Annotated in this window: 104 protein-coding genes (2 of these 104 cut by a window edge); 64 read left to right on the top strand and 40 right to left on the bottom strand. The window is 62.1% G+C overall.

The features are described 5' to 3' along the window. Together FFS13_RS00780 and FFS13_RS00775 are read right to left on the bottom strand one after the other, a co-directional pair. Positions 1-352: the beginning of an ATP-binding protein gene (locus FFS13_RS00780; RefSeq protein WP_137817226.1), read on the bottom strand. 1,562 nt of this gene lie to the left of the window's left edge; the window shows 352 of its 1,914 coding nt (coding positions 1-352); its start codon is at positions 350-352; the stop codon falls past the left edge of the window. Then, the gene (locus FFS13_RS00775; protein ID WP_137817225.1) at positions 349-549 is read right to left on the bottom strand and encodes a hypothetical protein; all 201 of its coding nucleotides are present in this window, start codon (positions 547-549) and stop codon (positions 349-351) included. The genes FFS13_RS00780 and FFS13_RS00775 overlap by 4 nt, the downstream gene beginning before the upstream one ends. 343 nt (positions 550-892) lie before the next feature. On the opposite strand from FFS13_RS00775, the gene FFS13_RS00770 reads away from it, so the two are divergent. The 17 genes from FFS13_RS00770 (at position 893) to glsB (ending at position 18,992) form a co-directional block, all read left to right on the top strand. Then, the gene (locus FFS13_RS00770) at positions 893-1,915 is read left to right on the top strand and encodes an NAD(P)H-dependent glycerol-3-phosphate dehydrogenase (protein ID WP_137817224.1); all 1,023 of its coding nucleotides are present in this window, start codon (positions 893-895) and stop codon (positions 1,913-1,915) included. Between the two features lie 184 nt (positions 1,916-2,099). Further along, positions 2,100-2,447, top strand: coding sequence for a DUF4389 domain-containing protein (locus FFS13_RS00765; protein WP_137817223.1), 348 nt, complete (start codon positions 2,100-2,102; stop codon positions 2,445-2,447). After that, complete coding sequence (gene sixA / locus FFS13_RS00760; protein WP_137817222.1) at positions 2,447-2,911, top strand: phosphohistidine phosphatase SixA; 465 nt, start codon at positions 2,447-2,449, stop codon at positions 2,909-2,911. The genes FFS13_RS00765 and sixA overlap by 1 nt, the downstream gene beginning before the upstream one ends. Positions 2,912-3,026: 115 nt before the next feature. Continuing rightward, positions 3,027-4,694, top strand: coding sequence for an AMP-binding protein (locus FFS13_RS00755; protein WP_137817221.1), 1,668 nt, complete (start codon positions 3,027-3,029; stop codon positions 4,692-4,694). A gap of 14 nt (positions 4,695-4,708) precedes the next feature. Further along, positions 4,709-5,152 carry a hotdog fold thioesterase gene (locus FFS13_RS00750; protein ID WP_137817220.1) on the top strand — a complete coding sequence of 148 codons (444 nt, stop codon included), beginning with the start codon at positions 4,709-4,711 and terminating at the stop codon, positions 5,150-5,152. A gap of 102 nt (positions 5,153-5,254) precedes the next feature. Further along, positions 5,255-6,064, top strand: coding sequence for an alpha/beta fold hydrolase (locus FFS13_RS00745; protein WP_137817219.1), 810 nt, complete (start codon positions 5,255-5,257; stop codon positions 6,062-6,064). After that, positions 6,061-6,924: an alpha/beta fold hydrolase gene (locus tag FFS13_RS00740; RefSeq protein ID WP_137817218.1), complete on the top strand. Its 864-nt coding sequence runs from the start codon at positions 6,061-6,063 to the stop codon at positions 6,922-6,924. Before FFS13_RS00745 ends, FFS13_RS00740 begins: the two co-directional genes overlap by 4 nt. Before the next feature lie 66 nt (positions 6,925-6,990). Further along, positions 6,991-7,656, top strand: coding sequence for a glutathione S-transferase family protein (locus FFS13_RS00735; RefSeq protein WP_137817217.1), 666 nt, complete (start codon positions 6,991-6,993; stop codon positions 7,654-7,656). An 8-nt stretch (positions 7,657-7,664) separates the two neighbouring features. Then, complete coding sequence (locus FFS13_RS00730) at positions 7,665-8,471, top strand: DUF4892 domain-containing protein (RefSeq protein ID WP_171006385.1); 807 nt, start codon at positions 7,665-7,667, stop codon at positions 8,469-8,471. A 170-nt stretch (positions 8,472-8,641) separates the two neighbouring features. Continuing rightward, positions 8,642-9,700, top strand: coding sequence for an AI-2E family transporter (locus tag FFS13_RS00725; protein WP_137817215.1), 1,059 nt, complete (start codon positions 8,642-8,644; stop codon positions 9,698-9,700). Between the two features lie 299 nt (positions 9,701-9,999). Then, entirely contained in the window at positions 10,000-10,089 is a 90-nt protein-coding gene (locus FFS13_RS00720; RefSeq protein ID WP_119955337.1) for a K(+)-transporting ATPase subunit F, read from the top strand. An 8-nt stretch (positions 10,090-10,097) separates the two neighbouring features. Beyond that, positions 10,098-11,792, top strand: a complete 1,695-nt coding sequence (kdpA, locus tag FFS13_RS00715; RefSeq protein WP_137817214.1) for a potassium-transporting ATPase subunit KdpA — start codon at positions 10,098-10,100, stop codon at positions 11,790-11,792. A 12-nt stretch (positions 11,793-11,804) separates the two neighbouring features. Further along, a complete protein-coding gene (gene kdpB, locus FFS13_RS00710) occupies positions 11,805-13,865 on the top strand; it encodes a potassium-transporting ATPase subunit KdpB (RefSeq protein WP_137817213.1) in 2,061 nt (686 codons plus the stop codon). 146 nt (positions 13,866-14,011) lie between these two features. Beyond that, on the top strand, positions 14,012-14,563 hold the full coding sequence (kdpC, locus tag FFS13_RS00705; protein ID WP_137817212.1) for a potassium-transporting ATPase subunit KdpC: 552 nt from the start codon (positions 14,012-14,014) through the stop codon (positions 14,561-14,563). After that, positions 14,560-17,244 (top strand): sensor histidine kinase KdpD, encoded by a 2,685-nt coding sequence (locus tag FFS13_RS00700; protein WP_137817211.1) that lies wholly within the window; start codon positions 14,560-14,562, stop codon positions 17,242-17,244. The genes kdpC and FFS13_RS00700 overlap by 4 nt, the downstream gene beginning before the upstream one ends. A gap of 63 nt (positions 17,245-17,307) precedes the next feature. Next, the gene (locus tag FFS13_RS00695; RefSeq protein WP_137817210.1) at positions 17,308-18,000 is read left to right on the top strand and encodes a response regulator; all 693 of its coding nucleotides are present in this window, start codon (positions 17,308-17,310) and stop codon (positions 17,998-18,000) included. A gap of 83 nt (positions 18,001-18,083) precedes the next feature. Next, on the top strand, positions 18,084-18,992 hold the full coding sequence (gene glsB / locus FFS13_RS00690) for a glutaminase B (RefSeq protein ID WP_137817209.1): 909 nt from the start codon (positions 18,084-18,086) through the stop codon (positions 18,990-18,992). A gap of 40 nt (positions 18,993-19,032) precedes the next feature. Here the strand turns inward: glsB and FFS13_RS00685 are convergent, their stop codons facing one another. Then, positions 19,033-20,052, bottom strand: coding sequence for a patatin-like phospholipase family protein (locus tag FFS13_RS00685; protein ID WP_137817208.1), 1,020 nt, complete (start codon positions 20,050-20,052; stop codon positions 19,033-19,035). 244 nt (positions 20,053-20,296) lie between these two features. Here FFS13_RS00685 and FFS13_RS00680 point away from each other — a divergent pair, with 244 nt between their 5' ends. The 7 genes from FFS13_RS00680 to FFS13_RS00650 all read left to right on the top strand — a co-directional run bounded on the left by FFS13_RS00680 (position 20,297) and on the right by FFS13_RS00650 (position 27,224). Continuing rightward, the gene (locus tag FFS13_RS00680; protein WP_137817207.1) at positions 20,297-20,575 is read left to right on the top strand and encodes a hypothetical protein; all 279 of its coding nucleotides are present in this window, start codon (positions 20,297-20,299) and stop codon (positions 20,573-20,575) included. A 126-nt stretch (positions 20,576-20,701) separates the two neighbouring features. Then, positions 20,702-21,310, top strand: a complete 609-nt coding sequence (locus tag FFS13_RS00675) for a flavin reductase family protein (protein ID WP_137817206.1) — start codon at positions 20,702-20,704, stop codon at positions 21,308-21,310. Between the two features lie 217 nt (positions 21,311-21,527). Then, entirely contained in the window at positions 21,528-22,445 is a 918-nt protein-coding gene (locus FFS13_RS00670) for a MoxR family ATPase (RefSeq protein WP_137817205.1), read from the top strand. Further along, positions 22,442-23,467: a DUF58 domain-containing protein gene (locus FFS13_RS00665; protein WP_137817204.1), complete on the top strand. Its 1,026-nt coding sequence runs from the start codon at positions 22,442-22,444 to the stop codon at positions 23,465-23,467. Before FFS13_RS00670 ends, FFS13_RS00665 begins: the two co-directional genes overlap by 4 nt. After that, a complete protein-coding gene (locus FFS13_RS00660) occupies positions 23,464-25,458 on the top strand; it encodes a DUF3488 and transglutaminase-like domain-containing protein (RefSeq protein WP_137817203.1) in 1,995 nt (664 codons plus the stop codon). The genes FFS13_RS00665 and FFS13_RS00660 overlap by 4 nt, the downstream gene beginning before the upstream one ends. A 75-nt stretch (positions 25,459-25,533) precedes the next feature. Further along, entirely contained in the window at positions 25,534-26,301 is a 768-nt protein-coding gene (locus FFS13_RS00655) for a CHAD domain-containing protein (RefSeq protein WP_137817202.1), read from the top strand. A 125-nt stretch (positions 26,302-26,426) separates the two neighbouring features. Next, positions 26,427-27,224, top strand: coding sequence for an acyl-CoA thioesterase II (locus FFS13_RS00650; protein ID WP_137817201.1), 798 nt, complete (start codon positions 26,427-26,429; stop codon positions 27,222-27,224). A gap of 40 nt (positions 27,225-27,264) precedes the next feature. Here the strand turns inward: FFS13_RS00650 and FFS13_RS00645 are convergent, their stop codons facing one another. Both FFS13_RS00645 and FFS13_RS00640 read right to left on the bottom strand, forming a co-directional pair. After that, the gene (locus FFS13_RS00645) at positions 27,265-27,627 is read right to left on the bottom strand and encodes an Mpo1-like protein (protein WP_137817200.1); all 363 of its coding nucleotides are present in this window, start codon (positions 27,625-27,627) and stop codon (positions 27,265-27,267) included. Between the two features lie 137 nt (positions 27,628-27,764). Beyond that, complete coding sequence (locus FFS13_RS00640) at positions 27,765-28,577, bottom strand: TatD family hydrolase (protein ID WP_137817199.1); 813 nt, start codon at positions 28,575-28,577, stop codon at positions 27,765-27,767. A 232-nt stretch (positions 28,578-28,809) separates the two neighbouring features. Between FFS13_RS00640 and FFS13_RS00635 the strand changes: the two genes are divergently transcribed. Both FFS13_RS00635 and FFS13_RS00630 read left to right on the top strand, forming a co-directional pair. After that, positions 28,810-30,231: a transglycosylase SLT domain-containing protein gene (locus FFS13_RS00635; protein ID WP_137817198.1), complete on the top strand. Its 1,422-nt coding sequence runs from the start codon at positions 28,810-28,812 to the stop codon at positions 30,229-30,231. Between the two features lie 103 nt (positions 30,232-30,334). Further along, positions 30,335-30,769 (top strand): DoxX family protein, encoded by a 435-nt coding sequence (locus FFS13_RS00630; protein ID WP_137817197.1) that lies wholly within the window; start codon positions 30,335-30,337, stop codon positions 30,767-30,769. Between the two features lie 53 nt (positions 30,770-30,822). On the opposite strand, the gene FFS13_RS00625 is transcribed toward FFS13_RS00630, so the two are convergent. From FFS13_RS00625 to thpR, 3 genes are all read right to left on the bottom strand, one after another. Continuing rightward, the gene (locus FFS13_RS00625; RefSeq protein WP_137817196.1) at positions 30,823-31,857 is read right to left on the bottom strand and encodes a lipase secretion chaperone; all 1,035 of its coding nucleotides are present in this window, start codon (positions 31,855-31,857) and stop codon (positions 30,823-30,825) included. 65 nt (positions 31,858-31,922) lie between these two features. Then, the gene (locus FFS13_RS00620) at positions 31,923-32,867 is read right to left on the bottom strand and encodes a triacylglycerol lipase (protein WP_137817195.1); all 945 of its coding nucleotides are present in this window, start codon (positions 32,865-32,867) and stop codon (positions 31,923-31,925) included. 169 nt (positions 32,868-33,036) lie between these two features. Further along, positions 33,037-33,609, bottom strand: a complete 573-nt coding sequence (gene thpR / locus FFS13_RS00615) for an RNA 2',3'-cyclic phosphodiesterase (RefSeq protein WP_137817194.1) — start codon at positions 33,607-33,609, stop codon at positions 33,037-33,039. A 222-nt stretch (positions 33,610-33,831) separates the two neighbouring features. On the opposite strand from thpR, the gene FFS13_RS00610 reads away from it, so the two are divergent. After that, the gene (locus FFS13_RS00610; RefSeq protein WP_137817193.1) at positions 33,832-34,155 is read left to right on the top strand and encodes a hypothetical protein; all 324 of its coding nucleotides are present in this window, start codon (positions 33,832-33,834) and stop codon (positions 34,153-34,155) included. A gap of 59 nt (positions 34,156-34,214) precedes the next feature. Here FFS13_RS00610 and greB read toward each other — a convergent pair whose 3' ends face one another. From greB to FFS13_RS00595, 3 genes are read right to left on the bottom strand one after another with little or no spacing between them, the layout of a single operon-like run. After that, complete coding sequence (gene greB / locus FFS13_RS00605) at positions 34,215-34,712, bottom strand: transcription elongation factor GreB (protein ID WP_137817192.1); 498 nt, start codon at positions 34,710-34,712, stop codon at positions 34,215-34,217. Between the two features lie 40 nt (positions 34,713-34,752). Beyond that, entirely contained in the window at positions 34,753-37,257 is a 2,505-nt protein-coding gene (locus FFS13_RS00600; protein ID WP_137817191.1) for an ABC transporter permease, read from the bottom strand. Then, complete coding sequence (locus tag FFS13_RS00595) at positions 37,257-37,940, bottom strand: ABC transporter ATP-binding protein (RefSeq protein ID WP_137817190.1); 684 nt, start codon at positions 37,938-37,940, stop codon at positions 37,257-37,259. The genes FFS13_RS00600 and FFS13_RS00595 overlap by 1 nt, the downstream gene beginning before the upstream one ends. 10 nt (positions 37,941-37,950) lie before the next feature. On the opposite strand from FFS13_RS00595, the gene FFS13_RS00590 reads away from it, so the two are divergent. The 3 genes from FFS13_RS00590 to FFS13_RS00580 all read left to right on the top strand — a co-directional run bounded on the left by FFS13_RS00590 (position 37,951) and on the right by FFS13_RS00580 (position 39,928). Continuing rightward, entirely contained in the window at positions 37,951-38,556 is a 606-nt protein-coding gene (locus tag FFS13_RS00590; RefSeq protein ID WP_137817189.1) for an arylesterase, read from the top strand. 56 nt (positions 38,557-38,612) lie between these two features. Next, positions 38,613-38,894 (top strand): hypothetical protein, encoded by a 282-nt coding sequence (locus tag FFS13_RS00585; protein WP_137817188.1) that lies wholly within the window; start codon positions 38,613-38,615, stop codon positions 38,892-38,894. Positions 38,895-38,968: 74 nt separating this feature from the next. Then, positions 38,969-39,928: a L,D-transpeptidase family protein gene (locus FFS13_RS00580; RefSeq protein WP_137817187.1), complete on the top strand. Its 960-nt coding sequence runs from the start codon at positions 38,969-38,971 to the stop codon at positions 39,926-39,928. A 139-nt stretch (positions 39,929-40,067) separates the two neighbouring features. Here the strand turns inward: FFS13_RS00580 and oprI are convergent, their stop codons facing one another. Further along, positions 40,068-40,319, bottom strand: coding sequence for an outer membrane lipoprotei OprI (oprI, locus tag FFS13_RS00575; RefSeq protein ID WP_003448337.1), 252 nt, complete (start codon positions 40,317-40,319; stop codon positions 40,068-40,070). Between the two features lie 497 nt (positions 40,320-40,816). On the opposite strand from oprI, the gene FFS13_RS00570 reads away from it, so the two are divergent. Together FFS13_RS00570 and FFS13_RS00565 are read left to right on the top strand one after the other, a co-directional pair. After that, positions 40,817-42,034 carry a hypothetical protein gene (locus FFS13_RS00570; RefSeq protein WP_305956007.1) on the top strand — a complete coding sequence of 406 codons (1,218 nt, stop codon included), beginning with the start codon at positions 40,817-40,819 and terminating at the stop codon, positions 42,032-42,034. A gap of 19 nt (positions 42,035-42,053) precedes the next feature. Continuing rightward, on the top strand, positions 42,054-42,335 hold the full coding sequence (locus FFS13_RS00565; RefSeq protein ID WP_137817185.1) for a GNAT family N-acetyltransferase: 282 nt from the start codon (positions 42,054-42,056) through the stop codon (positions 42,333-42,335). A gap of 62 nt (positions 42,336-42,397) precedes the next feature. Here FFS13_RS00565 and FFS13_RS00560 read toward each other — a convergent pair whose 3' ends face one another. After that, on the bottom strand, positions 42,398-43,474 hold the full coding sequence (locus tag FFS13_RS00560; protein WP_137817184.1) for a 3-deoxy-7-phosphoheptulonate synthase: 1,077 nt from the start codon (positions 43,472-43,474) through the stop codon (positions 42,398-42,400). Between the two features lie 172 nt (positions 43,475-43,646). After that, positions 43,647-44,066, bottom strand: a complete 420-nt coding sequence (locus FFS13_RS00555; RefSeq protein ID WP_137817183.1) for a PilZ domain-containing protein — start codon at positions 44,064-44,066, stop codon at positions 43,647-43,649. On the opposite strand from FFS13_RS00555, the gene FFS13_RS00550 reads away from it, so the two are divergent. The 5 genes from FFS13_RS00550 (at position 44,065) to cysB (ending at position 48,052) form a co-directional block, all read left to right on the top strand. Further along, on the top strand, positions 44,065-44,451 hold the full coding sequence (locus FFS13_RS00550; RefSeq protein ID WP_137817182.1) for a thioredoxin: 387 nt from the start codon (positions 44,065-44,067) through the stop codon (positions 44,449-44,451). The two genes, FFS13_RS00555 and FFS13_RS00550, sit on opposite strands and share 2 nt — an antisense overlap. Continuing rightward, positions 44,451-45,407: a putative 2-dehydropantoate 2-reductase gene (locus FFS13_RS00545; RefSeq protein WP_137817181.1), complete on the top strand. Its 957-nt coding sequence runs from the start codon at positions 44,451-44,453 to the stop codon at positions 45,405-45,407. Before FFS13_RS00550 ends, FFS13_RS00545 begins: the two co-directional genes overlap by 1 nt. A gap of 7 nt (positions 45,408-45,414) precedes the next feature. Further along, positions 45,415-46,320: a 5'-nucleotidase gene (locus tag FFS13_RS00540; RefSeq protein WP_137817180.1), complete on the top strand. Its 906-nt coding sequence runs from the start codon at positions 45,415-45,417 to the stop codon at positions 46,318-46,320. A gap of 132 nt (positions 46,321-46,452) precedes the next feature. Further along, positions 46,453-46,953, top strand: a complete 501-nt coding sequence (locus FFS13_RS00535; protein ID WP_137817179.1) for a universal stress protein — start codon at positions 46,453-46,455, stop codon at positions 46,951-46,953. 124 nt (positions 46,954-47,077) lie between these two features. Further along, positions 47,078-48,052: an HTH-type transcriptional regulator CysB gene (cysB, locus tag FFS13_RS00530; protein WP_137817178.1), complete on the top strand. Its 975-nt coding sequence runs from the start codon at positions 47,078-47,080 to the stop codon at positions 48,050-48,052. Positions 48,053-48,134: 82 nt separating this feature from the next. On the opposite strand, the gene FFS13_RS00525 is transcribed toward cysB, so the two are convergent. Next, entirely contained in the window at positions 48,135-48,869 is a 735-nt protein-coding gene (locus FFS13_RS00525; RefSeq protein ID WP_137817177.1) for a phosphoadenylyl-sulfate reductase, read from the bottom strand. A 186-nt stretch (positions 48,870-49,055) separates the two neighbouring features. On the opposite strand from FFS13_RS00525, the gene thrH reads away from it, so the two are divergent. Next, complete coding sequence (thrH, locus tag FFS13_RS00520) at positions 49,056-49,673, top strand: bifunctional phosphoserine phosphatase/homoserine phosphotransferase ThrH (protein ID WP_137817176.1); 618 nt, start codon at positions 49,056-49,058, stop codon at positions 49,671-49,673. Between the two features lie 207 nt (positions 49,674-49,880). On the opposite strand, the gene pabB is transcribed toward thrH, so the two are convergent. Next, the gene (gene pabB, locus FFS13_RS00515; RefSeq protein WP_137817175.1) at positions 49,881-51,245 is read right to left on the bottom strand and encodes an aminodeoxychorismate synthase component I; all 1,365 of its coding nucleotides are present in this window, start codon (positions 51,243-51,245) and stop codon (positions 49,881-49,883) included. Between the two features lie 163 nt (positions 51,246-51,408). On the opposite strand from pabB, the gene FFS13_RS00510 reads away from it, so the two are divergent. From FFS13_RS00510 to FFS13_RS00480, 7 genes are all read left to right on the top strand, one after another. Continuing rightward, positions 51,409-54,123, top strand: a complete 2,715-nt coding sequence (locus tag FFS13_RS00510) for a LuxR C-terminal-related transcriptional regulator (protein WP_171006384.1) — start codon at positions 51,409-51,411, stop codon at positions 54,121-54,123. Next, complete coding sequence (locus FFS13_RS00505) at positions 54,120-56,852, top strand: LuxR C-terminal-related transcriptional regulator (RefSeq protein ID WP_137817174.1); 2,733 nt, start codon at positions 54,120-54,122, stop codon at positions 56,850-56,852. The genes FFS13_RS00510 and FFS13_RS00505 overlap by 4 nt, the downstream gene beginning before the upstream one ends. Positions 56,853-57,092: 240 nt before the next feature. Next, positions 57,093-57,548, top strand: a complete 456-nt coding sequence (locus FFS13_RS00500) for a DUF6160 family protein (RefSeq protein ID WP_137817173.1) — start codon at positions 57,093-57,095, stop codon at positions 57,546-57,548. A 90-nt stretch (positions 57,549-57,638) separates the two neighbouring features. Beyond that, positions 57,639-58,400 carry a C39 family peptidase gene (locus FFS13_RS00495; RefSeq protein ID WP_137817172.1) on the top strand — a complete coding sequence of 254 codons (762 nt, stop codon included), beginning with the start codon at positions 57,639-57,641 and terminating at the stop codon, positions 58,398-58,400. 54 nt (positions 58,401-58,454) lie between these two features. After that, entirely contained in the window at positions 58,455-59,462 is a 1,008-nt protein-coding gene (locus FFS13_RS00490; protein WP_137817171.1) for a transporter, read from the top strand. A gap of 18 nt (positions 59,463-59,480) precedes the next feature. Beyond that, positions 59,481-61,073: an outer membrane protein transport protein gene (locus FFS13_RS00485; RefSeq protein WP_137817170.1), complete on the top strand. Its 1,593-nt coding sequence runs from the start codon at positions 59,481-59,483 to the stop codon at positions 61,071-61,073. A 5-nt stretch (positions 61,074-61,078) separates the two neighbouring features. After that, positions 61,079-62,239, top strand: a complete 1,161-nt coding sequence (locus FFS13_RS00480) for a MalM family protein (RefSeq protein ID WP_137817169.1) — start codon at positions 61,079-61,081, stop codon at positions 62,237-62,239. Positions 62,240-62,326: 87 nt separating this feature from the next. Here the strand turns inward: FFS13_RS00480 and FFS13_RS00475 are convergent, their stop codons facing one another. Genes FFS13_RS00475 through FFS13_RS00465 form a run of 3 tightly spaced genes read right to left on the bottom strand, consistent with a single transcriptional unit; the run spans position 62,327 to position 65,385 of the window. Then, on the bottom strand, positions 62,327-63,310 hold the full coding sequence (locus FFS13_RS00475; RefSeq protein ID WP_171006395.1) for an alpha-L-glutamate ligase-like protein: 984 nt from the start codon (positions 63,308-63,310) through the stop codon (positions 62,327-62,329). Positions 63,311-63,316: 6 nt separating this feature from the next. Next, complete coding sequence (locus FFS13_RS00470) at positions 63,317-64,843, bottom strand: inactive transglutaminase family protein (RefSeq protein WP_137817167.1); 1,527 nt, start codon at positions 64,841-64,843, stop codon at positions 63,317-63,319. Between the two features lie 5 nt (positions 64,844-64,848). After that, positions 64,849-65,385 carry an ATP-dependent zinc protease gene (locus tag FFS13_RS00465; protein ID WP_137817166.1) on the bottom strand — a complete coding sequence of 179 codons (537 nt, stop codon included), beginning with the start codon at positions 65,383-65,385 and terminating at the stop codon, positions 64,849-64,851. Positions 65,386-65,687: 302 nt separating this feature from the next. Between FFS13_RS00465 and FFS13_RS00460 the strand changes: the two genes are divergently transcribed. The 6 genes from FFS13_RS00460 (at position 65,688) to prpD (ending at position 73,948) form a co-directional block, all read left to right on the top strand. Continuing rightward, complete coding sequence (locus tag FFS13_RS00460) at positions 65,688-66,410, top strand: GntR family transcriptional regulator (protein ID WP_137817165.1); 723 nt, start codon at positions 65,688-65,690, stop codon at positions 66,408-66,410. Beyond that, entirely contained in the window at positions 66,407-67,291 is an 885-nt protein-coding gene (prpB, locus tag FFS13_RS00455) for a methylisocitrate lyase (protein WP_137817164.1), read from the top strand. The genes FFS13_RS00460 and prpB overlap by 4 nt, the downstream gene beginning before the upstream one ends. A gap of 69 nt (positions 67,292-67,360) precedes the next feature. Next, positions 67,361-68,524 (top strand): 2-methylcitrate synthase, encoded by a 1,164-nt coding sequence (prpC, locus tag FFS13_RS00450; RefSeq protein ID WP_137817163.1) that lies wholly within the window; start codon positions 67,361-67,363, stop codon positions 68,522-68,524. 1 nt (position 68,525) lies between these two features. Beyond that, positions 68,526-71,120, top strand: a complete 2,595-nt coding sequence (gene acnD, locus FFS13_RS00445) for a Fe/S-dependent 2-methylisocitrate dehydratase AcnD (protein ID WP_137817162.1) — start codon at positions 68,526-68,528, stop codon at positions 71,118-71,120. A 59-nt stretch (positions 71,121-71,179) separates the two neighbouring features. Beyond that, the gene (gene prpF / locus FFS13_RS00440; protein WP_137817161.1) at positions 71,180-72,370 is read left to right on the top strand and encodes a 2-methylaconitate cis-trans isomerase PrpF; all 1,191 of its coding nucleotides are present in this window, start codon (positions 71,180-71,182) and stop codon (positions 72,368-72,370) included. A 93-nt stretch (positions 72,371-72,463) separates the two neighbouring features. Next, positions 72,464-73,948 (top strand): 2-methylcitrate dehydratase, encoded by a 1,485-nt coding sequence (gene prpD, locus FFS13_RS00435; protein ID WP_137817160.1) that lies wholly within the window; start codon positions 72,464-72,466, stop codon positions 73,946-73,948. A 110-nt stretch (positions 73,949-74,058) separates the two neighbouring features. On the opposite strand, the gene FFS13_RS00430 is transcribed toward prpD, so the two are convergent. Continuing rightward, positions 74,059-74,877, bottom strand: a complete 819-nt coding sequence (locus FFS13_RS00430; RefSeq protein ID WP_137817159.1) for a pyruvate, water dikinase regulatory protein — start codon at positions 74,875-74,877, stop codon at positions 74,059-74,061. Positions 74,878-75,200: 323 nt separating this feature from the next. Between FFS13_RS00430 and ppsA the strand changes: the two genes are divergently transcribed. The 9 genes from ppsA to FFS13_RS00385 all read left to right on the top strand — a co-directional run bounded on the left by ppsA (position 75,201) and on the right by FFS13_RS00385 (position 83,754). Beyond that, positions 75,201-77,573 carry a phosphoenolpyruvate synthase gene (gene ppsA, locus FFS13_RS00425; RefSeq protein WP_137817158.1) on the top strand — a complete coding sequence of 791 codons (2,373 nt, stop codon included), beginning with the start codon at positions 75,201-75,203 and terminating at the stop codon, positions 77,571-77,573. Between the two features lie 128 nt (positions 77,574-77,701). Then, positions 77,702-78,673: an alpha/beta fold hydrolase gene (locus FFS13_RS00420; protein WP_137817157.1), complete on the top strand. Its 972-nt coding sequence runs from the start codon at positions 77,702-77,704 to the stop codon at positions 78,671-78,673. Positions 78,674-78,980: 307 nt separating this feature from the next. Beyond that, entirely contained in the window at positions 78,981-79,280 is a 300-nt protein-coding gene (locus FFS13_RS00415) for a Rieske (2Fe-2S) protein (protein WP_137817156.1), read from the top strand. Positions 79,281-79,311: 31 nt separating this feature from the next. Continuing rightward, positions 79,312-79,800: a ribonuclease E activity regulator RraA gene (gene rraA, locus FFS13_RS00410; protein WP_137817155.1), complete on the top strand. Its 489-nt coding sequence runs from the start codon at positions 79,312-79,314 to the stop codon at positions 79,798-79,800. Between the two features lie 71 nt (positions 79,801-79,871). Continuing rightward, positions 79,872-80,867 carry a zinc transporter ZntB gene (locus tag FFS13_RS00405; RefSeq protein ID WP_137817154.1) on the top strand — a complete coding sequence of 332 codons (996 nt, stop codon included), beginning with the start codon at positions 79,872-79,874 and terminating at the stop codon, positions 80,865-80,867. A gap of 47 nt (positions 80,868-80,914) precedes the next feature. Next, on the top strand, positions 80,915-81,166 hold the full coding sequence (locus FFS13_RS00400; protein WP_371922921.1) for a CrfX protein: 252 nt from the start codon (positions 80,915-80,917) through the stop codon (positions 81,164-81,166). A gap of 1 nt (position 81,167) precedes the next feature. Continuing rightward, complete coding sequence (locus FFS13_RS00395; protein ID WP_137817152.1) at positions 81,168-81,992, top strand: mechanosensitive ion channel domain-containing protein; 825 nt, start codon at positions 81,168-81,170, stop codon at positions 81,990-81,992. A gap of 94 nt (positions 81,993-82,086) precedes the next feature. Then, positions 82,087-82,677, top strand: a complete 591-nt coding sequence (gene sigX, locus FFS13_RS00390) for an RNA polymerase sigma factor SigX (RefSeq protein WP_137817151.1) — start codon at positions 82,087-82,089, stop codon at positions 82,675-82,677. A gap of 108 nt (positions 82,678-82,785) precedes the next feature. Next, complete coding sequence (locus tag FFS13_RS00385) at positions 82,786-83,754, top strand: OmpA family protein (RefSeq protein WP_137817150.1); 969 nt, start codon at positions 82,786-82,788, stop codon at positions 83,752-83,754. A gap of 119 nt (positions 83,755-83,873) precedes the next feature. On the opposite strand, the gene cobA is transcribed toward FFS13_RS00385, so the two are convergent. The 15 genes from cobA to acnB all read right to left on the bottom strand — a co-directional run bounded on the left by cobA (position 83,874) and on the right by acnB (position 104,843). Then, complete coding sequence (gene cobA / locus FFS13_RS00380; RefSeq protein ID WP_137817149.1) at positions 83,874-84,611, bottom strand: uroporphyrinogen-III C-methyltransferase; 738 nt, start codon at positions 84,609-84,611, stop codon at positions 83,874-83,876. Positions 84,612-84,621: 10 nt separating this feature from the next. Continuing rightward, positions 84,622-87,354 (bottom strand): nitrate reductase, encoded by a 2,733-nt coding sequence (locus FFS13_RS00375; protein ID WP_137817148.1) that lies wholly within the window; start codon positions 87,352-87,354, stop codon positions 84,622-84,624. Continuing rightward, entirely contained in the window at positions 87,345-87,671 is a 327-nt protein-coding gene (nirD, locus tag FFS13_RS00370) for a nitrite reductase small subunit NirD (protein WP_137817147.1), read from the bottom strand. Before nirD ends, FFS13_RS00375 begins: the two co-directional genes overlap by 10 nt. Positions 87,672-87,750: 79 nt before the next feature. After that, positions 87,751-90,192 carry a nitrite reductase large subunit NirB gene (nirB, locus tag FFS13_RS00365; protein ID WP_137817146.1) on the bottom strand — a complete coding sequence of 814 codons (2,442 nt, stop codon included), beginning with the start codon at positions 90,190-90,192 and terminating at the stop codon, positions 87,751-87,753. A 312-nt stretch (positions 90,193-90,504) separates the two neighbouring features. After that, a complete protein-coding gene (locus FFS13_RS00360; RefSeq protein WP_137817145.1) occupies positions 90,505-92,175 on the bottom strand; it encodes a bifunctional protein-serine/threonine kinase/phosphatase in 1,671 nt (556 codons plus the stop codon). Positions 92,176-92,466: 291 nt separating this feature from the next. Next, complete coding sequence (locus FFS13_RS00355) at positions 92,467-93,678, bottom strand: NarK/NasA family nitrate transporter (RefSeq protein ID WP_137817144.1); 1,212 nt, start codon at positions 93,676-93,678, stop codon at positions 92,467-92,469. A 413-nt stretch (positions 93,679-94,091) separates the two neighbouring features. Further along, positions 94,092-94,535, bottom strand: coding sequence for a thioesterase family protein (locus FFS13_RS00350; RefSeq protein ID WP_137817143.1), 444 nt, complete (start codon positions 94,533-94,535; stop codon positions 94,092-94,094). Positions 94,536-94,756: 221 nt separating this feature from the next. After that, entirely contained in the window at positions 94,757-95,551 is a 795-nt protein-coding gene (locus FFS13_RS00345; RefSeq protein WP_137817142.1) for an ABC transporter ATP-binding protein, read from the bottom strand. A gap of 24 nt (positions 95,552-95,575) precedes the next feature. After that, entirely contained in the window at positions 95,576-96,565 is a 990-nt protein-coding gene (locus tag FFS13_RS00340) for an ABC transporter permease (protein WP_137817141.1), read from the bottom strand. 59 nt (positions 96,566-96,624) lie between these two features. Beyond that, entirely contained in the window at positions 96,625-98,013 is a 1,389-nt protein-coding gene (locus FFS13_RS00335; protein WP_137817140.1) for a CmpA/NrtA family ABC transporter substrate-binding protein, read from the bottom strand. A 427-nt stretch (positions 98,014-98,440) separates the two neighbouring features. Further along, complete coding sequence (gene alaC / locus FFS13_RS00330; RefSeq protein WP_137817139.1) at positions 98,441-99,673, bottom strand: alanine transaminase; 1,233 nt, start codon at positions 99,671-99,673, stop codon at positions 98,441-98,443. A 196-nt stretch (positions 99,674-99,869) separates the two neighbouring features. Beyond that, positions 99,870-100,448, bottom strand: coding sequence for an ANTAR domain-containing response regulator (locus FFS13_RS00325; RefSeq protein ID WP_137817138.1), 579 nt, complete (start codon positions 100,446-100,448; stop codon positions 99,870-99,872). Between the two features lie 19 nt (positions 100,449-100,467). Continuing rightward, positions 100,468-101,685: a CmpA/NrtA family ABC transporter substrate-binding protein gene (locus FFS13_RS00320; RefSeq protein ID WP_137817137.1), complete on the bottom strand. Its 1,218-nt coding sequence runs from the start codon at positions 101,683-101,685 to the stop codon at positions 100,468-100,470. Between the two features lie 209 nt (positions 101,686-101,894). Next, positions 101,895-102,104 (bottom strand): YgdI/YgdR family lipoprotein, encoded by a 210-nt coding sequence (locus FFS13_RS00315; RefSeq protein ID WP_137817136.1) that lies wholly within the window; start codon positions 102,102-102,104, stop codon positions 101,895-101,897. A 138-nt stretch (positions 102,105-102,242) separates the two neighbouring features. Further along, a complete protein-coding gene (gene acnB / locus FFS13_RS00310; protein ID WP_137817413.1) occupies positions 102,243-104,843 on the bottom strand; it encodes a bifunctional aconitate hydratase 2/2-methylisocitrate dehydratase in 2,601 nt (866 codons plus the stop codon). A gap of 405 nt (positions 104,844-105,248) precedes the next feature. Between acnB and FFS13_RS00305 the strand changes: the two genes are divergently transcribed. Further along, complete coding sequence (locus tag FFS13_RS00305) at positions 105,249-105,725, top strand: DUF1289 domain-containing protein (protein WP_137817135.1); 477 nt, start codon at positions 105,249-105,251, stop codon at positions 105,723-105,725. A 73-nt stretch (positions 105,726-105,798) separates the two neighbouring features. On the opposite strand, the gene FFS13_RS00300 is transcribed toward FFS13_RS00305, so the two are convergent. Continuing rightward, entirely contained in the window at positions 105,799-106,662 is an 864-nt protein-coding gene (locus FFS13_RS00300; RefSeq protein ID WP_137817134.1) for a universal stress protein, read from the bottom strand. 168 nt (positions 106,663-106,830) lie between these two features. On the opposite strand from FFS13_RS00300, the gene FFS13_RS00295 reads away from it, so the two are divergent. Next, the gene (locus FFS13_RS00295) at positions 106,831-107,433 is read left to right on the top strand and encodes a tRNA-(ms[2]io[6]A)-hydroxylase (RefSeq protein ID WP_137817133.1); all 603 of its coding nucleotides are present in this window, start codon (positions 106,831-106,833) and stop codon (positions 107,431-107,433) included. Positions 107,434-107,487: 54 nt separating this feature from the next. Here the strand turns inward: FFS13_RS00295 and FFS13_RS00290 are convergent, their stop codons facing one another. The 3 genes from FFS13_RS00290 to FFS13_RS00280 form a co-directional block, all read right to left on the bottom strand. Next, positions 107,488-108,825, bottom strand: coding sequence for an SPFH domain-containing protein (locus tag FFS13_RS00290; RefSeq protein WP_137817132.1), 1,338 nt, complete (start codon positions 108,823-108,825; stop codon positions 107,488-107,490). 104 nt (positions 108,826-108,929) lie between these two features. Next, entirely contained in the window at positions 108,930-109,655 is a 726-nt protein-coding gene (gene lpxH, locus FFS13_RS00285; RefSeq protein ID WP_171006383.1) for a UDP-2,3-diacylglucosamine diphosphatase, read from the bottom strand. Positions 109,656-109,660: 5 nt separating this feature from the next. After that, on the bottom strand, positions 109,661-110,158 hold the full coding sequence (locus FFS13_RS00280) for a peptidylprolyl isomerase (RefSeq protein ID WP_137817131.1): 498 nt from the start codon (positions 110,156-110,158) through the stop codon (positions 109,661-109,663). Between the two features lie 121 nt (positions 110,159-110,279). Between FFS13_RS00280 and FFS13_RS00275 the strand changes: the two genes are divergently transcribed. Further along, a complete protein-coding gene (locus tag FFS13_RS00275; protein ID WP_137817130.1) occupies positions 110,280-111,986 on the top strand; it encodes a glutamine--tRNA ligase/YqeY domain fusion protein in 1,707 nt (568 codons plus the stop codon). 75 nt (positions 111,987-112,061) lie between these two features. Then, complete coding sequence (gene cysS, locus FFS13_RS00270) at positions 112,062-113,444, top strand: cysteine--tRNA ligase (protein ID WP_171006382.1); 1,383 nt, start codon at positions 112,062-112,064, stop codon at positions 113,442-113,444. 55 nt (positions 113,445-113,499) lie between these two features. Here cysS and folD read toward each other — a convergent pair whose 3' ends face one another. Continuing rightward, positions 113,500-114,065 carry the 3' portion of a bifunctional methylenetetrahydrofolate dehydrogenase/methenyltetrahydrofolate cyclohydrolase FolD gene (folD, locus tag FFS13_RS00265; protein ID WP_137817128.1) on the bottom strand. It continues 289 nt past the right edge of the window, so the window shows 566 of its 855 coding nt (coding positions 290-855); the start codon falls outside the window, past its right edge; it ends in the stop codon at positions 113,500-113,502.

Below are 114,065 nucleotides of genomic sequence, written 5' to 3'. Positions count from 1 at the left end.
TCGGCGCGTGGAACACCTCGACCTGCGGGCTGCTCTGGCTATTGGGTTGCTCGATATACACCAGGATCTTGTCTTCGCGGTCGCGGACCTCGAGGAACCGCACATGCGGGGTGCTCAGGGTGGCCTGCAGCAAGGTGTCCAGCACCTGCAGGTTACCGGCGATGACGCCGTACTCGGTGGCTGGGGCAAGCTGATTGGCGATCAGTTGGCCGTTGTGGTTCAGCTCCTGACGCAGATCCTGCAGGCGCACAAAGGTGAAGAACCCGGTCAGCAGCAGGGTCAGCAACAGGGCCGGGCCAACGCTGATCAGCTGCGTGCGGGTGTGGATGTCCCAGCCTCGGCGCAGGTTCATGGGATCTTCTCTCCTGCAGCCAATTGCCGCGTCAGTTCAGCGTCGTCGGCCAGTTCGCTGCCCAAGGCGCGACTGAGGGCGCGCAGTGCCGAGCGGTCGGCGGCGCCACTGAGCACTACTGCGGCGGCCCATAGTGGTGCGGCGAGCGGCAGGCAGCCACCGAGCAGGCAGCAACTTAATAGGGCTAAACGGCGCATCCGTGGGCCTCGTGGGGAGTTCGTCCTTGAGAAGTTATAACGCATCCTAGAGCTCTAACCGCAGGCTGAATACAGTCGTTGACCTTCGTCGTAGTGCTTTGTACGCCGGGTCGGCGCGTGCTTGTCTGAGCCAATGTGCATGAAGCAGCCTTGTTCAGGCTGAGGATTGCGGCATGTTAACCGAGCCGAGCGGTTTTGCCTGTTGGCTGCTGAGCAAGCTCGGGTAATTCTGCTTAATTTAAACCTGTCTGGGGCAACGCCGTCGCTCAGGACTGGCTGCTGACCGGCCGCGCCGTATAATGCCGGCAGACCGCCATGCGCAATGGCTCAATACGGACTCGTTATGACTGAACAGCAACCCATCGCGGTGCTAGGTGGCGGGAGCTTCGGCACCGCGATTGCCAATCTTCTGGCCGAGAATGGCCAACGTGTGCAGCAGTGGATGCGTGATTCCGAGCAGGCTGAAGCGATCCGCGTCAATCGCGAGAATCCGCGTTATCTCAAAGGCGTGAAGATTCACCCAGGTGTGGAGCCCGTCATCGATCTGGCCGCCAGCCTGGCAGCCTGCGAGCTGGTGTTTGTCGCGCTGCCCTCGACCGCCTTGCGCACTGCGCTGCAGCCGTTTGCCGAGCAGCTGGCAGGCAAGCTGTTGGTGAGCCTGACCAAGGGCATCGAGGCGCAGAGCTTCATGTTGATGAGCCAGATTCTTGAGGATATTGCCCCGCAGGCCCGCATTGGCGTGCTGTCCGGGCCCAACCTGGCGAGAGAAATTGCCGAGCATGCGTTGACCGCCAGCGTGATCGCCAGCGAAGACGATGCGCTCTGCCAGCGTGTGCAGGCCGCCTTGCACGGCCGCACTTTCCGGGTTTACGCCAGTGGCGATCGCTTTGGGGTCGAGCTGGGTGGTGCGCTGAAAAACGTCTACGCGATCATTGCCGGCATGGCGGCGGCGCTGGGGATGGGCGAGAACACCAAGAGCATGCTGATCACCCGCGCGCTGGCGGAGATGACCCGCTTTGCCGTCAAGCTGGGTGCCAATCCGATGACGTTCCTGGGCCTGGCCGGGGTCGGCGATTTGATCGTCACCTGTTCGTCGGCGAAAAGCCGCAATTATCAGGTCGGCTTTGCTCTGGGCGAGGGCTTGAGCCTGGAGGAAGCGGTTGCGCGCCTCGGTGAAGTCGCGGAAGGGGTCAATACCCTCAAGGTGCTCAAGGCCAAGGCCGAAGAACTGCAGATCTACATGCCGCTGGTCGCGGGTCTGCATGCCATTCTTTTTGAGGGGCGTACGCTGGCCCAGGTGATTGAACTGCTGATGCGTGCCGAGCCGAAGACCGATGTCGACTTTATCCCTACCAGTGGTTTCTGAGAGTAATCCAGCTGCACCGTGGCGCCTGGGCTCGCCCTGCGCGGAAATGCCGGATAGTGACTGCTTCAGATAGCCGCTAAACTTTTTCGGGTAAGTGATCGGACTTGCCCCGGGTTCCACACAAAGGAAGCTGCGGCGTTTTGCCGGGCTACCTAAACCAATCCAGCCGAATAAGGAGATTCCCATGAGCGAACCCACTGACGAGTTGCAGCGCGAGTCGATTTTGCTGCGCATCCTGTGGATGCTGCTGTTCAGCATGGTCTGGCAAGTGGCTGAACTGCTGCTCGCTGGCACTGTGTTGCTGCAGCTCGGTTATCGCTTGTTTTACGGCGCGCCGAACGCCGGCCTGCTGACGTTTGGCGACAGTCTGAGCCAGTATCTGGCGCAAATCGGTCGGTTTGGCACCTTCAATAGCGACGAGAAGCCCTGGCCGTTCGCCGATTGGCCGACCGCCCAGGCCGCGCAAGGTGAAGCTGCCCACAAAGTGCCCGCGGCGCCGCACCCGGTGCGCGATGAAGAGCCCAAGCTCTAATGAGGCTTTGGTTATTACGCCACGGTGAAGCAGAGCCACAGGCGCGTAGCGATGCCGAACGGCCCTTGACCAAGCGCGGCCGCAAGGAAGTGCTGCAGAGTGCCGCCCAACTCAGTGGGCGGCCGATTAGCGCGATTCTTGCCAGCCCGTACGTGCGAGCGCAGCAGACCGCCGAACTGGTCCGCGAGGCGGTGGGTTTTGCCGCGGCGATCGGCACCGCACCCTGGTTGACGCCCGACAGTGACCCGCGTGAGGTGCTGCGTTATCTGGATGAGCGTGGCGAGGCGGAACTGTTGCTGGTCAGCCACCAGCCTCTGCTCGGCGATCTGGCAGGGCTGCTGATTCACGGCCATCGCCAAGAGCCGCTACCGATGCGCACGGCTAGTCTGGCCGAGTTGGAGGGTGATTTTCCGGCTGCCGGACTGATGGATTTACTGGCGCTGGTGCATCCGCAGCACGGCTAAAAGCCAACTACAGACCGAAACATTTCTCTACTTGCGCCTCGTCTGTGTGCGTGGAATAGTCCGGCCAAGCAAGTGCTTGGTTGTTTCCCCACAAGAAGAATAAGGAGGAGGCCCTGTGGCTAATGCTGTCCGTTTGCCGCTCGAGGTGTTTTACGAGCGTGAAGCCCGTCACCCGCATAAACACTACCTGGTGCAGCCCCTTCCCGGCGGACAGCTACAAGAGCTGAGCTGGTCCGATGTGGGCGATCAAGCACGCCGCGCGGCCAACTGGTTGCGCAGGCTGGAGCTGCCGCAAGGCAGCCGCATTGCGCTGGTTTCGAAGAACTGTGCGCACTGGATCATCGCCGATCTGGCGATCTGGATGGCCGGCTACGTCTCGGTGCCGCTCTACCCGAATCTGACCGCCGACTCGGCGCGGCAAGTGCTGGAACACTCCGAGTCGGCCCTGGTCTTCGTCGGCAAACTGGACGATTGGCCGGCGATGGCCGCGGGGGTGCCCGAGGGCATCCGCACCGTGGCCTTGCCGCTGCACCCAGAGGGGCAGTTCGATCTGCACTGGAGCGAGCTGCAGGCCTGCACGCCGATCCGCGACAACCCAAGCCCGGCGGCCGATCAGCTCGCCACCATCATCTACACCTCCGGCACCACCGGCACGCCGAAAGGGGTGATGCACAACTTCAGCAACTTCGCCTTCGCCGCCGCCCATGGCCTGCAGTTGTTCGAGGCGTCGGAAGAGGATCGGCTGCTCTCCTACCTGCCGCTCTGCCATGTCGCCGAACGCATGTTTGTCGAACTGGCCTCGATCTATGGCGGACAAACCGTATTCTTCGCCGAAAGCCTGGAAACCTTTCTGGACGATCTGAAGCGTGCGCGGCCGACCCTGATGTTTGGCGTGCCGCGAATCTGGACCAAGTTCCAGATGGGGGTGTACGCCAAGATGCCGGCCGCGCGTCTCGACTTCCTGCTCAAGCTACCTATCCTCGGCAAGCTCATCGGGCGCAGGGTGCTCGCTGGGCTGGGGCTGGATGCCGTGCGCTATGCCCTGTGTGGTGCGGCGCCGGTGCCGGAGGCGCTGCTCGATTGGTACCAGCGCCTGGGGCTCGACGTGCTCGAGGTGTATGGCATGACCGAGAACTGCGGCTACTCGCATATTTGCCGCAAAGGTAAGGCCAAGGCCGGCTGGATTGGCCAGGCCAGCCCGGGTGTTGAAGTGCGGATCAGCGAGCTGGGCGAAGTGCTGGTGCGCAGCGCCGCGACTATGCAGGGCTATTACAAGGACCCGGAAAAAACCGCGGAAGCGCTGACCGAGGATGGCTTCTTACGCACCGGCGACAAGGGCGAACAGAACGCCGACAGCTATCTGCGCCTGACCGGGCGGATCAAGGAAATCTTCAAGACCAGCAAGGGCAAATATGTGGCCCCGGCGCCGATCGAGAACCGCTTGGCGGTACATTCGCGGATCGAGCAGGTCTGCGTGGTCGGCGACGGCATGCCGCAGCCGCTGGCGCTCTGTGTGTTGTCCGAAGCCGGGCGACAGGAATCGGCGAACGGCTCGCGTGTGGAGCTGGAAGCTAGCCTCAAGGCGTTGCTCGACGAGGTGAACGGCGCACTCGACAAGCATGAGCGGCTGGGCGGGCTGATTTTGCTCAAAGAGGTCTGGGCGGTCGATAACGGCTTCCTGACCCCAACCCTGAAGATCAAGCGCAATGTGGTGGAAGGCGCCTACGCCGGGCGTTTCCAGGAGTGGGCCGAACGCCGTGAGGCGCTGGTTTGGCATGATTGATCCGAGGAGCCGGTATGAGCTTATGGCGCAGTACTCCAGATTTGGAGCAGCTCAATAGTTTTCAGAAGAACACCATTGGGGAGCTGTTGGATATTCGCTTCGAAGCCTTCGATGACGAGTCCATCAGCGCCAGCATGGTGGTCGATAAGCGCACTCATCAGCCCTATGGCCTGCTGCATGGCGGCGCTTCGGTGGTGCTGGCGGAAACCCTCGGCTCCATGGCCAGCTACCTGTGTATCGACAGTTCCAAGTTTTACTGCGTGGGCCTTGAGGTGAACGCCAACCATTTGCGCGGCCTGCGCAGCGGCCGGGTGACGGCGGTCGCACGGGCGATACATCTGGGCCGCACCACGCATGTCTGGGATATCCGCCTGAGCGGTGACGACGGTAAGCCCAGCTGCATCTCGCGGCTGACCATGGCGGTTGTGCCCTTGGCTGAGCAATCGCCAAAGGTTTGAGTGCCGATGGCCGGACTGTCACCCTTCCTGGCAGTTACGGTCATTGCCGCAGGGGCGCGGCTTGCGGACAATCGGTCGGGTTTTCCTGACGGATGTGTGTGTATGCAGCAGCAGGTGTTTTTTGCCCATGCCAATGGCTTTCCCTCGGCCACTTACGGCAAGTTATTTGCCGCCTTGGCGCCGGACTATCAGGTGCAGCACTTGCAGCAGCACGGCCATGACCCGCGCTTCCCGGTCAACGACAACTGGGGCAACCTGGTCGACGAGTTGCTGCATCATCTACAGGCGCAACCCGAGCCGGTCTGGGGCGTCGGGCATTCGCTGGGCGGGGTGCTGCATTATCACGCCGCCCTGCTGCGTCCAGAGCTTTACCGTGGCGTGGTGATGCTCGACTCGCCGGTGCTGACCCTGGCCGACCGCCTTGTCATTCGCGCGGCCAAGCGCTTTGGTTTTATCGACCGTATCACCCCGGCCGGACGCACCCTGGGTCGCCGCGAAGAGTTCGCCGACCTGGCGCAGGCGCGTAGCTATTTTTCCGCCAAGGCGCTGTTCCGCCGTTTCGATCCGGAATGCCTGGATGCCTATGTGCAGCACGGGCTGCACAGCACTGGCGAGAGCCTGCGCTTGCGTTTCGATCCGGCCACCGAGATCAGCATCTACCGCAGCGTGCCGCATACCAGCCCGGGGCGGCCGCAGCAGCTCAAGGTGCCGTTGGCGATGATTCGCGGACGCCATAGCCGCGTGGTGCTGCCGCACCACACTCGGCTGATTCGGCGGGTGCCGCAGGGCGAATACCTGACATTGCCCGGCGGCCATATGTTCCCACTGGAGCGCCCGCAGGACACCGCCGAGTTGCTGAAGCAACTCTTCAGCCGCTGGGATGGCCGCAGGGCCGAGCAGGAGTGCGCATGAACCTACCCTTCGAAGAAGTCCGCCTGAGCCTGCCGCACATCGAACTGGCGGCCCATGTGTTTGGCCCGCTAGACGGTCAGCCGGTGCTTGCCCTGCACGGTTGGCTGGATAACGCCATGAGCTTCGCCCGCCTGGCGCCCAAGCTGGAAGGGCTGCGCATCGTGGCGCTGGATTTTGCCGGGCATGGCCATTCCGATCACCGCCCGGCGGGGGGCGGCTATGCGCTGTGGGATTACGCCCACGATGTGCTGCAGGTCGCTGAACAGTTCGGTTGGCAGCGTTTTTCTCTGCTCGGTCACTCCATGGGCGCGATTGTTGCGGTGTTGCTGGCGGGGGCGATGCCGGAGCGAGTCGAGCGCCTGGCCCTGATCGACGGGCTGATCCCCTACACCGGCGAAGCCGAGACCGCGCCGGAAAAACTCGGCGAAGCGCTCAAGGCGCAGCTGGCCTTGGCCGGCAAACGCAAACCGGTGTACGAGAAGTTTGAGCGAGCGGTGGAGGCGCGCATGAAGGGCGTCGGCGCGGTGACCCGCGAAGCCGCCGAACTCTTAGCGCAGCGCGGCTTGATGCCGGTGCCTGGTGGCTACACTTGGCGCACCGACAGCCGCCTGACCTTGCCATCGCCCCTGCGCCTGACCCGCGCCCACACCCAGGCGTTTATCCAGCGCTTGAGCTGCCCGGTCAGCCTGGTGTTGGCCGAGCAGGGCATGCTGCTGGAACAACCGCGGTTTACCGACATGCTCAAGGGCTTGCCGTTCGAGCTGCACCAACTGGCTGGCGGGCACCATCTGCATCTGGACGACGAGGCGGGTGCCCAGGCCGTAGCAGACTGTTTCAATCGGTTCTTCGCTGCGCCTTGACTTGCCCGGGTCAACTGGGGAGGCTGAGCGGATTGCCACAGGGCAGCAGAGAGGGAGGAGAGACGCATGATCGACCTGTACACCGCCGCTACCCCCAATGGCCACAAGGTTTCCATCGCGCTTGAAGAACTCGGCCTGCCTTATCGGGTACAGGTGCTGAGCTTCGACAAGCAAGAACAGAAGACCCCGGCGTTTCTGAAGATCAATCCCAACGGGCGGATTCCGGCCATCGTCGATCGGGGCAACGACAATTTTGCGGTGTTCGAGTCCGGCGCCATCCTCATCTACCTGGCCGAACTGACCGGGCAACTGCTGCCGCAGGATGTCAAAGGCCGCTCGCGGGTGATCCAGTGGTTGATGTTCCAAATGGGCGGCGTCGGCCCCATGCAGGGCCAGGCCAATGTGTTTTTCCGCTATTTCCCGGAGAAGCTCCAGGGCCCGATCGACCGCTATCAGCACGAAACCCGCCGCCTCTACGAAGTGCTCAATACCCGCCTGAGTGAGGTGGAGTACCTGGCCGGGGAGTACAGCATTGCCGACATCGCCACCTTCCCCTGGGTGCGCCTGTATGACTGGGCCGGGGTGTCGGTCGAGGGGCTGGAGCATCTGCAGCGCTGGCTCGCGGCCATCGCCGAGCGGCCGGCGGTGCAGCGCGGTTTGCTGGTACCGAAACCCATGGAAGAGGACGCCGAAAAACTGGTGAAGTCCGCGCAAAGCATCCTGGTTCGATGAGGAACTGCATGCGCCTATTGAGCGTTCTCAACCTGTTTATGCTCAGCGGCACGCTGCTGGCCGCCGACTTGCCCGGTAGCCATGACCTCGAGGTCTTGCCGCGTTTCCCGCGCGCGCAGATCGTCGATTATCGCGAGGCCAGCGCCCAGGAGCGGATCTATCCGCTGGGCTCGATCCGCCGGATCAGCGGCCAGTTACGCTTCGAGCGGGAAGTGCCGACCCAAGGGCAACTGCGTTCGGTGACTTACGAGTTACCCCGCGAACACACTTCCGGGCAGGCCTTCAACGCGGCCCGCGAAGCCTTGCAGGCGCAGGGCGCCGAGTTGTTGTACTGGTGCGAGAGCCGTGACTGCGGCTCCAGCAGCCTGTGGGCCAACTCGGTATTCGGCAACGCCAAGCTGTATGGCGCCGACGATCAGCAGGCGTACCTGTTGCTGCGCCTGGCCGAGCCACGGCAGGACAGCCTGGTGGCGCTGTACAGCATCACCCGCGGCAACCGCCGGGCGTTTCTGCATGTCGAACAGTTGGACGCCGCTGCGCCACTCGGCGAGTTGTTACCCAGCCCGAGCACCTTGCTTCGCCAGTTGAAAAGTACCGGCGAGCTGGCCCTGCCGAAGCTGAATGCAGAGCCGCTAGCGCCTTGGGTCGAGTTGCTTGCGCGCAGTCTGAACCTGGATAGCACCTTGCGCGTCAGCCTCTCCGGGGCCAAGGCGGAAGCCTGGCGCGAAGCCCTGGTCGCGCAAAGGGTGCGAGCGGCGCGGCTGGAGTTGGATGCGGCGACGGGGAACGGCTTGCTTCTGAAGGTATTGCGTTAGGGCGCAGTGACTGGCCGCGATGGCTGTCATCACGCGCCAGCAGCGTGACCAGGTTCACTGCTGGGCGAACCGGCTTGTCCTTGTCGCGTCAAGCCAGGCATGCTGCCCGCCAATTGCCCGCTTAGGGCTAGGCTAGAGCTGTTTCTTCCTCTTTTGCATGGAGCACTTAGATGCCCAATAACGACCGTTTACTGGTGCAGATTCTGCTGCTGGCGTTGCTCGGTGCCAGCCTCTGGGTGCTGGCACCGTTTTGGTCGGCGCTGTTCTGGGCTGCCGTACTGGCATTCGCCAGTTGGCCGCTGATGACCCTGTTGACGCGCTGGCTGGGCGGGCGTGCGGCCACCGCCGCAGGTTTGCTCACCTTGGGCTGGATGGTCTTGGTGGCGGTGCCGCTGGTGTGGCTGGGCTTTAACCTGGCGGATCATGTCCGTGATGCGCTGAATCTGTTCAAGGATCTGCAAGTGCAGGGCCTGCCGCAGCCGCCCGAATGGCTGGCGACTATGCCGCTGGTGGGCGAGCGTCTGGTCGGCCTGTGGCAGGCCATTGATCAGCAGGGCACGGCCTTCTTCGCGAGCTTGAAACCCTATATGGGCCAGGTGGGTAATTGGCTGTTGGCGCGTAGCGCGCAGATTGGCGGTGGCGTTCTGGAGCTGGCGCTGAGTTTGGTCCTGGTGTTTTTCTTCTACCGCGACGGCCCGCGGATGGCCGAGCTGGTCCAGAGTGGCCTGCAGCGACTGATCGGCGAACGGGCAGAGCACTATCTCGAGCTGGTGGCCGGCACCGTGCAGCGCGTGGTCAATGGGGTGATAGGTACTGCTGCGGCACAGGGTGTGCTGGCGCTAATCGGCTTTTGGATCGCCGGGATTCCGGGGGCGTTGGTGTTGGGTATTCTCACGTTCGTCTTCAGCCTGATTCCCATGGGCCCGCCGTTGGTGTGGATTCCGGCCACCGCCTGGTTGGTGTGGCAGGGCGACTACGGTTATGCCGTGTTCCTGGGGATCTGGGGCATGTTCATCGTCAGTGGCGTGGACAACGTGCTCAAGCCTTACCTGATCAGCCGGGGTGGCAACCTGCCGTTGGTGGTCGTGCTGCTGGGGGTCTTCGGTGGTTTGCTCGCGTTCGGCTTTATGGGCCTGTTCCTCGGCCCGACCTTGCTGGCGGTGGCATTCAGCCTGGTGACCGACTGGGTGGCCAACCCGCGCAAGGAAGAGGCGCCGCCCAAGCCTTAGTCCGTTCGGTTTACGGGTTCACCGATCCTGGTCTGTAGGCTGGTGTAGAGGCGCTTTTTAGCCGAAACCCAGCCTGGGTTTTGTGATTTGCTTCACTCCCGCTCTATTCGCATCGCGCAGCTCTAGCTCCTGCACCCGTGATGCTCCCGGCCGCTTGCTGGCGGCCCCGCTACAACGCCCGACAGGCTGGGTCTTTACGCCTTCTTTACGCCGCTCCCGACCTCTTCGTCTCGTTCCTTTACGCCACCCAGCGGAGAATTTCTCCCAAGCGGAAAAACCGCGCAAAGGAGAGAAATTCCATGACTGTTCTGGATTGGTTGTCCCTGGCTATGGCCACGGGACTGTTCATTTATCTACTGACGGCGCTGCTGCGCGCCGATCGTTCCTAGGAGTAGTCATGAACAGCCAAGATATTCTGCTGATTGTGGCCTTCCTGGCGCTGGTGCTGGTGCCGGCGCCCTTCCTCGGGCGCTTCTACTACCGGGTGATGGAGGGAAAACGCACCTTCCTGTCACCTGTACTGGGGCCGGTGGAGCGCTTCTTCTACCGCGTAGCCGGCGTCGACGAGCAGTCCGAGCAGGACTGGAAGACCTACTGCCTGGCGCTGCTGGCCTTCAACCTGGCGGGCTTCCTGCTGTTGTTCGCCATCCTCATGCTGCAGGGCATGTTGCCGCTCAACCCGCTGAAACTGTCGGGCCTGGAGTGGACCCTGGCGTTCAACACCGCGGTGAGTTTCGTCACCAACACCAACTGGCAGGCCTATAGCGGCGAAGCTGCGCTGAGCTACTTCAGCCAGATGGTCGGCCTTGGCGTGCAGAACTTCGTCAGCGCCGCTACCGGCCTGGCCGTGCTGGTTGCGTTGTGCCGTGGCCTGACTCGCCGCTCGAGCCACAGCCTGGGTAACTTCTGGGTCGACCTGACCCGCGGCACCCTCTACGGCTTGCTGCCGTTGTGCCTGTTGCTGGCGCTGTTCCTGGTTTGGCAGGGCGTACCGCAGACCTTCGCCGAGTACGTCAACGCCGTCACCCTGCAGGGTGCCGATCAGGTCGTGCCGCTCGGCCCGGCAGCCAGCCAGATCGCCATCAAGCAGCTAGGCACCAACGGCGGTGGCTTCTTCGGTGTCAACTCCGCGCATCCGTTCGAGAACCCCACGGCCTGGAGCAACCTGTTCGAGCTGGCCTCTATCATCCTGATCCCGGCCGCGCTGGTGTTCACCTTCGGCCACTACGTCAAGGACCTGCGCCAGAGCCGCGCCATCCTGGCCTGCATGCTGGTGCTATTTATGCTTGGCCTTGGCGCCGCACTGGTCGCCGAGTACCAGCCGAACGCCGCCCTGGCCGGTTTGCCGATTGAGCAGGGCGCCTCGCTGGAAGGCAAGGAGAGCCGTTTCGGCGTCACCGCCTCGATGCTCTGGGCCGCGACCACCACCGCTGCGTCAAACGGTTCGGTGAACGCCATGCACGACAGCCTGAGCGCCATTGGTGGCATGGTCCCGATGATCAACATGATGCTTGGCGAAGTGATCTTCGGCGGCGTCGGCGCGGGTCTGTACGGCATGCTGTTGTTCGTCCTGATCGCGGTGTTCCTTGCCGGTTTGATGGTCGGCCGTACCCCGGAATACCTCGGCAAGAAGCTGGAGGCCAAGGAAGTGCGCCTGTTGGTCGCCACCTTGCTGGTGATGCCGGTCGGCGTGTTGGTGCTTGGCTCCTTCGCCGCGACTCTGCCCGGCCCGCTGGCCTCGGTGAGCAATCCCGGCCCACACGGCTTCAGCCAACTGCTCTATGCCTATACCTCCGGTGCCGCCAACAATGGCTCGGCCTTCGGTGGCTTCGGTTCCAACACGCCGTTCCACAACCTGATGATCGGCCTGGCCATGCTGATCGGGCGCTTCGGTTACATCCTGCCGGTACTGGCCATCGCCGGTAGCCTGGCGGCGAAGAAGACCGCACCGGTCGGCCCCAACAGCTTCCCCACCCATGGCCCGCTGTTCGTCACCTTGCTCACCCTGACCATTTTGCTGGTCGGTGGCTTGACCTTCCTGCCGGCCCTGGCCCTGGGCCCGCTGGCCGAACAACTGAGCATTGGCTTCTAAGGAATGATTGAGATGAACGCTCAGACTCAAGTGTTGAAACATCACGCGAAAATCCAGACTGCCCCGCTCAGTTCGCTCAGTTCGCTCTGGCGCGTGGCGCTGGTGCAGGCCTTCGTCAAGCTCGACCCACGGGTACTGCTACGGTCGCCGGTGATGTTGGTGGTCGAACTGACCGCCGTGCTGACCACCCTTCTGTGCTTAGTGCCGAACCCCGCCGTGGATACCGCAGTGGCGGTGCAGCTGGCCCTCTGGCTGTGGTTCACCGTGCTCTTCGCCAACTTCGCCGAGGCGCTCGCCGAAGGGCGTGGCAAGGCCCGTGCCGATAGCCTGCGCTCTGGCAGCCAGGGCCTCGGCGCGCGTCGCCGCAAGGCCAGCGGTGAGTTCGAAACCGTGGCCGCCAGCACCCTGCGCAAGGGTGACCTGGTGCGCGTCCAGGCCGGCGAGTTGATCCCCGGCGACGGCGAGGTGATCGAAGGCGTCGCCGCGGTCAACGAGGCGGCCATCACCGGCGAATCCGCACCGGTGATCCGCGAGTCCGGCGGCGACCGCTCGGCGGTCACCGGCAATACCCGCCTGGTGTCCGACTGGTTGCTGGTGAAAATCAGCGTGAACCCCGGTGAGTCGACCCTGGATCGCATGATCGCCCTGGTGGAGGGCGCCAAGCGGCAGAAGACCCCTAACGAGGTGGCGCTGGACATCCTGCTGATCGGCCTGACCCTGATCTTCCTGCTGGTGGTGGTGACCCTGCAGCCATTCGCCATCTTCGCCGGCGGTAAGTTGCCGCTGGTGTTCCTGGTGGCCCTGCTGGTGACCCTGATCCCGACCACCATCGGCGGCCTGCTGTCGGCCATCGGCATCGCCGGCATGGATCGCCTGGTGCACCTCAACGTGATCGCCAAGTCCGGCCGTGCGGTGGAAGCCGCCGGTGACGTGCATGTGCTGCTGCTGGACAAGACCGGCACCATCACCTTCGGCAACCGTCGCTGCAGTGCGGTCTACACCGCGCCCGGCGTCAGCTCCAAGGAACTGGCCGAGGCTGCGCTGCTGGCCTCGCTGGCCGATGACACGCCGGAAGGCAAGTCCATCGTCGAATACCTGCGTGGCCTGCAGCCGATGGCTGAGCCGGCGCGGACCGAGATCAGCGCCATCCCGTTCAGTGCCGAAACGCGTCTGTCCGGGGTCGACTGGAATGGCCATGTCTACCGTAAAGGTGCAGTCGATGCGGCCCTGGCCTTTATTGGCCATGAGCGTAACGAGATGCCGGCGACCTTGTCGCGGGAAATCGACAAGATCGCCAAGAGCGGCGGCACGCCGTTGCTGGTAACAGCCGACGGCAAGCTGCGCGGTGTCATCCACCTCAAGGACGTGGTCAAACCGGGTATCCGCGAACGTTTCGCCGAGTTGCGCCAGTTGGGTATTCGCACCGTCATGGTGACCGGCGACAACCCACTGACCGCTGCCGCGATTGCGGCCGAAGCGGGTGTCGATGACGTGATCGCCGAAGCCACGCCGGAGAAGAAACTCCAGCGCATCCGTGCCGAACAGGCCGACGGCAAGATGGTCGCCATGTGCGGCGACGGCGCCAACGACGCCCCGGCTCTGGCCCAGGCCGACGTCGGCATGGCGATGAACGACGGCACCCAGGCCGCCCGCGAGGCGGCCAACCTGGTGGACCTCGACTCCGACCCGACCAAGCTGCTGGACGTGGTGCAGGTGGGCAAGGAGCTGCTGGTCACCCGTGGCGCTCTGACCACCTTCTCGATCGCCAACGACGTGGCCAAGTACTTCGCCATCCTGCCGGCGCTGTTCGCCAGCCTCTACCCACAACTGGGCGTGCTCAACCTCATGCAACTGGCGAGCCCGCAGAGCGCGATCCTCTCGGCGATCGTGTTCAACGCGCTGATCATAGTCGCGCTGATCCCGCTGGCCTTGCGCGGGGTCAAGGTGAAGGCGGCGAGCGCCTCCCATCTTCTGGCGCGCAACCTGCTGATCTATGGCCTGGGCGGGCTTGTCGCGCCCTTCGTCGGGATCAAGCTGATCGACCTGCTGCTGGTCGCGGTGGGGCTGGCTTAGGCCTGGGGGTAGGGTGGAAAACCGCGAAGCGTTTTCCACCGACCAGGCCTTGCACTGGTGGACAAGCAAAGCGTTGTCCACCCTACAAGTTGAAGTCCGTAGCCCGGATGCAATCCGGGATACTCCAACAGATTTTGGAGAACATTATGCTTAACCAACTGCGTCCCGCCCTGAGCCTATTGGCCCTGATGACCCTGATCACCGGCGTTGCCTATCCCCTGGCTGTCACCGGCGTGGCCCAGCTCGCCTTCCCCGCGCAGGCGGGTGGCAGCCTGGTGACCGACAGCGAGGGCAAGATCCGTGGCTCCAGCTTGCTCGCCCAGCCTTTCGAGGGTGACGGCTGGTTCCAGGTGCGCCCCTCGGCGGCCGCTTACGCCACCGTCTCCAGTGGTGCGAGTAACCTGGCGCAATCCAACCCGGCCCTGGCCGAACGCATCGGCAAGGACGCCGCGGCGTTGGCCAATGGCACCGGTGCTCCGGTACCCTTGGCGCTGGTCACCACCTCCGCCAGCGGCCTGGACCCGCATCTGCCGCCGGCTGCCGCCAGCTACCAGATCCCGCGCATCGCCGCCGCGCGCAAGCTGTCGAGCGAATCGCTCGAGCGCCTGGTCGAGAGCCATACCGAACGTCCGTTGGTGGGGCCGGCGGTGGTCAACGTGCTGGCGCTTAACCTAGCCCTCGAGGGAATTCATCGATGAGTGATGCCGGCCGCGCCGAGGCTTTTCTGGCGGATCTGCCGCCCGATCTGGATAACCGTGGCGGCCGTGGCCGGCTCAAGGTCTTTCTCGGCGCCGCGCCGGGGGTCGGCAAGACCTACGCCATGCTGCTGGCGGCGCAGGCGCAACTGCGCCAGGGCGTCGACCTGCGCGTCGGGGTGGTCGAGACCCACGGCCGCGCCGAGACCGAAGCGCTGCTCGCCGGCCTGCCGCAACAGCCGCCGCTACGCAGCCTGTACCGAGGCATCAAGCTGGTCGAGATGGACCTCGACGGCCTGCTGGCCAAGCCGCCCAAGCTGGCCCTGGTGGACGAACTGGCCCACAGCAACGCCCCCGGTAGCCGCCACGCCAAGCGCTGGCAGGATATTCAGGAGTTGCTGGCGGCCGGCATCGACGTCTACACCACGGTCAACGTGCAGCACATCGAAAGCCTCAATGACCAGGTGCGCGATATCACCAGCGTGCAGGTGCGCGAGACTGTGCCGGACTGGGTACTGCAGGAGGCCTACGAGCTGGTGCTGATCGACCTGCCGCCGCGCGAACTGCTGGAGCGCCTGCGCGAGGGCAAGGTCTATGTCCCGGAGCAGGCGCGGGCGGCGATCGACGCCTTCTTCAGCCAGACCAATCTCACCGCCCTGCGCGAATTGGCGATGCAGACCGCCGCGGCGCGGGTGGATGCCGACCTCAACCAGCGTTATCGCCAGTTGGGTCAGGAAGCCCCGACCGTACGCGGCCGCCTGCTGGTGGCGGTGGATGGGGACGAGCAGGCCGAGCGCCTGGTGCGCCACGCCTACCGGGTCGCCGAACGCCGCCACCTGCCCTGGAGTCTGGTGCATGTGGATACCGGCGGGGTACGCAATGAGGTCGCGCGCGCGCACCTGCAAGCGGCCCAGCAACTGGCTGAGCGCCTCGGCGGCGAGGTGGTTGGCTTGCGTGCCGGTGAAGTGGCGAAAACCTTGATCCAGCATGCCTATGAGCGCCAGGCCAGTCTGGTGCTGGTCGGTCGTAGCCGGCAGCGCTGGCGCCGCCGCTGGTTCGGCCTGGGCGTTGCCGAGCGTTTGCTGCGGCATGCCGAAGGTTTGGAAGTCAGCGTGTTGGATACCGAGGCCGATCGAGTGCCGGCGACGTCCCGTCCACGCTATCCAGCACGCCTGGGCGACTATGCCCTGGCGTGTTTCGCCACGCTGCTGGCGACTGCCTTGGCCTGGGGCGTGTCGCATGTTCTCGAGTTGCCGAATATTTCCCTGGTGCTGCTCGCAGCCGTGCTGTTGGTGGCGGTACGCACCAGTTTCGGCCCGGCATTGGCCTGCGCGGTGCTGTCGTTTCTCGCTTACGATTTCCTGTTCATTCCGCCGGTTTTCTCACTGACGATTCACCGTCAGGAGGATGTGCTGACCCTGTTGTTCTTCCTGCTGATGGCCGCCCTGACCGGTAACCTGGCCGCCCTCCAGCGTCGGCAACTGGAGGCCCTGCGTGAGACCCAGAGCGAAACCGGCGCGCTGCTCGATCTATCTCGCAAACTCACCGCTGCCACCGATCGCCAGGCGGTGCTGACTGCCGCAGGCCAGCAGCTCGCCGGTTGGAGTGACCTAGATATTTGTCTGCTCGGTCGTAGCGGCGATGGCGGCTGGAAGGTCGAGGCGGGTGTCTCGCGGTTGCTCAGCGACGCCGAGCGGGTCGCGGCGGAATGGGCCTGGCAGCATGATCAACCGGCCGGTCTCGGCACCGACACCTTGCCCAGCGGGCGCTGGTGGTGGTGGCCGTTGTCTGGCGAAGATGGCCCGCTGGCACTGCTCGGGGTCAGCCCGAAAGACCAGCAGCCATTAGCGGCCGATCGACGGCGTTTGCTCTCGGCGCTCGGCCAGCCGTTGGCTCAGGCCTTGGCGCGTGCGCAGTTGGCGGAGGATCTGGAAGCGGCGCGTTTGCATGGTGAAACCGAGCAACTGCGCAGTGCCTTGCTCGCCTCGGTGTCGCATGACTTGCGCACACCGCTGACGTCCATGCGCGGTGCCATCGACAGTTTGCTGACGTTGGATGAGCAGATTGGCCCGCAAGACCGTCGCGAGCTGCTGGAAAGCACCCGCGATGAAGCCGAGCGGCTCGATCGATATATCCAGAACCTGCTGGACATGACCCGTCTTGGTCACGGCGGCCTGAAACTCGCGCGTGACTGGGTGGCGCCGGTGGATATCGTCGCCAGCGCTCTGCAACGGTTGCGTCCGCTGCTGGCGCCACTGGTGGTGGAAACCGAGGTGCCGGCCGAGTTGCCGTTGCTCTACGTGCATCCGGCATTGATCGAGCAGGCACTGATCAATGTGCTGGAAAACGCCGCGCGCTTTTCGCCAGCCGGTGGTCGCTTGCGCATGGCGGTTGAAGCTGATGGCGAGGCCTTGTACGAGGGGAGGGAGCTGCGCATCGTCGTCAGTGACCAGGGGCCAGGAATCCCCGAGGCCGAGCGGGAGAAAATCTTCGACATGTTCTACACCGCCGCCCGCGGTGATCGCGGCGGGCAGGGTACGGGTTTAGGCTTGGCCATCTGCCAGGGCATGCTCGGCGCCCATGGTGGCCGCGTGACGGTGGGCGAGGGGTTGGACGGCCGGGGTGCAAGTCTGACCCTTCATCTGCCGTTACTTCCACAACCCGATTCGGAGGATGACCTATAAGGTGACATGGCGCAGCCTTGTGCGCCCTACACTCTGTATCCGCCGCCTATGATTCGAGAGTTTATGACGACCAACCAAGCGACCATTCTGGTCGTCGACGATGAGCCGCAGATCCGCAAGTTCCTGCGCATCAGCCTGGCCGCTCAGGGCTACAAGGTCATCGAAGCCGGCAATGGCAACGAGGGTCTGGCCCAAGCCGCGCTGGGCAAGCCGGATCTACTGGTGCTCGATCTCGGTCTACCGGATATGGACGGCCATAGCCTGCTCAAGGAGCTGCGCGAGTGGTCGCCGGTGCCGGTGCTGATTCTTTCCGTGCGCGCCGGGGAGGCCGAGAAAGTCCAGGCGCTGGACAGCGGCGCGAATGATTACGTGACCAAACCCTTCGGTATTCAGGAGTTTCTCGCCCGCGTACGGGCGTTGCTGCGCCAGGCGCAAGCCGGCGACAGCCCGCAAGTGGTGGTGACTATTGGCCCGCTGAGCGTGGATTTCGCCTACCGTCAGGTCAGCCTGGATGGTGCCGAAGTCAGCCTGACGCGTAAGGAGTACGCGGTGCTGGCGCAGCTGGCGCGGCATGCCGGGCGGGTGGTGACCCAGCAGCAGCTGTTGAAAGACATCTGGGGGCCAACCCATGTCGAGGACAGCCACTACCTGCGCGTGGTGGTCGGTCATCTGCGGCAGAAACTCGCGGATGATCCTGCTAACCCGCGCTTTATCGTCACCGAGGCCGGGGTTGGTTATCGTCTGCGCGAGAGTTGAGCGGCTGTGATTCCTTCCCCCTGGTTGGCGTCTAGCGACTAGTGGCGCGGAAACCCTCCACGCGGGCTTGAGCGAAGGACATCATGCAGGAACTGTTGAACGAGATTCTCGCCGAAGTCAGACCCTTGATCGGGCAGGGCAAGGTGGCCGATTACATCCCGGCGCTGGCCAAGGTGCCGGCGGCGCAGCTGGGTATCGCGGTGTACAGCAACGAGGGCGAGCTGTACTGCGCCGGCGACGGCCTGGTGCCGTTCTCGATCCAGAGCATCTCCAAGGTCTTCAGCCTGGTCCAGGCGATTCAGCATTCCGACGAGGAGATCTGGCAGCGCCTGGGCCACGAGCCCTCCGGCCAGCCGTTCAACTCCCTGGTGCAACTGGAGTTCGAGCGCGGTATTCCGCGCAACCCCTTTATCAACGCCGGCGCCCTGGTGATCTGCGACATCAATCAGTCGCGCTTCGCCGCCCCGGCGCAGTCGCTGCGTGACCTCGCCCGGCGCCTGAGCGGCAACCCGCACGTGGTCTCCGACGAGCTGGTGGCCCGCTCGGAATACCAGCACCGCGCGCGCAACGCGGCCATGGCCTACCTGATGCAGTCCTTCGGCAACTTCCATAACGAGGTCGAGGAGGTGCTGCGCAGCTACTTCCACCATTGCGCCCTGCGCATGAGCTGCGCCGACCTGGCCCGGGCCTTCAGCTTCCTGGCCAACCAGGGCCGCTGCCGGCACAGTGGCGAGCAAGTGCTGAGCCCACGCCAGGTCAAGCAGGTCAACGCGATCATGGCCACCAGCGGCCTGTACGACGAGGCCGGCAACTTCGCCTACCGGGTCGGCCTGCCGGGCAAGAGCGGGGTGGGCGGCGGCATAGTCGCGGTGGTGCCGGGGCGCTTCACCGTGTGCGTGTGGTCGCCGGAGCTCAACCCGTCCGGCAACTCGCTGGCCGGGATGGCCGCGCTGGAGAAACTCTCCGGCAGGATCGGCTGGTCGATTTTTTGATTTGGCGTAAGGCGGTTCGATGAGCTCCTAGGGTTTCTGCTCAGTCATCCGCTTCGTATTTATCCAGCGTATCGCTGGTGATCTGCCGGCCCAGCTGAATCAGCTCCGGCGCCTTGTAGAACTCGAAGAAACTACAGACCCGCTTGGGCACGTTGATCAGGATATCCGGCGGGTAGCCGGCGATCTTGTATTGCGCCAAGGAGGTCTGCATCACCTCGAAACTTTGGTTGATCAGCTCCAGCAGCGACGCCGGGCCGTTGGTGTCGGCCACCCGCGAACCGCTGGCGGACTTGGGCGTGCCGCTGGCTTGCACTGCGCGCCGTTCGCCGAGCCAGGGGTTATGGCTGGCCGTACTGGCGAGTAGGGCCTGCTCTTGCGGCAGCAAAAGCTCCTCGCCATTGCCTTCGGTTTTGCGCAGGAAGGGCAGGCGCGCGCCGAGCGAGCCCATCAGCAGGTCTATGCGGCTCTTGATCGCCGGCGGCCGCTCGATGACCGGCAGTTGGTATTGCTTCTGGTTGGTCGAGTTGAGGTTGACCGCGATGATCAGGTCGCAATGGCTGGAGACGACCGGGATGATCGGCAAGGGATTAAGCAGGCTGCCGTCGACCAGCATGCGCTTGCCTTGGATGACTGGCGTGAACAAGCTTGGAATCGCCGCCGAGGCACGCATGGCCTGATGCAGGCAGCCTTCCTGGAACCAGATTTCCTGCTGGTTGGTCAGGTCGGTGGCGACGGCGGTGTAGGGAATCCGCAGGTCTTCGATATTGATCTCGCCGACTATCTCGCGAATCTTGCCAAACACCTTCTCGCCGCGGATGGCACCCAGGCGGAAGCTGACGTCGAGCAGGCGCAGCACATCCAGGTAGTCCAGGCTCTCGATCCACTCGCGGTATTCTTTCAGCTTGCCGGTGGCATAGATCCCGCCGACCACTGCCCCCATCGAACAGCCGGCGATACAGGCGATGTCATAGCCGCGCCGCTCCAACTCTTCGATCGCGCCGATATGCGCGTAACCGCGCGCGCCCCCAGAACCCAGAACTAGGGCTACTCGTTTGCTCATGGCTGATCCCCCGTAATGCTGTGTCTTAGACCATACGCGTGCCCTCCGGCTGCGCCAAGGTGGCCAGGTTAAAAACGGCGGTCAGCCGTCGTCAGTCAACAGCGCCCCCTTGCGTCAGCCGATTCGTTGGCCGCGGGTTAACCAACGCTTGCCGGTTGCGTGACGAACTGCACTTTTCCGGTTCCGCGTCGTCCTACTGACAGACTAGACTCTTGCCGTTTTCCCTTTTCGAGGAGCGTTGTTGATGAAAGCTTGGATCTGCTTACCCCTGATGGTCTTGGCACTGGCCGGTTGCGCCGGTAAAACGGCTTACCGTGATAGCTGTGGTAGTCAACTGGATACCGCCTGGCGGGAACTGGATCTGGCCAAGGCCGAGGGTTTTGCCGGCACCGTGAGCTATTCCAAAGCCCTTTCGCTGCTCACTGCGGCGAAGACCCAGCAGCAGTTCGAAGCCTTTGAAGGCTGCGCGGCTAAAGCGCAGAAGGCCCGCTTCTACATCCGTGAGTCGCGTGCCGGGCGCTGAGGGTGCTGGCGGGAGCCGCCCTGATCGGCTTGCTGCGGGCCTGATCAGGGCGTTGTAGGTATTTACGCTGGTAAAGCGGGCGGCTCGGCGTTTAGCTATGCGGCTGGCAGATAAAGAGAGGTGTTGATGCAACTCGATTTCGCAACCTTGACCCCGTTGGAGGTTTACCGTTGGCTGGCCTCGACCGTCACGCCGCGGCCCATCGCCTGGGTGTCCACCCTGGCGAAAGACGGCGTGAGCAATCTGGCACCGTTCAGCTTCTTCCAGGTCATCAGCGATGAGCCGCCGACCCTGCTGGTCAATGTCGGTGCGCATGACGACGGCGGCCTCAAGGACACCCTGCGCAACGTGCAGGACACCGGCGAGTTGGTGATCCAGCTGGTCTCGGCCGCGCAGGCGGCGGCGATGAATGCCTCGGCGGCACAGCTGGCGCATGGCGTCAGCGAGTTCGAGCACTGTGGCATCGCCACTCTGCCAGCCAGCCGGGTCAAGCCACCACGGGTGGCCGGCGCGGCGGTGGCGTTCGAGTGTGCGCTGGCCGAGGTGCAACCGTACCCACGGGATAACCCCAACTGTTACCTGATCTTCGCCCGTGTGCTGTTGGCGCATATCGATGATCGGGTTCTGGATGGTCACGGCCGGATCGATCCGCAGAAGCTGGATCTGGTCGGGCGTCTGGGTGGCAGCCGTTACTGCACGACCCGCGATCGTTTCGATATGGCCCGCCCGGGCTAGGCCGGGCCAAACCGAGGCGCGGGGGAGAGGGCGGCTCTAGCATGTAGGCTGGGTTTCGCCAAAAACGGCTCTACCCAGCCTACGGATACCCTGAGAGCTAACGAATCAACCGCTCAGTCCACTAGTTTCAGTGTTTCGTCACTCTATAAGGTTGCTGGCGCTTTGCCGCTGGTCGGCGCACCGGTAGCATCGTGTGTCTGTTTAAAAGGAGTGACGCATGCACACGAAACTGACTGCCTGTCTGCACGCGGTGAATCAGGTGCTGCTGGGCAAGGAGCCCCAGGTGCGGCTGGCGCTGGCTTGCCTGCTGGCGCGCGGGCATCTGTTGATCGAAGACCTGCCGGGTATGGGCAAGACCACCCTCAGTCATGCGCTGGCCAAGGTGCTGGGTTTGAGCTTCCAGCGTATCCAGTTCACGTCCGATCTGTTGCCCGGCGACATCCTCGGCACCTCGGTGTTCGACAAGGACACCGGGCAGTTCGTCTTCCATGCCGGCCCGATCTTCGCCGAGCTGGTGCTGGCCGATGAGATCAACCGTGCCACGCCGAAGAGCCAAAGTGCTTTGTTAGAGGCGATGGAGGAGGGGCAGGTGACCATCGAGGGCGCAACCCGCCCGTTGCCGGAACCCTTCTTTGTCATCGCCACGCAGAACCCGGTCAGCCAGGGCGGCACTTTCGCCTTGCCGGAGTCGCAGCTCGATCGCTTTCTGATGCGCCTGTCCCTCGGTTACCCCGCCAAGGCGGCAGAAAAAGCCCTGTTGCTGGGGGAGGCGCGCCGCGAGCTGTTGCCGCGCCTTGCGGCGATTCTCAGCCATGTCGAACTGGCGGCGCTGCAGGCCGAAGTACCGAAAGTCCGCGCCAGCGATGCGCTGGTGGACTACGTGCTGCGTTTGGTGGAAGCCACCCGCACTCAGCCGCAGTTCGCCTGGGGCTTATCGCCGCGCGCCAGTTTGGCCTTGCTGGCGGCGGCCCGCGCCTGGGCCTTCCTGGCGGAGCGCGAGTATGTGATTCCAGAGGATGTGCAAGCGGTGCTGCCGTCCGTGGTCAGCCATCGGCTGCGTGAGCGGGCCGACCCGGCGGGGCATGGTGGCGGCGCGTTAGTCCAGTGGCTGCTGCGCGAGGTGCCGGCGCTTTGAGGGCACGGCTGAAAAGCCGCTGGCAGCGCTGGTTGCTGCGGCGGATTCCGCCGGCGGCCAGCGTGCAATTGACCCAGCGGCGGATCTTCATCATTCCGACCCGCATCGGTGCCGCGTTCGGTTTGGCCTTGGGCCTGATGCTGCTGGCCGCGATCAATTACCAGAACAGCCTGGCCTATGGTCTGACCTTTCTGTTGGCCTCGGTCTTTATCGTCGCCATTCTGCATACCTACCGCAATCTGGCCGGGCTGACGCTGCACGCCGCGGGTGGCGCTGCGCTGTTTGTCGGTGAGCTGGCGCGTTTTCGCGTGCGTCTGGCCAGTCGCGGCCGCGCGCACCAGGCGATCGCCCTGGGCTGGCCGCCGGCTGCGCTACAGGTGCTGGATGTGGCGCCAGAGGGCGTCAGCGAGTGCGAACTGAGCCTGCCGGCCCTGCGCCGTGGCTGGCTGCGGCCGGGGCGCTTGCGGGTGGAGAGTCGCTTCCCCTTGAGCATCTTGGTGGCCTGGAGTTGGGTCGATCTGGATCAGGCGCTGCTGGTCTATCCACGCCCGCTCGCGGGTGAATTGCCACTGGCCGCCGGTGCCCGCGAGGACGATGAGGATGACGGTGCGCGAACCCTCGGGCTTGGCGCGGATGACTTCCAAGGCTTGAAAAGCTACCAGCCCGGCGACTCCAAGCGGCGTTTGTACTGGAAGGCCTATTCCCGCGGGCAGGGTTTGCTGGTCAAAGATTTTGCGGCGCTGGCCGGGCGCGAGCTGTGGCTGGACTTCGCCGCGCTGGAGGGTGACGTGGAGGCGCGCCTGTCGCTGCTGTGCCACTGGGTCTTGCACCTGTCGGAGCGCCAGCAGCCCTTCGCGCTCAGTCTGCCCGGCAGCGTGCTGGCGCCGGACAGCGGTGAGAACCATCGCGAAGCCTGCCTGCGCGCCTTGGCGCTATTCGGCGAGCCGCCCCTGACGCTGCCCTCAGCCGGGCGGAGAGGGGAAGTCGGCAGGGTCTTCGACCGGCGGTTGGGGCAGCCATGAGCGCGGCCCAACCGATTCCCCGGATCAGCCTGACCTGGCTGCTGGTGGCCCAGGCGTTGGTGATCATCCCGCATCTGGCGCATCTGCCGCTGTGGATCATCGGCTTGTGGCTGGGCTGTGCGGCCTGGCGCATCCAGATCTTCCGCATGCGTGCGGGTTACCCGAACGGCTGGGCCAAGGCTGGGCTGGCGCTGGGCGCCGGCTGCGGGGTGTTACTCTCGCGCGGCAGCCTGCTTGGCCTGGAGGCCGGGGTGGTGCTGTTGATCGCCGCCTTCATCCTCAAGCTGGTGGAAATGCGCACGCGCCGCGATGCGCTGGTGCTGATCCTGCTCGGCTTTTTCGCGGTGGTTACCGCCTACCTATTCGATGACAGCCTGCTCGCCGCGCTGTTCAGCCTATTGCCGGTCACTGCGCTGCTGGCGGCGCTGATCGGCCTGCAACAAAGCGCGCTCGCCATGCACCCTTGGCCGACCTTGCGCCTGGCGGCTGGCTTACTCCTGCAAGCCTTGCCGTTGATGGTGCTGCTCTTTGTGTTCTTCCCCCGACTGGGGCCGCTGTGGTCGCTGCCGGGGCCGAGGGATCAGGGCGTCAGCGGGCTTTCCGACAGCATGGCGCCGAGCGATATTGCCGAGCTGAGCCGCTCCGCCGAGTTGGCTTTTCGCGCCAGCTTCGATGGCCCAGTGCCGCCGCGCAACCAGCTGTACTGGCGCGCCCTGACCCTGGAACGCTTCGATGGTCGGCGCTGGTCGCAGGCCGCCGGCGCGCAGTCAGCCGCTTCACCGGCCTGGGAGCAACGCGGCGAGCCGCTGAGTTACAGCATCATCATGCAGCCCAGCGCGCGGCCCTGGTTGTTCAGCCTCGATGTGGCGACCACGGATTTAGCCCAGACCCGGCAGATGAGTGATTTCCGCCTGGAGCGGCAACAGCCGGTGGAGCAGACCTTGCTCTACCGGGTGACTTCCTGGCCGCAGGCCCTGCGCGAGCCCGCAGACTCCAGCACTGCTTTGCGCCGCGCCTTGCAGTTACCGGCGCAGGGTGACCCGCGCAGCCGGGCCTGGGCGCTGGAACTGAAGCGCCAATACCCGCAGCCGCAGGCGTTGGTGCAGGCGCTGCTGGGGCATTTCAACCGCGAGCCCTACGCTTACACCCTGCGGCCCCCGCCGGTTGGGGCCGACAGCATCGACGAGTTTCTGTTTCGCACCCGCAGTGGTTTCTGCGCGCATTACGCCGGGGCCATGACCTTCGTCCTGCGCGCGGCCGGCATACCGGCGCGGGTGGTGGCGGGTTATCAGGGTGGCGAGCTGAGTGCTACGGGCAATTACCTGCAGGTGCGGCAATTCGATGCCCATGCCTGGGTCGAATACTGGTTGCCGGAACAGGGCTGGGTCAGTGTCGATCCGACCTTTCAGGTGGCGCCGGAGCGGATCGAGCAGGGGCTGGAGCAGGCCATTGCCGGGGAGCAGAGTTTTCTCGAAGGCTCGCCGTTGTCGCTGCTGCGTTATCGCAATATCAGTTGGCTGAACCAGCTACGAATGGGCTGGGATAACCTCAATTACGGCTGGCAGCGCCGGGTGTTGGGCTATCAGGGCGAGCAGCAGCTGCAGCTGTTGCAGCACTGGTTTGGCCGCTTGGATGCGCGCGATCTGGTGCTTGCGCTGGTGGGCGGTGGCGGGCTGCTGCTGGGCTTGCTGGCGCTAGCGCTGTTCAAACCCTGGCGTCCTGAGCAGGATCTGCAGCAGCGCCTGTATCGGCACTTCGAGCGCTTGCTCGCGCGGCATGGCTTGCACCGCACTACGGGCGAGGGCGCGCGGGCCTTTGCCGAGCGCGCGGGGCAAGTCATGCCGGCGCAGGCCGAGCAGATTCGGGCGTTTGCCGCCGCTTTCGAGGCACAGCGCTATGCCGGTCGGAGCGCTGAGCCAGCCGAACTGCGGCAACGATTGGCGCAACTGCGCCGCGCCTTGCCCTGGCGCCTGACCCGCGCCGAACGCTGAACTTGCGACTATCGGTCACTTGCCGGTGGCGAGTGACCGATTAAGCTAAAAACTTCTTACTCAAGGACGCGTGCCATGGCCGGATTTGTCGATGCCTTGATTGCCCAGGTGTTGCGGTTGGCGATCAACTTGCAGGCCTGCCGTGCACGCTTGGGCGCGCGCACCGATGGCGAGGTGTTGCACGATCTGCGTATCGCCCTGCGTAAGTTACGCAGCCTGCTACGACCCTTGCGCGGGCTGCTCGAGAACGACCCCCTGGAACCGGCTGCCGCTGCACTGGGGCAGTTAAGCGGCCCGCTGCGGGATACTGAGGTGCTGTTGGCCGAGCTACAGGCGCATGCCGTATCGAGTCAGCTAGACGCGCGCCGCCAGGCGTTGGATGCCGGCTACACGGCATTGTTGGCCAGCGCCGAGTTGCAGCAGCTGTTTCGGGCGTTGGATGTCTGGCCGGAGCTTTTTCGTCAGGCCCAGGCGGACGCTGCGTTGCGTGGTTTAGCGAGGCGTGTGCAGCGCTATCTGGCCCGCCAACGCCGCCGTTTAGGCGCCGCGTTGCGCGCACCTGACCACGACCTGCATCGCACGCGCCTGCTGATCAAACGCATGCGTTATGGCGCCGAGGCTTACCCGCAACAGGCGGCCGTCTCATCCCTGGCGGCCCTGGCCTTGAAGGCGGCGCAGACGGCGCTGGGCGATTGGCACGATCATCTGCAATGGTTGGCGCGGGCCGAGCGTGAGCCTGATCTGGCGCCGCGGGTGGCAGAGTGGCGCCAGGCGCTGGCCGCCGCCGAACAACTGGCGGATCGGGCGCTGTTGCCGTTGCAGAAGTACTTCCCCGGCCGTTGACACAGCGCGGCTTACCGGGTTGCCCATTTCCCCCGTTGAATTGGCCTAACCGGCACTTTAACTGGCTACCGCCGGGTGTGGCCTATCCCCTAAGATCGCGGACGCATTTTTGTTTTGAGGCAAGCATGACCTTTTCCGAGTTGCTTAGAGCCGTTCGCGACAATCCCCAGTCCGTCGTGGTGCCGAGTCAGTGGGGCCAGGGCCGCGCGAGTTTTGGTGGGGTGGCGGCGATGTTGGTGTACGAAGCCATGCGTGCGCAGGTGCCGACAGGGCGCCCGGTCCGTTCGTTGGCGGTCACCTTTGTCGGGCCACTAGCCGTCGATACGCCGGTGAGCCTTGAGGTGGAGGTGCTGCGCGAAGGCAAGGCGGTCAGTCAGGTGCTCGGTCGCGCCGTGCAGAACGGCCAAGTCGTGACCTTGGTGCAGGGCAGTTTCGGCGCCTCCCGCGATTCGGCAATCGACGTCGCGGCCGAACCCGCACCGCTGATCAAACCCGTCGAAGAATGCCAGGAACTGCCCTATATCAAGGGCGTGACCCCGGAGTTCACCCGTTACCTGGCGATGCGCTGGGGTATTGGCGGCATGCCGTTCACCAATAACCCGGCGCGGGAAATGGGTGGCTGGGTGCGCTTACGCGGTGAGAGCGAAGCCGAGGTGGTCGAGGAAGCTCATCTTCTTGCACTGGTCGATGCCTGGCCGCCTGCGGTATTGCCGCACCTGCGCGCCCCGGCGCCTGGCAGTTCGTTGACCTGGACCATCGAGTTCATGCAGCCGACGCCGAAGTTGAGCACCTTCGATTGGTGCCTGTACCGCGCGCAGATCGAGCATGCCCGGGATGGCTATGGCCATATCGCCGCCGCGCTGTGGACAGCGGATGGCGAGCTGATCGCGCTCAGTCGGCAGACGGTGACGGTGTTCGGCTGAGCTGGATCTTACTGCACCGCACTTACCGCACTTACCGCACTTAATGCCGTTGGCGGGTTTTCCAGGCCCGCCACCAGCCGCCGTTGAGGACAAAGCGCGGGAAGGTGAAGAACTGCTCGAGCAACAGCCGCTGTACGGCATCGGTCGTGTCGCTGAACGGCGCCTGGGCCTTGGCCTCCAGGCGGTGTCCATGCTCCTGCAGCGCGAGGGCGGCGAGCAGGCCGATCACGCCCAGGATCAGCGGCAGCACGCGGAGCTGGAAGAGGGCGGACAGCAGCATCAGGCTGGCGAGGATAAACAGCGGCACGGCAATTAGGTGCACGATCAGGTTGATCGGGTTGCGGTGGGTGGCGGCGTAGCCGCGCCATTGCCAGGTCAGCAGGTTGGGGCGGTGTCTGCCCATGATGCAATCCTCGGAAGCTTTGCAGAGAGTCTAGGCGGCTGTTGAGGTTTGCGCGGGTGCCTGGCCTATGGCTGGCCCGGTCAGGCAGGGGGCTAAATTTCGTGCCGGCTCAAGGGTCCGCTGGGGGCGGTTACAGCCTAGGCGTCGGCGATCTCGGGCAGGGCGAAGAAGGCGCGGGCGCAAGCGGTCGTGTGCTCGGCCAACTGTCCTGGGCTTTCCCCGCGGTGGCGGGCGATTTCGTGCAGCACCTCGAGCAGAAAGGCCGGCTCGTTGCGCCCGTTCTTCGGTTTCGGCCGCAGGCTGCGGGGCAGCAGGAAGGGTGCGTCGCTTTCCAGCATCAGCCGCCCTGCGGGAATTTCCCGCATCAATGGATGCAGATGAGTGCCACGGCGCTCGTCGCAGATCCAGCCCGTGATGCCGATATGCAGATCCAAATCGAGATAGTTGAACAGCGCGCGTTTCTCGCCGGTAAAACAATGCACCACCGCTGCCGGTAGACGATCACGGTAGTCGCGCAGAATCTCGAGCAGGCGCTGGTCGGCCTCGCGTTCGTGCAGGAACACCGGGAGTTGCAGTTCCACGGCCAGCGCCAGTTGCTCTTCCAGGGCCTTTTCCTGTTGCGGGCGTGGCGAGAAATCGCGATTGAAGTCCAGCCCGCATTCGCCGACGGCACGCACTTCTGGCTCCTGGAGCAAGGCGCTTAACTGGCTCGCGCTAGCGCTGTTCCAACTGCTGGCGTCATGCGGATGAATGCCGGCGGTGCAGAACAGCCGGGTGCCGGTTTCATCCCCTTGGCGGCAGAGTGCAAGGGCCTGTTCGCTGCCTTCCAGGCTGGTGCCAGTCAGCACCAACTGAGCAACGCCTGCTGCGTAGGCGCGAGCGAGGACGGCTTCATGCTTCTGCGCGAAGCTGGCGTGGGTCAGATTGACGCCGATGTCGATGAGTTGCATGGTGCTACCTCAGTGCTGAGCGGTGCAGCATAACAGAGCTATTTTTTTATCTATAAAATCAATGGTTACATGAACTTAGCGTTTGTTATTAATGTCGAATACATACTGAGGCTGGCATCTAGAGGCGCGCTATGCGAACCTCCGCGCCCCGCGCGCGCCGGGAAGCTTGTTTCCGGGTGCAGTGCTCTCAGGCGGTCAGGTTGGCTGAGCCTGATCCTCTTCTGGAGACTCGATGACGCGACCGCTGCTGCTTCTGTTCTGCCTGCTGGCGCTGCTGCCGTTACCGGCGGCTGCGCGCCTGGCTGGGCCGCCGGAAGGCTGGCAGCAGCCGAGTGCTGCCCACGACCTGGGGCAGATTCGCAGCAGTGGGGTATTGCGCGTATTGGTCAACCAGAGCCGCAATAGCTCCGGCGAGGTCAAGGGGCAGGCGATTGGCGTCGAATATCACCGCCTGCGAGCTTTCGAGCAATACCTCAATCGCAACGCTGGTGATGGCCGCCGCCTGACCCTGAAAATCATCCCGAAAGCCAAAGACCAGTTGCTTGGCGCTCTGCAGCGTAGCGAAGGCGATCTGGTTGTCCCTGGCGAATTGCTCAGCGCTCGCAGTGGCCAGGATGTCAGCCCGAGTGTGGCGATTCGCACTGATGTGCCCCTGGTCTTGGTCGGCCGTCAGGGCGATCGGCGTTACCAGCGTCTGGAGCAACTGGCGGGCCGCAGCCTGGCGTTGCCGGCGGGCAGTGCCGCCGCCGAGGCGCTGCGTGCGGTTAACCAGAAGCTGGCGCAACGCAAACTGCCGCCCATAGTGGTCGAGTGGGTTGACCCCAGTCTGGCGGTAGAGGATGTGCTGGAGATGGTGCAGGCCGGCATCTTCAGCCTGACGGCGGTGGAGCAGCCGATTGCCGAGCGATGGCTTAAGGTCATGCCGAAGTTGCGCATCGAGCGTCATCTGGTGCTGGCTAACGCGGGTGATATCAACTGGTTCGTGCGCCGTGATGCGCCCATGTTGCTCGCCAGCATCAACGGTTTTCTCAAGACCTATCGCCACCCAACGGATCAAGACGCGGTGTTCCAGCGTGTCTATCGCCGCCTGTACAAGGTGCATTATCCGTTGGCACGGGCCGATCGACAGCGCTTGGAAAAAGTCCGCCCGGTGTTGCAGCGCTATGCCGCGCAGCATGACTTCGATTGGCTGACGCTGGCCGCGCTGGCCTTCAAGGAGTCGACGATGAACCCGGCGGCGCGTGGTGCCGGTGGCGCAACAGGGCTGATGCAAATCACCCCGGCGGCGGCGCGCAGCGTTGGGGTCAGTAATGTGCAGGTGCTGGACGGCAATGTGCAGGCTAGTACCAAGTACCTGGCAAAGCTGCGCCGTAGTTTTTTCAACAGCGCCCAGATCAACGAGCGTGAGCGCATGGCCTTTGTCCTCGCCGCTTACAACCTGGGCCCGCAGCGCGTGCAAGGTTTTCGGGCGGAGGCGCGCCGCCGCGGTCTGAACCCTAATCAGTGGTTCTTCCAGGTCGAGCGTATTGCCATGGAGCAGGTGGGGATGGGCGTCGCCAGTTACGTCAACGCGGTGAACAAGTACTACCTGGCCTATGACCGTGAGCGTTATCGACTGGAGCCGCAGGGCCGGGTAGCGAGTTTGCGAAAGTGATCAAATTATTCAATGCTGATTAACGATAATTTGCGATTTTAATATCGAAAATATCTTCTAAACTGTCGTCCAACAACCCCCCTCAAGCAAAAGGACAGCAGCAATGAATAACCTGATCAAATCCGTGCTTTCTAGCCATGCGGGTTACGGCATCACCCTTCTCCGCGTGGTCGCTGGCCTGACCTTCGCCGCGCATGGCGCGCAGAAATTGTTCGCCTGGTTTGGTGGTTATGGCCTGGTGGGCGTCGGCCAGTGGATGGAGAGCATCGGTATTACGCCCGGCTACCAGATGGCGTTGTTGGCCGGTAGTGCGGAGTTCTTCGGTGGCCTGGCGCTGGTGGTCGGTTTGTTGGTACGCCCGGCGGCACTGGCGCTGGTCGTGGCGATGTTGGTGGCGGTGTTGACTGTACATTGGGTCAACGGCTTCTTTATCACCGAGAATGGCTTTGAGTACGCGATGATCCTGGGGTTGATCAGTGCAGTACTGCTGATCGAAGGGGCTGGCAAGCTGTCGCTGGATCGCCGTATCGTCGGCTGAAGCTGAACCATCAGCGACAAACGAAAGCCCGCCTTGTGCGGGTTTTCGGCGTTTTAGGGTTTGCCCTGGTTGCGGGCGGCGGCGAGCTGTACGGCGGCATCCAGGCGCAGGCGTTCCTGTTCGTTGAACTGTTTCTCGGCCAGTTGGCGGATGGCTTGATCCTTATCCACAGGGCTCAGCCCTTGCTCGGCTTGGATCTTGGCTTTCGCGGCACTGTAGTTGGCCACACGCCGATGCCAACCCGCACGCTGCTGATCCAACGCTTCCAGTCGAGCGGTGGCCTCGGCGCCTACCAACTGCTGGCGCAGCGTGCGGATCTGCTCGGCACTGGCACCTTGCGCTTGCAGTTGTGCGCTCTGCGTGTGCAGTTCGTTTTGCAGTTGTGGCAGCAGGCTGTCCTGCAACTTCGCTGGCAGGCTTGCGCGCAGGCGATCCAGCGCGGCGCCTTTGGCGGCGGCATTCAGGCTGTGGTCATGGCTGATGGCCAGGCGTTGCAGGCTGAACTGGTTGTAGGCCTCTTCCTGGGCGAAAAACGCCTGATGCGCCTCGGGGCTGAACAGTCGTGCCCGTAGCGCCTGTACCACGGCTTCGCGCTGACGGATCGCGTCCAGGCTGCTCAATTGCGGCATGTCGCGCTCCAGCAGCACCAGTTCAGCTTTGTAGTTCAGGTACTGATCGAGCAGGGCCAGGGCCTGGCTCTCGGCTGGCTGCTCAAGCTGGCTGGCGATGTAGTCGTGCAGCCGTTTGACGCTGCTTGGCATTGATTCCTCGCCAATCGAGCTCAAGAAGTAATCGAAGATGTGCCGGATGTCCTCGCTGACCAGCAGGTTGCCGGCCGCGTCGAGATGAAAGCTGCCGTCGACCTGTGTGCCGCTGAAGGACGGCGGTAGCGCTTGTAGCGTGGCCGGCAAAGGTGCGGCCGGCAGGTTGCTTGGACTGGTCGAAGCTTGAGTGCTAGACGGCTCGGCCGCAGCGACTGGCACTGCTGTCGTGGCCACGTTGGTCGGTATCGCGCTCGGTTGCAGGTAGAGCATCAGCGCCACGCAGGCGCTAAAGGCAACAGGCAGAAGCAGCAAGAGTCTCTTCACGGGTACTACTCCTGTTCAGCCCGGGCGGCGAACAGCCGGGCCCAGCCGGGCCCCGCTGCCGGTGTTTAGAGGCCGACGTTTTTCAGGCGGTTAGCCTGCTGGCGGTAAACCGTGGTGGGGTCGGTCTCGAATAGGCTGGTCAGACCAAAGGCCTGGTTGACCTCGTCGAGGTGGTTCATCCGATAGTCGTCGCGGATCACCTGGCCCAGGTGCGAGCTGCAGCGGCCGACCAGACCGTCGTTGGCGGCGCCGTTGAAGGTCAGCGACGTGGCGCCGAGCAGCAGGTCGCTGGGATCCAGGAGGTTGGTCAGCGGGCTGGTACCGCCCCAGGAGTAGTAACGCACGCCATTGACGCTGTAAGCGCCTTCGCCACACTCACTGGTGGGGATGCCCTGCGGGAACTTGGCGTTGAACACGGCGGCGCCAGCACTGTTCAGTGACTCCAGCGTACCCAGCGCATTTTGTGGCGTGGTGCTGGAGCTGGAGGAGAAGAAATTGATCAGTCCGCCGAGGCCGTTGACTATCCCGCTCAACAGGGTCTCGCCTGCCGAGCCCGGCGGGACCTGGCGAATGAAGTCGGCGGCGGCCGAGCCCTTGTGCGGTGCGCCAACGCTGGTCGCGGAGGCGATCAGTTCGGGGCGCACGGCGGCGACATAACGGATGGTCGGGCCACCATGGCTATGGCCGATCAGATTGACCTTAGGCTGGCCACTGATCGCGACTATCTCTTCCACCTGGGCCAGCAGTTGTTCGCCGCGTGCTTCGGAGGTGTCGAGTTGGCTGACTTCGGTGATATAGACCTTGGCGCCATCGCTGCGCAGGGCTGAGGGAATGCCGTACCAGTAATCGATGCCGAGGATGCTGTCGAAACCCAGCATGCCGTGGGCGAGCACCACAGGGTATTTGGTTTGGGTATAGCCGGATGAGCCGAACCAGCCTGCTTCGGCTTGGCTTGAGATAAGCAAGCCAGAGGCGAGGCAGAGGGCGAGCAGGGTTTTATTGTTGTTCATGTGCGCTCTCGTAAGGGGGTGAATAAGGCGGGTAGCGCAATCCTTGCGAGCCGCACGCCCATCCAAGGGCGTGCACTTCAGCGCAGGGCACAGCGCACTATTCATGCCATGTTCAGGCAGCCGCAGGCAGCGGCTCTGGGGCGAGCTCTAGCGCGCGAAGGCTGAATTTTCAGGGGCGCTGCAAGCTGGTGCTGCTGTTACGTGGTGAAACGATAGCGCCGCCGCTTGGGAGTAATTGCCAGCGTTCCAGCAGCCGATAGTGCGTGCCACGGGCGGTGTTTTCCGAGGCGAACAAGGCAAACTCGCTCACTGGCCAATCGAAGGATGGGTTGGCATCGACCGTAAATAGGGGGCAGTGGCGAGCCAGGGTCAGGTGCGGGTGGAAGGGGCGGCTTTCCAGGTTGAAACCCGTGTTGAGCAAATCGGTGCGCAGCTGCTGGGTCAAGGTCAGCAGTGCGGCTGGCGTTTGGCTGGGCGCGAGATAGAGCAGGCCATTGCGCCAGCGGTGCAGCGACTCCAACGGCAGATTAAAGGCCGGAGCCTGCAGACTGGCGGCAAGCGCTTTCAGCTCGTCTATGCGTCCACGCGGCTGGCTACCGAGAAAGGCCAGGGTCAGATGGAGATTGCCTGCGGCAACCGGCCGGCCGTCCAGGTACAGGCTGTCACGCCAGGCGGTGATGGTGCGGGCCAACTCGGGCGGGCAGGCTAGGGCGAAGAACAAGCGCAGAGGGGGTGTGCTCATGGCTGACTGCTCCAAGGGGGCGTCTTGACAGTATTGCCTGTGCTTCTCTAGGATTCCGCCCCATGCGCCGATTTAAACAGCTACTTGCGGGGCGCCGAGCACCTTCCATGAAGGTTTCTCATAGAAGTCTTTCACCAAGGCTTCGAAATACCGCTAAAGCGCTGGTTCGGTGTCGCCTCTCACCGCTGCCTAGCGGAATTCTTGAGGCGGAGACACCACCGCATGAGCCGTCCTAAACCTCTCTGTCCTAGACCCCTGGTTCGTCTGGCCCCGATCACTTCTGGGTGGGTTCAACGCAATCCGAAAATCCTTCTCGGCGGCAATCACCAGCCGACCTTGCTGCGTTATCTCGATGGCTGGCCGAAACGCTGGGATGGATCACGCACCTTCCTGATTCAATTTGCCCGCGATGACGAGTCGCTGGCGCGCTTTGCAACCGACAGTTTCGACCTGGCGGTGGTGCAGGCGCCGACTGCCGAGCGTTTGCAGGAGGTCGTGCGGGAACTGGTGCGGGTGGCGCGGCAGGGGCTGATTACCCGGCGCTAAGCGCCGGCCTTGGCTTGCGCCGCCGAGCTTATCTGGCCGGCAAGCAAGACCGGCTGGGTTTAGCGGTAGTGGATCTCGACTATGTAGCAGGTCTTCTCGCCGGTCGGCGCCTGAACCCGTACCTCGGCATCCAGCGCTTTGCCGATCAGGGCGCGCGCCAGCGGTGAGTCGATGCTGATCAGGTGCTGTTTAAGGTCCAGCTCGTCCGGGCCAACGATGCGGTAGCACGCCTGCAGGCCCTCTTCATCTTCAATCGTGACCCAGGCGCCGAAATAGACCTTGTTCGGATCGGACGGGTGCTCGCTGACCACCTTGAGGTTTTCCAAGCGTTTGCTGAGAAAGCGCACGCGGCTGTCGATCTCCCGCAGCATCTTCTTGCCGTAAATGTACTCGGCGTTCTCCGAACGATCACCGAGCGCGGCGGCCTCGCTGACGGCCTGGGTGACCTGCGGCCGGCGTACATGCCACAGCTCGTGCAGTTCGGCGCGCATCTGTGCTTCGCCTTCGGGGGTGATCAGCGGGGTGCCAGCGGAACGCGGTGGGCGGTAACGGCTCATGGTGTTCGATTACTGAGAAGGGAGAGCGAGTTTAACAAGCTCAGCCCTCACGCAGCACTGTGAGTGGACTGGCGTTCAGCGCGCGACGGGTACCCAGTACGCCGGCGCCGCCGACGAGCAGGGCGCCGAGCAACGGCAGCAGCAACAACCAGGGATGCGGCTGCCAGGCCATGTCGAAAGCCAAGCGATAGAGCAGAAAACTCACCAATTCGCAGCCCAGCGCCGCTAGCACACCACTGGCGGCGCCGAGGACGCCAAACTCGGCACGCCGCGCCTTGATCAGCAGCTCGCGCTCGGCACCAATGGCCCGCAACAGCGCGCCTTGGCGAATCCGCTCATCCAGCGTCGCTTGCAGGCCGGCGAAGAGCACCGCAAGGCCGGCGGCCAGCACAAACAGCAGCACATACTCCACCGCCAGAGTGACCTGGGCGAGGATGCTGCGTAGCTGCGCCAGCAGTGCTTCGACCTGCAGCAGCGTGACGGCCGGGAAGGCGCGGGCCAGCTCGACCAATTGCCGCTCGTGCTGCGGCGGCAGATAGAAGCTGGTCAGGTAGGTAACGGGTAGATCCTGCAAGGTGCCAGGCTCGAAGACCATATAGAAGTTAGGTTGGAAACTGTCCCAGTCGACGTCGCGCAGGCTGGTGACTTGGGCATCACGCTCGAGCCCACCGATGCTGAAGCTCAGGCGGTCGCCGAGTTTCAGTTGCAGGCTTGCGGCGAGCTTGGCCTCGACTGAAACGCCGGGTAACGCGCTGGCGTGAGCACGGCTCCACCAGCCGCCGGCGCTCAGGCGGTTGCCTTGCGGCAACTCGGCAGCCCAGGTGAGGCTGAGGTCGCGGCGGATGGCGCGGTCGCCGGTCGAGTCCTTGCTCACCACCTGCTTGACGGGCTCACCATTGATGGCCACCAAGCGTCCTGGCGCCACCGGATAGAGCGCTGCGGGATGTGGCGAGAGCACGGCTAGGCGTGCGGCGAAGGCGTCCTTCTCGGCTGGCAGCACATTCAAGGCAAAATGATTGGGCGCCTCTTTCGGCAGTTGATCTTGCCAGCTATCCAGCAGTTCGCCGCGCAGTAGCGCGATCAGCGCCATGGCCAGCAAGATCAGGCCGAATGCCAGGGCCTGCCCGGCGGCTGCCAGTGGGTGGCGCAGCAACTGACCGAGGCCCAGGCGCAGAGGTAGCGACGCGCGGGCCAGTAAACGCCGCAGGCCTTGCAGGGCGAAGACGAGCAGGCTTGCGAGCAGTAGAGCGGCAATCAGGCCGCCGCCGAGTAGGGCCAGGGTCAGTTTCAGATCCAGGCTCAGACGCCACATGATCAGGGTGAGTGCCAGCAGGGCGGCGCCGTAGACCAGCCAGGAGCTCGGCGGCACCGGGAGCAGATCGCGCCGCAGTACCCGCAGCGGCGGTACGCGCCCAAGGGCGGCCAGCGGCGGTAAGGCAAACCCTGCCAGGGCAACCAGGCCCGTGGCAATCCCGGCCAAGGCCGGGAACAGGCCGCCGGCCGGTATCTCGGCGGGCAGCAGGCCGTGTAGTAAGTAAAACAGCCCCTGTTGCGCCAGCCAGCCGAGCAGGGCACCTAGGCTGCTGGCGGCTAAACCGAGCATGGCCAGTTGCAGGCTGTAGAGACTCAAGGCTTCGCTGCGCGACAGGCCCAGGCAGCGCAGCAGGGCGCTGGCGTCAAAGCGCCGGGCGGCGAAGCGTGCCGCGCAGAGCGCCACCGCGACACCGGCGAGCAGCACCGCCGCCAAGCTGGCGAGGTTCAGGTAACGCTCGGCACGACCGAGGGCCCCGCCGATCTGCCGGTTGCCATCGCGCGCATCCTCCAATTGCTGGTGTGCGGCGAGTGCGGGCTTGATCGCCTTGCGGTAGCCGGTGAGCGCGTCGGCTGTACCGCGCCATAACTCGCGGTAACGCACACGGCTGCCGGGCTGCACGATGCCGGTGGCGGCGAGGTCGTCGAGGTTCATCAGTAGCCGGGGCGTCAGGCTATAAAAGTCGCCCGCGCGATCGGGTTCATAGGTGAGCACACGACTGAGCCGCAACGTCTTGGCACCAATCTCGATGCTATCGCCGATTTTAAGGTTCAAGGCGGCCAGCAGGCGTGGCTCGGCCCAGGCTTCGCCAGGCTGCGGGCCGCCGCCGACGGTTTCTGCCTGGTAAGGTGCGGCGGCGCTTTTCAACTCGCCGCGCAGCGGGTAGGCGCTGTCGGCGGCCTTGACGCTGGCCAGTTGGATGGCCGCGTCGGTGGCGATGACGCTGGAAAACTCCACCACCTGTGCGTGTTGCAAACTCAGCCGTTGGCCCGCGGCAATTTGTTCGGCGCTAGCCGGCGAGCTACCGCTGAGCAGCAAGTCCGCGCCGAGGAACTCGGTGGCGCGCAACAGCATGGCGCCATTCAGGCGGGCACTGAAATAGCCAATGGCGGTGCTGGCGGCGACGGCGACGAGCAAGGCAAAGAACAGCACGCGCAACTCGCCGGCGCGGGCATCGCGCAGCAACTGGCGCAGTGCCAGGGCGAGCAGGCGGGCGAAGGGCAAACGCGCCATCAGGGCTCCACGCGGTCGACGAGATGACCGCCCTCGAGGCGGATCAGGCGCTGACAGCGATGGGCCAGGCGCTCGTCATGGGTGACCAGAATCAAGGTGGCACCGCGTTCCTGGTTCAACTCGAACAACAGGTCGCTGATGCGCTCACCGGTGTGGCTGTCGAGGTTGCCGGTGGGTTCGTCGGCAAACAGCACATCCGGTTCGGCGGCGAAGGCACGGGCGATGGCCACCCGTTGTTGTTCGCCACCGGAGAGCTGGCGCGGTGAATGGCTCAGGCGCTGCCCGAGACCAACTCGCTCGAGTAGACTGCGCGCCCGCTCGCGGGCATCCCGGCGACCTTCCAGCTCCAGCGGTAGCATGACGTTTTCCAGTGCATTGAGGCTGTCCAACAACTGAAAAGACTGGAAGACAAAACCAACATGTTCCGCGCGCACTCGCGCCCGCTGGTCTTCATTCAGCGTGCCCAGGCTGTGGCCTGCCAGGGTGACCGCACCGGCGCTAGGCAGGTCCAGGCCGGCGAGGAGGCCGAGCAGGGTGGATTTACCCGAGCCGGAGGTGCCGACAATCGCCAGGCTATCGCCGCGCATGAGATCAAGTGACAGGTCGTGCAGGATGGTCAACTCGCCTTCCGCGCTGGGAACCACTTTGCTAAGGTTCCGCGCAGAGAGAATGCTTGCGCTCATGGAGAATCCGATGCGTACGTGGTGGGTAAGTAGTGCCCTGATGCTGTTGCTGTGGGCTCAAGGGGCTGCGGCGGACACCGTGCTGGTCGTTGGCGATAGTATCAGCGCCGCTTTGGGCCTGGAAACCAGCCAAGGCTGGGTAGCCTTGCTGCAAAAGCGCTTGGTAGAGGATGGTTTCGAGCAGAATGTGGTGAATGCTTCGATCAGTGGCGACACCAGTGCGGGTGGCTTGGCGCGCCTGCCGGCGCTGCTTACAGAGCATCGCCCGAGCGTGGTGATTATCGAGTTGGGCGGCAACGATGGACTGCGCGGCCAGCCCCCAGCGCAATTGCAACAGAATCTTGCGGCGATGATCGATGACTCCCGCGCCCAAGGGGCTCGGGTGCTGCTGCTGGGCATGCGGCTGCCACCGAATTACGGCGAGCGTTACAACAAGGCGTTTGCCCAGGTGTTCACCACGCTGGCTGAGGAGAAGCAGGTGCCGCTCGTGCCGTTTTTCCTTGAGGGGGTGGGTGGCGTACCGGAACTGATGCAGGGGGACGGCATTCATCCTGCGGCGAGTGCACAGCCGAGGTTGCTGGACAACCTCTGGCCAGCCCTGAAACCCTTACTCTGAGGCTTTTCCGCAAGCCGCCTTTCGGCTAAGGTGGCGGCCCCGCTCAGGAGCCCTCAATGCCGCGTCCCGCCTGGTCTTTGCACGCCTATCAACTGATCGAGCCGGACGAGCAGCTTGATCTGTTCGCCTGCCGTGAAGTGCGCTTGCATTTGGTCGCTCGCCAGCTTGAGTTGAGCGGTTTTGCCGATCGCACGCTGTGTGGCGGGTTGCTGCCGGCGCAGCCGCGCTGGTTGGACGTGGAAAGGCCGATGCTGCGCGATAAACGCCTGTGTTCGGCCTGCTATGCCACCCTGCAAGCGCAGCGTGGCGGCGAACGGCCGGTCTGGCCGGGTGTCTGAACCCTCCCGGCAACTCAAGTGCCAGTGTACAATTGCGTTCTCTCTAATTAGCTAATTACGCCAAGGATTTCCGGATGTTGTCGTGCGCTCCTGCCGTCGCCCGTTCCCTGTCTCTCGCCGCGCTGTTCTCGGTCGGCCCAGTTGCAGCTCTGGAACTGCCTTTGCCGCCGCCGGGCGAAGATATCGTCGGCCAAGTGCAGGTGATTAAAGCCAAGTACGAAGATACTTTTGCCGATATCGGTGTGGCTAACGATCTGGGCTACTTGGAAATGGTCGCAGCCAACCCAGGCGTTGATCCTTGGCTGCCGGGTGAGGGCACCGAGATCATCTTGCCGACGCGTTTCGTGCTGCCGCCTGGCCCGCGCGAAGGCATAGTGATCAATCTGGCGGAATACCGTTTGTACTACTTCCCGCAAGGGCAGAACGTCGTGCACACCTACCCCTTGGGGATCGGTCGTGAAGGCTGGGGCTCGCCCATCGCGGCCACCACTATCACGGGAAAAACACCGAACCCGGCGTGGTATCCGCCAAAGTCGATTCGTGAAGAGCACGCGGCGGATGGTGACCCATTGCCAACAGTTGTGCCGCCAGGGCCGGACAATCCGCTGGGTCCGTTCAAGTTCACCCTCGGTGTGCCGGGTTACTTGATCCATGGTTCGAACAAGAAATTCGGCATCGGCATGCGCGTCAGTCACGGGTGCTTCCGTATGCTCAACCAGAATGTGCTGGAACTTTCCAGCATGGCCCCGGTGGGGACCAAGGTGCGCATCCTTAACGATCCCTATAAGTTTGGCGTCAGCGCTGGCAAGGTCTATCTCGAGGCTCACACGCCGCTCGATGATCATGGTGTGCCGTCGGTAGTCGACAAGCATACCGCGGTGATCAATGCCTTGCTCAAGCGCGAGGATCAGCTCGGCAGCCTGCGTCTGGATTGGGAAGTGGTGCGCGAGGTGGTGGCTGCCGAAGATGGCCTGCCAGTAGAAATCGCCGAGCCTAGCCCTGCAGTGGCGAGTAACGTTGCCGACCAGATCTGATCTGTAAGCTGTGCAAAAAGCCCGCTGCGTGGTGACGCGCAGCGGGCTTTTTATTGTGCCTTACTTGGCTTTTGACGAACTGCAGGCAAAAAAAAGCCGACCCAGAAACCGGGTCGGCTTATATAGCCTCGAGAGACTATTACTTGCGGCTGGCTTTTTCCAGCATACGCAGAGCACGCTCGTTGGCTTCGTCAGCAGTTTGCTGAGCCTTCTGAGCAGCTGCCAGAGCTTCGTCAGCCTTACGGTAGGCTTCATCAGCACGAGCTTGAGCACGAGCTGCTGCGTCTTCAGTAGCAGTCAGACGGGCTTCAGTTTCTTTGGATACGCTGCTGCAACCGGTGGCCAGAACTGCGGCCAATGCCAGAGCAGAGAATTTCAGAACGTTGTTCATCGTGTTCCCCTTAAGGTGGACTTTTCCATAAAAGCAACTCCCCGAGCTCGAGGAATTAGCCGGCCTACATACTACTCATTACCTGTAGTAAGTAAACTGACAGAGCGCCGGCACGACACTTTTTTTCGGCTTATTGAGTGTTTGGTAAGCAACGCGCAATGTTTTTGTATAAAAAATATCCAACTTTGCTCACGGCTCGCCCAAGCATCATTATCTTGCCGCAGTAAGCCGGTGATCGGCTTTGGGGTGCGCTTGGTTGTCGCGAGCGCAAGCGCAACTAGGCATAACTTTATCGGGCGCTCATTCGGCGCTGATCTCATTCACGAGATTAAAGCCATCTGTGCGAGTTTGCCTGGCGTTGAGCGGTGACTGGCAATATGCCGGCCTGATAAGCTCGCGGGCTTAGGCTTACAGCAGTGAGCCTGTCGTTAGACATCAAGGACGTCCACGTGTCGAAAATTCTTAAATGGGGCTTGCTCTCTGCACTGGTCATTGCCGTGCTGATCAAACTGTCGCTCTGGTTGTCGGTGCGCTCGATCATGGACGATGCTATTGGGCAGTTGTCGCCTTATATGGACATCAGCTACGGCGGTATCACCTCTTCTTTCGATGGCCGGGTCGGCCTGGAGAAAGTCGATGTGCGAGTGCCGGCTCTGGGCGATAGCGTACGAGTGGCGCACGCTGAGCTGAAGTTTAACGGCCTGGGTGAACTGCTGCGTTTCAAGGAGCGTCTGGCCGAGGGCAAGTTCCCTGAACAGCTGGCCGTCAGCCTCAAAGGCTTGGCGCTGGATGTTCACGGCCCGTTTATGCAACAGCTGTATGACCTTCCCGCTGAGCGCAGTGTGTTCACTGCGATGAGTGAAGTGGCGTGCGGCAAGGTGCGTAATATTGGCACGACCGAGCTGCTGGATATGGGCTATCGCACCTTTGAAAGCGATGCGCAGTTCTCTTATCTGTTCCAGCCTGGTGCGCAAAAGCTGACCTTCAATCTGACCTCCGATACCCGTGAGATGGGTGAGCTGCGTCTGGGGTTGTCGCTGGCTAATATGTCTGAAAAGCCCGGCGATCTGCGGGTTAACCCGCCGAAGGTGGCGCTGGTAACGGTTGAATTAAATGACAACCAATACCAGCGCAAGGTGCAGGAGTACTGTGCGGGCAAGCTTGGGCAGTCCACTGAGGTCTATCTGAAAACGGCGGTGGAGCAGTTTGACCGGGTACTGCGCAGCCAGCGTGTCGCCCTTGATTCGCCGGTACTCGAGGCCTATGGGCGCTATCTAAAAGACCCGCAGTCACTGCGCTTGGAGCTTAATCCGAGTGAAGGCATGACCTGGGACGGGCTGCAGTTCTTCGAGGCCAAGGATGTGTTGGCAATGCTGCGCCCGACCTTGCTGATCAATCAGCAGTTGGTTACGCCGCTGGGGTTTGCCTGGGTCGATCCGACTACGCATAAGGAGCCGCTGGCCGATGAGGTTGTGGTTGCAGAAAAAGTTGAGTCAACGGGTGCTACGCCGCAATATGAGTTCGTCAATGTAGCCAGCTTGCCGGATTATTCCGGCAAGCGTTTGCAGTTCATCACCCATGATGGTGCCTACTATCAGGGTGTGTTGCGCAAGGTGGAGAACGGCAAGGCGTATCTCAGTGTCCAATTTGGCGCGGGATCGGCGGAGATGTTTCTTCGCCTGGAAAAGATCGATAAGGTAAGGGTCATGTTTTAAGACCCGCTGAGGAATAGTGATGAGCGAGGCGTTGTCTATCAACCATGACCAGGCTGGTCATCGATTCGAGACCACTGTGGATGGTGATCGTGCCTACCTGGCCTATATGGATCTGGGTAAGCAGACGCTGGATATCTATCGTACTTTCGTGCCGAATTCGTTGCGTGGTCGTGGTATCGCTGCCGCCTTGACTGAGCGGGCTTTGGAGTACGCCGAGAGCATGGGCTATACGGTGATTCCCTCCTGCTCCTACGTGGAGCGCTATATGGAGCGTCGTCAGCGGCACGCGGCGAAGGGCTGAAGGGTTGGGTTTAGACACACAAAAACGCCGGGCATTGCCCGGCGTTTTTGTGTGTGCGGTTATCAGCCGCGCTGGCGCTTGGGCAGTACGTCCTTGAGTTTGGCGTGCATGCTGCGCAAGGCTTTCTCGGTGCTGTCCCAGTCGATGCAGGCGTCGGTGATGGAGACGCCGTACTTGAGTTCGCTGAGATCCTTCGGAATCGACTGGCTACCCCAGCCGAGATGACTTTCCACCATCAGACCGACGATCGACTGATTGCCTTCGAGGATCTGATTGGCGACGTTCTCCATCACCAGTGGCTGCAGGGCCGGATCCTTGTTGGAGTTGGCGTGGCTGCAGTCGACCATGATGTTCGGGCGGATGCCGGCTTTGCTCAGCTCTTGCTCGCAAATGGCGACACTGACCGAGTCGTAGTTCGGCTTGCCGTTACCACCGCGCAGTACCACGTGACCGTAGGCGTTACCCTTGGTGGTGACGATGGATACGCCGCCTTCCTGGTTGATACCGAGGAAACGATGCGGGCTGGACACCGACTGCAGGGCATTGATCGCAACCGTCAGGCCGCCGTCGGTGCCGTTTTTGAAGCCCACTGCCGAGGACAGACCTGAAGCCATCTCGCGGTGAGTCTGCGATTCGGTGGTGCGGGCGCCAATCGCCGACCAGCTGATCAGATCTTGCAGATACTGTGGCGAGATCGGATCGAGCGCTTCGGTGGCCGTCGGTAGGCCCATTTCGGCCAGGTCGCGCAGCAATTGACGGCCAATGTGCAGGCCATCCTGAATCTTGAACGAGTCGTCCAGATACGGATCGTTGATCAGGCCTTTCCAGCCGACGGTGGTTCGCGGCTTTTCGAAATACACGCGCATCACCAAATACAGGCTGTCCGACACTTCGGCTGCCAGAACTTTCAGGCGCTCGGCATACTCGTGAGCGGCCTTGATATCGTGGATCGAGCAGGGGCCCACCACCACGAACAGACGATGGTCTGTGCCATCGAGGATGTTGCGGATCACCTCGCGGCCATGGACAACGGTGTGCAGGGCAGCGTCGGTGAGCGGAATTTCGTGCTTGAGCTGATCCGGTGTGATCAGGGTTTCGTTGGAGGCAACGTTAAGGTCGTCGATCGGTAAATCAGCCATCGTGCTACTCGTCAGGTCACAGTTCGTCAGGTCACGGGTGCCGGCCGCCAGCCATCCCCGCGCGGCGGAGCACAGCATTATGAGCGCAACGGGGAACGGAACCTTAGCGCGTTACAGGTCGCCTCGACAATGGGGTCGGGGTGCTTTAATCGGGCGGAAGGTGGCGAAATGCCTAGGTCAGGTCGGCGCTGGAGAATGCTGCGGCATGTTGCGCGATCCACTCGCGGGCAAAAGCTTCGAGCGGCAGCTGCTCACCCAGCTCCTGTTCGCGCTGGTGGCGGTAATGCTCGATTTGGCAAACTTGCTCGAGCATACGGGCGCGAAACAGGGTGTCTTCGTCGATAAAGGCGATGCCGACCAGATAGTCATCAGCCTGCTTGCGGCACCAGGCGACAACGCCAGGGTAGCGCGCCTGCTCGCCGAGCAGCGGAATGCGCAACTCCACCGCGGTACCGCGGCGAAAGCCTCGGCTGGAGTTGCATGCGACCCCGCCCAGACTGATATTGTGCAGCCGCTGCCGCGGTAGGAATGCGTGCTTGCGCAGAACCAACTCCACGGGCATATCGCTGGGGTGACGCAGAAACTGTCGCATGACAACTAACTCCCAATGCCGACAGATGGACATCGCTTTGAACAGTATAGTGACCGAACTGGAATTGACGGATTTCGATGCGGATCATCGTTTGCTCGGTCTGTCTGGAACCTCTCTGCTGATCTTTACTGGCATAGGTTGTGCCAGTTGTCGTTGGGCCCGCGGCGAACTGCCGAAATTGGCCCTGCCGATAGATCGGCTCTGCTGGATCGATGCCGGCGAGAATGGCGGTCTGGTCGAGCGCTATGAGGTATTTCATCTGCCGGCATTGTTTATTGTGCGTGATGGTCAGTTTTTCGGCGCAGTGCAGTCGCGTTTGAGCACCGTCGATTTAGTTAATGTCCTGGGTGAGGCTTTGACTCGCTCGGCAGAGGAGCTTCCTTGATGTCTGAATTCAAACGCCCGCGTATTGGCATTATCGGCACCGGTGCCATCGGTGGGTTTTATGGCTTGATGCTGGCGCGCGCGGGTTTTGATGTGCATTTCTTGTTGCGCAGCGAGTTCGCGGCGGTCGCCGAGCAAGGGTTGCAGTTGCATAGCGCGGTGCATGGGGCGCTCAGCCTGAAGCCGGTGCAGGCCTACCGTTCGGCCGCCGAGATGCCGCCTTGCGATTGGCTTTTGGTGGGAGCTAAGAGCACCAGTAATGCCGCGCTGGCGCCGCTTATCGAACAGGCTGCCGCGCCAGGCGCCAAGGTCGTACTGCTACAGAATGGCTTGGCGGTCGAGGAGGCCTTGCGCCCGTTATTGCCAGAGTCGCTGCATTTGCTCGGCGGTCTCTGCTTTATTTGCGTCCATCGGGCGGCCCCGGGTGTGATTGAACACCAGTCCCTGGGCGGGGTGAATCTGGGTTATCACTCGGGGCCGGCGCTCGATTCGGCTGTCCAACAGAATATCGTGCAAGAGGGGGCGGCACTGTTCAGAGCCGCCGGGCTGGACTCCAGCGCCATGCCTAATCTAGAGCAGGCGCGTTGGCAGAAACTGGTCTGGAATGTGCCGTACAACGGGTTGTCGGTCTTGCTGAATGCGGGCACCACGGCGTTGATGGCCAATGCCGATAGCCGCGCGCTGATCCTGGCGATCATGCAGGAAGTGGTGCAGGGCGCAGCGGCCTGCGGCCATCAATTGCCGGAAGGTTTTGCCGGCAAGTTGCTCGGCGCGACTGAGCGCATGCCGGATTATTTGCCGAGCATGTACCACGACTACGTGCAACACCGGCCGTTAGAGTTGCCGGCCCTCTATGCCGCGCCTCTGGCGGCTGCGGGGCAGGCCGGATGCGGGTTGCCGCGGATCCAGGCGTTGTATCAGGCGTTAGCTTTTCTCGATGCGCGCAATTTGAGTTGAGGTCGATATGAACAAGGGACTGGGCGACAAGCTGGTATTGGCGATTTCCTCGCGGGCGTTGTTTGACCTGCGCGAGAGCCACCGGGTTTACGAGGCCGAGGGTGTCGAGGCTTATCGTCAGTATCAGATCGAGCATGAAGAAGAGATCCTCGCGCCTGGCGATGCCTTCCCGTTGGTGGAGAAACTGCTCGGCCTGAACAACACGCTGGGCCAGCAGCGGGTGGAGGTGATTCTGGTCTCGCGCAACAGTGCGGACACCGGTCTGCGTGCGTTCAACTCGATCCAGTACCATGGTCTCGGCATCTCCCGCGCGGCCTTTGTCGGCGGACGTAGTCCCGATCCGTACCTGGCTGCGTTCGGCTGCCACTTGTTTCTCTCTACCCACGCAGAGGACGTGCGCAGCGCGCTGAAGGCCGGCTTCGGCGCGGCCACGATTCTCTCCGGTGGCGCGCGGCGGGCGGCCAGTACCGAATTGCGGATAGCTTTTGACGGTGATGCCGTGCTGTTTTCCGATGAATCCGAGCGGGTCTATCAGCAAGCGGGCCTGGCCGCCTTCCAGACCCACGAGCGCGAGTCGGCCCGGGAGTTGCTGGGGGGCGGGCCGTTCAAGCCGTTTCTGGCGGCGCTGCATCGCCTGCAACAAGAGTTTCCGGAGGAGGCTTGCCCGATCCGCACCGCGCTGGTGACGGCGCGTTCGGCGCCGGCGCATGAGCGGGTCATTCGCACCTTGCGCGAGTGGAATATCCGCCTCGACGAGTCCTATTTTCTCGGCGGCTTGGAAAAGGCGGCGATCCTGGAAACCTTCGGCGCCGATGTGTTCTTCGACGATCAATCCGGCCACTGCGAAAAAGCTCGTGAGGTGGTCGCCACCGGGCATGTGCCGCATGGCATCAGCAACGAGCCGCAGTTATAAGCCCGTAGATATACAAGTCCAGTGGTAGAACCACGCTCGGCCATTCGTCTCGGATGGCTCCCGCTTCCTCGGTTTGCGGTTAGCGCTGCTAAGCTCAAACAAGGCCCGTACGCTGGCAGTTGAGGAGGCCGCATGGTTCATTCAATTCTTTACGCTACCGATCTTGGCCTGTACGCCCCCTACGTCTTGCAGCACGCCCTGGCCTTAACGCGCGCTTTTAATGCCGAACTCTATGTGGTGCATGCGGTGGAGCCCATGGGCTTGTTCGCCGAGTCGGTGCTACAGACCTACCTGGACGAAGACCTCCTCAAGGACATGCGCAGCAATGGCCTCAGCACCGTCATGGCCAGCATTGAACAGCGGGTGTTCGAGGGCTTTCGTGATGAGCTGGGCGAGGCTCAGCAGGACATGGCGCTGATCCGCGCGGTGCGCGTGGTGCAGGGTGATCCGCCGCTGGTGATTCTCGATGAGGCGCAGAGATTTGCAGTGGATTTGCTGGTCGTAGGCAGCCATAGCCATGGCACGGCGCAGGACATTCCGCTGGGGCGGACAGCCGCACGCTTGGTGCAGTTATCCGAGGTGCCGGTTTATTTGGTGCCCATGTTGCAGCATCGCGGTCGTGGGGAGCTTTGACGGCTGTTAGACGAATGGCAAGCAAGGCTGAAAAAATCGTCTAGTTTTATTCTTCTAACCATTAATATGGTTATATAACGTCGCTGGCGTCCGCAGCGCCGTCTATTTGCTTTGAGGGATATTTATGAAGCTCCAGCAATTGCGCTACATCTGGGAAGTGGCGCACCACGACCTCAATGTTTCCGCCACGGCACAAAGCCTTTACACCTCGCAGCCGGGGATCAGCAAGCAAATCCGCCTGCTGGAAGATGAGTTGGGTGTTGAGGTGTTTGCCCGCAGTGGCAAGCATTTGACTCGGGTGACACCGGCTGGCGAGCGGATCATCACCACTGCTGGGGAAATTCTGCGCAAGGTCGAGAGCATCAAGCAGATCGCTCAAGAGTTCTCCAATGAGAAGAAGGGCACGCTGTCCATCGCCACCACGCACACCCAGGCGCGCTATGCCTTGCCGTCGGTGATCAGCGGCTTTATCAAGCAGTATCCGGATGTCGCCCTGCACATGCACCAGGGCACGCCGATGCAGATCGCCGAAATGGCGGCGGACGGCACCGTCGATTTCGCGATTGCCACCGAGGGGCTGGAGTTGTTCAACGACCTGGTGATGATGCCTTGCTATCGCTGGAACCGCTGCGTCGTGGTGCCCCAAGGGCATCCGCTGAGCAAGCTGCCGAAGCTGACGCTGGAGGCCTTGGCCGAATATCCGATCGTGACCTACGTCTTCGGCTTTACCGGGCGCTCGAAACTCGATGAGGCTTTCAGCCACCGTGGTTTGACCCCGAAGGTGGTGTTTACTGCGGCCGATGCCGACGTGATCAAAACCTATGTACGGTTGGGCTTGGGGGTGGGCATCGTGGCCAAGATGGCCGTGGACGCGAAGCTCGATCCGGACCTGATGGTGCTGGATGCCAGCGAGTTGTTCGAGTCCAGCGTGACCAAGATCGGTTTCCGTCGCGGCACCTTCCTGCGTGGCTTCATGTGCGACTTTATCGAGAAGTTCGCCCCACACCTGACTCGCGATGTGATGGCTAAGGCCGTGCAGTGTCACAACAAGTCCGAGTTGGAAGAGTTGTTCCACGACGTGCAATTACCGACCTACTGAGGGTGTTCCAGCAACAAGAAGCCCGGCCAAGTGCCGGGCTTCTTGTTGGTCGCGGGCTCAAGCTGGCGAGCCCAGCAAGCGCTTACTGTTTCGCGATCAGATTGCCGGCGTGTAGCCCGCACTCCTTCTGCGTCGCTTCTTCCCACCACCAGCGGCCTTCGCGTTCGTGCTGGTTGGGCAAGACCGGACGGGTGCAGGGCTCGCAACCGATGCTGATGAAACCGCGTTCGTGCAGGCTGTTGTAGGGCAGTTCGAGCATGCGGATATAGCCCCAGATTTCCTCGCTGGTCATATTCGCCAGCGGGTTGAACTTGTACAGCGGTTTGTCTGGGGTGGAGAAGGCGCCGTCCACTTCCAGCACCGCCACCTGACTGCGGGTGCCGGGGCTCTGGTCGCGGCGCTGGCCGGTGGCCCAGGCTTTGACGGTGGCGAGTTTACGCTTCAGCGGTTCGATCTTGCGGATGCCGCAGCATTCGCCGTGACCGTCCTTGTAGAAGCTGAACAGGCCCTTTTCCTTGACCATGGGCTCCAGCAGACGCGGGTCGGGCGAGATCAGCTCGATGGTAATGCCGTAATGCTCGCGCACCTGCTCGATAAACCTATAGGTCTCCGGGTGCAGGCGACCGGTGTCCAGGCTGAAGACTTTGACGTTTTTGTTCAGTTTCCAGGCCATATCCACCAGCACTACATCCTCGGCGCCGCTGAAGGAAATCCACAGCTCATCGCCGAAGTGCTCGAAGGCGAGTTTGAGAATCTCCTGGGGGGATTTGCTGGCGTAAGTCGCGGCCAGTTCGGCGACGTCGAAGGGGGGGCTCATCAGGCAGGCTTCCTAAGTTTTAGTGGCGCTGAACGCTCTGTGCTGCCGATGGTAACAAAAAGCCGTCACGCGGCTAAATAACCAAGTGCCTGCATCGCCTTATATATGGACATAACAGCGCGTTGCACGGCGTCGGGCGAGCGGCTAGAGTGCCGCCTTCTTTTAAATCCTCTCTAGGAGTGTCCCGTGGAAATCGCCTGTCTCGACCTGGAAGGTGTGTTGGTGCCGGAAATCTGGATCGCCTTCGCGGAAAAAACGGGTATCGACGCGCTCAAGGCGACCACCCGGGATATTCCAGACTACGACGTGCTGATGAAGCAGCGTCTGCGCATCTTGGATGAGCATGGCCTGAAGCTCGCCGATATCCAGGAAGTGATTGCCACCCTGGAGCCGCTGGACGGCGCCGTGGAGTTTGTGGATTGGTTGCGTGAGCGCTTCCAGGTGGTGATTCTCTCCGACACCTTCTACGAATTTTCCCAGCCTCTGATGCGTCAGCTGGGTTTCCCGACCTTGCTCTGCCACAAGCTGATCACCGACGAAACCGACCGCGTGGTGAGTTACCAGCTGCGCCAGAAGGATCCCAAGCGTCAGTCGGTCCTGGCCTTCAAGAGCCTCTACTACCGGGTTATCGCGGCGGGGGATTCGTACAACGACACCACCATGCTCAGCGAGGCCCACGCCGGCATTCTGTTCCATGCGCCGGAAAACGTCATTCGTGAGTTCCCGCAGTTCCCGGCCGTGCACACTTATGAAGACCTCAAGCGCGAGTTCCTCAAGGCGTCCGAGCGCGAACTCAGCCTCTAAGCTGAGTGTGTAGGAGCGAATTTATTCGCGATGGGGCAGCACCGAGTCGCTTTTGTTCGCGAATAAATTCGCTCCTACAGGGAGGGGCACCTAGGTTGTGCCCCTGTTCAGTTGCGTATGGAAAATCCGCAAAGCGGTTTTCCACCATGGGGCGTCGAGGCTGCTGCGCTGGTGGATAAAAGAGCGTTATCCACCCTACGTCGCTGCTTACGCGGGAGTGTCGGGGGCGTTGAGGTTTTCCAGAGTCTCCAGCAGTACCCGAACCTTGGTGATGGATTCCTGATACTCCGCCTGGCAGTTGGAGTCCGCGACTATCCCGCCACCGCCCCAGCAACTGATCTGACCGTCCTTCACCAGCAGGCTGCGGATAGTGATGGAGCTGTCCATCTCGCCGCGCACATCCAGATAGAGCAGTGAGCCGCAATAAAGCGCCCGGCGCGTCGGTTCCAGTTCGTCGATGATCTGCATGGCGCGGATCTTCGGCGCGCCGGTGATCGAGCCGCCAGGGAAGCTGCCGGCGATTAGATCCAGCGCATCCTTGCCCGCTGCCAGCTCGCCGGTGACGCTACTGACCAGGTGATGGACGTTGGGGTAGCTTTCCAGGACGAACAGCTCCGGCACTCGTACCGAGCCGGTCTTACAGCTACGCCCCAGGTCGTTACGCAGCAGGTCGACGATCATCAGGTTTTCCGCGCGATCCTTGCTGCTGGCCAGCAGCTCGTTGGCCTGCGCGACGTCGTCTTCCGGCGTCAGGCCGCGGGGGCGGGTGCCTTTGATCGGGCGGGTTTCGACCTGACCTTGGCTGACCCGCAGAAGGCGCTCCGGCGACAGGCTGAGGATCGCGCCGCCATCGGCCAGCGCCTGGTAGCCGGAAAAGGGTGTCGGGCAGGCCGCCCGCAAGGCGCAATAGGCCGCCCAGGGATCGCCCCGACAAGGCGCCTGGAAGCGCTGGGCGAAGTTCACTTGGTAGCAGTCGCCGGCCTGGATATAGGCCTGAATCCGCTCGAACGCCTGGCGGTAGGCCGTTTCGCTCAAGTTGGCATGGAACGCGGTGTCTAGCCGAAAGGGCTGGGCTGGTTCGGCCGTCGGCTGGCTGAACAGTTCGCGCAGGCGCTCACGCTCCGCATTGGCCAGGGCCGGGTGGAACACCAACTGGCTGGTGCCGAGTTGGTGATCGCTGATCAAGGCCCAGGTGTAGAGGCCGAAATGCGCATCGGGCAAATTCAGGTCATTCACGGCTTGCATGGGTAGCGCCTCCAGCCGGCGACCGAAGTCATAGGCCAGATAGCCAATCAGCCCGCCGACAAATGGCAACTCGCAATCTTCCGGGGTAGAGGCTGGACCGAGCCTGGCCAGGCCTGTGCGCAGGCGTTGGAGAAAGTCGTTGGCCGATTCGTCAGCGTTCGGCGCCAGCTCTGCCAATGGCCAGGCGCTGATAAGGTCATAGCGTCCACGCTGGGACAGCGGCCGCCCGGCGTCGAGCAACACCGCGCCGGGCGCCTGGCGCACGGCTGCAAAGTAGTCGGCAGGATCTGCACGATAGGGTAGTGGGTGTAGCGAACAAGTAGGCATGGGGGCGGTCAGGCGAGCGCGGAAGCCGATTGTAGACCGCCGCCAGCATTCATCCTAGAGCTTCTGCGTGGGTTTACTCGGAGATAGTGAGCTGATTAGTATGGATAGATCCCTAGCGTTTGAACGGTCGCACCATAACAATAATTATCAAGGGATCCAGGCCATGGACGTAGTGCTAGATCCAGCCGCCGGTAGCTTACTGCGCTCAAAATTGACGCCACCGCAAGTGCCTGCTGACTATTTGATCCGACCCCAGGTGCAAGCGGCCTTGGCTGCTCATCCGCATGCCCGTGTACTGCTGTTTTCCGCGCCTGCCGGCTTTGGCAAGACCACCGCGCTGGCGGCCATGGCCCAGGCCCGCGGCCTTGTCGGTAGTGCCGTGGCCTGGTTTTCGCTGAGCCCTGAGGACGACGATCCTTCGCGCTTCTTCCTGCAACTGATCGAGGCACTGAGCGCCGCGATTCCTGGGCTCGGCGAGGATGCCCTGGGCTATCTGCAGAACACCATGCGGGTGCCTGTCGCGGCCGTGATGGAAAGCCTGTTGGTCGACCTGACCCAGCATGAACAGCCGTTGCTGCTGGTGCTCGATGATGTGCATCTGCTCCAGGATACCGAGCTGCTTAGCAGTCTCAATCGGCTGGTGAAGTTCGCCCCGCCCGGATTTGCCCTGGCCATCGGTAGCCGTTCGCAGCCCGCCCTGAATCTGGCGACCTGGCGGGCCAAGGAATTGCTGCTGGAGATCGGTTCGCCAGAGCTGCGCCTGACCAAGTCGGAGACCCGCGATTACCTCGATCGCAGCGGCTTGCACTTGGACGAAGCGGCACTCGCGGCACTCCATGGGCATACCGAAGGCTGGATGGTCGGCGTGCATCTGGCCAGCTTGTGGTTGCGCCATCGGCCGCAGGCCTCCCAGCAAATGGCCGAGATGGGCGGCGATCAGGCCGCGGTCGGCGACTACCTGCTGCGCAGTGTGTTCGAGCAGTTGTCGGTGCAGATGCAGGAAGTGCTCTTGGCCCTCGGCGTGGCCAGGCAACTGAGCGGCGATCTGGCCAACGCGCTGACCGGCCGCCAGGATGGCCAGCGCTTGCTGGAGCAGTTGGAGGCGATGCAGCTGTTCCTCCTACCGCTGGATCGCGAGCGGCAGTGGTATCGCTTCCATAACCTGTTCGCGGATTTCCTCCGTGCGCGGCTGAAGGAGCGCGACCCGGAGCGGCTCAATCAGCTGCACTTCAACGCCAGCCTGTGGTTTACCAACCACCATATGCAGAACCTGGCCATCGAACACGCGTGCCTGGCCGAGGATCCGCAGATGCTCGCCGCGCTGGTCGATGGGTGCGGCCTGGAGCTGATCAATCGCGGCCAGCTCAATCTGATCTACCGCTGGCGCCAGCTCGTGCCGAATGAGATTGCCGAGCGCTTCCCGGTGCTGGTTTTGGCCGATGTCTGGACGCGTGCCACGGAGCTGTCGTTGCCGCAAGCCAACGGCATGCTCGATGAGCTGCTGGCGCGTTGGGGCCAGGACAAGCCCGCAGGTCCCTTGAGTGACAGGGTGTTGGCCATCCTGGCGATCAAGGCCGTGCTGGCCCTGCAGAAGGATGACCTGGAGACGTGCGTCAGCTTGGCGCGCAAGGTCGAGGCGCAGCTGGGACAACATACCGCCTTTCTGGAGGTGGCCATGCTGATCATCGGCGCCTTGGCCCAGGTCATGCTCGCGCAACCCGAGCAGGCTCGGCGTCTGCTGGCCTTGGCGCAACAGCGCAAACATTTCCTCGAAGGACGCTACCTGGACATGCAGCTGGCGAATGTCGAGATTCTTCTGTGCCTCGAACAAGGGCAGGTCAGGCAGGCGCAGCTGCTGTTCGAGCAACTGCGCGCGCGGGTGATTCCCTGGTTCGGGGAAAAAGCGCGGGCCTTGGCGCTACCGACCATCACCGAGGCACTGATTGCCTACCACCAGGCGCGTTTGGAGGGGGTCGCGGAGCATCTGTGCTGGGCGCTGGCGACCGTCGATGTGATCAACCCGATCGACCTCTATGCCCAGGGCATGCTGAGTCTGGCGCGCACCCAGCGCATGCAGGACAAACCCAAGGACGCGCTCGCCAGCCTGGTGCTGATGCAGAACCTGGCGGCGCGTAATCAGTCCTGGCGCTTCTATGCGCAGGCCGTCGGTGATGAGATCGCGCTGATTCTGCAGGAGCCGGCGACGGACCGGATCAAACGCGCCGAGCAGCGCTTTCAGAGCCTGGACTGGAGCAAGTTGGCCGCCAGTTATCGGCAGATGGCCTTTAATCCGGTGCTCTGGGTCCAGGGTCTGACGCGGGTTCGCCTGCAGCAGGCGCGCGCCCATTACAGCGAAGCGCTGCATGAGATCACCCAACTGCGCGCTCAGTTGCAAGACGGCTGGCATGGCCTGCAACGGTTACGCCTGGATCTGCTCGCGGCGCTCAGTTACCAACGCCTGGGCTATCAGGAGCGGGCGCAGACGCTGTTGGTGCAGTGTTTGATCGGCGCCGAGCGTGAAGGCGTGCGCAGCCTGTTCATCGAGGAAGGCGAGGCGATCCGCCTGCTCTTGCAGCACTTGGAAGCGGCCGAGCGGCAGCCGGCGTTGCAGGGCTTCATCCGTGGTCTGCTGGCGGTTTGGCCGGGGCAGGAGGCGCGTAAGTCGCTTGAGGTGTTGGAAGAGGGGCTGACCGAGCGCGAGCGCGAAGTGGTCTGGCTGGCCGCCAAGGGGCTGTCGAATGACGAGATCGGCCAGCAACTGGCGCTAGCCTTGGGCACCGTCAAATGGCATCTGCATAACATCTACGAGAAGCTCAAGGTGCGCAATCGGACGCAAGCCATCCGTCGCGCCCGCGAGCTGGGGTTGCTCCAGTCATGACCATGCCTTTGCCGCATCTGCAGATTTTTCCCTTGTTGCGCACCAAGCTGTTTCCGGCGGCTGCCGGCGGCCGGCCGCAGTTGGCGCGTGCCGCCTTGATCGAACGGTTATTCGCGGCGCGCGAACAGCGCCTGGTGATCCTCAGTGCGCCGGCCGGCTTTGGTAAAAGCACCGTGCTCAGTCAGTATCGCCAGCGTCTGCTGAGTGCCGGGGCGCGAGTCGCCTGGTTGTCTTGCGATGAGTCGGACAGCGAGCCGCAGCGCCTGTTGCAATACTTGGTGGCGGCGCTTAACGCGGTGCTGCCGGGTTTCGGCAGCAACACCGCGGGGTTGTTGCAGGCTGATGTGAGTTGGCCGCAAGAGGCACTGATTGACGCTTTCCTCGCCGATCTCAAACGCTTGGAAGGTGATATCTACCTGATGCTGGATGACTTCCATCGCATTCGTCATTCGGCGCTGGGGCCGGCCGTGCGCTACCTGATCGAGCATCTGCCGCCGACTGTGCATCTGATCACCAGCACGCGCTACCAGCCACGGCTGTTGGCCGAGGAACCGTCGCTGCAGCCTTGGGCCTTCTGGCTTAAAACCGAGGACTTGCGGCTGACGCGTGACGAGACCGAAGCCTATTTTCGTGAGGTTAAACAGCTGTCGTTGAGCGGCGCGGAGCTGACCCGGCTGCAGGCGCGCAGCGAAGGCTGGATCACCGCCTTGCACTTGACGGCGCTGGCCTTGGTGCGGCACCCGGATCGAGCCGCCTTTCTCGCGGGGTTGTCCGGCACCGAACGCACTATCGCCGACTATCTGGCGGAGGACGTGCTCGCCAGTCTGCCGGAGCGCTTGCAGCTGTTTCTCGAGCAGACTTCGGTGCTCGATGAGTTCAATGCGCAGTTGTGCAATGCCTTGACCGGGAGCCGCGACAGCCTCGAGATGCTGGCGCGGCTACAGACCGAACAGCTGTTCGTAATCCCGCTGGACGAACAGGGTGAGTGGTTCCGTTATCACCCCCTGTTTGCTGAATGCCTCCAGGGGCGCTTGGCCAAGCGTGGCGATTCGACGACCTTGCTGCATGCTGCGGCGCGCTGGTGTGAGAGCCATGAGCTGCCGGATCGCTCGATCAAATACGCCTTGCGCGCCCGCGACTATGCCTTTGCGGCGCGGTTGCTGGAGCGGCAAGGCGCGCGCTTGATCGCGAGCAACCGGGTTTACGGCATTCTCGCAATACTCAAGAGCGTGCCCGCTGAGGTGATTCGCGAGCACGCGGTGTTTCAGATTTTCTATGCCTGGCAACTGGCTTTCGAGCAAAAGTTCGCCGATGCCGAAGCGCTGATCGAGGAGGTCTGCGCGCGCTTGCTGCAAGGCCGTGGCAAAGGCCATGGCAAGGGTATGCACTCCGGCTTGCTGGAATCGTTGGCTGCAGCGCAGGTGCTCAAGGCCTTGGTGCTGCTGTATCAGGACAAGCTGGAAAGTTGCTTGAAAGTCGCGCGGCACTGGTCGGGGATGGCGCCGGATAATCAGCCGGTATTTCGCGCCAGCCTGTCCTGCGTGCAAGCCACGGCCTATACGCTACTCGGTGAGTTCGGGGAAGCCGCCAAGTCGATTGCGCTGGCGCGTGACAACTTACGCCTGAGCGAAAGTGAATACCTGCATGCGATGACCAGCTTGATCGAGGCACTGATCTGCAAGGAGAACGGTGAGCCCGAGCACGGACGCGTACTGGCCGAGGCCGCACGGGGGCGGGTGGAGCGGGTGTTCGGCCGGCGCAGCCGGGTCGGTGGGCCATTGGCCCTGGCCTATGCGGATTTGCTCTACGAGCAGGATCGGCATGCGGCGATTCTCGCCGAGTTACCGCAGGCCACGACCTGGCGCGATGTGGCGACGCCGATCGAGTTGATTAGCCGGGGTAAATTGGTCATGGCGCGGGCCCGCTTCTTCGCCGGCGAGCCCGAGCAAGGCTTGGCCCTGCTCGACGAATGGCTGGCAGAGCTGCACGGTGCGGGTTACGAGCGCGTGTTGGCTCTGGGCATGAGCTGCAAGGTGCAGTTTCTACTCTGGTTGCGACGGCCGAATGAGGCCGAGCGCGTGTGCTTGCAAATGCAGCGGCACCTGGCGGTTTTGCCGGCGGGGCGTTACCTCGATGCAGAGACCGCGCAGGCACTTTCCGAAGCGCGCCTGGCGCTCTGCGAACGGCGTGCGGATAAGGCTCAGGCCGGTCTGGAAGCCTGCTTGGCGAAACAAACCGCGGAGCACCAACGTGACCGGCGCTTGCGCCTGTCCTTGTTACTTTCTGTGGCGTATTGGCGCAAAGGTAACAGCGAAAAAGCCTTTGCGTTGTTCCAGGCAACCCTCGAAGACGCCTGGAGCAGTGGCTACCGCCGGCTATTCCAGGATGACGCGTTGTGGCTGCTACCGCTCTGGGACGCCTGGCGGGCGGCGCAACCTAAGCGTGCAGCCGCTTGGCAAGGGGTGGCGGAGATGCTTCGTGAACAGTGTCGCCGGTTAGCTATAGATCCTGAAAAATTCAATGAAAATCAAGATGTTAGTCATCGTGAGCGGGAGATCCTGCGCTTCGTGGCGGCGGGTTTGTCGAACCGCGAGATTGCCCAGGCGGTGCATTTGTCGGAGGCCACGATCAAATGGCATCTGCATAACCTGTTTGCCAAGTTAGGGGTGCGCAGCCGCACGCAAGCGGTACTCAAAGGTAAGAGCCTGGGGGTGTTGAGCGAGGCCTGATCACGGGATAGGGCTAGCCCTCGGCCCTGCTCCATCCCTTGGATGGGCTGGCAGGCGGGAGCAGGCCCAGTAGTTTTGTCGCCAGGGCGGGAAGCACAGTGCTTCACGAATCCAGATCTGATGTGACTAGGGAAGCAACGTCAGACCTGGAGATCGGCATTAGCCGGTCCAGTTGCCAGTGACAGGAGTCGCTGACAATGCCCGGGGATAACCCACCTGTGATCTTTGGAGAAAACAACAATGAAAGGCTTCAAACAACTGGTTCTTGCCGCTGCTGTACTGGCTGCTCCGTTCATGGCTCAAGCCGATCTGAAGGCGATGGATGACTCCGCGCTGGCCACCGTGACCGGTCAGGACGGTATCAGCATCGCCGGTAACTTCGGCGGTAGCGTTGGTAACGTCAAATACACCGATAACGACATCGGTGGTGGCAGCCTGAACATCACTAACGTGGGCTTCAATGGTTTCACCATCTCCGACGCCTCTCCGTTGACCGTTGATGTGGTCACCAACGCTGGCGGTACGCAGCAGCTGGCCATCGGCCTGCCAGCCATGACCGGTACTGTCACTGTTGGCGGCATCTATGTTGGCGGTACCTATGCCGCCGGCGCTACCACCGGTGCTGCCAGCATCGGCTCGCTGGCCATTTCCGACATCAACATGGCCGGTACTACCATCAAGGTTTGGGGACACTGAGTTAGCTCCGCCGGTTAGCTCTTCAAAGCCTTATCAGTCTCGGCTGGTAAGGCTTCTTTCCTAATAAAAGTCGCTCCATCAGGACTGCAAATGATCGAGATTCTCCTGGGTAGCCTGATCGGCGTACTCGGCTTCACCGAGGCGGTGGATACCAAGCCGCCGCCGCAAGGCACGGTCAATCTCACCCAATCGCTGACGCCCAATGGCCCGCTGCGCGAGTCGGTGACCTTGGAACCGATGAGCCAGTTGCAGTTTCGCAATGTGATCCGTCAGGCCTATGACTACAGCTGCGGCTCGGCGGCGCTGACCAGCATGCTCGACTATTTCCTTGGCCGTAATCTGCAAGAGCGCCAAGTGATGGAGGGTCTGCTGCGCTATGGCGAGGCGGACAAGATTGTCGAGCGGCGCGGTTTCTCGCTGCTGGACATGAAGCGTTTCGTCGCCGCGTTGGGCTACAAAAGCGGCGGCTTCCGCGCGGCCTTCTCCGACCTGGACGAGTTGGAGCATCCGGCGCTGGTGCCGATCGAATATGCCGGTTTCAAGCATTTCGTGGTGGTGCGTGATGTCTATAACGACCACGTGTTTGTCGCCGACCCGGCCCTCGGCAATATCAGTTTTACCCGTACCCGCTTCGAGGAAATCTGGGATCAGAATGTGCTGTTCGTGATCTTTCCCGGCGGGCAGGAACCACATAACGCGATGGCTCTGACCGAGCGTGATTTGCGCATCATCGATGACCGCACGGTAAGCCTGTTGGCTTTTCGCGAGTTCCCCCAGATCAGCAAGTTCACCGAGAACCAGGCCACCGAGCTGGGTTCCGGGGGCGATATTCAGTACATCCGCCGCAAATAACGATCTCCGGCAAGAAATGCCCGGCATAACAAAAGAATAACTGGGGATAGCGTCATGGGAGTAAAGGGCTGCGCGTGGTTCGCCATGCTGACGCTAGTGGTGGGTGGGCCGCTCTGGGCCGACGAGCCTTCGGTCGATCAAGCCCGTGAGGCCTTGAGTAAGAAAGATGACGACGCCGACAGTGCCAAGGCTCTCGAACAGGTCTTTCAGGCCGCCGAGAAGAGTTACACACTGCTCAAGAAAGGCGAGCGCACACTGACCTATGGTTTTGACTACTCCCTGGTTCGCGATACCGTCATCGAGACATTTCGCACAGGTAACAACAACGTTTACAGCGTGGTTGGGCAAAGTGAGGCGCAGCACACCTTCACCAACTCGTTCACCTTCGATTACGGCGTGTGGGACAACCTGACCTTCAGTGTGCGCTTGCCGTTGATTGCCAAGTACGACACCGAACGTGAGCTGAACGCTTATAGCCTGGGCGATCTGTCTGCCAGCCTGCGTTGGCAGCCATGGACTTCGGTGCGTGGCAAACCGGTCACGACCTTGTATGCCACCCTAGGCTTGCCGACCGGCACCAGCCCGTATGACATCAATAGCGAATCGGATCTGTCCACCGGCAGCGGCTATTACAGTCTCGGTGGCGGGGCCAACCTGTCGTATGTGATTGACCCGGTCGTACTCTTTGGCTCGCTCGGGTACACCTACAACCTCCCAGTGACCGACATCAGTCAGGTGCGCGGTGGGCGAAGGCTGGAAGAGGTCGATCCGGGCTCGACCCTGTCGTTCAGCATGGGCTTCGCCTATGCCTTGTCCTATGACGTGTCGCTGTCCACCTCCTACCAGATGGCGCACACCTTCAAGCCGACTTACTCCTTCGCCGATGCGACGCTCGAGGGTACCGAGCAGACCAGCGCGGTGATGAACTTCTCGCTGGGGTTGAGGACCTCGCCAGACTACATCGTCAACATCAACGCCGGTTTTGGCATGACGGAAGACTCGCCCGATGTGTTGTTGGGGGTGTCGATGCCACTGGATATCAAAGGCCTGAAGGCCCAATAACCCGCGAGCGAACACGTCATGATTATGCGTAATTCGCCGCTGAAGCGGACGATTGTGGGGGCGGCTTTGCTCTGGGGCGCAGGCGCGCAGGCGCAGCTGGCGCAAAACCTGACCATTGGCAACCCCAAGGCGATGGCGATGGGCAATGCCATTACCGCGGATTTCAGTGGCATCGATGCCGTGCATTACAACCCGGCAGCGTTGACCAAGCTTAAAGGCCGGCAAACCACGCTGAAGCTCATTACCGGGGTGATGGATATTCGTGCCGATTTTGATGCCCCCCCCGGTTACGGCAGCAAATTTATCGGGTTGAGCGATGACCCGATTGCCAACTCTTCCAGTCGTACTACCACGCCGGCGGTATACCTGCCGGGTTTGGGCGGCGCCACCGAGGTGCCGCTGCTGTTCATGCCGCTTGGCGGCATTTCGATCAATCCGCCGGGATCAAAGCTGACCTTTGCCACGGATGTATATACCCCGCAGGCGCTTGGTTTTTCTCGGGATGATAATGATCCGGCACGTTACCAGGGCAAGGAAGTGGTCATTCAGCGACTGACCTATTTCTCGCCGTCGGTGGGCTATCAGTTGAATGATGAAATTTCACTCGGGCTTTCCATCAACTTCTCGGATCAGGCAGTCGCAATTAATCAGGATTTTCGCGCGCCGAACTTGCTGACCGGCTTCACTGGGGTATCCCAGAAACTGCTCTGTCAGATCGATGGCAACCCCTTTGAGGTCTTGTTGAATATCTGTGGTGGCGAGTTCGGGCCCTTTACCAATCTGGCCAATCTCGACGTCGACATGCAGCAGAGCTTATCGCCCACCTGGAACCTGGGGGTGCTCTGGGAGCCCAATGACTGGTTTGCCTGGGGGGCGGTGTACCAGAGTGAAGCGAAGATGCACCTGCAGGGCAAGTACAAGGTTGACTACACGCAGGACTGGCAAGGCTTCTGGCAGGGCCTGGACAGCTCGCTGATCGGCGCCATCTTCAACAGCATTACCCCCGATGGCTTGGTTGACGAAGAGCGGGGCAATGTGTCGATGGACTTGACGTATCCGCAGCACTTTTCTACCGGCATCAAACTCAAGCCGGCCAGTAATTGGCAGTTCAACTTCGATGTGAAGTGGACCGATTATGCTGCCTGGGACAAGTTCGAGCTGAATTTTGACCGTGAGCTGGACATGCTGAAGATTGCCAGGATCTTCTCGCCGAACAATGCGACAGCGACTTCGATCACGCTTGATCGGGGCTATGAGTCGGTCTGGAGTTGGGCGCTCGGCGCGCAATACGACGTGAATGAACGACTGAGCCTGCGTGCCGGTTATGAGCCACGACCCTCTGCCATTCCAGGCAACCGTGCCGATGCCCTGGCCCCGCTGGGGGACGCCGATCTTTATGGGCTTGGGGTGGGGTATCGCTGGGACCAGGATACGGTGATTGATCTGGGGTTCAACTACCTGGTCAGCAAGCAGAGCATTCCGGCGGGAACTAGCTGTAACGTCAACTGCTCGGGTATTGATAGCATCGTGTACAACCCTTATGCCGATTTAGATATTGAAACCACTGTCAAGGCCTATGTCCTGGCGTTGACCTACAGCTCGAGTTTTTAAGCGGTATGCACAGGTTATTGATCAGCCTTACTTTACTTGCAGCAGTCGAAGCACAGGCGAGCAACGGTCGTTATCTAACCTGGGTGGATGACCAGGGGCGGGTGCATAACACCTTCGTCGATGGCCGTTACGCCGAGCAACAGCGCGAGGCCGCACGGCGCATCACCCAGAGCGATCAGGCGCGAATGAGCGATGCTGCGGCGACGCGCTGGCCGGGCAGTAAAAACACTGGCGAGAGTAAGCGCCGCTATTACACCTGGGTCGATGCCAACGGCAATCTGCAGAACAGCTTCTATGCCGGCGCCCAACAAACTGCAGGGCCGCGCGATGTGCTGCTGCCCAATGGCGAGCGCTCCGCTGAGTACCTCGACGCCGATGTGCTGGAGGGGCGCAACTTCGTGCGCCCTGAGCATGGCCGCCCGTACTACACCTGGGTCGATGAGCAAGGGCGGATGCACAACTCGGCGGTGCCGTCGCCAGGCGGCGGGGCTGGACAGAAGGCGACGGGTGGCGGGCAGCCGATCGAGTACACGGAGGGTCGTCAGATCGAATTTGCCAGCAAGACGGCGGTATTGCCGGCCCTGGATGGTCAGCCCACCGCGGCGATGCAGGCGTTACTGGCAGGCGCCCAGGGTGGCGGGGATGGGCTTTATCGGAGTCTGCTGGATCAGTGCTGTGGGCAGCTGCCTGACGATGCCTTTACCAAACTGTCGGCGCAAGAGCCACGTTACGAGGAGCTCAATCGCTTCTCGCCGAGCTTCGATTTTCCCATGGGCCGCAGTTACTACGCGGCGCTGAAGTTGCCGCGCTCACAGCGTACTTATGGTTTGCGTGTGCGCAGCTTCGCGAATAAGCAGCTGGTGTATCCCTCGCTGCTGTTTCTCGACGAGGCCAAACGCCCGACTCGCCTGGTCAGCGATGCGGTCTATCAACTGCATGGCGAGACCTGGTACCGCTTCGCCTTTATCGAGGGGACTGTGCCGGTCAAGGCCGCGGAAGGTGAGCGCTATGTGTTACTGCTCACCACCGACGAGGATCGTCATCTGCAGACCCTGGACAACAAGCCGTTCAAGCGGCCGTTGCAGGACCTGGCAGTGAACGACGCCGGCATGCAAACCCATGCGCATGCCGACCAGGGTGGTTTCGAGTTGGCGATAGTGCGTTAACCGCAACGCTGTAAAGCCAGCGGTGAACAGCAAAAAGCCCGGCACTAGGCCGGGCTTTTTGTGGTGGTGGACCAACCAGCTCGCGGATCAGATCTCTGCTTTATGCACATGGCCGAACAACTGCTGGGCGAAGCGCATGCGTTCTTCCGGGGTTTCCTGGATGCCTTGGGCTTGCAGTTCCGCCAGCCGTGCCTCGACAGCATGGGCGCGATGGGTCAGGCCGCAGTCGTTGGCGATCTGGATATTCAGGCCGGGGCGGGCATTGAGTTCGAGAATCAACGGGCCCTTGTCCTGATCCAGCACCATGTCGACGCCGATATAACCCAGGCCACACAGCTCATAGCAACCGGAGGCCAGCTTCATAAAGCCGTCCCAGTTCGGTAGCTGCACGCCGTCCACCGCGTTGGTGGTGTCCGGGTGTTTGCTGATCTTGTTGTTCAGCCAGGTGCCGCGCAAAGTCACCCCGGTCGCCAAGTCGACACCGACGCCGATGGCGCCCTGGTGCAGGTTGGCTTTGCCGCCGGACTGCCGAGTTGGCAGACGCAGCATGGCCATCACCGGGTAGCCCATCAGCACTATGATGCGGATATCGGGTACGCCTTCGTAGCTGATGCTTTTGAAGATCTGATCCGGTGTCACGCGGTATTCGATCAGTGCGCGGTCGCGATGCCCGCCCAGCGAGTAGAGCCCGGTGAGGATGCTGGAGATCTGGTGCTCGAGCTCTTCATGGCTGACGATCTTGCCGGAGACCGTGCGGTAGCGATCCTCGAAGCGGTCGGCGATCACCGTGATGCCGTCACCCCCAGCACCTTGCGCCGGTTTGATCACGAAATCGCTGCGCTCGCCGATGATTTCGTGGAGCTTGTCGATCTGCTTCTCGGTTTCGATGACCCCGTACATCTCGGGCACATGGATACCGGCCTCGATGGCGCGCTGCTTGGTGATGATCTTGTCATCGACAATCGGGTAGAGGTGCCGTTTGTTGTATTTCAGCACATAGTCCGCATTGCGCCGGTTGATGCCCATGATGCCTTTGGCTTCGAGGGCTTTCCACGTCTTCCAGAGACCGATCATGGCTCAATCCTTCAGGAAGGCTTTGAAGCGGAACAGCTCAGTCAGGCGGTAGCCGCGATAGCGGCCCATCGCGAGCATGAAGCCCACCAGAATCAGCAGCACAGCCGGGAAGGTAAACACGAAGTAATTCAGCTCCGGCACGCTCATCAGCAGGTGCGCCAGGGCTGCGGCGAACAGTGTGCCGACCGCTACCTTCATGGCATGACCACCGCCACGCTCTTCCCAGGTGATCGACAGGCGTTCGATGGTCATGGTCAGAATTACCATCGGGAACAGGGCAACCGACAGGCCGCGCTCCAGGCCGAGTTTGTGACTGAACAGGCTAATGGTGGCGATCAGCACCACGACGAAGGTCAGCACCACCGAGAGTCTGGGCAACATCTGCAGCTTCAGGTGCTCAAGGTAGGAACGCAGCGACAGACCGAGCGCGGTGATGATGGTGAACAGCACTATGCCGAAGCCCAATTGGGTCTCGCGGAAGGCCAGGGCGATCAGCACCGGGGTGAAGGTGCCGAGGGTCTGCAGGCCGATCAGGTTACGCAGGACCAGAATCACCAGCACGCCGATCGGGATCATCACCATGATCATGAAGGTTTGCTGAGTTTGCAGCGGCAGGCCGTACAGCGAGTATTCGAGGAAGTCGGCTTCGGTGCTCTCGTCGGTCAGCTTGGCCAGGCGGATGGCATTCATCTCGCTGTTGTTCAGGCTGAAGCTGACTTGGACTTTCTTGCCGCCTTCGATGTTGATCAGCGGTTCATCGCCGGTCCACCACATCAGACGGTCCGCCGGCAGGCCCTGTTCGCCGGTTTCCGGGCTGAAGTACAGCCAGTTTTCACCGTCGAAGCTGCGCAGCCAGAGTTCTGGGCTCTGCGGTTGATCAGCCATCAGGCGAATGGTGTGGACGCGCTCCATCGGCACATGGGCGATGGACAGCAGCAACTCGATGGTTTTGGCTTTGTTCGGGGTTGACGCATCGCCGGCGAGCAGCAGCTTGACGTTGTCGTCGTTGGCGTTGTTGACCCGCTTGATGGTCTCGCTGATGAAGGTTTCCACGTCCGCCGAATGCTGCCGAATGGGCGCCAGGAGGGCTTCTGCGGCAATCTTCTCCGGGCCTTCTACGACAATGCTGTCACGGAAGATCGGGCCCTTGGCCTTGGGCTTCTCGCCGCTGTAGCGTTTGGTCAGCACCAGGCGGTAGTAGAGCGTCTGGTTACCGCTGGCCCGGCGGGCCGACCAGGTGACCTTACGGTTGCCATCGATGCGGTTAATGCTCACGCCGTAGTTATTCGAGATGAAGCTCTCGTTAAGGCTGACGTAGTCCTGGCTCAGCGGCGGCACGAACATCTGCACTTTGACCGGATTCTTCGGGTTGGCCTGGAACTCGACTTTGGCGTCGATATTCCACAGATCATCGGTTTCAGCCTCGGTGATCGGGATGCCAACAATAAAAATCTGGTACGCCGTGATCAGAATGCCCAAGGTCACCAGGATGGCGATCAGGACTTTCAGATGTAGGTTAAGAGAGCGCATGTGAATTACTCGGCAGAGTTTGCGTCGGTGGCACAGCCGGGTTTCCCTGCTGCGTATTTGAGGCTCGGATCGACCAGTGCGTCGAAGCGTTTGAGTGCTTCGGAACCGATCAAAAGCGGGTATTGGAAGGCGCTGCGGTCAGTCAGGTTCACTTCGATGCTGCGTAAGGCTTTGCCCATACAGATGTCCAGCTCGATCACCGGGCGGGCGGTGTAGGTTTTTTCTTCATCGGGGTCATAGTCGCCAGCACGGCGTTTGATCTTGCTGATACGTGCCAGCGGCCGCTCGATGGGGTGGGCGTGAGCGTCGTCGATGGCTAGATAAAAACGCACCCAGGTTTCGCCATCACGCTTGAAGCGTTTGATGTCACGTGCACTCAAGGAGGCCGTTTTAGCGCCGGTATCCAGTTTTGCCGCCACTTGCTGGTTGATATCGGGCAGCTGAGCGTATTCGTTCAGACCATAGATGGTCTTGTCGGCGGCGAGACTCATGCCGGGCAATAGAATCAGGCAAAACAGCAGGGCTAAGGGCTTGAGTCTCATAAGTCCTAAAGGTGGATCGCGATTATCGGGTCAGGGTATCGGCGGCGTAGCAGGTCAGTCCGGCGCGCCAGGCATGGAAGCTTAGCAGGCAGAACAAAGGTGCCTGGCCGGGCGCATACGGGCCGCATTCTAACATGGGGATTTTCTGCGGCGACAGGCGCTTATGGGTGTTTCTGCAAGTAGCTTCGGTGAATTTAAATCTTTTGCTTATTAAAAGATTGTCGACAATAGTTTTGGCTTGTTTGACAGAATGCATTGCTGAGGGTAGTTTTTGCCGAAATATTTAACGGTGTGTCGACAATATGCAGGGCGTCATCGAATCCCCTCTAAACGCTCAAGATGACTCCGAGACGCTTTCGGAGCATGTCTTCCGGCGTATTCAGGCGGCCATAGTCCGGGGTGAGATAGCTCCCGGCAGCAAAATCTCCGAGCCGGAGCTGGCGCGCACCTATGGCATCAGTCGCGGCCCGCTACGGGAGGCGATCCATCGTCTGGAAGGGCAGAAGCTACTGGTGCGGGTGCCGCATGTCGGTGCGCGGGTGGTCTCGCTCAACCAGGCCGAGCTGATCGAGCTGTACGAAATCCGCGAGTCGTTAGAAGGCATGGCCTGTCGCCTGGCGGCCGAGCGCATGACTCAAGCGGAAATCGACGAACTGCGCCGTCTGCTCGATTTGCATGAGCAGGACGAGGCGTTCAAGGCGGGCGTCGGCTACTACCAGCAGGAAGGCGACTTCGACTTCCACTATCGGATCATCCAGGGCAGCGGTAACCGCACCCTGGCCCAGATGCTCTGCGGCGAGCTGTACCAGTTGGTGCGCATGTATCGCCTGCAGTTCTCTGCCACGCCTAACCGGCCGCGGCAGGCCTTCAACGAGCACCACCGAATTCTCGATGCCATCGCCGACCGTGACGGTGAACTGGCCGAGTTGCTGATGCGTCGGCATATCGGTGCGTCCAAGCGCAATATCGAGCGCCATTACCAGGGCGCGCAACCCAAGACAGCCAAACCTAGAGGTGAGTCATGAGTGTCAAGACACCGGGCCAGCGTTTTCGCGATGCCGTTGCTGAAGAACACCCTTTACAAGTGATCGGCGCGATCAATGCCAACCATGCGTTGCTGGCCAAGCGTGCCGGTTTCAAGGCCATTTACCTGTCCGGCGGCGGCGTTGCGGCCGGTTCGTTGGGCTTGCCGGATTTGGGTATCACCGGTTTGGACGACGTGCTCACCGACGTGCGGCGGATTACTGATGTCTGCGACCTGCCGCTGCTGGTGGATGTCGATACGGGCTTTGGGTCTTCGGCATTCAACGTCGCCCGGACCGTTAAATCGATGATCAAGTTCGGCGCCGCCGCCATCCATATCGAGGATCAGGTCGGCGCCAAGCGCTGTGGCCACCGGCCGAATAAAGAGATTGTCTCGCAGCAGGAAATGGTCGACCGCATCAAGGCGGCCGTCGATGCACGCACCGATGACAGCTTCGTGATCATGGCGCGTACCGATGCGCTGGCGGTCGAGGGGCTGAACGCGGCCCTGGATCGCGCCGCCGCCTGCATCGAGGCCGGCGCCGACATGATCTTCCCCGAGGCCATCACCGAGCTGGCCATGTACAAGACCTTCGCCGACCGGGTGCGGGCGCCGATTCTGGCCAACATCACCGAGTTCGGTGCCACGCCGCTGTACACCACGGAAGAGCTGGCCGCGGTCGACGTGTCGCTGGTGCTCTACCCGCTGTCGGCCTTCCGCGCGATGAACAAGGCCGCCGAGAACGTGTACATGGCGGTGCGCCGCGACGGGACGCAGAAAAATGTGGTCGACACCATGCAGACGCGCATGGAGCTCTACGAGCGCATCAACTACCACGCCTTCGAGCAGAGCCTCGACGCGTTGTTCGCCGCCAAAAAATAACCGGAGCGCAGGTCTTAGCCGCCTGCATATAAGAACTACCCGACCGGATCGGATGAGGAGAGATAAGCGATGAGTGCGACCCCAGAAACCACCACCCCAGGCTTCAAGCCAAAGAAATCCGTTGCCCTGAGTGGCACCACCGCCGGCAACACAGCGCTGTGCACCGTCGGCCGCAGCGGCAACGATCTGCACTATCGCGGCTATGACATTCTCGACGTCGCCACCACCTGTGAGTTCGAGGAAATCGCTCACCTGCTGGTGCACGGCAAGCTGCCCAATACCGCCGAGCTGGCCGGCTACAAGGCCAAGCTCAAGGCGCTGCGCGGCCTGCCCGCGGCATTGAAGAGTGCCCTGGAACAGTTGCCACCGTCCGCCCATCCGATGGATGTGATGCGCACCGGGGTGTCCGTGCTGGGGTGTCTGTCGCCGGAGAAGGACGACCACAACCACCCCGGCGCCCGTGACATCGCCGACAAGCTGATGGCCTCGCTGGGCTCCATGCTGCTGTACTGGTACCACTTCAGCCATAACGGCAAGCGCATCGAGGTGGAAACCGAAGATGACTCCATCGGTGGTCACTTCCTCCATCTGCTGCATGGCGAAAAGCCCCGCGAATCCTGGGTGCGCGCCATGCACACCAGCCTGATCCTGTACGCCGAGCACGAGTTCAACGCCTCCACCTTCACCTCCCGGGTGATCGCCGGTACCGGCTCTGACATGTTCTCCGCTATTGCCGGTGGCATCGGCGCGCTGCGCGGGCCCAAGCATGGTGGCGCCAACGAGGTGGCCTTCGAGATCCAGAAGCGCTACGACAACCCGGATGAGGCCGAGGCCGATATCCGTGCCCGCGTGGAGAAGAAGGAGGTGGTCATCGGCTTCGGTCACCCGGTGTACACCGTGGCCGACCCGCGCAACAAGGTGATCAAGGAAGTCGCCCGCGAGCTCTGCGCCGAGCAGGGCAACAACAAGATGTTCGACATCGCCGAGCGCCTGGAGTCGACCATGTGGGAGATCAAGAAGATGTTCCCCAACCTCGATTGGTTCAGCGCCGTCAGCTACCACATGATGGGTGTGCCCACCGCCATGTTCACCCCGTTGTTCGTCATCGCGCGCACATCAGGCTGGTCCTCCCACGTCATCGAGCAGCGTATCGATGGCAAGATCATCCGCCCGAGCGCCAACTACGTCGGGCCGGAAGACCTGACCTTCGTGCCGCTCAAGGGTCGTAAATAAGATGAACAGCCAATACCGTAAATCCCTGCCTGGCACGGCGCTGGACTATTTCGATACCCGTGCCGCGGTCGAGGCGATCGCCCCCGGCGCCTACGACACGCTGCCGTACACCTCGCGCGTGCTGGCGGAAAACCTGGTGCGTCGCTGCGATCCGGCGACGCTGAATGCTTCCCTGAGCCAGCTGATCGAGCGCAAGCGCGATCTGGACTTCCCCTGGTTCCCGGCCCGGGTGGTGTGCCACGACATTCTCGGCCAGACCGCGCTGGTGGATCTGGCCGGCCTGCGTGATGCGATCGCCTTGCAAGGTGGCGACCCGGCGCAGGTCAACCCGGTGGTGCCGACCCAACTGATCGTCGACCACTCCCTGGCCGTTGAGCGCGGAGGCTTCGATCCTGAGGCGTTCGAAAAGAACCGCGCCATCGAAGACCGGCGTAACGAAGACCGCTTCCACTTCATCAACTGGACCAAGAAGGCCTTCAAGAACGTCGACGTGATTCCGCCGGGCAACGGCATCATGCACCAGATCAACCTGGAGAAAATGTCGCCGGTGATCCAGGCGCGTGACGGCGTAGCCTTCCCCGACACCTGCGTCGGCACCGACAGCCACACCCCGCACGTCGATGCGCTGGGGGTGATCGCCATCGGTGTCGGCGGTCTGGAAGCGGAAAGCGTCATGCTCGGCCGCGCCTCCTGGATGCGCCTGCCGGAAAGCGTCGGCGTCGAACTCACCGGCAAGCTGCAGCCGGGCATCACCGCCACCGACATGGTGCTGGCGCTGACCGAGTTCCTGCGCCAGCAAAAAGTGGTCGGTGCCTGGCTGGAGTTCTTCGGTGAAGGCGCATCAAAGCTGACCCTGGGCGATCGCGCGACCATTTCCAACATGGCTCCGGAATACGGTGCCACGGCGGCGATGTTCTATATCGACCAGCAGACCATCGACTACCTGAAACTCACCGGCCGTGAAGACCAGCAGGTGCAGCTGGTGGAGAATTACGCCAAACAGACCGGCCTCTGGGCCGACAGCCTGAAGGGCGCGCAGTACGAGCGTGGGCTGAACTTCGATCTGTCCTCGGTGGTGCGCAACATGGCCGGCCCGAGCAATCCCCACGCCCGTGTCGCCACCGCGGACCTCGCGGTTCAAGGCATTGCCGGCCAGTGGGACGAGGTACCGGGCCAGATGCCGGACGGCGCGGTGATCATTGCCGCCATTACCAGTTGCACCAACACCAGCAACCCGCGCAACGTGATCGCCGCCGGCCTGCTGGCGCGTAACGCCAACAAGCTGGGGCTGACGCGCAAGCCCTGGGTCAAGTCGTCCCTGGCGCCCGGTTCGAAGACCGTGGCGCTGTACCTGGACGAAGCCGGCCTGACCCATGAACTGGAGCAGTTGGGCTTCGGCGTGGTGGCCTTCGCCTGCACCACCTGCAACGGCATGTCCGGCGCGCTCGATCCGGTGATCCAGCAGGAAATCATCGACCGCGACCTGTACGCCACCGCCGTGCTGTCCGGTAACCGCAACTTCGACGGGCGTATCCACCCGTACGCCAAGCAGGCGTTCCTCGCTTCGCCGCCGTTGGTGGTGGCCTACGCCATCGCCGGGACCATCCGCTTCGACATCGAAAAGGACGTACTGGGCCTGACCGCCGACGGCCAGGAAATCCGCCTCAAGGACATCTGGCCGAGCGACGAAGAAATCGACGCGGTGGTCAAGGCCTCGGTCAAGCCGGAGCAGTTCCGCCAGGTCTACATCCCGATGTTCGCCATCCACGAAGACACCGGCCCCAAGGTCGAGCCGCTGTACGACTGGCGCGAGATGAGCACCTATATCCGTCGTCCGCCGTACTGGGAAGGCGCATTGGCCGGGGCGCGTCCGCTCAAGGGCATGCGCCCGCTGGCGGTACTGCCGGACAACATCACCACCGATCACCTGTCGCCGTCCAACGCCATCATGCTCGACAGCGCCGCCGGCGAATACCTGGCGAAAATGGGCCTGCCGGAAGAGGACTTCAACTCCTACGCGACTCACCGCGGTGACCACCTGACCGCGCAACGGGCGACCTTCGCCAACCCGAAACTGTTCAACGAGATGGTGCAGGAAAACGGCAAGGTCAAGCAGGGTTCGCTGGCGCGGGTCGAGCCGGAAGGCCAGGTGATGCGGATGTGGGAAGCCATCGAAACCTACATGGAGCGCAAGCAGCCGCTGATCATCATCGCCGGCGCCGACTACGGTCAGGGTTCGTCCCGTGACTGGGCGGCCAAGGGCGTGCGCCTGGCGGGTGTGGAAGCCATCGCCGCCGAAGGCTTCGAGCGCATCCACCGAACCAACCTGGTGGGCATGGGCGTGCTGCCGCTGGAGTTCAAGGCGGGCACCGACCGCAAGACGCTGGGTATCGACGGCAGCGAAACCTTCGACGTGATCGGCGAGCGTACCCCGCGTACCACGCTGACCCTGGTCATCACCCGCAAGAACGGTGAGCGTGTCGAGGTGCCGGTCACCTGCCGTCTCGACACCGCCGAAGAAGTGTCGATCTATGAGGCCGGTGGCGTGCTGCAGCGTTTCGCCCAGGACTTCCTCGAATCGGCTACGGCTGGCTAAGCGACGCGCTGAGGCGGGACGGCAACGTTCCGCTCCAGCCTTTTCAGGACAACATTTCCATGGCCCACGTACCCCAGATCAAGATTCCCGCCACCTACATCCGTGGCGGCACCAGCAAAGGCGTGTTCTTCCGCCTGCAGGATTTACCCGAGGGCGCGCAAGTGCCGGGGGCGGCGCGTGATGCGCTGCTGCTGCGGGTGATCGGCAGCCCCGACCCTTACGGCAAGCAGATCGACGGCATGGGCGGGGCGACCTCGAGCACCAGCAAGACGGTCATCCTGTCCAAGAGCGGCCGGCCCGATCACGACGTCGATTACCTGTTCGGCCAGGTCTCCATCGACAAGCCCTTCGTCGACTGGAGCGGCAACTGCGGCAACCTGTCGGCCGCGGTCGGCTCGTTCGCCATCAGCGGCGGTCTGGTGGACGCCGATCGCATCCCGCAGAACGGCGTGGTCAGCGTGCGCATCTGGCAGGCCAACATCGGCAAGACCATCATCGCCCACGTGCCGATCACCCAGGGCGCGGTGCAGGAAACCGGTGATTTCGAACTCGACGGCGTGACCTTCCCGGCCGCCGAAGTCCAGCTCGAATTCCTGGACCCGGCCGCCGACGAGGACGGCGCGGGCGGCTCGATGTTCCCCACCGGCAACCTGGTCGATGAGCTGGAGGTGCCCGGCCTCGGCAGGCTCAAGGTGACGATGATCAATGCCGGCATCCCGACCATCTTCGTCAACGCGGATGCCATCGGCTACACCGGTACCGAGTTGCAAGACGACATCAACGGCGACCCCAAGGCGCTGGCCATGTTCGAGACCATTCGTGCTTACGGCGCGTTGCGTATGGGGCTGATCAAGACTCTGGACGAAGCCGCCCAGCGTCAGCACACGCCCAAGGTTGCCTTCGTCGCCAAGCCGACCGACTACCTCGCCTCCAGCGGCAAGCCCGTGGCGGCCGCTGATGTGGACCTGCTGGTGCGTGCGCTGTCCATGGGCAAGCTGCACCACGCCATGATGGGCACGGCCGCCGTGGCCATCGGCACCGCCGCGGCGATTCCGGGCACCCTGGTGAATCTCGCCGCGGGCGGCGGTGCGCGCAGCGCGGTGCGCTTCGGCCACCCCTCCGGCACCCTGCGCGTGGGCGCCGAAGCCAGCCAGATCGACGGCGAATGGACGGTGACCAAGGCCATCATGAGCCGCAGCGCCCGGGTGCTGATGGAAGGCTGGGTGCGCGTGCCGGGTGATGCATTCTGAGGTGTGCTACCGCTTGATCCACAAGAACCCATTCAGGGTTCTTGTGGTTGATTTAACCTGCACTTAACGACGCGTTAGCAGAGTGAATCGATGATGAGCGCCAACGTTGACCTGAACAACCGTCCCGACTACGACACAGTCCTGCAGGATATCGCCGACTACGTTTTGAACTACAGGATCGAGTCCGTCGAGGCCTTGAATACTGCCCGCAATTGCCTGATGGACACCCTCGGCTGCGGTCTGCTGGCCCTGCGTTTCCCTGAGTGCACCAAACACCTGGGGCCGATCGTCGAAGGCACCATCGTGCCGAACGGCGCACGCGTGCCGGGCACCAGCTTTCGCCTCGATCCGGTCAAGGCGGCCTGGGATATCGGCTGCATCGTGCGTTGGCTGGATTACAACGATACTTGGCTGGCGGCCGAGTGGGGGCATCCTTCGGATAACCTCGGCGGCATCCTGGCGGTCGCGGATCACCTGTCGCAGAAGCGCATCGCCCAGGGTGAAGCCCCGCTGACCATGCGTGCGGTGCTGGAGGCGATGATCATGGCGCACGAGATCCAGGGTGTATTCGCCCTGGAGAACTCCTTCAACCGCGGCGGCCTGGACCACGTGATCCTGGTCAAGCTGGCTTCGACTGCGGTGACCGCCAAGCTGATGGGTGCCACCCGCGAGCAACTGCTGTCCGCTCTGTCCCATGCCTTCGTCGATGGTCAGGCGTTGCGGACCTACCGTCATGCGCCGAATGCCGGCTCGCGTAAATCCTGGGCGGCCGGCGATGCTTCCAGCCGTGGCGTACGTCTGGCCGATATCGCCATGCGTGGCGAAATGGGCATCCCGGGCGTGCTGACTGCGCCGCAGTGGGGCTTCTACGACGTGTTGTTCAGCCACACCAACAAAGATCTGGCGCTCAAGCCCGAAGACGAACGCCAGTTCAGCTTCTCGCAGAAGTTCGGCACCTATGTGATGGAAAACGTGCTGTTTAAAATCAGCTTCCCGGCCGAGTTCCATGCGCAGACCGCCTGTGAAGCGGCGGTGACGCTGCATCCCCAGGTCAAGGATCGTCTGCACGAGATCGACAAGATCGTCATCACCACCCACGAGTCGGCGATCCGCATCATCTCCAAGGTCGGCCCGTTGGCTAACGCCGCAGATCGCGATCACTGCATTCAGTACATGACGGCGGTGCCATTGGCTTTCGGCAACCTGGTGGCCGAGCAGTACGAAGACGACTTCCATGCGGCCAACCCGATCATCGACGAGCTGCGCGAGAAGATGGTCATAGTCGAAGACGAGCGTTACACCCGCGAGTATCTGGAAGCGGACAAACGTTCCATCGCCAACGCCATCCAGGTGTTCTTCAAGGACGGCACCTCGACCGAACAAGTGGCTGTCGAGTACCCGATTGGCCATCGCCGTCGCCGTGCCGATGGTATCCCGCTGCTGGAGGAGAAGTTCAAAGCCAACCTGGCCACCAAGTTCACCGGCCAGCGCAGCGCGGAAATTTTCGCCCTGTGCAAAGACCAGGCGAAACTGGAGGCGATCCCGGTCAACCGCTTTATGGATCTGTTTGTGATCTGAGGTGGGAAGACAAAACAAAGCCGGCAATGCCGGCTTTGTTTTTTGCGATGGTTTTGACGTCCAGATGTCGGCTGGGTAGAGCCTAGCGAAACCCAGCTGGGTTTCGAAACCTATTTCAGCCTTCTTTCCACGCCTTTTTCCACCAGGATCTTGGCGGAGATTTCTTCCACCGAAAAGTGTGTGGAATTGATAAAGGGGATGTTTTCCCGGCGTAACAGTTGCTCGACCTCGCGAACTTCGAACTCGCACTGCGCATAGCTGGCATAGCGGCTGTTCGGTTTGCGCTCGTTACGGATAGCAGTCAGTCGATCGGGGTCGATGGTCAGGCCGAACAGCTTGTCCTTGTAGGCTTTGAGCGCGGCAGGTAGTTGCAGGCGCTCCATATCTTCTTCGGTCAAGGGGTAGTTGGCCGCGCGAATGCCGTACTGCAAGGCCATGTACAGGCAGGTCGGGGTTTTCCCGCAGCGCGATACACCAACGAGGATCAGGTCGGCCTTGTCGTAGTAGTGGGTGCGGGCGCCGTCGTCGTTGTCTAGGGCGAAGTTCACCGCCTCGATTCGTTCCATGTAGTTGGAGTTGGAATTGATGGAGTGTGATTTGCCGACTGAGTAGGACGAATGCGAGGTCAGTTCCTGCTCCAGCGGGGCCAGGAAAGTGGAGAAGATATCGATCATAAAGCCGTCGGACTTCGCCAAGATGTCGCGAATGTCCTGGTTTACGATGGTGTCGAAGATGATCGGGCGAGCCCCGTCCGCCTCGGCAGCTGTATTGATTTGTTGTACCATGGCCCGCGCTTTTTCAACGCTGTCGATGTAGGGGCGCGTGAGCTTGTGAAAGGTGATGTTTTCGAACTGCGCCAACAGGCTTTGGCCGAGGGTTTCCGCCGTAATACCGGTACCATCGGAGATGAAAAAAGCGGTTCGTTTCATTTGCACCGAAGGCCTCGAACCTATTTCAATACCGTCGCGAGCGCAGGTCAGGCAAGGCGGAAACAGGCGAGGACGCGGAGTTTACAAGCTGTAAATGAGCAGTCCGAGCCTGTTTTCAACGCAGCATCACCAAGTGCAGCAGGTATTAAATAGGTTCTTAAGTTGGGGACGATTCTTGGCTATCATAGGCCCCCTTTGATTGGGCCCATGCCGGTTGGCATTGTTACTTATTTTCCAGGGCCAGGCCACAATCACGCGGAGTCGCTCCGCCTGAGCTTTTCCCGCGCCTGAGCTTGTCCAACACAGTTAGTGGAGAGATCACCTTGGTAGAGTACGTAGTTTCCCTCGATAAGCTCGGCGTCCATGATGTGGAGCATGTGGGGGGCAAGAACGCATCCCTGGGCGAGATGATCAGCAACCTCGCGGGCGCCGGTGTGTCGGTGCCCGGTGGTTTCGCCACTACCGCCCAGGCCTACCGTGACTTCCTCGAGCAGAGCGGTCTGAACGAGCGTATCCACGCCGCCCTCGACGCGCTGGATGTGGACGACGTCAACGCCCTGGTGAAAACCGGCGCGCAAATCCGTCAGTGGGTGATGGACGCCGAGTTCCCCGAGCGCTTGAACGCCGAAATCCGTACGGCTTTCGCCGAGATGTCGGCCGGCAACCCGAATATGGCCGTGGCCGTGCGTTCCTCGGCGACCGCGGAAGACTTGCCGGATGCCTCTTTCGCCGGCCAGCAAGAAACTTTCCTGAATATTCGCGGCGTGGACAACGTGATCCGCGCGGCGAAGGAAGTGTTCGCCTCTCTATTTAACGACCGCGCCATCGCTTACCGCGTGCACCAGGGCTTCGACCACAAACTGGTCGCCCTGTCCGCCGGCGTGCAGCGCATGGTTCGTTCGGAAACTGGCACCGCCGGGGTGCTGTTTACCCTGGACACCGAATCGGGCTTTCGCGATGTGGTGTTTATCACCGGCGCCTATGGCCTGGGTGAAACCGTGGTGCAAGGCGCAGTCAACCCGGACGAGTTCTACGTCCACAAGCAGACCCTGGAGGCTGGTCGCCCTGCGATCCTGCGCCGCAACCTGGGTAGCAAAGCGATCAAGATGATCTACGGCGACGAAGCTAAGGCCGGCAAGTCGGTCAAGGTGGTGGATGTCGATCATGCCGAGCGCTCGCGCTTCTGCTTGAGCGATGCCGAGGTCACCGAGTTGGCCAAGCAGGCACTGATCATCGAGAAGCACTACCAGCGGCCGATGGACATCGAGTGGGCCAAAGACGGCGACGACGGCAAGCTGTACATAGTCCAGGCCCGTCCTGAGACCGTGAAGAGCCGCTCCAGCGCCAATGTGATGGAGCGTTACCTGCTCAAAGAAACCGGAGTTGTCCTGGTCGAAGGTCGTGCCATCGGCCAGAAAATCGGCGCCGGCAAGGTGCGGGTGATCAACGATATTGCCGAGATGGACAAGGTTCAGCCGGGCGACGTACTGGTTTCCGACATGACCGACCCGGATTGGGAACCGATCATGAAGCGCGCCAGCGCTATCGTCACCAACCGTGGCGGGCGTACCTGTCACGCGGCGATCATCGCCCGTGAATTGGGAATTCCGGCCGTAGTCGGTTGCGGCAACGCCACCCAGGTGTTGCAGGATGGCCAGGGCGTTACCGTGTCCTGTGCCGAAGGCGACACCGGCTTTATCTTCGAAGGTGAGTTGGGCTTCGATATCCGCAAGAACTCCGTCGATGCGATGCCCGAGCTGCCGTTCAAGATCATGATGAACGTCGGCAATCCGGATCGCGCTTTCGACTTCGCCCAGTTGCCGAACGCCGGCGTGGGTCTGGCACGCTTGGAATTCATCATCAACCGCATGATCGGCGTGCACCCAAAAGCGCTGTTGAACTTTGCCAGCCTGCCGGCGGAGATCAAGGACAGCGTCGAGAAGCGCATCGCGGGTTACGACGATCCGGTTGGCTTCTACGTCGAGAAGCTGGTTGAGGGCATCAGCACCCTGGCCGCGGCGTTCTGGCCGAAGAAGGTCATAGTGCGGCTGTCGGACTTCAAGTCCAACGAATACGCCAACCTGATCGGCGGCAAGCTCTACGAGCCGGAAGAAGAGAACCCGATGCTGGGCTTTCGCGGCGCTTCGCGCTACATCAGCGAATCCTTCCGTGATTGTTTCGAGCTGGAATGCCGCGCGCTGAAGAGGGTCCGCAACGAAATGGGCCTGACCAACGTCGAGATCATGGTGCCGTTCGTGCGGACACTCGGCGAGGCGAGCCAAGTCGTTGATCTGCTAGCTCAAAACGGCCTGGCGCGGGGCCAGAACGGCCTGAAAGTCATCATGATGTGCGAGCTGCCGTCTAACGCGATTCTGGCCGAAGAGTTTCTCGAGTTCTTCGATGGCTTCTCCATCGGTTCTAACGATCTGACTCAGCTGACCCTGGGCCTGGATCGTGACTCGGGGATTGTCGCTCACCTGTTTGACGAGCGTAATCCGGCGGTTAAGAAGCTGCTCTCCAATGCCATCCAGGCCTGTAACAAGGCCGGGAAATACATCGGCATCTGTGGTCAGGGCCCGTCGGATCATCCGGATCTGGCCAGGTGGTTGATGGAGCAGGGCATCGAAAGCGTCTCGTTGAACCCGGACTCCGTGCTGGAAACCTGGTTCTTCCTGGCGGAAGGTCAACCGGCCTGATGGCTTTAGTTAAGTGCGGATCGACTCGTTCTGAGCTGCTTCGCACCGGCGCTGCTTGAATCGGCGCTTCTCTAACCACCTATAAAAAGGGCGGACATAATTCCGCCCTTTTTTGTGCAAGTAACCGCATGCAAAGTAGCAGTGAACTTTTTCCCGTCGCGCTGATGAGCGCAGAGCTGCGTGGCGATCTGAGCGAAGACGTCTATCGTCTGAAGCCGGGTAACAGCAGCGATTTCAGCGTCGAACTGGCGTTGACCCGCCTGGGCCAGTCGGGCCAGGGGGCGAAGCGTGGTGTGCCGGTGATTCTGCTGCATGGCAGTTTCTCCAACCGACGTTTCTGGTACTCGCCGAAGGGCATTGGCCTCGGTCCCTATCTGGCGCGGGTTGGTTTTGACGTGTGGATCGCCGAGATGCGTGGCCACGGTTTGTCGCCGCGTAACCTGAACTATCGACAGAATCGGGTGGCGGATTATGTGCGTCATGACCTGCCGGCTATCGCGGCTTTCGTCCGCGAGCAGACGGCGCAGAGCCCGCACTGGATTGGTCACTCCCTCGGCGGCATCACCTTGGCGGCAGCGCTCGGTGGACACTACCTGGGTGAGGATGAGGTCGCCTCGGCAGCCTTGTTCGGTAGCCAGATCAGCCGCGTCTACTGGCCGCTGAAAGTGCCGCCAGTGGAGTGGGGTGGGCGTTTGCTGCTCAAGCGTTTCGCCGCGCTGTCAGGCTCACGGCTCAGGCGCGGCCCGGAAGACGAACCCATCGGTCTGGCGCTGGAAAGTTTGCGCTGGCATGGTCTGTTCGGTCGTTTCGGCGACAGCGAGCGCGATTGGTGGGCCGGACTGGCGGAGGTGCGGGTGCCGTTGTTGGCCGTTGGCGCCGTGGGGGATCTGCAGGATCCGGCTTGGGCCTGTCGCAAATTGCTGGAGCAGTTCGGCTCGCAAACTCGCGAGTTCGTCTGCCTCGGCAAGAAAAACGGTTTTGCCGATGATTACGGGCATGTCGAGATGCTGGTTAGCAAGCACGCGCAGCGCGAAGTTTGGCCGCTGGTCGAGCATTGGCTGCATCGGTTGCAGCTGCCCGCAGGGCTCAGGCAGAACTAATAAGTCGATTGGGTGGCGTAGTGCCGAGCCAGGTGTACGCCGCTCAACACATTGATTTTGAAGAAATGCAGCCAGTCCTCGTCTGGAATCCCGAAAAAAGTCTTTGCTCGAAAATCCTAGGTGGTTGACCAGGATGTCCACCTCCGGCACTTGCCGAATCAAGTTCGTCTCTCCTTCGGTGCTACCCAGATCTGCGGCGACACCGCTCTGTTTGGTCTGCGGTGGCTGAGGCGTTCCGTCGTTGCCGGCAGAAAGCTAAAATGAAACGCCAAGACGGTATGGGGATTACCCTGTCACGGGAGGTATCATGTTCGTTGCTCTCGAACGGCTGTTGAATCTAGAAGAAGGCTATCGACGGACCTTTCAGGTCGGCGGGCGCAGCCTTCTATTGCTGGTGGTAGAGCAGCAGCCGGTGCTACTGGAGAATCGTTGTCCGCACCAGGGTGCGCCCTTGCACAACGCCACGGTGCTCGGTAGGGTGCTGCGCTGCGCGCGGCATGGTTCCGAATTCGATCTGTTTACCGGGCAGGCGCTGAATGCCCATTGCGCGGGACTGACCCGGCTGACGCTGGTCTACGATGGCGACCGCATTGGCGTCGATCTCTGACTCTGCTTTTCTCACTCATAGGAGTTTTTCCATGCAATACATCACTCCCGATCTGTGCGATGCCTACCCGGAACTGGTGCAGGTGGTTGAGCCGATGTTCAGCAATTTCGGCGGACGCGACTCCTTTGGCGGCGAGATCGTCACCATCAAGTGTTTCGAGGACAACTCCCTGGTCAAGGATCAGGTCGAGCTCGATGGCAAAGGCAAGGTGTTGGTCGTCGATGGTGGCGGTTCGCTGCGTCGCGCCCTGCTCGGCGACATGCTAGCCGAGAAGGCGGCGAAGAACGGTTGGGAGGGTCTGGTGGTCTATGGGTGCATCCGTGACGTCGATGTCATCGCGCAGACCGAGCTGGGGGTACAGGCGCTGGCCAGCCATCCGATGAAGACCGAAAAGCGCGGTATCGGCGATCTGAACGTGCCGGTGACTTTCGGTGGCGTGACCTTCCGCCCAGGTGAGTATGTGTATGCCGACAACAACGGCATTATTCTCTCGCCCAAGCCGTTGGAGATGCCGGCTTGAGGTTTTAAACCCGGCGCAAGTCGGGTTTTTTCTAAGCGCGCGAGCAATCGACAGCCAGTGAAGGAGTAGGGATGCACGAGGAAGGCAACGCGCAATGGGGGCTGGTGCATGCCTTCGTTCTGGACGGTAAAGGGGGCGCGCAGCCGATTGCGCGTAATCAGTTGGATGAGCTTGAACTCACACCAGAGCAAAGCCTCTGGCTGCATTGGGATCGCAGTCATCCACAGACTCATACCTGGTTGCGCAACTCCAGCGGGCTGAATGAGTTCAGTTGTGACCTGTTGCTGGAGGAGAACACCCGGCCGCGGCTACTGCCGTTGCCGAATGACGAGCTCCTACTGTTCCTGCGTGGCGTCAATCTCAATCCGGGTGCCGAGCCGGAGGACATGGTTTCGGTACGCATCTTTGCTTCTCCTCAGCGGGTCATTTCACTGCGCTTGCGACCGCTGCGCGCGACCGATGAATTGCTTGCCGAGCTGGAGGAGGGAGGCGGTCCGAAGACTTCGTCCGGGCTGATTCTGTACTTGGCGCAGCACCTGACCGGTAAGGTCGATGGTCTGGTCGGCGAGCTCTCCGAACAAGTCGATGCCCAGGAAGAGCGGGTGGATGCCGATGAGCGTTATACGCCGGAACATGGCCAGATGTTGCACATCCGCCGTCGTGCCGCTGGTTTGCGGCGTTTCCTGGCCCCACAGCGCGATATCTACGGTCAGTTGACGCACAACAAATTGCCCTGGTTTGCCGATGGCGAGAGTGACTACTGGAACGAGTTGAACAACCGTTTGACGCGCTATCTGGAGGAGCTGGAGTTGATTCGTGAACGGGTCGGCCTGGTGCTCGAGTCCGAGCATCGGCGGATAAGTGAGCGGATGAGCCGCATCATGTACCGCTTCGGGATTATCACCGGGGTCTTTCTGCCGATGACTTTCTTGACCGGCTTGCTGGGGATCAATGTCGGCGGTATTCCCGGCTCGGAGAGCCCGTATGGCTTTCTGGTTGCCTGCCTGATGTCGGCTGGCGTGGCTCTCGCTCAGTGGTTGCTTTTTCGCCGTCTGCGCTGGGTTTGATGTGACTTGTCGTGTATTCGCCTCGTCTAGCCGACAGATCCCGTGAGGTGCGCATGCACGATCCATTCGAAGAATCCCTGCGTGACCTGCTCAAGTCTTCATCGACCAACCATGATGATGATGCTTGCCTGGGGCGTGTACTGAAGACTGCTAACCGCCAAGTCGGTGCTGGCGATCTGTTCAGCCTGATGGGGCATTGGCTCGAAGCGCTGATGATCGCCCTGAGTAACGGCTCGGCTCATGTCGCGCCGGTATCTCGCCGTACTTCTTCCGCTCGCTCTCTTAATAAGGCTGATTGAAATGGAACTCGACCCCTGGACCCAAAGCCTGGTGAGCGCGATGACAGCCCTGTGGACTAAGGTCGCCGGCTTCATCCCGAACCTGTTTGTCGCGTTGATTTTGGTGCTGCTGGGTTTCGTCGTAGCCAAATTGCTCGACACCTTGCTCTCCAAGCTGCTGGGTAAAGTCGGTCTGGACCGACTGATGGCCGGTACAGGTTTGACCAAGCTGTTAAGCCGGGCAGGCATTCAAGTGCCGGTCTCGACCTTGATCGGCAAGATCGTCTATTGGTTTGTCTTGCTGATCTTCTTGGTTTCGGCGGCTGAGTCGTTGGGCCTGGAGCGGGTCTCGGCGACCCTCGATGTGCTCGCCTTGTATCTGCCAAAGGTCTTTGGCGCGGCTCTGGTGCTGCTCGCTGGCGTACTCTTGGCGCAGTTGGTCAGTGGCCTGGTGCGCGGTGCCGCCGAAGGGGTGGGGCTGGACTATGCCAGCGGCCTGGGACGCATCGCCCAGGGCTTGGTCATCATCATCAGCATCTCGGTAGCCATCGGCCAATTGGAAGTGAAGACCGACCTGCTGAACAACGTGATCGCCATCGTGCTGATTTCCGTTGGCCTGGCTGTGGCCTTGGCCTTGGGTCTGGGCAGCCGCGACATCGCCGGGCAGATCCTTGCCGGTATTTATGTGCGCGAGTTGTACCAGGTTGGGCAACAGATTCAGGTTGGTGATGTCGAAGGGCAGATCGAGGAAATTGGCACGGTCAAGACTACGCTGCTGACCGACGAGGGCGAGTTGGTGTCGGTGGCCAACCGTATTCTTCTCGAACAACGGGTGAGCAGTCGCTAACGCGCCAATCCCTGCTAATGTATGCCGCCATATGTAAGACGCCTGAGACTCTGGGCGGTGGCGGCTATTCACCTGACTGTCGGCCCGACTCGTTTTGAACAAAGCCCAATCGCTATCTTCGCGTTACGACCCCCGCGAACTCTCTGACGAAGAGTTGGTGGCGCGTGCGCACGTCGAGTTGTTTCATATCACCCGTGCCTATGAAGAACTCATGCGCCGCTATCAGCGCACGCTGTTTAACGTCTGTGCTCGTTATCTGGGCAACGACCGCGATGCAGATGATGTATGTCAAGAGGTCATGCTCAAGGTTCTCTATGGTTTAAAGAACTTCGAAGGCAAGTCAAAGTTCAAGACCTGGCTATATAGCATCACTTATAACGAGTGCATCACGCAGTACCGGAAAGAGCGCAGAAAGCGCCGCTTAATGGATGCACTGAGTTTGGATCCATTGGAGGAAGCGTCGGAGGAAAAGGCTCCAGCCCTTCCCGAGCCCGGCGGACTGGACCGCTGGCTGGTGCATGTGAACCCGATTGATCGTGAAATTCTGGTGCTACGATTTGTCGCAGAATTAGAGTTCCAGGAAATAGCCGACATCATGCACATGGGGCTTAGTGCGACGAAAATGCGTTATAAACGCGCTCTTGACCGCTTGCGTGAAAAATTTTCGGGCGTTACCGAAACTTAGTTGGCTGAAATACCTCCAACCTGTGCGGGTGAGTTCTGTTAGAATCGCCGGCTGAGTTGTCTTGCGTTTGTCAGACAACTTACTGACCACCAAGATAGGGATTTACGGATGAAATTCAAGAACACCTTAGGCGTTGTCATTGGCTCGCTGATCGCTTCCGCCTCTCTTCAAGCGCTGGCCCAAGGCCAAGGTGCGGTCGAGGTTGAGGGCTTCGCCAAGAAGGAGCAGTTCGACAGCGCTCGTGACTTCAAAAACAACGGCAACCTGTTCGGCGGCTCGATTGGCTACTTCCTGACCGACGACGTTGAATTGCGTCTGGGCTACGACGAAGTGCACAACGCTCGTGGCGAAGACGGTCGTAACATCAAGGGCTCGAACACTGCCCTGGATGCTCTGTACCACCTCAACAACCCAGGCGACATGCTGCGTCCGTACGTCTCCGCAGGTTTCTCGGACCAGAGCATCGGTCAAACCGGCCGCAGCGGTCGTAACGGCTCCACTTTCGCCAACGTTGGCGGCGGTGCCAAGCTCTACTTCACCGAGAACTTCTACGCCCGTGCTGGCGTTGAAGCTCAGTACAACATCGACCAGGGCGACACCGAGTGGGCTCCAAGCGTCGGTATCGGCATGAACTTTGGTGGCGGCTCCAAGCCTGCTGCTGAGGTCGTAGAAGCTGCTCCTGCTCCAGTTGCTGAGCCGGTTGCTGCTGCTGAAGAGCCGATGGAACTGGTCCGCGTTGAGCTGGACGTGAAATTCGATTTCGACAAGTCGAAAGTCAAAGAAGAAAGCTACGGCGACATCAAGAACCTGGCCGACTTCATGAACCAGTACCCAGCCACTGCCACCACTGTTGAAGGTCACACCGATTCCGTCGGTACTGACGCTTACAACCAGAAGCTGTCCGAGCGTCGTGCAAGCGCCGTGCGTGACGTGCTGGTTAACCAGTACGGTGTCGGCGGCGAGCGTGTTAACGCGGTCGGTTACGGCGAGTCCAAGCCGGTTGCGGATAACGCTACCGACGCTGGTCGCGCGGTTAACCGTCGCGTAGAAGCTGAAGTGGAAGCTCAAGCCAAGTAATGGGTTTAGCTCCAAAGAAAAACCCGGCTCCGGCCGGGTTTTTCTTTGCTTAAAATTTTCTGTGCCTGAAGAAAGCCAGCTCGAACGCGGAGCAAGGCCTTACTCCACAGGGCTAACGGCTAGGCGCTGGCAGCCAGAGGCAAGGCTTGTGCGCTGGCGGCCACTTCGCCGATCACCAGAATCGCCGGGCTTTTCAGCTGGAAGGCCAGCGCGTCCTGCTGCATCTCGCCGAGGGAGCTGCGGCATTCGCGTTGCTGCGGCAATGAGGCGTTTTCGATCATGGCGACCGGCATATTTGCCGACATACCGCTGGCCAGCAGGCTGTCACGGATCTCGCCGAGCTTGGCCACGCCCATGTAGACCACCAGAGTGCTGCCGCTTTGGGCCAGCGCCTGCCAGTTGAGGCTGCTGTCGTCCTGGGTGTGAGCGGTGACCAGCGTCACGCCACGGCTGACGCCGCGTAACGTCAGCGGGATGCCGCAGTTGGTCGCACCGGCCAGACCGGCGGTGATGCCATTGACCAGCTCAACCTCTACACCACGGGCGCTCAGCCACTCGGCTTCTTCGCCGCCACGACCGAAGATGCACGGATCGCCACCTTTGAGGCGCACCACGCATTTACCCTGACGGGCGTAGCGCAGCATCAGTCGATGAATGAATTCCTGGGGGGTCGAGCGGCAGCCGCCGCGTTTACCCACTGGGACTATCCGCGCAGCTGGGCAGTGTTCAAGCACGGCGGGATTGACCAGATCGTCGATCATCACGATGTGCGCTTCATGCAGCGCCCGCACAGCTTTAAGTGTCAGCAGTTCCGGGTCACCAGGGCCTGCACCCACCAGCCAGACTTTTCCACTCATCGTCAGCACCTCACTGATTCACCGCCACTGGCAGGGCTTGTGCCGCCAGTAGCCGTTTGATTTCCGGGACGCAGGAGCCGCACTGAGTGCCGCAACCCAAGGTTTGTTTCAGCTCTTGCAAGTCCAGCCCGCGAGCGATGCCGGCGCAGACCGCGGCTTCGCTGACATTCATGCAGTTGCACAGGGTTTTGTTGCCGACGGTGCTGGCGCCGGCACTGCCGGGCGGCGTGCTGATCGGTGCCAGCAGCCAGCGGCGCAGGTCGGCGTCGGTTTCACCGCTCAGCCAGAGGCCCTTGAGCCAGTCGCGCGCGGCAGTTTCGCCGGCCAGGCGGATCGCCGTGATGCGGCCTTGCTCGATGCGTACGCGCTTGCCGACCGCCCGCCGCGGATCGTCATAGGCGAGCACCGGGCCTTCATGCAGCCCGAGTAGGCGATCGATCTGGGCCAGCAGTTCGGGGGCGGGGGCCTCGGTGGCTGCCGCACGAATCAGCAGGGCTGGGCGCTCGCGGCCGGCCAGGCCGAGGCTGGCGTAGTCGAAGCTTTCACACAGCGGGCGCAAAGCCTCGAAGCGGGTTTGCACCTCGCCTTCGACCAGGGCGAACAGTTGCCAGGGCAACTCGACCTTTTGCACCTCGACGCCGGCGTGTTTCAGCTCCGGCTGTTTCGACAGCGGATCGAACGCCGGTAGGGTCAGCACGTTGCAGCCCAGCCCCTTGAGAAAGCGATCACCCCAGTGCATCGGTAAGAACGCCTGACCGGAGCGCACGCCTTCATCGCTCTGCACCGGCAGAATCAGGCTGCCACGGCGGCTTTTCAGTTTCACCAGATCGCCGGCTTGCAGGCGCCGGCGCCGCAGTTCGTCGGGGTGCAGGCTGAGCACGGCGGCCTCGACATGACCGAAGAGTTGCGCGGCCGTGCCGGTGCGGCTCATGCCGTGCCACTGGTCGCGCAGGCGGCCGGTGTTCAGGGTCAGGGGGAAGCGCGCATCACGTTTTTCTTTCGGCGCGCGATAGGGCTCGGCGATAAAGCTCGCGCGTCCGGACGCGCTGGGGAAAATCCCGTTGCCGTAGAGGCGTGGGGTGCCAGCGCTAGCACCGGCCGGAAAGGGCCATTGCTGCGGACCTTGGTCATCCAGAATCGCGTAGCTGAGGCCGGAAAGGTCCAGGTCGCGCTGGGCAGTCAGTGTCTTGTACTCATCGAACAGCGCTTGCGGGCTGTCGAAGGCAAACAGGCTGGGCAGGCCGGGGCGTAGCAGGTGTTCCAGGCGGCGGGCGAAATCCACGGTGATCGCCCAATCCGGCCGCGCCTCTGCGGGCGCTGGCACGGCACGGCGGACATGGGAAACCCGCCGTTCGGAATTAGTTACCGTGCCTTCCTTCTCGCCCCAGCTGGCGGCGGGCAGCAGCAGGTCGGCGAAGCGGCAGGTCTCGGTGGTGAAGAAGGCTTCCTGCACCACCACGAAGGGGCAGGCGCTCAGCGCTTGGTGAATCTTGGTCTGATCCGGCAGCGATTGGGCCGGGTTGGTGCAGGCGATCCACAGGGCCTTGATCTTGCCGGCATGCACCGCATCGAAGAGTTCGATGGCGGTCAGGCCGGGGCTTTCCGGCAGGGCATCGACGCCCCAGGCGCTGGCCACTTCGGCGCGGTGTTCGGCATTCGCCGCCTCGCGGTGGCCGGGCAGCAGGTTGGCCAGGCTGCCGGTTTCGCGGCCGCCCATGGCGTTGGGCTGGCCGGTGAGCGAGAAGGGGCCGGCACCCGGGCGGCCGATCTGCCCGGTGGCCAGGTGTAGGTTGATCAGCGCGCTATTTTTCGCGCTGCCGGCGCTCGATTGGTTCAGCCCCATGCACCACAGCGAGAGAAAGCTCGGCGCCTGGCCGATGAGCTTGGCGCAGGCTTGCAGGTTCTCCTGGCTGATGCCGCACAGCTCGCTGACCATCTGCGGGCTGTAGTCGCGCACCAGGGTCTTCAGGGCCTCGAAGCCTTCGGTGTGCGCATCGATAAAGCGCCGGTCGAGCCAGCCTTCCCACATCAGGATATGCAGGAGGCCGTGGAACAGCGCGACGTCGGTGCCCGGCTGAATCGCCAGGTGCAGGTCGGCCAGCTCGCAGGTGTCGGTGCGTCGCGGGTCGACCACTATGACCTGCATGTCCGGGCGCTTGGCCTTGGCTTCTTCCAAGCGGCGAAAGAGCACGGGATGCGCGAAGGCCATATTGCTGCCGACGATCAGCACGCAATCGCTCTGCTCGAGGTCTTCGTAGTTGCAGGGTGGCGCATCGGCGCCGAGGCTGCGCTTGTAACCAACCACGGCGGAGGACATGCACAGCCGCGAGTTGCTGTCGATGTTGTTGGTGCCGACCAAGGCGCGGGCGAGCTTGTTGAAGGCGTAGTAGTCCTCGGTCAGCAACTGACCGGAGACATAGAAGGCCACGCTGTCCGGGCCGTGTTCGCGGATGGTCTCGGCAAATACCTTGGCCGCGTGATCCAGCGCCGAATCCCAGTTAGTGCGCGAACGGGCCAGGGCTTTACCCAGGCGCAGTTCCGGGTGCTGCGCGCGGGCAGCCAGGTCGCCGGTCAGGTGCAGGGTCGCGCCTTTGCTGCAGAGTTTGCCGAGGTTGGCGGGGTGGGCTGGGTCGCCGCTTACCCCCAGCACACGCTCACCGTCGTGCTCGATCAGCACGCCGCAGCCGACGCCGCAGTAGCAGCAGGTGGATGCGGTGACTTGAGTTTCAGTATTTAGACGCATGGCGCTGCTTCCTTCAGCGCCAGAAACACACGACCGTTCTCGACCTTGGCCGCATGTTTGTGGGCGCAACCGATATCCGGGGCCAGGGCTTCGCCGTTTTCCAGATCGATCTGCCAGTTATGCAGCGGGCAGGCCACGCGCTTGCCGTAGATCAAGCCCTGGGACAGCGGGCCGCCCTTGTGCGGGCAGCGGTCGTCGAGGGCGAAGACCTCATCGTCGGCGGCGCGGAAGATGGCGATATCGCCTTTCGGTCCGGCGACTATGCGCGAGCCGAGCACGTTGATCTCTTCCAGGGCGCAGATATCTAACCAATTCATAAAACTCTCCTCAATTCGTTCGAGACGCTTGGGGCGCCTCGTAGGGGCGAGCAGTGCTCGCTCCTACAGGTGTTCGGCGTTAGATGGCTGCTACCGGAATGCGGTCGAACTCTTTCTTCAATTGCGGCTGCTCGATCCGCTCTTTCCACGGGTCTTGCTCGAAGGACAGCGAGAACTGCAGACGTGCATTCAGCGCCTGGCGATTCGCGGCGTCCTCGACCACGGCTTGCTTGATGTAGTCCATGCCGACCCGTTGCAGGTAATGCACGGTGCGTTCGAGGTAGAAGGCTTCCTCACGATACAGCTGGAGGAAGGCGCCGTTGTATTCGCGCACCTCATCGGCGGTTTTCACCTTGACGAAGAACTCCGCGACCTCGGTCTTGATCCCGCCGTTGCCGCCGATATACATCTCCCAGCCGGAGTCGACGCCGATCACGCCGACGTCCTTGATCCCGGCCTCGGCGCAGTTGCGCGGGCAGCCGGAGACCGCGAGCTTGACCTTGTGCGGCGACCACATGTTGAACAGGTCGTGCTCCAGATCGATGCCCAACTGGGTCGAATTCTGTGTGCCGAAGCGGCAGAACTCGCTGCCGACGCAGGTCTTCACGGTGCGGATGGATTTGCCGTAGGCGTGGCCGGAGGGCATGTCCAGTTCTTTCCAGACGGCCGGCAGGTCTTCCTTCTTGATTCCCAGCAGGTCGATGCGCTGGCCGCCGGTGACCTTGACCATGGGCACGTTGTACTTGTCCGCCACGTCGGCGATGCGCCGCAGCTCGGACGGGTTGGTCACGCCGCCCCACATCCGCGGGACCACCGAGTAGGTGCCGTCCTTCTGGATATTGGCGTGGGCGCGTTCGTTGATCAGCCGCGACTGCGGGTCGTCCTTGGCTTCGCCCGGCCAGGTCGAGAGCAGGTAGTAGTTCAGCGCCGGGCGGCAGGTGGCGCAGCCGTTCGGGGTGGTCCAGTGCAGCGCGCGCAGGGTGTCGGCGATGCTGATCAGGTGCTGCTCGCGGATCGCCGCGCGGATCTGCCCATGGTTGAGATCGCTGCAGCCGCAGATGGCCTTCTCGCTCTTGGGCTTCACATCGGCGGCGCCGCCGACGGTGCTGATCAGGATCTGCTCGACCAGGCCGGCGCAGGAGCCGCAGGAGCTGGCGGCCTTGGTGTGCTTCTTCACCTCGTCGACGCTGAACAGGCCGTTTTCCTGGATCGCCTTGACGATGGTGCCCTTGCACACGCCGTTGCAACCGCAGATCTCCGCGCTGTCGGGCATGCTCGCGGTCTTGTCCTGGCCCTGGTGGCCGACGTCGCCGATGGCGTTTTCGCCGAACATCAGGTGGTCGCGGATTTGCGCGACGTTGTGGTTCTCGCGCACTTGGCGGAAGTACCAGCCGCCGTCGGCGGTATCGCCGTAGAGGCAGGCGCCGACCAGGATGTCGTCCTTGATTACCAGCTTCTTGTACACGCCGCCGATGGGGTCGGAGAGGGTGATGGTCTCGGTGCCCTCGGCGCCCATGAACTCGCCGGCGGAGAACAGGTCGATGCCGGTGACTTTCAGCTTGGTCGAGGTCACCGAACCTTGATAGCGGGCGAAGCCCAGCTGGGCCAGATGGTTGGCGCAGACCTTGGCCTGTTCGAACAGGGGCGCCACCAGGCCGTAGGCGATGCCGCGGTGGTTGGCGCATTCGCCGACCGAGTAGATGCGCGGATCAAAGGTCTGCATGGTGTCGTTGACCAGAATCCCGCGGTTGCAGGGGATACCGGACTTCTCCGCCAACTCGCTGTTGGGCCGGATGCCGGCTGCCATCACCACCAGATCCGCCGGAATCACTTCGTCGTCGGCGAAGCGCACGGCGCAGACGCGGCCGTCTTCATTGCCGATCAGTTCCGCGGTGTGCTTGGGCAGCTTGAACTTCAGGCCGCGGGCTTCCAGGGCGGTTTGCAGCAGTTTGCCGGCGGTGGGGTCGAGCTGGCGTTCCATCAGCCAGTCGCCGAGATGCACCACGGTTACATCCATGCCGCGCAGTTTGAGGCCGTTGGCGGCCTCCAGGCCGAGCAGGCCGCCGCCGATCACCACCGCGTGGCTGTGGGTCTGCGCGGTGTCGATCATCGCCTGGGTGTCGGCGATGTCGCGGTAGCCGATCACGCCCTCGAGCTTGTTACCAGGGATCGGCAGCACGAAGGGGTTGGAGCCGGTGGCGATCAGCAGGCGGTCGTACTCGGCTTCGCTGCCGTCATCGGCGATCACCCGGCGCTTGATCCGGTCGATCTGCACCACCTTGCGGTTGAGCATCAACTGGATGCCGTTTTCGCTGTACCAGTTCAGGTCGTTGAGCACGATCTCTTCGAACTTCTGCTCCCCGGCCAGTACCGGGGAGAGCAGGATGCGGTTGTAGTTCGGGTGCGGTTCGGCACCGAAGACGGTGATGTCGTAGAGATCGGGGGCGAGCTTGAGCAGCTCCTCCAGGGTCCTTACCCCGGCCATGCCATTGCCGACCATTACCAGTTTGAGTTTTTTCATGGTTCCTCTCCGTCACGGATACCGAAAGTCGGAAAACAAAAAAGGCGTCCCGCCAGTTACCTAGCGAGGACGCCTTTGTCCTTGTCCCGATCTGCCGGGAAGTGCCGCTCTCCACGCTGAGGGCTGCACTCTTATGTATTGTTGGGTTGTCTAAAGCAGATGCCGTGCCAATTTTCCAAATGGCTGATTTTTATAAGGTTTGAGGCGATTTTCGAGCGGCCTGAGGGATGAGTGGTGCCCCTCTTTGAGGCGGTTTGCGCTGTTCTGGTGCGTTGCCTGGTCAGGCGGGGGCGACTGCCTGCTAGGGGCCGCTCAGGATTTAAAGCTGAGCACCAGCAGCGCCAGATTGAAGAGCAGAGACAGCAGGGCCACCGTGCGCCAGACCTTCAGCGGCTCGCGCTCCAGCAGCGGACGTGGGCGCACCTTGAGCGCCTGGCGTTCGCCCTGTTCCAGCGCTAGCAGCCACTCCTCGGCGGTTTCGAAGCGTTGGCCGGGGTCGTTGGCGACGGCCTTGAGCAGCAGTTCGTCGAGCCAGCCTGGCAGGTCGGGGCGGTAGCGGCTGGCCGGCGTCGGCGCGCCGAAGCGCGGATGCTGGAAGGCCTCGATCTCGCCATAGGGGTAATGCCCGGTCAGCAGGTGATAGAGGCTGACGCCGGCGGCGTAGAGGTCTTGTTGCGCGCTCGGCGCCACGCCGGCAAAGGCTTCCGGGGCGATATAGCTGGGGGTGCCCGGCAGTTCGTGGGCGGTGTCCTGGGACAACCCCGGGCAATAGGCCAGGCCGAAGTCGAGCAGGCGCAGCTCGCCGTCGTCGCCCCACAGCAGATTCTCCGGTTTGATGTCTCGGTGCAGGATATTGCGCCGGTGCAGCACGCCGAGTGCCTTGAGTAGGCGCGGGGCCAACTCCAGCCACGCCGACAGGCCCAGCGGGCCGCTCTGCTGGAGGTGCTCGGCGAGGGTTTCGCCGGCGTATTCGCGCATCACGTAGTAGAGGTGCTGGCGCTGCGGCTGCGGGTGGATTTCCGGAAAGTGGCGCCCGGCCACGCGGCGCAGGAACCACTCTTCCTGCAGCAGTGCCGGGCCGGCCTGGGCTTCGTCGTGGCGGCTCGCTGGCAAGGTTTTCAGCAGCCAGCGCCGCGCTTGGGCATCGCGCACGCGGTAGACCAGCGACTGACGCGACTCTGCGATCAGCCGCTCGACCTGCCAGCCCTCGAAGTTCTGCCCCTCGCGCAGCTTCGGTGGCAGCGGCCAGTGTTCCAGTTGCGCCAAGGTGTCAGCGAGATCGCCTTGCGCCAGGGTGCCGACCTGCACCAGCAAGGCGCTGGCGTTGTCCTGGCTGCCGGCCAGATGCGCGGCGCTGACCAGCGCTTGCGTGGCGGCTGTGGGGTCGCCGGCATCCTGCAAAATGTGTTGAATGTGGCTGTCGCCAAGTGCCGCCCAGACGCCGTCGCTGACCAGCAGGAAGCGCTCGCCTTCGCGCAGCTCGCCTTCCAGGTAATCCACCACCAAGTGCTGGTCGAGACCCATGGCGCGCTTGAGCACATGCTGCATGCCCGGCTGTTCCCACACATGGTCTTCGCTGATGCGTTCGATCTGCCCGTCCAGCCAGCGGTAAGCGCGGCAGTCGCCGACATGCGCCAGGGTGAAGCGCCGCCCGCGCAGAACCAGGGCGGTGAGGGTGGTCAGCAGCGGTTGACCACCGCCGTTGGCCTGCAGCCAGCGGTTGTGGGCGACCAGCAGGCGATCCAGGGACTGCGCCACGGCCCAGGTTTCCGGGGTGGCGTAGTAGTCCAGGGCCAGGGCCTGCAGGGTGGCGCGGGCGGCCAGGCCGCCATCGGCGCATTGGCTGACGCCATCGGCCAGGGCGAACAGAAAGCCTTTGCTCGCCGCCAGCGCCGGGGCCGGGGTGACCACGCGGATGGCATCCTGGTTTTCCGCTCGGGGGCCGGTGGCGGTGGCTTCGCCAAAGGTCAGTTGCAGGGCCATCTGGTGTTCTCGTGTGGGCGGACGTGCAAGAGGGCGATCGCAATCGCCCTGGGAAGTATTGCTCAAGTCGGTTGAGACAAAGGCGAAGACGGCGCGGCTTCCCTGGGATGGCGTCGTTACCGGCGCTATCCCGCCTTTCCTGACCAGTGCGAGGAGGCTGAGCTGGCCCCGCCTTTGTCGCAACCGACCTGTAGTGACTCGTGTTGCCTCTTGGCGTGGGAGCGAATTTATTCGCGATTGAAAGCGACTCGGAGTTGCCTGCTTTCGCGAATAAATGTGCTCCAAAGCAGGTCAGACCCGTGCGGCGGTGACCGCAGCGGAGCCCCAGGTGGTGCGCCAGCGCAGCTTCACACCATACAGGCCGACCCAGGCGAGGATGCCCAGGCTGGCGAACAGCCACAGGCCGAGCTGGTAGGAGCCGGTGGACTGCTTGATCGCGCCGAGCCCGGCGGTCAGGCAGAAACCACCGATGCCGCCGGCCATGCCGATCAACCCGGTCATCACGCCGATTTCCTTGCGAAAGCGCTGCGGCACCAGCTGGAACACCGCGCCGTTACCGGCACCCAGGCTGAGCATGGCGAGCACGAACAGGGCCAGGGCTGCCAGCGAGCTGGGCAGGTTGAAGCCAACCACGGCGATGCAGATCGAGGCGCAGGTGTACATCACCAGCAGCGAGCGGATGCCGCCGATACGGTCGGCCAGGGCGCCACCCAGTGGGCGCATCAGGCTGCCGGCGAACACGCAGGCGGCGGTGTAGTAGCCGGCCTTCACCGGGTCGAAGCCGTACTGGTCGTGGAAGTAGCCGGGCAGGGTACTGGCCAGGCCGAGGAAGCCGCCGAAGGTCACGCTGTAGAAGAACATGAACCACCAGCTGTCGCGGTCACCCAGAGCCTTTAAATAGTCGGCCATGGACTTGGGCGCCGGACGTTCCGGGGCGTTGCGGGCGACGCCGGCGAAGATGATCAGGGTCAGCAGCAGCGGAATCAGCGCCAGGCCGAACACGTTGCTCCAGCCGAAACTGGCCGCCAGCACCGGGGCGAACAGCGCCGCCAGCACCGTGCCGGAGTTGCCGGCGCCGGCGATGCCCATGGCCTTGCCCTGGTGCTGTGGCGGGTACCACTGTGAGGCCAGCGGCAGGGCGACGGCGAAGGAGGCGCCGGCGAAGCCGAGGAACAGGCCGAGCAGCAGGGCCTGTTCATAGCTGTGCACGCCATGCAGCCAGGCCACGGTCAGGGCGCCGATGACTATGACCTGGCCGATCAGTCCGGCGCTCTTGGGCGAGGTGCGGTCGGCCAGCAGGCCCATCAGGAAACGCAGCACCGCACCGGCGAGGATCGGGGTGGCGACCATCATGGCGCGCTGCTGGGTGGTCAAACCGAGGTCGGTGGCGATCTGCACGCCGAGCGGACCGAGGACGTACCAGATCATGAAGCTCAGGTCGAAATAGAGAAAGGCGGCGAACAGCGTCGGTGCGTGGCCAGCTTTCCAGAAACTTGTATTCATCAGACACCTCGTAACTGGCTGTGAAAGAACCCGGTCACGGGTTTGAGCCTGGTCGTGGACAAGCCGCCACCAGTGACCGGGAAACGCTGGCTTGTGACCGGCGCATGTGGCAAACGCCACGTCAGGAGCAATAAGGGTGCAAGGCGGGTGCCCGGATCGCGGCTCACCCACCCGCCCCGAACGGTGGGGCGGAAACGAAAAAAGGCGGCGCCTCAACACTGCCGGAGCAGGAAGAGGCGACGCCTTTGTCGTGAGTAGGTAACCGCCTTTGGTTACCGGTGCTTACTTGAATGCAAGCGTCGGGCCAAGTCGCTCGGTGCCGGTTTGGCGCTGCTTTGTCGGGGTTGCCGGGCATTCTGTGGTGCATAACGGGGCGCGTTGGCGGCAGGGCGCCTGCTTGTGGTGCGCAAGGCTCAGTCGAGCCAGTTGACCTGCGGGAAGCTGCTGCGCAGCGCCTCTGGCATCGGCACCACCTTCGACTGCTGGTAGTTGAAGAACACGAAGCCGGACTTGGCCATGGCCACCTGCGTGCCATCGGCGGGGCGACTGATGCGGAAGATGATGTCGCCGCCATACTTGTTGAAGTCCATCACGCCGACTTCGAACAGCAGCTGGTCGCGCGCATGGGCCTCGGCTTTGTAGGTGGTGGCGAGGTCGGTGACTATGATGCCGGTGCCGTTGGCCTCGGTTTCGGCAATGCCGAACTCGAACAGAAAGCGCGCCCGCGCCTCGGAAATCATCGAGATCATCGAGTCGTTGGCCAGATGGTTGGCGGCATTGATATCGGTCACTCGTACGGTCAGGTGGGTGGAGTAGCAGTACTGGTCTTCGGGAAAGTCGAGGGTCAGGCGGGCCATGGCAACTACCGGGGGCGAGGGACGAAGGCGCGATTTTACGCGCCTTTGCTTTGCGCTCTACGGACTATCCATGCCCTGAATGCCGCCGCAGCCTAGGCCGCCGCAGCCTAGGCTGCTGCAGGCTCGGCCGTGCGAGGCGCTAATGGCTTTTCAGTTATGGGCCCTGGATCAGAGCGCAGCGCTCGCCCCTGACCCTGGGCTCAAAACCGTGGCTGCGCCCTTTATGCCGCCGGCCGCTGCTGGCGCTGGTAGAGGAACTCCAGCACCGCGGCGCGGTATTCGTGGTAGCGCCCGTCGTGGGCCAGTGCCATGCGGTCGCGCGGGCGTGGTAGCTCGACCTCGAGGATGTCGCCGATGGTGGCCGCCGGGCCGTTGCTCATCATCACGATGCGGTCGGACAGCAGCACGGCTTCGTCGACGTCGTGGGTGATCATGATCACCGTGTTGCGCAGCTCGGCGTGGATCTCCATCAGCGAGTCCTGCAGGTGCGCGCGGGTCAGGGCATCCAGGGCGCCGAAGGGTTCGTCCATCAGCAGCACCTTGGGGCGCATGGCCAGCGCACGGGCGATACCAATGCGCTGCTTCATGCCGCCGGAAATTTCGCTGGGACGCTTGTCGCGGGCATGGCTCATGTGCACCAGGTTGAGGTTGTGCTCGATCCACTCGCGCATTTGCGCCTTCGACTTCTTGCCCTGGAAGACCTGGCGCACGGCCAGTTCGATGTTCTGGTAGCAGCTCAGCCAGGGCAGCAGGCTGTGGTTCTGGAACACTACGGCGCGCTCCGGGCCGGGTGAGTTGACCTCGCGGCCGTCGAGTATCACCCCGCCGGTGCTGGCCTGGTAGAGACCGGCGACTATATTCAGCACGGTCGACTTGCCGCAGCCGGAATGGCCGATCAGCGAGACGAATTCGCCCTTGGCGATTTTCAGATTGACGTTCTGCAGGGCGCAGTACAGTCCCTTGTCGGAGGGAAAGCTGATGCCGACGCCGGTCAGTTCAAGGTGTGCATTGTTCATGACGGACTCCTGAATAATGGTCGCTTAGCGCAGGTCTGCGTTCTTGTCCCAGCTGACGTGGCGCTGGAGCATGAGCATCAGACGGTCGAGGACGAAGCCGATCAGGCCGATGACAATCACGGCGACCATGATCCGCCCCAGCGAGTTGGAGCTGCCGTTCTGGAACTCGTCCCAGATGAATTTCCCCAGGCCCGGGTTCTGCGCCAGCATCTCGGCGGCGATCAGCACCATCCAGCCGGTGGCCAGCGACAGGCGCAGGCCGGTGAAGATCATCGGGATAGCGGCCGGCAGGACGATGCGGCGTACATGGCTGAGTGGCGACAGGCTGAGCACGCGGCTGACGTTTTGCAGATCCTTGTCGAGATTGGCCACCCCCACGGTGGTGTTGATCACGGTCGGCCACAGGCAGCACAGCGCCACGGTAACCGCCGAGGTGATGAAGGATTTGGCCAGCAGCGGGTCGCTGCTGGTGTAGACGGCGCTGACCACCATAGTCACCAGTGGCAGCCAGGCCAGCGGCGAAACCGGCTTGAATATCTGAATCAGCGGGTTGACTGCGCTGTAGATCGGCTTGCTCAGGCCGCAGACGATGCCCAGCGGGATGGCGACCAACGAGGCGATGAGGAAGCCGGTCAGCACGGTGTAGAGGCTGGTGAAGATCTGTTTGAAGAAGGTCGGCTTGCCGGTGTAGGGGCGGATGCTGACCTTGGCTTCGGGATCCTGGGCCAATTTCTCGGCGTTGCGTAGTTCTTGACGTTCGAAGAAGGCATCGGCTTTTCTCTGTTCGCCCAGGTGCTCATCCACCAGGGTGCCGAACTGGCTGGCTACCTGGGTCGGGCCGGGGAATTTACCGAGGCTGGTGTCGATGCTGCCGGCAATCATCTGCCAGAACAGCAGAAAGGCGAGGATGCCGATCACGGGCATCAGCACGCTGGGCAACCAACGCTTGATGGCAGCACTGCGGGCGGATTTCAGGGTGTCTTGGATGGGCTGGGCGACGGCGGGGTTGCTCATCGTCTTGTCCTCGGAGCAGAGGGGAGCCGGCGTGTCCGGCTCCCTGGGCAGTTGATGCGTTACAGAACGGAGTCGGGTTTCAGACCAATCTTGAACTGGTTGATGTACGCGTTCGGTTTGCGCCCGTCATAGGTGAGGCCATCGATGAACTCGTTGCTCGGCGCGCGGAAGCCTTCTTCGCTGGCCGGCGGGAAATCCTCGGCCTTGGCCTTGCCCTCCTTGACCAGCTCGGCGGCGGCGGTCTTGTAGACGTCTGGCAGGTAGACCTGCTTGGCCACGTCGAAGTACCAGCTGTCCGGCTTGGCTTCGCCGACCTGGCCCCAGCGGCGCATTTGGGTCAGGTACCAGATGGCGTCGGAGTAGTAGGGGTAGGTGGCGTTGTGGCGGAAGAACACGTTGAAGTCGGGGACTTCACGCTTGTCACCCTTCTCGTACTCGAAGGTGCCGGTCATCGAGTTGGCGATCACCTTGGCGTCGGCACCGACGTACTCGGGGCGCGAGAGGATCTCCACGGCTTCCTGGCGGTTGGCGTTGTTGTTCGCATCCAGCCACATGCCGGCGCGGATCAGCGCCTTGATCAGACGCTTGTGGGTTTCCGGGTTGGCGTCGGCCCAGGTCTTGGAGACACCGAAGACCTTTTCCGGGTTGTTTTTCCAGATTTCGTAATCGGTGATCACCGGTACGCCGATGCCCTTGAACACGGCGGCCTGGTTCCAGGGTTCGCCCACGCTATAGCCGTTGATGGTGCCGGCCTCGAGGGTGGCCGGCATCTGCGGCGGCGGGGTCACAGAGAGCAGGGCGTCGGCGTTGAGGGTGCCGGTGATGTCGCCCTTGGCCGGCGCGTAGTAGCCCGGGTTGATACCGCCGGCGGCCAGCCAGTAGCGCAGCTCATAGTTGTGGGTGGAAACCGGGAAGACCATGCCGAGGTTGAAGGGCTTGCCCTTGGCCTTGTACTGGTCGATCACCGGCTTGAGCGCATCGGCCTTGATCGGGTGCACCGGCTTGCCGTTCTCCATCGGCACGTGCTTCTTCATTTCCTCCCAGACCGCGTTGGACAGGGTGATGCCGTTGCCGTTGAGGTCCATGGAGAAGGCGGTGACCACCTCGGCCTTGGTGCCGAAGCCGATGGTCGCTCCCAGCGGTTGACCGGCGAGCATATGGGCGCCGTCCAGCTCGCCGGTGATCACCCGGTCCAGCAGCACCTTCCAGTTGGCCTGGGCTTCCAGGGTAACGAACAGGCCTTCGTCTTCGAAGAAGCCTTTTTCATAGGCAATGGCCAGCGGCGCCATGTCGGTCAGCTTGATAAAGCCGAGCTTCAACTCTTCCTTCTCCGGGTTGGCAGCCAGGGCGATCTGCGTGCTCAGCGGCGAGAGCAGCAAGACGGCGGCGCAGCTCAGGCCAGTCAGGGCTTTTTTAATCAGGTTACGGCGATTGCGAGTGGTACTCATGGTGATCCCTCATGTGTCAGAAACGAAAAAAGACGTCGCAGACAGCTCCGCCCGGAAGGGGCAGGGTGCCTTTGACGTCTTTGTCTATTCGTCCTGATCACCGCCGTTGGCGATCTGAAGACGGGTGCTGAGGGGGTAATTGCAAGGGGCTTGCCAGGTTTTGCGTTGAGCCACCCGGATACGGGTTGCCGGCTAGCCCGCGGCTGCCTCGATAGCCTGAAAAGTTTGCTTTTAAATCAATGACTTGGAAGGCGCTTGCAGGGTCGTGGCCAGGGTTGGAAAAACCTCGTGAGCGCCTGCGGGCCGGTATAAGTCCGGGCCTCAGGGCGGCCCATTGGCGTGCACCGAACGCCGCTGCTTGGGGTTGGGGCGCGGGATTGGTGCAGGCGGACGCGCCCTGCTCGATTGCCGAGAAGGGCGCGCAGGCTCAGTTGCCGGCGGGCTTGCGCGGTTTCCCGGGCTCCAGCAGGCCGTCGGCGCGGAACATCGCCTTGATGCCCCGTACGGCCTGGCGGATGCGATCCTGGTTCTCGATCAGGGCGAAGCGCACATGGTCGTCGCCGTAATCGCCGAAGCCGATGCCGGGCGAGACGCAGACCTTGGCCTCGGCCAGCAGCTTCTTGGCGAACTCCAGCGAGCCGAGCTGGGCGTAGGGTTCGGGAATCTTGGCCCAGATGTACATCGAGGCTTTCGGGTTCTCCACCATCCAGCCGGCCTCGTGCAGGCCTTTGACCATCGCGTCGCGGCGCTGCTTGTACTGCTCGGCGATATCACGCACGCATTGCTGATCGCCTTCCAGGGCGGCGATGGCGGCCACCTGCAGCGGGGTGAAGGTGCCGTAGTCGTGGTAGCTCTTGATCCGCGCCAGGGCGCTCACGAGTTCTTGATTGCCGACCATGAAACCGATGCGCCAGCCGGCCATGTTGTAGCTCTTGGACAGGGTGAAGAACTCCACGGCGATGTCCTTGGCGCCCGGCACCTGCATGATCGAGGGGGCTTTCCAGCCGTCGTAGACGATGTCGGCGTAGGCCAGGTCGTGGATCACCAGCACGTCGTACTGCTTGGCCAGGGCCACCACGCGCTCGAAGAAGTCCAGCTCCACGCACTGCGCGGTGGGGTTGGAGGGGAAGCCGAGGATCATCATCTTCGGCTTCGGGATGCTCTCGCGGATCGCCCGTTCCAGCTCGGCGAAGAAGTCCAGGCCGGGCACCAGCGGCACCGAGCGCACCTGGGCGCCGGCGATCACCGCGCCGTAGATGTGGATCGGGTAGCTCGGGTTGGGCACCAGCACGGTGTCGCCATGATCGAGGGTGGCGAGCATCAGGTGCGCCAGGCCTTCCTTGGAGCCGATGGTGACTATGGCTTCGCTTTCCGGGTCGATCTCGACCGCGTAGCGGTCCTTGTACCAGCGCGAGATGGCCCGGCGCAGGCGTGGGATGCCACGGGAGGTGGAGTAGCCGTGGGTGTCCTCGCGCTGGGCGACCTGCACCAGCTTCTCGACTATGTGCGGCGGGGTGGCGCCGTCGGGGTTGCCCATGCTGAAGTCGATGATGTCCTCGCCACGGCGACGGGCGGCCATCTTCAGCTCGGCGGTGATGTTGAACACGTAAGGGGGGAGACGATCGATGCGCGCAAAGCGGCGCGAAGCTTGGTCAGCCATGCTTTCCTCGGAGACGTAAGCGCCCGGAACCGTCCGAGCGACGTTGGCCAGTGCGCTGGCCAGGAGGCGAAGATAAGCGGGCGGCGGGGCCGTTGTCGAGTTTTCTAAGATTTCGAAGGAGTTGTAGGGTGGATGGCGCTTTATCCATCCACCATGGCTAAGGCGTGTCTGGTGGATGGATAGAGCGCCATCCACCCTACGGGCCCAGCAGTTCGCTCATGGCAATGATCTGCTCGGCCACCTGGATCAGTTTCTGTTGCCGGCTCATGGCCTGGCGGCGCATCAGGGTATAGGCCTCTTCCTCGTTGCAATTCTTCATCTTCATCAGCATGCCTTTGGCCAGCTCGATGCGCTTGCGTTCGGCCAGTTGGGCATCGCGGGCCTGCAGTTGCGCGCGCAGCGCCTGGTCGCTCTCGAAGCGGGCCATGGCGACGTCGAGAATCGGCTGCAGGCGCTGGGCCTGGATGCCTTCGACTATGTAGGCGCTGACCCCCGACTGGATGGCCTGGCGCATCACGCCGGGGTCGTGCTCGTCGGTGAACATGACGATGGGCCGCGGCTGGTCGCGAGTGACCAACACCACTTGCTCCATCACGTCACGGCCGGGGGACTCGGTGTCGATCAGGATCACGTCGGGGCGCACGGCTTCGACGCGCTCGGGCAGGTCGATGGTCAGCCCGGACTCGTCGATGACGTCGAAGCCGGCCTCAATCAGGGCGGCTCTGAGTCGGCCGACTTTCTTCGGGGTGTCGTTGATCAGGAGGATTCGCAGCATAGGGAGGTCATCCTCTGGCTTAAAGGGCTAGCGATTGTGGCGCATCGGCCAGGGCATGCAGGGCAAAGCTGCGCGCATAACCGGCCGGGTCGGAGCCGTCCCAGACTTTGCCATCGAGCAAGGTGGCGCTGCGCATGGGGCTGGCCGGCACGGCGATACCCAGGGCGCTGGCGGCTTCGCGGTACAGTTCGAGCCGATGGATCTGTTGGGCGATGCCGAGGTAGTCGGGGTCATCACGCAACAGCCCCCAGCGGCGGAACTGGGTCATAAACCACAGGCCGTCCGAGAGATATGGCATGTTCACTTTACCATCGGCGAAGAAACGCAGCGGGTGCTTGTCCAGCCAGGCATGGCCGAGGCCGTCCTGGTACTGGCCGAGAAGGCGCGGCTGGAGCGCCGAGAGCGGGGCGTCGACGTACTCACTGCCGCTGATCAACTGCGCGGTGCTGCGCTTGTTCTCGTCGCTTTCGTCGATGAAGCGGCTGGCTTCCAGCACGGCCATGGTCAGCGCCCGGGCGGTGTTGGGGTAGCGCTCGACAAATTCGCGGGTGACGCCGAGGACTTTCTCCGGGTGATCGGCCCAGATCATCTGACTGGTGGCGAGGGTGAAGCCCTGGCCTTCCTCCACCGCCAGTGCGCCCCAGGGGCCGCCGGCGCAGAAACCGTCGATCCGCCCGGCCTTGAGATGGGTGACCATCTGCGAGGGGGGCACGACGACGCCGTGCACATCCTCCAGCGGATGGATGCCGTGGCTGGCCAGCCAGTAGTTGAGCCACATGGCGTGGGTGCCGGTGGGGAAGGTCTGCGCGAAGGTGAGTTTTGCACCGCTTTGGCGCACCCGCGCAGCCAGTGCTTCGGCAGTTGTCACGCCGGCCTGTTTGAGCGGCTCGGAAAGGTTGATCGCCTGGCCGTTCTGGCACAGGCCCATGAGGATGGCCATGTCGGTGGCCGGGCCGCTGAGACCGAGGTGGATGCCGTAGACCTGGCCGTAGAGGGCCTGGGCGGCGTCGAGCTCGCCGCTCAGCAGCTTGTCGCGCAGGGTCGCCCAGGAGGCCTGACGCTGCAGGTTGAGGGTCAGGCCGTAGGGTTGGGCGAAGCCCTGGGTGGCCGCGACTATCAGTGAGGCGGAGTCGGTCAGGGCCATGAAGCCCAGGTCCAGTGCGCTCTTTTCCGGGGCATCCGAGCCGGCGACCCAGGCCAGGTTGTCTGTGCGTGTACTGCTGCTGTTATCGGTCATGTGTTTTGTTCCGCCGTTGAACAAAAAGGCGCCGCTCCAGCTACTCCAAGGGTTGGTAGCCGGAAGCGACGCCATTGTCTACGAACTGACTCCGCCGTTGGAGAGAGTTCTGCTAAACATGACCTAGCAAGCGATATGCCAGCAGTCCGTCTGAGGGTAGAAAAACAAAACCCCGCCGAAGCGGGGTTTGGGTTGAGAAACGCCTGGCCTCAGCGTTCGATGATTTGTTTCACCTGGGACTGCGGGATGTGCTGTTCGCGGCCTTCGCTATCCTCGAACTCCAGCATGCCGGTATCTTTGTCGAGTTCGGGCTTGTCGTAGGTGGTCAGCAGTTGGCCATCGACGGTGGAAATAAGGTATTCACTGGCACAGCCACTCAGGGCTACTAGGCAGACTGCAGCGAGAATCCAGTGCTTCATTTGGCTACTCCTGAAGGTTGGAGCGCTCCGCACGGGGCCGCCCCTAATCAGGAAAATAGCTGCTCTAGCTGCGCCCGCAAGGTGCTATTGAAAAGAAAAAGCCCCGCACTGGGCGGGGCTCTTCTTGACGCTATGCCGTTAGGCTTGAACGACCGGGATATTGGCGTTCGCCGCGGCTTCACGGAACTCGGCGATCTGGTCGAAGCTCAGGTAGCGGTAAACGTCGGCAGCCATGCTGTCGATTTTACCGGCGTACTCCATGTACTCCTCGACGGTCGGCAGGCGACCCAGGATCGAAGCCACCGACGCCAGCTCGGCCGAAGCCAGGTAGACGTTGGCGCCATCGCCCAGACGGTTCGGGAAGTTACGGGTCGAGGTCGACACCACGGTGGAGTTCGCTTCAACGCGTGCCTGGTTGCCCATGCACAGCGAGCAGCCCGGCATTTCCATGCGCGCGCCAGCCTTGCCGTAGATGCCGTAGTAGCCTTCTTCGGTCAGCTGGTGCGCGTCCATCTTGGTCGGCGGCGACAGCCACAGACGGGTTGGCAGCTGACCCTTGACCTGATCCAGCAGTTTACCGGCCGCGCGGAAGTGACCGATGTTGGTCATGCACGAACCGATGAACACTTCGTCGATCTTCTCGCCAGCCACGCTGGAGAGCAGACGGGCGTCGTCCGGATCGTTCGGCGCGCAGAGCACCGGCTCCTTGATGTCGGCCAGGTCGATTTCGATGACTTCGGCGTATTCGGCGTCAGCATCGGCAACCATCAGCTCCGGGTTGGCGATCCAGGCTTCCATCGCTTGAGCACGACGCTCCAGCGTGCGCGCATCGCCGTAGCCTTCGCCGATCATCCAGCGCAGCAGGGTGATGTTGGAGCTCAGGTACTCGGCGATCGACTCTTTCGACAGCTTGATGGTGCAACCGGCGGCCGAACGTTCGGCCGAGGCGTCGGACAGCTCGAACGCTTGCTCGATGCTCAGGTTGTCCAGGCCTTCGATTTCCAGGATGCGGCCGGAGAAGGCGTTCTTCTTGCCTTTCTTCTCGACGGTCAGCAGGCCAGCCTGGATCGCGTAGTAAGGAATGGCATGCACCAGGTCACGCAGGGTGACGCCCGGTTGCATTTTGCCTTTGAAGCGCACCAGGATCGACTCCGGCATGTCCAGCGGCATGACGCCAGTGGCTGCGGCGAAGGCGACCAGGCCGGAACCGGCCGGGAAGGAAATCCCCATCGGGAAACGGGTGTGGGAGTCGCCACCGGTGCCGACGGTGTCCGGCAGCAGCATGCGGTTCAGCCAGCTGTGGATGATGCCGTCGCCCGGACGCAGGGACACGCCGCCGCGGGTCATGATGAAGTCGGGCAGGGTGTGGTGCGTGGTGACGTCGATCGGCTTCGGATAGGCCGCGGTGTGGCAGAACGACTGCATCACCAGATCGGTGGAGAAGCCCAGGCACGCCAGGTCTTTCAGCTCGTCACGGGTCATCGGCCCCGTGGTGTCCTGGGAGCCGACTGTGGTCATCTTCGGTTCGCAGTAGGTACCTGGGCGAACGCCAGCGACGCCGCACGCCTTGCCGACCATCTTCTGCGCCAGGGTGAAACCCTTGGTGCTTTCAGCCGGAGCTTCAGGCTTGTTGAACAGCTCGGAAGACGGCAGACCCAGCTCGGCGCGCGCCTTCTCGGTCAGGCCACGGCCGATGATCAGCGGGATACGGCCGCCAGCGCGAACTTCGTCGAGCAGCACCGGGGTCTTCATTTCGAAGGTGGCCAGGACTTCGTCGCTGTCGTGCTTGGTGACTTTACCCGCGTGCGGGTACAGGTCGATCACGTCGCCCATGTTCAGCTGGGTGACGTCGAACTCGATCGGCAGGGCGCCGGCATCTTCCATGGTGTTGTAGAAGATCGGGGCAATTTTGCTGCCGAAGCAGAAGCCGCCGGAGCGCTTGTTCGGGACATACGGCACGTCGTCGCCGAAGAACCACAGTACCGAGTTGGTCGCCGATTTACGCGAGGAACCGGTACCGACCACGTCACCGACGTAGGCGATCGGGAAGCCGTCGTTGCGCATGGCTTCGATCTGCTTCATCGGGCCGATGGCGCCTTGCTCATCCGGCACGATGCCGTCGCGGGCCATTTTCAGCATGGCCAGGGCGTGCAGCGGAATATCAGGGCGCGACCAGGCATCTGGCGCTGGGGACAGGTCGTCGGTGTTGGTTTCGCCGGTGACCTTGAACACGCGCAGGCTGATCTTGTCGGCCAAGGTCGGACGGTTCTTGAACCACTCGCCATCGGCCCAGGACTGCATTACAGCCTTAGCGTGAGCGTTACCGTTCTTGGCTTTTTCCGCGACGTCGTGGAAGGCGTCGAACATCAGCAGGGTGTGCTTGAGCTCTTTGGCCGCAACCGGGGCCAGTTCGGCGTCGTCCAACAGGTCGACCAGGGTGACGATGTTGTAACCGCCCTGCATGGTGCCGAGCAGCTCGACGGCGCGCTTTTTATCCAGCAGCGGCGAGCTGACTTCGCCTTTGGCCAGCGCCGAAAGGAAACCGGCCTTGACGTAGGCGGCTTCGTCCACGCCTGGCGGCACGCGGTTGGTGATCAGATCGACGAGGACAGCTTCCTCGCCAGCGGGCGGGTTCTTCAGCAGCTCGACCAGGCCTGCGGTTTGTTCGGCGTTTAGCGGCTGGGGCACGATGCCCTGAGCGGCACGCTCTGCAATGTGTTTGCGATAGGCTTCAAGCACAGTTTTTACCCTCATCAGTGATCCCATAGGGTTGTCCGGGATGTTCATCCAGGAAACCGCCGAACGCATGCGCTTCGCGGCTTTTTGAGCCGCTTGGCCAAGGTTTCAGTGGCCCCATCCAGAAGCTGTTTTCAAAGTTTTACGCCGAAAGGAATGTTTGATGAGGGCTGACGCTGGACCTTCGAGACTCGAAGTGCCCAGCGCCAACGGGATTCCTGCCGGATTAACTGTGCTCGTGACGCTTTGAAAACAGCTTCTAACGGACATTGGTGCCTAAAAGGCGGGCCGATTCTACTGGAAAACACCAGCAAAGTTAAGACACAGCCCCACATGCGCTGGGGTGACCCTACTAAGACAAAGGGCTAAGATGCCCGCCTGTTTCCCCTCTGTTCGTACCGCCACGCCATGTCCAATCAACGTATCAAGACGCCTTGCGTCGGCCTCTGCTCCACTGTTTACGGTGATCTGGTGTGCCGCGGCTGCAAGCGCTTCCATCACGAGGTGGTGAACTGGAACCTCTATAACGATGAGGAGAAGCGTGCGGTTTGGCGACGTCTGGAAATCCTGCTGGTACAGGTCATGACGGCGAAGTTGGATGTTTTCGATGCCGTTCGTCTGCGCGCCCAGTTGGAGCAGCGCAAAATCCGCTTCGTCCCCGAACAGTCGGCGTATTGCTGGGCTTATCAGTTGATTGCCCGTGGCGCCCGCGTCATCAGCCAGCTGGACGCCTATGGCATGACCTTGCTGCCCGAGTTTCGCGGTTGGGCACTGCCTGAGCTGCGCGACGCCATCGATCGTGAGTTCTTTCTGCTGTCCGAGGCGCATTACGAGCGTTATATCGCCCCGCGGTTTTTACAGGACGGCCTGGAAAAACGCGTTTAAGCCCGGCTTTTTTACGGAATCCACTGGCCAACAAAAAAGCCGCCTGCTGGCGGCTTTTTTAGTGCGGCTGGGTCTAGCGTTGCGTGACCAGTTCCTCCAGATGGGCGATGATCGCATCGGGTTTCAGCACCAAGACGTCGCTTTCCAAGGTGTCCAGCACCACCTCGGCGGTGTTGCCGATCAGCGCACCGGAAAGACCGGTGCGCGCTACGGTGCCGATCACCGTGACCGCGGCGTTGAGCTTATGGGCCATGTACGGGATCAGCACATCGGCCGGGCCTTCTTCTATGTGCAATTGCTCGTCGCTGAAGTCGTACTCGGCCTGAAAGGCTTTGCACTGCTCACGGTAGCGCGCCTCGATGGTTTCCTTGAGTTGGAACACCGGGTCGGCGGCTGAGAGCATGGGCGAGGGATGGGCGCTGATCACGTGCAGGCTCGCTTTGGCCAAGCCGGCGATCTCATAGGCGTGATTGATGATGCTGGCGTGCAGCGTGCGGTGCTCGCCATCGGCGTTGCCGACATCGACGGCGGCGAGGATGATGCCGCCGGCCCAGGGGGTGTCGGTTTTCACCATCAGGACTGGGCCAGGGCAGTAGCGCAGCAGCTTCCAGTCATCCGGGGTGAGCAGGGCCTTCTTCAGTGGGTTGTCCGGGCGGTGTTGCTTGATCACCAGCCCGCAGCCTTCGGCCTGCTGCGTGGTGATGATGGTTTGATGCAGGTTGTCGTGCCAGGCCTGTTGGTTGGAAACGCTGTAACCCTCCTGCTGCAGCGTGCTGCTGAGGTCGGTGAGGAGGGCCGAGTGATCGTGCTTTTTGTCGCAGATCAGCAGGTGCAGGTGCGACTGAGTCACTCCAGCGATCAGCTTGGCCCGTTTCAGCGCGAGACCTTCCGGTTGCTCAGGCTCAATTATCACCAGAATGCTGCGAATGGCTTGCATGGTCGTCTCCCCGCGAGTGATTGCGAATGTCTTAAACCACTATAGTTGCCGGCTGCAGTCGATGTTCATGACTCATATCGAACGCTCGACTGGTCGTCTTCGCCTGCATTCGTATAATGGCCCGCCCTAGGCCTGCCTGCCAGCGTCGAAATGACGCCCTGTGAGATCATGCACTCGCTCCCCGAAATTGACTCTTTCCTGCTTTGCCCGACGCCGGATGCCTGGATTGCCCAGGCTTTGCAGAATCAGGATGTACTGCTGATTGATCACGCCAACTGCGAGAAAAAGGCCGCCTCAACGGCGATCACGCTGATGTTTCGCTACATCGAAAAGGCCGATTTGCAATACAAAATGTCGCGATTGGCCCGTGAGGAACTGCGGCATTTCGAGCAGGTCGCCGCGCTGATGAAAAAACGCGCAATTCCCTATCGTCCAATCAGCGCAGCGCTCTATGCCCAGCGTTTGCACAAGCACATGCGCAGTTCTGAACCGCATAAGTTGATTGATACGCTGATCGTTGGCGCCTTTATCGAGGCGCGCTCCTGCGAGCGCTTTTCCCGTCTGGCGCCGCATCTCGATGAGGAGTTGGGGAAGTTCTATCGCTCGCTGCTGAAATCGGAGGCGCGGCATTACCAAGGCTATCTGAAGCTGGCCCAGGACTATGCCGGGGCGTCGATTGAGGCGCGCGTGGCCTTCTTTGCGGAAATCGAGCGTGAGGCGATTCTGACGCCGGACAGCGAGTTTCGCTTCCATAGCGGCGCCGCGGCCTGATTCATAGGCAAGAAAAAAGCGCCTGATCAGGCGCTTTTTTCGTTTCGGGAAGGGTTACTCCTTCACCTTCAAATCCAGCGCCAGATCCCGCGCGGCCTTGGTGGCGAGTACACCCATCAGTTGACCGATCTCGCCCTGCCGGCTGCTGCCGGCGTCCTGGCCGCTGCCGGCCATCATCACGCTGGGTACCGGCGCCTGTGCGGCAGCCTCGGCCCAGACCTTGTTGATGGCGATCAGCGCGTCGAGTTTCGGCTGCAGCGCACCGTCGGCCTTGATCACCGCTTCACGGGCATAGGCCTCGGCATCGGCGGTGGTCTTGGTCGCTTGGGCGGTGATGGCGGCTTTGTCACGCAGCACTTCAGCCGTCTGCTTCTCGATCTCGGCGCGCTGTTTTTCCCGCTGGGCGTTGATTACGGCGAGCTGTTTCTCGGTTTCAGCCAGCGTGGTGCGTTCGATCTGGTCGCGCAGGGTTTCCTGGCGTCGGGCTTCGACGTCTTTCTCGCCACGGGCGGTGACCAGGAGCTTCTCTTCCTCTTCCTTCAGGCGGTTTTGCCGGGCTACCGCCAGGTCGGCCAGGGCCTGCTGAACCTTGACCATGCGCTGCTTGTACTGCGGATTGGGGTCGACGTTAGTGATGCGCGCCTCCACCACTTCCACGCCGTATTTGCGAAATTGCTGCTGCTTGCGCACCGGAATGCCCTTGGCGTCGGTGACCTTCTCGGTGACGAACTGGCTGACGTTGTTGTCGCCAAAAGCACCTTGCTCACTGCCGGCCTGCAGGATCGCGGTCTGCTGAGGCTGGTGGCCGCGAGTGGTGCGTACTTCTTTGCGTTTGATCAGGTACAGGCCGTCATTCAACTGGTTTTCGAACTCGGCGGCGAACTCACTGCGAGCGCCGGAGTAGAAATCATCGGCACTCATCAGCGAGGCGGTGGCCTGTAGGGTTTCCTTGATCGCCGGGACCAGGGCGGTCTTGATGAAGTTTTCCGGATTGCGGTATTCCTGAGCGATCTTCAGGAAGGCTTCGCCGCTGGGCAGCCGAATGCGCGCGGAAGACTCGACCTTGGCGTCGACGTTGCCGAGAAACACGATGGGGAAGGCTTCGATGGTGGCGCCGAGGGAGTCGTTGTCGCTGTTGTCGTCGGTCGCCAGGGCCTCGGTGAGTACCGACTGCACGCTCAGGGCCTTCTTCCAGGGCGTGGCGCGGCCGAACCATTTGGTCGCGTAGCCGACGTCATCGACGATCTTTTCTTCGCCGAAGATGGTCCGGACATGGGTGGCGAAGCCGGCCTCGTTATAGAAGAACACGCCGTTGAAGGCGATGTAGGCGAGAACGGCGAGCAGGGCGGGTAGGCCCAGGTATTTGAACAGTTGCTCCTTGCTGAACAGCATGATCGCTCCTTGAAAGCGGATAAGGTGCGGCGATGCTGGGGGTGGCAGTGCGGGTCGTCAAGTGGCAGGGTGCCAGCTTGCGAGGCATATCGCGGCGCAGGCTATTAGCTCAGCGCAAAAGGCGCTTGCTGAAAACCCTGCTCATCGACTTGGAGCGCCCAGCCTTGCTTATCCCAATCGCCGAGGACGATGCGTCGTGCAGGTTTGCCGTCGACCTGTAGCTGATGAGTGGCGGGGCGATGGGTGTGGCCATGGATCAGTGTGCGTACCCCATGGGCGGCCATCACTCGGGGGACCTCTTCCGGGCTGACGTCGGTGATTTCGCTGGCTTTCATCTGCGTCTGTGCGCGGCTTTCTTGGCGTAGTTTGCGTGCCAGCTTGTGCCGGGTGGTCAGCGGCAGATGGCGCAACACCCAGAGCGTCAGTGGGTTGCGCAACATGCGGCGTAGACGCATGTAGGCTGCGTCTTGGGTGCAGAGGCTGTCGCCGTGCATCAGCAGCACGCTTTCGCCGTTCAACTCGACCAGGCATGGGTCGTTCAGCAGCGTGCAGCCGGCCAGACGGCAGAAGCCTTGGCCGAGCATGAAGTCGCGGTTGCCGTGCATCAGGTAAACGCGCGTGCCGCTGTCGCTCAGGTCGCGTAGGGCCTGGGCAATCGAGCGCTGGAAGGGGCTCATGGCATCGTCGCCGATCCAGGCTTCGAAGAAGTCACCGAGGATGTACAGCGCGTCGGCCGTACGGGCACGACCGGCGAGGAAATGCAGAAACGCCCGGGTAATATCCGGGCGTTGTTCTTCAAGGTGCAGATCGGAGATCAGTAGCTTGATCAAACGGCTTACTCGGCAACGATCTCTGCGCGTTCGATGATCACGTCATCGACCGGAACGTCCTGGTGGCCGGACTTCATGGTGGTGGCGACGGCTTTGATCTTGTTCACCACGTCCATGCCTTCTACCACTTCACCGAACACGGTGTAGCCCCAGCCTTGGACGGTCGGTGCGCTGTGGTCGAGGAAGTTGTTGTCGGCAACGTTGATGAAGAACTGCGCGGAAGCCGAGTGCGGTTCCATGGTGCGGGCCATGGCGACGGTGCCGATTTTGTTGGAAACGCCGTTGTTGGCTTCGTTCTTGATCGTGGCGCGTGTGGTTTTCTGCTTCATGCCTGGCTCGAAACCGCCGCCTTGGATCATGAAGTTGCTGATCACGCGGTGGAATACGGTGTTGTCGTAATGACCAGCCTTAACGTACTCCTCGAAGTTGGCCACGGTCTCTGGGGCCTTGTCAGCGAAGAGGTTCAGGGTGATGACGCCGTGATTGGTATGCAGCTTGATCATGAGAAAATCCACTCTGTCGAGAAAATCGAAGGCCTGTCAGGGGGTTGACAGCTTCGGCTATGATAAGCGCTTTGATTTAGTCGGCCTACCCTGGCTGCGCACTAGTACGTTCAAGGATCCCATGAGCAAGCCCACTCTCGACCCCACTCTCGATGCCACTGTTGATCCCAAAGCGGGCCCAGCGGTCCCTGCCAACTTTCTTCGGCAGATTGTTCAGGCGGATTTGGATGCCGGTAAGCATACAAAAATCGTCACGCGCTTCCCGCCGGAGCCCAACGGTTACTTGCACATCGGTCACGCCAAGTCGATCTGCGTGAACTTCGGGCTGGCCGAAGAGTTTGGGGGTGAATGCAATCTGCGTTTCGATGACACCAACCCGGCCAAGGAAGACCAGGAATACATCGACGCCATCGAAAGCGATGTGAAGTGGCTGGGCTTCCAGTGGGCCGGCGAGGTGCGTTACGCCTCGCAGTATTTCGATCAATTGCATGGGTGGGCCGTCGAGCTGATCAAGGCTGGCAAGGCGTATGTCTGCGATTTGAGCCCGGATCAGGCGCGTGAATACCGTGGCAACCTGACCGAGTCGGGCAAAAACAGCCCGTTCCGTGAGCGTAGCGTCGAAGAAAACCTCGATTGGTTTGCGCGGATGAAGGCCGGTGAGTTCGAGGATGGTGCCCGCGTGCTGCGCGCGAAGATCGATATGGCCTCGCCGAACATGAACCTGCGCGACCCGATTCTTTATCGCATTCGTCACGCCCATCACCACCAGACCGGTGGCACCTGGTGCATCTACCCGAACTACGACTTCACCCATGGTCAGTCCGATGCGCTCGAGGGTATTACCCATTCGATCTGCACCCTGGAGTTCGAGGGCCATCGTCCGCTCTACGAGTGGTTCCTCGATAACCTGTCGGTGCCGAGCAAACCGCGCCAATACGAGTTCTCCCGGCTCAACCTGAGCTACACCGTCACCAGCAAGCGCAAGCTCAAGCAGTTGGTCGACGAGAAACACGTCAATGGCTGGGATGACCCGCGCATGTCGACGCTGTCCGGTTTCCGTCGGCGCGGCTATACCGCGGCGTCGATCCGTAACTTCTGCGAGATGATCGGCACCAACCGTTCCGACGGCATCGTCGATGTCGCCATGCTCGAATTCAGCATTCGTGACGACCTCGACCACAGCGCCCCGCGCGCCATGTGTGTATTGCGTCCGCTGAAAGTGGTGATCAGCAATTACCCGGAAGGCCAGGTCGAGAACCTCGAGCTGCCGCGCCATCCGAAAACCGACATGGGCGTGCGTGCGCTGCCGTTCTCGCGGGAGATCTACATCGATCGCGACGACTTCATGGAGGAGCCGCCGAAGGGCTACAAGCGCCTGGAACCGGCCGGTGAAGTGCGTTTGCGTGGCAGTTATGTGATCCGCGCGGATGAAGCGATCAAGGACGCCGACGGCAATATCCTTGAGCTGCGTTGCTCCTACGATCCAGAAACCCTCGGCAAGAACCCGGAGGGGCGCAAGGTCAAAGGTGTGATTCACTGGGTGCCGGCGGCAGAGAGCGTCGAGTGCGAGGTGCGTCTGTATGACCGCCTGTTCCGCTCGCCAAGCCCGGAGAAGGCGGAAGAGGGCGCGAGCTTCCTGGAGAACATCAACCCGGACTCCCTGCAGTTGCTCACTGGCTGTCGCGCCGAGCCCTCGCTCGGCCAGGCTCAGCCAGAGGATAGGTTCCAGTTCGAGCGCGAAGGCTACTTCTGCGCAGACCTGAAGGACACGAAGCCCGGCAAGCCGGTCTTCAACCGTACCGTCACCCTGCGTGACTCCTGGGGTTAAGGCTGAGTCGGGTCGGGGTGAGCGCTTACAGGTGCGCTCGCTGGCTTTGAGAGCAGCTCTAAGGAATAAGTAATCGTGCTTTCCATCTACAACACGCTCAGCAAAACCAAGGAAGTCCTTAAGCCGCTCGAAGGCAATAAGGTCAGCATGTATGTCTGCGGCATGACCGTGTACGACTACTGCCATATCGGCCATGCGCGGGTCATGGTGGCCTTCGACGTGGTGGCCCGCTGGTTGCGCCACAGCGGCTACGAGCTGGCCTATGTGCGCAATATCACCGATATCGACGACAAGATCATTCGGCGCGCCCAGGAAAATGGCGAAAGCTTCGATCAGCTGACCACCCGCATGATCGCCGCCATGCACGAAGATGAGGCCCGTCTGAGCGTCCTGCGTCCGGATCAGGAGCCCTGCGCCACCGAGCATATCGCCGGCATGCACGCGATGATCCAGACCCTGATCGACAAGGGCTATGCCTACGCGCCGGGGAATGGCGACGTGTACTACCGGGTCGGCAAGTTCGTCGGCTACGGCAAGTTGTCGCGGATGAAGATCGAAGACCTGCGCATCGGTGCGCGGATCGAGGTCGACGAAGCGAAAGACGATCCGCTGGACTTCGTCCTCTGGAAAGGCGTCAAGCCGGGCGAGCCGAGCTGGGAGTCGCCTTGGGGGCCTGGTCGGCCGGGTTGGCATATCGAGTGCTCGGTGATGTCGACCTGCTGCCTGGGCGATACCTTCGACATTCATGGCGGTGGCCCGGATCTGGTGTTTCCGCACCATGAAAACGAAATCGCCCAAAGCGAGGCGGCCACCAGCAAGTCCTACGCCAATACCTGGATGCACGCCGGTGCCGTGCGCGTGGATGGCGAGAAGATGTCCAAGTCGCTGGGCAATTTCTTCACCATTCGCGAAGTGCTGGAGAAATATCACCCGGAAGTCGTGCGCTATTTGCTGGTTTCGAGCCACTACCGCAGCCCGATCAACTATTCCGAAGACAGTCTGAAAGAGGCCAAGGGCGCGCTTGAGCGCTTCTATCATTCGCTCAAAGGCCTGCCGAACGCGGCTCCGGCTGGTGGTGAGGCGTTCGTCGAGCGTTTCGCCAAGGCGATGAATGACGACTTCAACTCGCCGGAAGCCTGTGCGGTGTTGTTCGAGCTGGTGCGTGAAGTGAATCGCCTGCGTGATAGCGATCTACCCGCCGCGGCTGGGTTGGCGGCGCGTTTGAAGGAGCTGGCCAGTCTGCTTGGTGTGCTGCAGCTGGAGCCCGAAGCCTTCCTGCAGGCCGGCGCCGAAGGCAAGGTCGATGCGGCGCAGGTCGAGGCGCTGATTCAGGCCCGCTTGGCGGCACGCGCGGCCAAGGACTGGACGGAGTCGGATCGGATTCGTGATCAGATCACGGCCATGGGTGTGGTGTTGGAAGATGGCAAGGGCGGGACGACTTGGCGTTTGGCGGAGTAGCTCTCCGTCATAAAAAGAAAGGCCGCTTCTGCGGCCTTTCTCATGTCTGCACGGCTTAAATGTGTAGATGTTCGGCGGCGTACAGGGTGTTTTCCAGCAGGCAGGCGCGAGTCATCGGGCCCACGCCGCCCGGCACCGGGGTAATCCAGCTGGCGCGAGGCAGGGCGGTTTCGTATACCACGTCGCCGACCAGCTTGCCGTCTTCCTGGCGGTTGATCCCAACGTCAATGACGATAGCGCCTTGTTTGATCCACTCACCTTTGACCAGTCCGGGTTTGCCGGCGGCAACCACTACCAGGTCGGCATTGCCTACATGGCCAGCCAGGTCGCGAGTAAAGCGATGGGTGACCGTTACGGTGCAGCCCGCCAGCAGCAGCTCCATCGCCATCGGTCGGCCAACGATGTTGGAGGCGCCGACGATGACCGCATTCATGCCGTACAGGTCGGCGCCAGTGCTGGCCAGCAAGGTCATGATGCCTTTAGGGGTGCAGGGCCGCAGTACCGGGATGCGTTGTGCCAAGCGGCCGATGTTGTAAGGGTGAAAGCCGTCGACATCTTTATCCGGGCGAATGCGCTCCAGCAGCAACGAGGCGTCCAGGTGTTCCGGTAGTGGTAGTTGAA

The organism is Pseudomonas sp. 2FG, assembly GCF_005502935.1.
Taxonomy (GTDB): Bacteria; Pseudomonadota; Gammaproteobacteria; order Pseudomonadales; family Pseudomonadaceae; genus Aquipseudomonas.
The sequence above is the reverse complement of the archived record's forward strand: the minus strand, read 5'-3'. Positions and strand labels throughout refer to the sequence as shown.

Bases quoted from the DNA above. Each gene is read 5' to 3' on its own strand.
- FFS13_RS00610 (WP_137817193.1), top strand. From the start codon at position 33,832: ATGAGCCGTCCTAAACCTCTCTGTCCTAGACCCCTGGTTCGTCTGGCC.
- FFS13_RS00315 (WP_137817136.1), bottom strand. From the start codon at position 102,104: ATGAAGCACTGGATTCTCGCTGCAGTCTGCCTAGTAGCCCTGAGTGGC.
- FFS13_RS00395 (WP_137817152.1), top strand. From the start codon at position 81,168: ATGGAACTCGACCCCTGGACCCAAAGCCTGGTGAGCGCGATGACAGCC.
- FFS13_RS00305 (WP_137817135.1), top strand. From the start codon at position 105,249: ATGTCCAATCAACGTATCAAGACGCCTTGCGTCGGCCTCTGCTCCACT.
- prpD (WP_137817160.1), top strand. From the start codon at position 72,464: ATGAGCGCCAACGTTGACCTGAACAACCGTCCCGACTACGACACAGTC.
- FFS13_RS00430 (WP_137817159.1), bottom strand. From the start codon at position 74,877: ATGAAACGAACCGCTTTTTTCATCTCCGATGGTACCGGTATTACGGCG.
- FFS13_RS00470 (WP_137817167.1), bottom strand. From the start codon at position 64,843: ATGCGCTCTCTTAACCTACATCTGAAAGTCCTGATCGCCATCCTGGTG.
- FFS13_RS00335 (WP_137817140.1), bottom strand. From the start codon at position 98,013: ATGAGTACCACTCGCAATCGCCGTAACCTGATTAAAAAAGCCCTGACT.
- FFS13_RS00620 (WP_137817195.1), bottom strand. From the start codon at position 32,867: ATGAACAACAATAAAACCCTGCTCGCCCTCTGCCTCGCCTCTGGCTTG.
- FFS13_RS00670 (WP_137817205.1), top strand. From the start codon at position 21,528: ATGCACACGAAACTGACTGCCTGTCTGCACGCGGTGAATCAGGTGCTG.
- FFS13_RS00485 (WP_137817170.1), top strand. From the start codon at position 59,481: ATGATTATGCGTAATTCGCCGCTGAAGCGGACGATTGTGGGGGCGGCT.
- FFS13_RS00275 (WP_137817130.1), top strand. From the start codon at position 110,280: ATGAGCAAGCCCACTCTCGACCCCACTCTCGATGCCACTGTTGATCCC.
- FFS13_RS00565 (WP_137817185.1), top strand. From the start codon at position 42,054: ATGAGCGAGGCGTTGTCTATCAACCATGACCAGGCTGGTCATCGATTC.
- FFS13_RS00320 (WP_137817137.1), bottom strand. From the start codon at position 101,685: ATGACCGATAACAGCAGCAGTACACGCACAGACAACCTGGCCTGGGTC.
- FFS13_RS00280 (WP_137817131.1), bottom strand. From the start codon at position 110,158: ATGATCAAGCTGCATACCAATCACGGCGTCATCACCCTGAACCTCTTC.
- FFS13_RS00405 (WP_137817154.1), top strand. From the start codon at position 79,872: ATGCACGAGGAAGGCAACGCGCAATGGGGGCTGGTGCATGCCTTCGTT.
- oprI (WP_003448337.1), bottom strand. From the start codon at position 40,319: ATGAACAACGTTCTGAAATTCTCTGCTCTGGCATTGGCCGCAGTTCTG.
- FFS13_RS00560 (WP_137817184.1), bottom strand. From the start codon at position 43,474: ATGGCTGATTTACCGATCGACGACCTTAACGTTGCCTCCAACGAAACC.
- FFS13_RS00725 (WP_137817215.1), top strand. From the start codon at position 8,642: ATGCCCAATAACGACCGTTTACTGGTGCAGATTCTGCTGCTGGCGTTG.
- FFS13_RS00765 (WP_137817223.1), top strand. From the start codon at position 2,100: ATGAGCGAACCCACTGACGAGTTGCAGCGCGAGTCGATTTTGCTGCGC.
- kdpC (WP_137817212.1), top strand. From the start codon at position 14,012: ATGCTTAACCAACTGCGTCCCGCCCTGAGCCTATTGGCCCTGATGACC.
- FFS13_RS00675 (WP_137817206.1), top strand. From the start codon at position 20,702: ATGCAACTCGATTTCGCAACCTTGACCCCGTTGGAGGTTTACCGTTGG.
- FFS13_RS00580 (WP_137817187.1), top strand. From the start codon at position 38,969: ATGTTGTCGTGCGCTCCTGCCGTCGCCCGTTCCCTGTCTCTCGCCGCG.
- FFS13_RS00340 (WP_137817141.1), bottom strand. From the start codon at position 96,565: ATGAGCAACCCCGCCGTCGCCCAGCCCATCCAAGACACCCTGAAATCC.
- FFS13_RS00595 (WP_137817190.1), bottom strand. From the start codon at position 37,940: ATGAGCGCAAGCATTCTCTCTGCGCGGAACCTTAGCAAAGTGGTTCCC.
- FFS13_RS00325 (WP_137817138.1), bottom strand. From the start codon at position 100,448: ATGCTGCGAATCCTCCTGATCAACGACACCCCGAAGAAAGTCGGCCGA.
- FFS13_RS00770 (WP_137817224.1), top strand. From the start codon at position 893: ATGACTGAACAGCAACCCATCGCGGTGCTAGGTGGCGGGAGCTTCGGC.
- prpC (WP_137817163.1), top strand. From the start codon at position 67,361: ATGAGTGCGACCCCAGAAACCACCACCCCAGGCTTCAAGCCAAAGAAA.
- FFS13_RS00510 (WP_171006384.1), top strand. From the start codon at position 51,409: ATGGACGTAGTGCTAGATCCAGCCGCCGGTAGCTTACTGCGCTCAAAA.
- kdpA (WP_137817214.1), top strand. From the start codon at position 10,098: ATGAACAGCCAAGATATTCTGCTGATTGTGGCCTTCCTGGCGCTGGTG.
- nirB (WP_137817146.1), bottom strand. From the start codon at position 90,192: ATGAAAAAACTCAAACTGGTAATGGTCGGCAATGGCATGGCCGGGGTA.
- FFS13_RS00600 (WP_137817191.1), bottom strand. From the start codon at position 37,257: ATGGCGCGTTTGCCCTTCGCCCGCCTGCTCGCCCTGGCACTGCGCCAG.
- FFS13_RS00680 (WP_137817207.1), top strand. From the start codon at position 20,297: ATGAAAGCTTGGATCTGCTTACCCCTGATGGTCTTGGCACTGGCCGGT.
- FFS13_RS00545 (WP_137817181.1), top strand. From the start codon at position 44,451: ATGTCTGAATTCAAACGCCCGCGTATTGGCATTATCGGCACCGGTGCC.
- FFS13_RS00695 (WP_137817210.1), top strand. From the start codon at position 17,308: ATGACGACCAACCAAGCGACCATTCTGGTCGTCGACGATGAGCCGCAG.
- FFS13_RS00730 (WP_171006385.1), top strand. From the start codon at position 7,665: ATGCGCCTATTGAGCGTTCTCAACCTGTTTATGCTCAGCGGCACGCTG.
- FFS13_RS00375 (WP_137817148.1), bottom strand. From the start codon at position 87,354: ATGCGTCTAAATACTGAAACTCAAGTCACCGCATCCACCTGCTGCTAC.
- FFS13_RS00355 (WP_137817144.1), bottom strand. From the start codon at position 93,678: ATGAATACAAGTTTCTGGAAAGCTGGCCACGCACCGACGCTGTTCGCC.
- alaC (WP_137817139.1), bottom strand. From the start codon at position 99,673: ATGGCTGACCAAGCTTCGCGCCGCTTTGCGCGCATCGATCGTCTCCCC.
- FFS13_RS00645 (WP_137817200.1), bottom strand. From the start codon at position 27,627: ATGGGCAGACACCGCCCCAACCTGCTGACCTGGCAATGGCGCGGCTAC.
- FFS13_RS00750 (WP_137817220.1), top strand. From the start codon at position 4,709: ATGAGCTTATGGCGCAGTACTCCAGATTTGGAGCAGCTCAATAGTTTT.
- FFS13_RS00495 (WP_137817172.1), top strand. From the start codon at position 57,639: ATGATCGAGATTCTCCTGGGTAGCCTGATCGGCGTACTCGGCTTCACC.
- cobA (WP_137817149.1), bottom strand. From the start codon at position 84,611: ATGAGTGGAAAAGTCTGGCTGGTGGGTGCAGGCCCTGGTGACCCGGAA.
- FFS13_RS00585 (WP_137817188.1), top strand. From the start codon at position 38,613: ATGCCGCGTCCCGCCTGGTCTTTGCACGCCTATCAACTGATCGAGCCG.
- FFS13_RS00630 (WP_137817197.1), top strand. From the start codon at position 30,335: ATGAATAACCTGATCAAATCCGTGCTTTCTAGCCATGCGGGTTACGGC.
- prpB (WP_137817164.1), top strand. From the start codon at position 66,407: ATGAGTGTCAAGACACCGGGCCAGCGTTTTCGCGATGCCGTTGCTGAA.
- FFS13_RS00685 (WP_137817208.1), bottom strand. From the start codon at position 20,052: ATGAGCAAACGAGTAGCCCTAGTTCTGGGTTCTGGGGGCGCGCGCGGT.
- FFS13_RS00745 (WP_137817219.1), top strand. From the start codon at position 5,255: ATGCAGCAGCAGGTGTTTTTTGCCCATGCCAATGGCTTTCCCTCGGCC.
- FFS13_RS00720 (WP_119955337.1), top strand. From the start codon at position 10,000: ATGACTGTTCTGGATTGGTTGTCCCTGGCTATGGCCACGGGACTGTTC.
- FFS13_RS00415 (WP_137817156.1), top strand. From the start codon at position 78,981: ATGTTCGTTGCTCTCGAACGGCTGTTGAATCTAGAAGAAGGCTATCGA.
- FFS13_RS00775 (WP_137817225.1), bottom strand. From the start codon at position 549: ATGCGCCGTTTAGCCCTATTAAGTTGCTGCCTGCTCGGTGGCTGCCTG.
- FFS13_RS00735 (WP_137817217.1), top strand. From the start codon at position 6,991: ATGATCGACCTGTACACCGCCGCTACCCCCAATGGCCACAAGGTTTCC.
- prpF (WP_137817161.1), top strand. From the start codon at position 71,180: ATGGCCCACGTACCCCAGATCAAGATTCCCGCCACCTACATCCGTGGC.
- FFS13_RS00500 (WP_137817173.1), top strand. From the start codon at position 57,093: ATGAAAGGCTTCAAACAACTGGTTCTTGCCGCTGCTGTACTGGCTGCT.
- FFS13_RS00345 (WP_137817142.1), bottom strand. From the start codon at position 95,551: ATGAACAATGCACACCTTGAACTGACCGGCGTCGGCATCAGCTTTCCC.
- FFS13_RS00540 (WP_137817180.1), top strand. From the start codon at position 45,415: ATGAACAAGGGACTGGGCGACAAGCTGGTATTGGCGATTTCCTCGCGG.
- FFS13_RS00635 (WP_137817198.1), top strand. From the start codon at position 28,810: ATGACGCGACCGCTGCTGCTTCTGTTCTGCCTGCTGGCGCTGCTGCCG.
- nirD (WP_137817147.1), bottom strand. From the start codon at position 87,671: ATGAATTGGTTAGATATCTGCGCCCTGGAAGAGATCAACGTGCTCGGC.
- pabB (WP_137817175.1), bottom strand. From the start codon at position 51,245: ATGCCTACTTGTTCGCTACACCCACTACCCTATCGTGCAGATCCTGCC.
- FFS13_RS00360 (WP_137817145.1), bottom strand. From the start codon at position 92,175: ATGGCCCTGCAACTGACCTTTGGCGAAGCCACCGCCACCGGCCCCCGA.
- FFS13_RS00590 (WP_137817189.1), top strand. From the start codon at position 37,951: ATGCGTACGTGGTGGGTAAGTAGTGCCCTGATGCTGTTGCTGTGGGCT.
- FFS13_RS00655 (WP_137817202.1), top strand. From the start codon at position 25,534: ATGGCCGGATTTGTCGATGCCTTGATTGCCCAGGTGTTGCGGTTGGCG.
- FFS13_RS00550 (WP_137817182.1), top strand. From the start codon at position 44,065: ATGACAACTAACTCCCAATGCCGACAGATGGACATCGCTTTGAACAGT.
- FFS13_RS00660 (WP_137817203.1), top strand. From the start codon at position 23,464: ATGAGCGCGGCCCAACCGATTCCCCGGATCAGCCTGACCTGGCTGCTG.
- FFS13_RS00640 (WP_137817199.1), bottom strand. From the start codon at position 28,577: ATGCAACTCATCGACATCGGCGTCAATCTGACCCACGCCAGCTTCGCG.
- FFS13_RS00385 (WP_137817150.1), top strand. From the start codon at position 82,786: ATGAAATTCAAGAACACCTTAGGCGTTGTCATTGGCTCGCTGATCGCT.
- FFS13_RS00420 (WP_137817157.1), top strand. From the start codon at position 77,702: ATGCAAAGTAGCAGTGAACTTTTTCCCGTCGCGCTGATGAGCGCAGAG.
- FFS13_RS00480 (WP_137817169.1), top strand. From the start codon at position 61,079: ATGCACAGGTTATTGATCAGCCTTACTTTACTTGCAGCAGTCGAAGCA.
- FFS13_RS00295 (WP_137817133.1), top strand. From the start codon at position 106,831: ATGCACTCGCTCCCCGAAATTGACTCTTTCCTGCTTTGCCCGACGCCG.
- FFS13_RS00650 (WP_137817201.1), top strand. From the start codon at position 26,427: ATGACCTTTTCCGAGTTGCTTAGAGCCGTTCGCGACAATCCCCAGTCC.
- acnD (WP_137817162.1), top strand. From the start codon at position 68,526: ATGAACAGCCAATACCGTAAATCCCTGCCTGGCACGGCGCTGGACTAT.
- FFS13_RS00555 (WP_137817183.1), bottom strand. From the start codon at position 44,066: ATGCGACAGTTTCTGCGTCACCCCAGCGATATGCCCGTGGAGTTGGTT.
- greB (WP_137817192.1), bottom strand. From the start codon at position 34,712: ATGAGCCGTTACCGCCCACCGCGTTCCGCTGGCACCCCGCTGATCACC.
- sixA (WP_137817222.1), top strand. From the start codon at position 2,447: ATGAGGCTTTGGTTATTACGCCACGGTGAAGCAGAGCCACAGGCGCGT.
- FFS13_RS00490 (WP_137817171.1), top strand. From the start codon at position 58,455: ATGGGAGTAAAGGGCTGCGCGTGGTTCGCCATGCTGACGCTAGTGGTG.
- rraA (WP_137817155.1), top strand. From the start codon at position 79,312: ATGCAATACATCACTCCCGATCTGTGCGATGCCTACCCGGAACTGGTG.
- FFS13_RS00350 (WP_137817143.1), bottom strand. From the start codon at position 94,535: ATGGCCCGCCTGACCCTCGACTTTCCCGAAGACCAGTACTGCTACTCC.
- FFS13_RS00505 (WP_137817174.1), top strand. From the start codon at position 54,120: ATGACCATGCCTTTGCCGCATCTGCAGATTTTTCCCTTGTTGCGCACC.
- FFS13_RS00300 (WP_137817134.1), bottom strand. From the start codon at position 106,662: ATGCAAGCCATTCGCAGCATTCTGGTGATAATTGAGCCTGAGCAACCG.
- FFS13_RS00460 (WP_137817165.1), top strand. From the start codon at position 65,688: ATGCAGGGCGTCATCGAATCCCCTCTAAACGCTCAAGATGACTCCGAG.
- FFS13_RS00740 (WP_137817218.1), top strand. From the start codon at position 6,061: ATGAACCTACCCTTCGAAGAAGTCCGCCTGAGCCTGCCGCACATCGAA.
- cysB (WP_137817178.1), top strand. From the start codon at position 47,078: ATGAAGCTCCAGCAATTGCGCTACATCTGGGAAGTGGCGCACCACGAC.
- FFS13_RS00700 (WP_137817211.1), top strand. From the start codon at position 14,560: ATGAGTGATGCCGGCCGCGCCGAGGCTTTTCTGGCGGATCTGCCGCCC.
- kdpB (WP_137817213.1), top strand. From the start codon at position 11,805: ATGAACGCTCAGACTCAAGTGTTGAAACATCACGCGAAAATCCAGACT.
- glsB (WP_137817209.1), top strand. From the start codon at position 18,084: ATGCAGGAACTGTTGAACGAGATTCTCGCCGAAGTCAGACCCTTGATC.
- FFS13_RS00465 (WP_137817166.1), bottom strand. From the start codon at position 65,385: ATGAGACTCAAGCCCTTAGCCCTGCTGTTTTGCCTGATTCTATTGCCC.
- thpR (WP_137817194.1), bottom strand. From the start codon at position 33,609: ATGAGCACACCCCCTCTGCGCTTGTTCTTCGCCCTAGCCTGCCCGCCC.
- FFS13_RS00290 (WP_137817132.1), bottom strand. From the start codon at position 108,825: ATGCTGTTCAGCAAGGAGCAACTGTTCAAATACCTGGGCCTACCCGCC.
- FFS13_RS00525 (WP_137817177.1), bottom strand. From the start codon at position 48,869: ATGAGCCCCCCCTTCGACGTCGCCGAACTGGCCGCGACTTACGCCAGC.
- FFS13_RS00535 (WP_137817179.1), top strand. From the start codon at position 46,453: ATGGTTCATTCAATTCTTTACGCTACCGATCTTGGCCTGTACGCCCCC.